105 protein-coding genes, 1 pseudogene and 1 other annotated feature (1 of these 107 running past the window's edge) are annotated in these 115343 nt (G+C 32.8%); of the genes and pseudogenes, 83 read left to right on the top strand and 23 right to left on the bottom strand.

Going from position 1 to position 115343, the window contains the following annotated elements; genetic code table 11:
- A protein-coding gene (locus ABV008_RS13560) for an ABC-F family ATP-binding cassette domain-containing protein (protein ID WP_352420370.1) crosses the window boundary here: on the bottom strand, positions 1 to 1508 show its 5' portion. It extends 49 nt beyond the left edge of the window; only the first 1508 of its 1557 coding nucleotides appear in the window; the start codon lies at positions 1506 to 1508; its stop codon lies off the left edge, out of view.
- A 120-nt stretch (positions 1509 to 1628) separates the two neighbouring features.
- Positions 1629 to 2264, bottom strand: a complete 636-nt coding sequence (locus ABV008_RS13555; RefSeq protein WP_352420369.1) for a glycerol-3-phosphate acyltransferase — start codon at positions 2262 to 2264, stop codon at positions 1629 to 1631.
- A gap of 362 nt (positions 2265 to 2626) precedes the next feature.
- Here ABV008_RS13555 and ABV008_RS13550 point away from each other — a divergent pair, with 362 nt between their 5' ends.
- Positions 2627 to 3772, top strand: a complete 1146-nt coding sequence (locus ABV008_RS13550; protein WP_352420368.1) for a glycosyltransferase family 4 protein — start codon at positions 2627 to 2629, stop codon at positions 3770 to 3772.
- Positions 3773 to 3846: 74 nt separating this feature from the next.
- Complete coding sequence (locus tag ABV008_RS13545) at positions 3847 to 4149, top strand: hypothetical protein (protein WP_352420367.1); 303 nt, start codon at positions 3847 to 3849, stop codon at positions 4147 to 4149.
- Between the two features lie 75 nt (positions 4150 to 4224).
- Here ABV008_RS13545 and ABV008_RS13540 read toward each other — a convergent pair whose 3' ends face one another.
- From ABV008_RS13540 to ABV008_RS13505, 8 genes are all read right to left on the bottom strand, one after another.
- Positions 4225 to 5286 (bottom strand): LysM peptidoglycan-binding domain-containing protein, encoded by a 1062-nt coding sequence (locus ABV008_RS13540; RefSeq protein WP_352420366.1) that lies wholly within the window; start codon positions 5284 to 5286, stop codon positions 4225 to 4227.
- A gap of 170 nt (positions 5287 to 5456) precedes the next feature.
- Complete coding sequence (locus ABV008_RS13535) at positions 5457 to 6233, bottom strand: ABC transporter ATP-binding protein (protein ID WP_352420365.1); 777 nt, start codon at positions 6231 to 6233, stop codon at positions 5457 to 5459.
- On the bottom strand, positions 6226 to 7128 hold the full coding sequence (locus ABV008_RS13530) for an ABC transporter permease (protein ID WP_352420364.1): 903 nt from the start codon (positions 7126 to 7128) through the stop codon (positions 6226 to 6228). The genes ABV008_RS13535 and ABV008_RS13530 overlap by 8 nt, the downstream gene beginning before the upstream one ends.
- Position 7129: 1 nt before the next feature.
- A complete protein-coding gene (locus ABV008_RS13525) occupies positions 7130 to 8149 on the bottom strand; it encodes an ABC transporter substrate-binding protein (protein ID WP_352420363.1) in 1020 nt (339 codons plus the stop codon).
- A 158-nt stretch (positions 8150 to 8307) separates the two neighbouring features.
- Positions 8308 to 8730, bottom strand: a complete 423-nt coding sequence (locus tag ABV008_RS13520) for a HutP family protein (RefSeq protein WP_352420362.1) — start codon at positions 8728 to 8730, stop codon at positions 8308 to 8310.
- Between the two features lie 110 nt (positions 8731 to 8840).
- On the bottom strand, positions 8841 to 9026 hold the full coding sequence (locus ABV008_RS13515) for a hypothetical protein (RefSeq protein WP_352420361.1): 186 nt from the start codon (positions 9024 to 9026) through the stop codon (positions 8841 to 8843).
- Positions 9027 to 9345: 319 nt separating this feature from the next.
- Positions 9346 to 10575 (bottom strand): metallopeptidase TldD-related protein, encoded by a 1230-nt coding sequence (locus ABV008_RS13510; protein WP_352420360.1) that lies wholly within the window; start codon positions 10573 to 10575, stop codon positions 9346 to 9348.
- Between the two features lie 11 nt (positions 10576 to 10586).
- Positions 10587 to 11924, bottom strand: a complete 1338-nt coding sequence (locus ABV008_RS13505) for a TldD/PmbA family protein (protein ID WP_352420359.1) — start codon at positions 11922 to 11924, stop codon at positions 10587 to 10589.
- A gap of 340 nt (positions 11925 to 12264) precedes the next feature.
- Between ABV008_RS13505 and ABV008_RS13500 the strand changes: the two genes are divergently transcribed.
- The 15 genes from ABV008_RS13500 (at position 12265) to ABV008_RS13430 (ending at position 25125) form a co-directional block, all read left to right on the top strand.
- Complete coding sequence (locus ABV008_RS13500; RefSeq protein WP_352420358.1) at positions 12265 to 13572, top strand: putative DNA modification/repair radical SAM protein; 1308 nt, start codon at positions 12265 to 12267, stop codon at positions 13570 to 13572.
- Positions 13572 to 14306, top strand: a complete 735-nt coding sequence (locus tag ABV008_RS13495) for a TIGR03915 family putative DNA repair protein (RefSeq protein ID WP_352420357.1) — start codon at positions 13572 to 13574, stop codon at positions 14304 to 14306. The genes ABV008_RS13500 and ABV008_RS13495 overlap by 1 nt, the downstream gene beginning before the upstream one ends.
- Positions 14307 to 14451: 145 nt before the next feature.
- The gene (gene eutH / locus ABV008_RS13490) at positions 14452 to 15573 is read left to right on the top strand and encodes an ethanolamine utilization protein EutH (RefSeq protein WP_352420356.1); all 1122 of its coding nucleotides are present in this window, start codon (positions 14452 to 14454) and stop codon (positions 15571 to 15573) included.
- 83 nt (positions 15574 to 15656) lie between these two features.
- Entirely contained in the window at positions 15657 to 17435 is a 1779-nt protein-coding gene (locus ABV008_RS13485) for an aminopeptidase P family protein (protein ID WP_352420355.1), read from the top strand.
- A 209-nt stretch (positions 17436 to 17644) separates the two neighbouring features.
- Positions 17645 to 19516: an LTA synthase family protein gene (locus ABV008_RS13480; RefSeq protein WP_352420354.1), complete on the top strand. Its 1872-nt coding sequence runs from the start codon at positions 17645 to 17647 to the stop codon at positions 19514 to 19516.
- Positions 19517 to 19718: 202 nt separating this feature from the next.
- The gene (locus ABV008_RS13475) at positions 19719 to 20078 is read left to right on the top strand and encodes a NifB/NifX family molybdenum-iron cluster-binding protein (RefSeq protein ID WP_352420353.1); all 360 of its coding nucleotides are present in this window, start codon (positions 19719 to 19721) and stop codon (positions 20076 to 20078) included.
- A 23-nt stretch (positions 20079 to 20101) separates the two neighbouring features.
- Positions 20102 to 20932, top strand: a complete 831-nt coding sequence (locus tag ABV008_RS13470; protein WP_352420352.1) for an ATP-binding protein — start codon at positions 20102 to 20104, stop codon at positions 20930 to 20932.
- Complete coding sequence (locus ABV008_RS13465; RefSeq protein ID WP_352420351.1) at positions 20923 to 21771, top strand: ATP-binding protein; 849 nt, start codon at positions 20923 to 20925, stop codon at positions 21769 to 21771. The genes ABV008_RS13470 and ABV008_RS13465 overlap by 10 nt, the downstream gene beginning before the upstream one ends.
- Before the next feature lie 12 nt (positions 21772 to 21783).
- On the top strand, positions 21784 to 22140 hold the full coding sequence (locus tag ABV008_RS13460; protein ID WP_352420350.1) for a NifB/NifX family molybdenum-iron cluster-binding protein: 357 nt from the start codon (positions 21784 to 21786) through the stop codon (positions 22138 to 22140).
- 17 nt (positions 22141 to 22157) lie between these two features.
- A complete protein-coding gene (locus ABV008_RS13455) occupies positions 22158 to 22616 on the top strand; it encodes a Fur family transcriptional regulator (protein WP_352420349.1) in 459 nt (152 codons plus the stop codon).
- Positions 22601 to 23044 (top strand): DUF134 domain-containing protein, encoded by a 444-nt coding sequence (locus ABV008_RS13450; protein ID WP_352420348.1) that lies wholly within the window; start codon positions 22601 to 22603, stop codon positions 23042 to 23044. The genes ABV008_RS13455 and ABV008_RS13450 overlap by 16 nt, the downstream gene beginning before the upstream one ends.
- Before the next feature lie 299 nt (positions 23045 to 23343).
- A complete protein-coding gene (locus ABV008_RS13445) occupies positions 23344 to 23652 on the top strand; it encodes a YaaL family protein (RefSeq protein ID WP_352420347.1) in 309 nt (102 codons plus the stop codon).
- Positions 23653 to 23771: 119 nt separating this feature from the next.
- Positions 23772 to 24044: a pro-sigmaK processing inhibitor BofA family protein gene (locus ABV008_RS13440; protein WP_352420346.1), complete on the top strand. Its 273-nt coding sequence runs from the start codon at positions 23772 to 23774 to the stop codon at positions 24042 to 24044.
- A 78-nt stretch (positions 24045 to 24122) separates the two neighbouring features.
- Positions 24123 to 24749 (top strand): 50S ribosomal protein L25, encoded by a 627-nt coding sequence (locus tag ABV008_RS13435; protein WP_352420345.1) that lies wholly within the window; start codon positions 24123 to 24125, stop codon positions 24747 to 24749.
- Complete coding sequence (locus ABV008_RS13430; RefSeq protein WP_352420344.1) at positions 24718 to 25125, top strand: hypothetical protein; 408 nt, start codon at positions 24718 to 24720, stop codon at positions 25123 to 25125. The genes ABV008_RS13435 and ABV008_RS13430 overlap by 32 nt, the downstream gene beginning before the upstream one ends.
- Positions 25126 to 25206: 81 nt before the next feature.
- On the opposite strand, the gene ABV008_RS13425 is transcribed toward ABV008_RS13430, so the two are convergent.
- A complete protein-coding gene (locus ABV008_RS13425) occupies positions 25207 to 25872 on the bottom strand; it encodes a protease complex subunit PrcB family protein (RefSeq protein ID WP_352420343.1) in 666 nt (221 codons plus the stop codon).
- A 178-nt stretch (positions 25873 to 26050) separates the two neighbouring features.
- Between ABV008_RS13425 and ABV008_RS13420 the strand changes: the two genes are divergently transcribed.
- The 11 genes from ABV008_RS13420 to rsmI all read left to right on the top strand — a co-directional run bounded on the left by ABV008_RS13420 (position 26051) and on the right by rsmI (position 33517).
- The gene (locus ABV008_RS13420; protein WP_352420342.1) at positions 26051 to 26233 is read left to right on the top strand and encodes a sigma factor G inhibitor Gin; all 183 of its coding nucleotides are present in this window, start codon (positions 26051 to 26053) and stop codon (positions 26231 to 26233) included.
- Between the two features lie 164 nt (positions 26234 to 26397).
- Positions 26398 to 27834, top strand: a complete 1437-nt coding sequence (locus tag ABV008_RS13415; protein WP_352420341.1) for an aminotransferase class I/II-fold pyridoxal phosphate-dependent enzyme — start codon at positions 26398 to 26400, stop codon at positions 27832 to 27834.
- Between the two features lie 18 nt (positions 27835 to 27852).
- Entirely contained in the window at positions 27853 to 28488 is a 636-nt protein-coding gene (gene tmk / locus ABV008_RS13410) for a dTMP kinase (RefSeq protein WP_352420340.1), read from the top strand.
- Between the two features lie 3 nt (positions 28489 to 28491).
- Entirely contained in the window at positions 28492 to 28818 is a 327-nt protein-coding gene (gene darA / locus ABV008_RS13405; protein ID WP_352420339.1) for a cyclic di-AMP receptor DarA, read from the top strand.
- 14 nt (positions 28819 to 28832) lie between these two features.
- Complete coding sequence (gene darA / locus ABV008_RS13400; RefSeq protein ID WP_352420338.1) at positions 28833 to 29162, top strand: cyclic di-AMP receptor DarA; 330 nt, start codon at positions 28833 to 28835, stop codon at positions 29160 to 29162.
- Positions 29163 to 29174: 12 nt separating this feature from the next.
- Entirely contained in the window at positions 29175 to 29627 is a 453-nt protein-coding gene (locus ABV008_RS13395; protein ID WP_352420337.1) for a YaaR family protein, read from the top strand.
- 12 nt (positions 29628 to 29639) lie between these two features.
- Positions 29640 to 30620, top strand: coding sequence for a DNA polymerase III subunit delta' (holB, locus tag ABV008_RS13390; RefSeq protein WP_352420336.1), 981 nt, complete (start codon positions 29640 to 29642; stop codon positions 30618 to 30620).
- Between the two features lie 3 nt (positions 30621 to 30623).
- Positions 30624 to 31526 carry a PSP1 domain-containing protein gene (locus tag ABV008_RS13385; protein WP_352420335.1) on the top strand — a complete coding sequence of 301 codons (903 nt, stop codon included), beginning with the start codon at positions 30624 to 30626 and terminating at the stop codon, positions 31524 to 31526.
- A 101-nt stretch (positions 31527 to 31627) separates the two neighbouring features.
- Positions 31628 to 31798 (top strand): 4Fe-4S ferredoxin, encoded by a 171-nt coding sequence (gene fdxA, locus ABV008_RS13380; RefSeq protein WP_352420334.1) that lies wholly within the window; start codon positions 31628 to 31630, stop codon positions 31796 to 31798.
- A 116-nt stretch (positions 31799 to 31914) separates the two neighbouring features.
- Positions 31915 to 32664, top strand: coding sequence for a tRNA1(Val) (adenine(37)-N6)-methyltransferase (locus ABV008_RS13375; RefSeq protein ID WP_352420333.1), 750 nt, complete (start codon positions 31915 to 31917; stop codon positions 32662 to 32664).
- Between the two features lie 7 nt (positions 32665 to 32671).
- A complete protein-coding gene (rsmI, locus tag ABV008_RS13370) occupies positions 32672 to 33517 on the top strand; it encodes a 16S rRNA (cytidine(1402)-2'-O)-methyltransferase (protein WP_352420476.1) in 846 nt (281 codons plus the stop codon).
- Positions 33518 to 33650: 133 nt separating this feature from the next.
- Here the strand turns inward: rsmI and ABV008_RS13365 are convergent, their stop codons facing one another.
- The 6 genes from ABV008_RS13365 to ABV008_RS13340 form a co-directional block, all read right to left on the bottom strand.
- Positions 33651 to 33890 carry an AbrB/MazE/SpoVT family DNA-binding domain-containing protein gene (locus ABV008_RS13365; protein ID WP_352420332.1) on the bottom strand — a complete coding sequence of 80 codons (240 nt, stop codon included), beginning with the start codon at positions 33888 to 33890 and terminating at the stop codon, positions 33651 to 33653.
- An 82-nt stretch (positions 33891 to 33972) separates the two neighbouring features.
- The gene (locus ABV008_RS13360) at positions 33973 to 34740 is read right to left on the bottom strand and encodes a TatD family hydrolase (protein ID WP_352420331.1); all 768 of its coding nucleotides are present in this window, start codon (positions 34738 to 34740) and stop codon (positions 33973 to 33975) included.
- A 12-nt stretch (positions 34741 to 34752) separates the two neighbouring features.
- On the bottom strand, positions 34753 to 36720 hold the full coding sequence (metG, locus tag ABV008_RS13355) for a methionine--tRNA ligase (protein WP_352420330.1): 1968 nt from the start codon (positions 36718 to 36720) through the stop codon (positions 34753 to 34755).
- Between the two features lie 158 nt (positions 36721 to 36878).
- Positions 36879 to 37124: a binding site (T-box leader), on the bottom strand.
- 115 nt (positions 37125 to 37239) lie between these two features.
- Positions 37240 to 37773: a spore maturation protein gene (locus ABV008_RS13350; protein WP_352420329.1), complete on the bottom strand. Its 534-nt coding sequence runs from the start codon at positions 37771 to 37773 to the stop codon at positions 37240 to 37242.
- Positions 37774 to 37780: 7 nt separating this feature from the next.
- On the bottom strand, positions 37781 to 38356 hold the full coding sequence (locus tag ABV008_RS13345) for a nucleoside recognition domain-containing protein (protein WP_352420328.1): 576 nt from the start codon (positions 38354 to 38356) through the stop codon (positions 37781 to 37783).
- A 364-nt stretch (positions 38357 to 38720) separates the two neighbouring features.
- Positions 38721 to 39140, bottom strand: coding sequence for a hypothetical protein (locus ABV008_RS13340; RefSeq protein WP_352420327.1), 420 nt, complete (start codon positions 39138 to 39140; stop codon positions 38721 to 38723).
- A 458-nt stretch (positions 39141 to 39598) separates the two neighbouring features.
- On the opposite strand from ABV008_RS13340, the gene ABV008_RS13335 reads away from it, so the two are divergent.
- From ABV008_RS13335 to ABV008_RS13310, 6 genes are all read left to right on the top strand, one after another.
- The gene (locus ABV008_RS13335) at positions 39599 to 40630 is read left to right on the top strand and encodes a resuscitation-promoting factor (protein ID WP_352420326.1); all 1032 of its coding nucleotides are present in this window, start codon (positions 39599 to 39601) and stop codon (positions 40628 to 40630) included.
- A gap of 322 nt (positions 40631 to 40952) precedes the next feature.
- A complete protein-coding gene (rnmV, locus tag ABV008_RS13330; protein WP_352420325.1) occupies positions 40953 to 41501 on the top strand; it encodes a ribonuclease M5 in 549 nt (182 codons plus the stop codon).
- On the top strand, positions 41485 to 42366 hold the full coding sequence (rsmA, locus tag ABV008_RS13325) for a 16S rRNA (adenine(1518)-N(6)/adenine(1519)-N(6))-dimethyltransferase RsmA (RefSeq protein WP_352420324.1): 882 nt from the start codon (positions 41485 to 41487) through the stop codon (positions 42364 to 42366). The genes rnmV and rsmA overlap by 17 nt, the downstream gene beginning before the upstream one ends.
- A 60-nt stretch (positions 42367 to 42426) precedes the next feature.
- Positions 42427 to 44124, top strand: a complete 1698-nt coding sequence (locus tag ABV008_RS13320; RefSeq protein WP_352420323.1) for a hypothetical protein — start codon at positions 42427 to 42429, stop codon at positions 44122 to 44124.
- A 229-nt stretch (positions 44125 to 44353) separates the two neighbouring features.
- The gene (locus tag ABV008_RS13315) at positions 44354 to 44719 is read left to right on the top strand and encodes an ArsR/SmtB family transcription factor (RefSeq protein WP_352420322.1); all 366 of its coding nucleotides are present in this window, start codon (positions 44354 to 44356) and stop codon (positions 44717 to 44719) included.
- Between the two features lie 111 nt (positions 44720 to 44830).
- Complete coding sequence (locus ABV008_RS13310) at positions 44831 to 45055, top strand: glutaredoxin family protein (RefSeq protein ID WP_352420321.1); 225 nt, start codon at positions 44831 to 44833, stop codon at positions 45053 to 45055.
- 39 nt (positions 45056 to 45094) lie between these two features.
- Here the strand turns inward: ABV008_RS13310 and ABV008_RS13305 are convergent, their stop codons facing one another.
- Positions 45095 to 45280 carry a DUF1858 domain-containing protein gene (locus tag ABV008_RS13305; protein WP_352420320.1) on the bottom strand — a complete coding sequence of 62 codons (186 nt, stop codon included), beginning with the start codon at positions 45278 to 45280 and terminating at the stop codon, positions 45095 to 45097.
- A gap of 201 nt (positions 45281 to 45481) precedes the next feature.
- On the opposite strand from ABV008_RS13305, the gene ABV008_RS13300 reads away from it, so the two are divergent.
- From ABV008_RS13300 to ABV008_RS13225, 15 genes and pseudogenes are all read left to right on the top strand, one after another.
- Positions 45482 to 45865, top strand: coding sequence for a phage holin family protein (locus tag ABV008_RS13300; RefSeq protein WP_352420319.1), 384 nt, complete (start codon positions 45482 to 45484; stop codon positions 45863 to 45865).
- Positions 45866 to 46026: 161 nt separating this feature from the next.
- Positions 46027 to 46932, top strand: coding sequence for a cation diffusion facilitator family transporter (locus ABV008_RS13295; RefSeq protein WP_352420318.1), 906 nt, complete (start codon positions 46027 to 46029; stop codon positions 46930 to 46932).
- A gap of 191 nt (positions 46933 to 47123) precedes the next feature.
- Positions 47124 to 47807 (top strand): cytochrome c biogenesis CcdA family protein, encoded by a 684-nt coding sequence (locus ABV008_RS13290; RefSeq protein ID WP_352420317.1) that lies wholly within the window; start codon positions 47124 to 47126, stop codon positions 47805 to 47807.
- Positions 47808 to 47831: 24 nt separating this feature from the next.
- Positions 47832 to 48431, top strand: a complete 600-nt coding sequence (locus ABV008_RS13285; protein WP_352420316.1) for a peroxiredoxin family protein — start codon at positions 47832 to 47834, stop codon at positions 48429 to 48431.
- Positions 48432 to 49039: 608 nt separating this feature from the next.
- Positions 49040 to 49618, top strand: coding sequence for a 5-formyltetrahydrofolate cyclo-ligase (locus ABV008_RS13275; RefSeq protein WP_352420314.1), 579 nt, complete (start codon positions 49040 to 49042; stop codon positions 49616 to 49618).
- 29 nt (positions 49619 to 49647) lie between these two features.
- Positions 49648 to 49785, top strand: coding sequence for a hypothetical protein (locus ABV008_RS13270; protein WP_352420313.1), 138 nt, complete (start codon positions 49648 to 49650; stop codon positions 49783 to 49785).
- 378 nt (positions 49786 to 50163) lie between these two features.
- Positions 50164 to 50895: a Crp/Fnr family transcriptional regulator gene (locus ABV008_RS13265; RefSeq protein WP_352420312.1), complete on the top strand. Its 732-nt coding sequence runs from the start codon at positions 50164 to 50166 to the stop codon at positions 50893 to 50895.
- 268 nt (positions 50896 to 51163) lie between these two features.
- Entirely contained in the window at positions 51164 to 52228 is a 1065-nt protein-coding gene (locus ABV008_RS13260; protein WP_352420311.1) for a mandelate racemase/muconate lactonizing enzyme family protein, read from the top strand.
- Between the two features lie 147 nt (positions 52229 to 52375).
- Positions 52376 to 53536, top strand: coding sequence for a DUF819 family protein (locus tag ABV008_RS13255; RefSeq protein ID WP_352420310.1), 1161 nt, complete (start codon positions 52376 to 52378; stop codon positions 53534 to 53536).
- 92 nt (positions 53537 to 53628) lie between these two features.
- Complete coding sequence (locus ABV008_RS13250) at positions 53629 to 55734, top strand: CocE/NonD family hydrolase (RefSeq protein ID WP_352420309.1); 2106 nt, start codon at positions 53629 to 53631, stop codon at positions 55732 to 55734.
- Between the two features lie 161 nt (positions 55735 to 55895).
- On the top strand, positions 55896 to 56447 hold the full coding sequence (locus ABV008_RS13245; RefSeq protein WP_352420308.1) for a helix-turn-helix domain-containing protein: 552 nt from the start codon (positions 55896 to 55898) through the stop codon (positions 56445 to 56447).
- 136 nt (positions 56448 to 56583) lie between these two features.
- Positions 56584 to 57636, top strand: a complete 1053-nt coding sequence (locus tag ABV008_RS13240; protein ID WP_352420307.1) for an Mrp/NBP35 family ATP-binding protein — start codon at positions 56584 to 56586, stop codon at positions 57634 to 57636.
- Between the two features lie 131 nt (positions 57637 to 57767).
- Positions 57768 to 60143, top strand: a pseudogene (locus ABV008_RS13235) (heavy metal translocating P-type ATPase).
- A 25-nt stretch (positions 60144 to 60168) separates the two neighbouring features.
- The gene (locus tag ABV008_RS13230) at positions 60169 to 60366 is read left to right on the top strand and encodes a copper ion binding protein (RefSeq protein WP_352420306.1); all 198 of its coding nucleotides are present in this window, start codon (positions 60169 to 60171) and stop codon (positions 60364 to 60366) included.
- 21 nt (positions 60367 to 60387) lie between these two features.
- A complete protein-coding gene (locus ABV008_RS13225; RefSeq protein ID WP_352420305.1) occupies positions 60388 to 60651 on the top strand; it encodes a metal-sensing transcriptional repressor in 264 nt (87 codons plus the stop codon).
- 48 nt (positions 60652 to 60699) lie between these two features.
- Here ABV008_RS13225 and ABV008_RS13220 read toward each other — a convergent pair whose 3' ends face one another.
- Positions 60700 to 62502: a heme NO-binding domain-containing protein gene (locus tag ABV008_RS13220; protein ID WP_352420304.1), complete on the bottom strand. Its 1803-nt coding sequence runs from the start codon at positions 62500 to 62502 to the stop codon at positions 60700 to 60702.
- 225 nt (positions 62503 to 62727) lie between these two features.
- Here ABV008_RS13220 and spoIID point away from each other — a divergent pair, with 225 nt between their 5' ends.
- The 26 genes from spoIID to kamE all read left to right on the top strand — a co-directional run bounded on the left by spoIID (position 62728) and on the right by kamE (position 91922).
- Complete coding sequence (spoIID, locus tag ABV008_RS13215) at positions 62728 to 64158, top strand: stage II sporulation protein D (RefSeq protein WP_352420303.1); 1431 nt, start codon at positions 62728 to 62730, stop codon at positions 64156 to 64158.
- A gap of 146 nt (positions 64159 to 64304) precedes the next feature.
- Complete coding sequence (locus ABV008_RS13210) at positions 64305 to 64571, top strand: Veg family protein (protein WP_352420475.1); 267 nt, start codon at positions 64305 to 64307, stop codon at positions 64569 to 64571.
- Positions 64572 to 64636: 65 nt separating this feature from the next.
- A complete protein-coding gene (locus ABV008_RS13205) occupies positions 64637 to 66628 on the top strand; it encodes an amidohydrolase family protein (protein WP_352420302.1) in 1992 nt (663 codons plus the stop codon).
- A gap of 326 nt (positions 66629 to 66954) precedes the next feature.
- On the top strand, positions 66955 to 68520 hold the full coding sequence (locus ABV008_RS13200) for a DUF3794 and LysM peptidoglycan-binding domain-containing protein (RefSeq protein WP_352420301.1): 1566 nt from the start codon (positions 66955 to 66957) through the stop codon (positions 68518 to 68520).
- 197 nt (positions 68521 to 68717) lie between these two features.
- Positions 68718 to 69569, top strand: coding sequence for a 4-(cytidine 5'-diphospho)-2-C-methyl-D-erythritol kinase (gene ispE / locus ABV008_RS13195; RefSeq protein ID WP_352420300.1), 852 nt, complete (start codon positions 68718 to 68720; stop codon positions 69567 to 69569).
- Positions 69570 to 69581: 12 nt separating this feature from the next.
- Positions 69582 to 70274, top strand: coding sequence for a GntR family transcriptional regulator (locus ABV008_RS13190; RefSeq protein WP_352420299.1), 693 nt, complete (start codon positions 69582 to 69584; stop codon positions 70272 to 70274).
- Positions 70275 to 70299: 25 nt separating this feature from the next.
- On the top strand, positions 70300 to 71055 hold the full coding sequence (locus ABV008_RS13185; RefSeq protein ID WP_352420298.1) for a nucleotidyltransferase family protein: 756 nt from the start codon (positions 70300 to 70302) through the stop codon (positions 71053 to 71055).
- 142 nt (positions 71056 to 71197) lie between these two features.
- Positions 71198 to 71413 (top strand): CLC_0170 family protein, encoded by a 216-nt coding sequence (locus ABV008_RS13180; protein ID WP_352420297.1) that lies wholly within the window; start codon positions 71198 to 71200, stop codon positions 71411 to 71413.
- 13 nt (positions 71414 to 71426) lie between these two features.
- Complete coding sequence (locus ABV008_RS13175) at positions 71427 to 73004, top strand: spore germination protein (RefSeq protein ID WP_352420296.1); 1578 nt, start codon at positions 71427 to 71429, stop codon at positions 73002 to 73004.
- Positions 73001 to 74116, top strand: coding sequence for a GerAB/ArcD/ProY family transporter (locus ABV008_RS13170; protein WP_352420295.1), 1116 nt, complete (start codon positions 73001 to 73003; stop codon positions 74114 to 74116). The genes ABV008_RS13175 and ABV008_RS13170 overlap by 4 nt, the downstream gene beginning before the upstream one ends.
- Positions 74100 to 75275, top strand: coding sequence for a Ger(x)C family spore germination protein (locus ABV008_RS13165; protein ID WP_352420294.1), 1176 nt, complete (start codon positions 74100 to 74102; stop codon positions 75273 to 75275). The genes ABV008_RS13170 and ABV008_RS13165 overlap by 17 nt, the downstream gene beginning before the upstream one ends.
- A 160-nt stretch (positions 75276 to 75435) precedes the next feature.
- Complete coding sequence (spoIIR, locus tag ABV008_RS13160) at positions 75436 to 76116, top strand: stage II sporulation protein R (RefSeq protein WP_352420293.1); 681 nt, start codon at positions 75436 to 75438, stop codon at positions 76114 to 76116.
- A gap of 235 nt (positions 76117 to 76351) precedes the next feature.
- Positions 76352 to 77065, top strand: coding sequence for a spore cortex-lytic enzyme (sleB, locus tag ABV008_RS13155; RefSeq protein WP_502929787.1), 714 nt, complete (start codon positions 76352 to 76354; stop codon positions 77063 to 77065).
- Positions 77066 to 77080: 15 nt separating this feature from the next.
- On the top strand, positions 77081 to 78445 hold the full coding sequence (gene ypeB / locus ABV008_RS13150; protein ID WP_352420292.1) for a germination protein YpeB: 1365 nt from the start codon (positions 77081 to 77083) through the stop codon (positions 78443 to 78445).
- A 176-nt stretch (positions 78446 to 78621) separates the two neighbouring features.
- Positions 78622 to 79065 carry an OsmC family protein gene (locus ABV008_RS13145; protein ID WP_352420291.1) on the top strand — a complete coding sequence of 148 codons (444 nt, stop codon included), beginning with the start codon at positions 78622 to 78624 and terminating at the stop codon, positions 79063 to 79065.
- A 188-nt stretch (positions 79066 to 79253) separates the two neighbouring features.
- Positions 79254 to 80060 carry a glutamate racemase gene (gene murI / locus ABV008_RS13140; protein WP_352420290.1) on the top strand — a complete coding sequence of 269 codons (807 nt, stop codon included), beginning with the start codon at positions 79254 to 79256 and terminating at the stop codon, positions 80058 to 80060.
- Between the two features lie 141 nt (positions 80061 to 80201).
- Positions 80202 to 80372 (top strand): MerR family transcriptional regulator, encoded by a 171-nt coding sequence (locus ABV008_RS13135; RefSeq protein WP_352420473.1) that lies wholly within the window; start codon positions 80202 to 80204, stop codon positions 80370 to 80372.
- Entirely contained in the window at positions 80356 to 81801 is a 1446-nt protein-coding gene (locus tag ABV008_RS13130; protein ID WP_352420289.1) for an SSO2105 N-terminal domain-containing protein, read from the top strand. Before ABV008_RS13135 ends, ABV008_RS13130 begins: the two co-directional genes overlap by 17 nt.
- Positions 81802 to 82018: 217 nt before the next feature.
- Complete coding sequence (locus ABV008_RS13125; protein WP_352420288.1) at positions 82019 to 82474, top strand: YwiB family protein; 456 nt, start codon at positions 82019 to 82021, stop codon at positions 82472 to 82474.
- A gap of 126 nt (positions 82475 to 82600) precedes the next feature.
- Positions 82601 to 83995 carry a sigma-54 interaction domain-containing protein gene (locus ABV008_RS13120; RefSeq protein WP_352420287.1) on the top strand — a complete coding sequence of 465 codons (1395 nt, stop codon included), beginning with the start codon at positions 82601 to 82603 and terminating at the stop codon, positions 83993 to 83995.
- Between the two features lie 268 nt (positions 83996 to 84263).
- Positions 84264 to 85301, top strand: a complete 1038-nt coding sequence (kdd, locus tag ABV008_RS13115; protein ID WP_352420286.1) for an L-erythro-3,5-diaminohexanoate dehydrogenase — start codon at positions 84264 to 84266, stop codon at positions 85299 to 85301.
- A 185-nt stretch (positions 85302 to 85486) separates the two neighbouring features.
- A complete protein-coding gene (gene kamA, locus ABV008_RS13110) occupies positions 85487 to 86740 on the top strand; it encodes a lysine 2,3-aminomutase (RefSeq protein WP_352420285.1) in 1254 nt (417 codons plus the stop codon).
- Positions 86741 to 86753: 13 nt separating this feature from the next.
- The gene (gene kamB, locus ABV008_RS13105; protein ID WP_352420284.1) at positions 86754 to 87794 is read left to right on the top strand and encodes a lysine 5,6-aminomutase reactivase subunit KamB; all 1041 of its coding nucleotides are present in this window, start codon (positions 86754 to 86756) and stop codon (positions 87792 to 87794) included.
- Complete coding sequence (kamC, locus tag ABV008_RS13100) at positions 87791 to 89437, top strand: lysine 5,6-aminomutase reactivase ATPase KamC (RefSeq protein WP_352420283.1); 1647 nt, start codon at positions 87791 to 87793, stop codon at positions 89435 to 89437. The genes kamB and kamC overlap by 4 nt, the downstream gene beginning before the upstream one ends.
- A 79-nt stretch (positions 89438 to 89516) precedes the next feature.
- Positions 89517 to 91070, top strand: coding sequence for a lysine 5,6-aminomutase subunit alpha (gene kamD, locus ABV008_RS13095; protein WP_352420282.1), 1554 nt, complete (start codon positions 89517 to 89519; stop codon positions 91068 to 91070).
- A gap of 90 nt (positions 91071 to 91160) precedes the next feature.
- Positions 91161 to 91922: a lysine 5,6-aminomutase subunit beta gene (gene kamE, locus ABV008_RS13090; protein ID WP_352420281.1), complete on the top strand. Its 762-nt coding sequence runs from the start codon at positions 91161 to 91163 to the stop codon at positions 91920 to 91922.
- Positions 91923 to 91970: 48 nt separating this feature from the next.
- Here kamE and nagB read toward each other — a convergent pair whose 3' ends face one another.
- The 3 genes from nagB to ABV008_RS13075 form a co-directional block, all read right to left on the bottom strand.
- Positions 91971 to 92696, bottom strand: a complete 726-nt coding sequence (gene nagB, locus ABV008_RS13085) for a glucosamine-6-phosphate deaminase (protein WP_352420280.1) — start codon at positions 92694 to 92696, stop codon at positions 91971 to 91973.
- A gap of 64 nt (positions 92697 to 92760) precedes the next feature.
- Positions 92761 to 94404: a flavin monoamine oxidase family protein gene (locus ABV008_RS13080; protein ID WP_352420279.1), complete on the bottom strand. Its 1644-nt coding sequence runs from the start codon at positions 94402 to 94404 to the stop codon at positions 92761 to 92763.
- Between the two features lie 336 nt (positions 94405 to 94740).
- A complete protein-coding gene (locus ABV008_RS13075) occupies positions 94741 to 95310 on the bottom strand; it encodes an S-layer homology domain-containing protein (protein ID WP_352420278.1) in 570 nt (189 codons plus the stop codon).
- 305 nt (positions 95311 to 95615) lie between these two features.
- On the opposite strand from ABV008_RS13075, the gene ABV008_RS13070 reads away from it, so the two are divergent.
- From ABV008_RS13070 to ABV008_RS13060, 3 genes are all read left to right on the top strand, one after another.
- On the top strand, positions 95616 to 101945 hold the full coding sequence (locus ABV008_RS13070) for an IPT/TIG domain-containing protein (RefSeq protein WP_352420277.1): 6330 nt from the start codon (positions 95616 to 95618) through the stop codon (positions 101943 to 101945).
- 10 nt (positions 101946 to 101955) lie between these two features.
- Positions 101956 to 104685 carry an S-layer homology domain-containing protein gene (locus ABV008_RS13065; protein WP_352420276.1) on the top strand — a complete coding sequence of 910 codons (2730 nt, stop codon included), beginning with the start codon at positions 101956 to 101958 and terminating at the stop codon, positions 104683 to 104685.
- A gap of 236 nt (positions 104686 to 104921) precedes the next feature.
- On the top strand, positions 104922 to 106421 hold the full coding sequence (locus tag ABV008_RS13060; RefSeq protein ID WP_352420275.1) for an S-layer homology domain-containing protein: 1500 nt from the start codon (positions 104922 to 104924) through the stop codon (positions 106419 to 106421).
- 35 nt (positions 106422 to 106456) lie between these two features.
- Here ABV008_RS13060 and ABV008_RS13055 read toward each other — a convergent pair whose 3' ends face one another.
- Positions 106457 to 106876, bottom strand: coding sequence for a hypothetical protein (locus ABV008_RS13055; RefSeq protein WP_352420274.1), 420 nt, complete (start codon positions 106874 to 106876; stop codon positions 106457 to 106459).
- Between the two features lie 179 nt (positions 106877 to 107055).
- On the opposite strand from ABV008_RS13055, the gene ABV008_RS13050 reads away from it, so the two are divergent.
- From ABV008_RS13050 to ABV008_RS13030, 5 genes are all read left to right on the top strand, one after another.
- The gene (locus ABV008_RS13050; protein WP_352420273.1) at positions 107056 to 107994 is read left to right on the top strand and encodes an S-layer homology domain-containing protein; all 939 of its coding nucleotides are present in this window, start codon (positions 107056 to 107058) and stop codon (positions 107992 to 107994) included.
- A 101-nt stretch (positions 107995 to 108095) separates the two neighbouring features.
- Positions 108096 to 109250: a S41 family peptidase gene (locus ABV008_RS13045; RefSeq protein WP_352420272.1), complete on the top strand. Its 1155-nt coding sequence runs from the start codon at positions 108096 to 108098 to the stop codon at positions 109248 to 109250.
- A gap of 181 nt (positions 109251 to 109431) precedes the next feature.
- Positions 109432 to 111042, top strand: coding sequence for a CTP synthase (pyrG, locus tag ABV008_RS13040; protein WP_352420271.1), 1611 nt, complete (start codon positions 109432 to 109434; stop codon positions 111040 to 111042).
- Positions 111043 to 111447: 405 nt separating this feature from the next.
- Complete coding sequence (locus ABV008_RS13035) at positions 111448 to 114033, top strand: S-layer homology domain-containing protein (protein ID WP_352420270.1); 2586 nt, start codon at positions 111448 to 111450, stop codon at positions 114031 to 114033.
- A 518-nt stretch (positions 114034 to 114551) separates the two neighbouring features.
- The coding region (locus ABV008_RS13030) for a TolC family protein (protein WP_352420269.1) at positions 114552 to 115343 on the top strand (792 nt) is incomplete at its 3' end.

The following is a 115343-nucleotide window of genomic DNA, read 5'->3' as shown; positions in this document are numbered from 1 at the left end:
ATATCTTTGTAAAATTCGGGTTCGTGGCAGATTAAAAGAATAGAACCTTTATATGTCTTGAGAGCTCTCTTCAATTCTTCCTTTGCGTCTACATCAAGATGGTTAGTAGGCTCGTCTAGTATGAGTACATTAGTTTCCCTATTTATTAGCTTACATAGTCTAACTTTAGCTTGCTCACCACCACTTAGTACATTAATCCTGCTTTCAATATGTTGTGTAGTCAAACCACATTTAGCAAGAGCAGCACGAATCTCAAATTGAGTGAAAGAAGGGAAGTCTTGCCATATTTCATCAATACAAGTATTTGTGTTGGACTTTTTAATTTCCTGCTCAAAGTATCCTATGTGAAGATAATCTCCAAGCTCTACAGAGCCAGAGACTGATTTGATTTCTCCTAGTATACTCTTTAACAATGTGGTTTTACCTAAACCATTTGCACCTACTAGAGCTATTCTTTGGCCTCTTTCCATTTTAAGATTTAAGGGCTTTGAAAGAGGCTCATCATAACCAATTACCAAATCCTTTGTTTCAAAGATTAGTTTTCCTGACGCCCTAGCATCTTTAAAATTGAATTCTGGCTTAGGTTTTTCTCTAGCAAGCTCAATTACATCCATTTTATCAAGTTTTTTCTGTCTAGACATTGCCATGTTTCTTGTAGCTACTCTTGCCTTGTTTCTAGACACAAAATCTTTAAGCTCTTCAATTTCTTGCTGTTGTTTTCTATAGGCGGCTTCAAGCTGCTGTTTTTTAGCTTCATAAACCTGAATAAAGTCGTCATATATACCTACATAGCGGTTTAATTCTTGATTTTCCATATGGTATATTAGGTTAACAACACTATTTAGAAAAGGAATATCATGTGATATAAGGATAAAAGCATTTTCATACTCCTGCAAGTAGCGCTTTAACCACTCTATATGCTGTTCATCAAGATAGTTAGTAGGCTCATCTAGTAAAAGAATATCTGGCTTCTCTAATAATAGCTTAGCTAGAAGCACCTTTGTTCTTTGTCCACCACTTAAATCATTAACATCTTTATCTAAACCTATATCAATAAGACCTAATCCTCTTGCAATTTCCTCAACCTTAGCATCTATTATATAGAAGTCGTTGTTAGTCAATAAATCTTGTATGGTACCCAGATCTTCAAGTAATACCTCAAGCTCTTCTGGTAAGACATCAGACATTTTTTCACAGATTTGATTCATTTCATTTTCCATATCAAAAAGGTATTTAAAAGCACTTTTCAATACTTCTCTAATAGTCATTCCTTTAGAAAGAGCTGTATGCTGATCTAGGTAACCTACCCTAACACGTTTTGACCACTCAATTTTTCCTTCATCAGGTTCAAGCTTACCTGTTATTATGTTCATAAATGTGGACTTTCCTTCGCCATTAGCCCCAATAAGTCCAATATGTTCGCCCTTTAACAACCTAAAAGAAACATTATTGAAAATAGCACGGTTTCCATAGCCGTGACTTAGGTTATTTACTGTTAAAATACTCATTACAGACCCCTTTCAATTTAAAATACAAGGATAATTATATATTAGGTTTTTCTTATTTAAAAGCAAAATTTTCAATAAAAATGACCATCAATAAGAGGTCATTATTATATTTCTATTTTCTTAATTTGCTGTTTGCTTTTTCTTCATAGTACTTCTCAACCCAGTTTCTTTCTTCTTAATAATATTTACAATATTAGTCCTATGATTATAAATACTCAAAGCAGCCAAAATAATTGCTATAATTATGCAACCTTTGCTATATCCAAGATAGAAGGTAGAGAGCACAAATAATAAAACTAGGCCAATAGTACCTAAAGCGATATAATCAGTAGCAATTGTTATGGCTACAATAGACACTATTCCAAGGATGGCAATACGGTAGTCAACTGCAGATAACATACCTATTAGTGAAGCCGTTCCTTTTCCACCTTTAAAACCCATATAAAAGGGATAATTATGGCCTAATATTACAGAGAGTCCATTTAAGTAAAGGTAAAAAGGTGTATGTTCTTGTGGAAGGATAGTTTTTAGCAAAATCCTTACGATTACAATAGATAAAACTGCTTTACCTATATCTAATAATCCTACTGCAACTCCATATTTCCACCCTGATGCTACTACTGTATTGGATGCACCTGCATTTCCATTTCCTAAAGTACGTATATCAACTTTCTTAAATAATTTTCCTAAAATGTATGACGCTTGAAAGCAACCAAACAAGTAACCAAGCATTGTTACAATAACATAGTTTTCCATAATTCAATCTCCCTAAAAATTTATATAATCAATTATATCAGAAATTACTTGATTAAAATATCTTTATATTATAACCTATGTTTTATCATAAATTTATATAATTACTTTTTAGGCACAATACTCAAAAGTAAAGTTATATATAATGATATTTCAATAATTATTAGTTATCAATAAATTGATTGAAGTAATAGATAAAGAAAATGAGACTAAAAATAAGAGTTCAGGACATATCTAAAAATAATTTAACATTAATTTTAAAAAAATGGTAGAATATACATGAACAAAGAACTGTTAGTCATTACATAAACTAGTACTTATTTTTATAATCATTTGAATATTATAGTAAAAATAGGAGTGAGAATATGAAAGTATTGTTAACAACTGATACATTTAGCCCATCCATTAATGGAGTAGTTATTTCAGTGACAAATTTATATAAAGAATTAACCAAAAGAGGACATGAAGTAAGGATACTTACACTTTCAAATACAGGCTATTCGTATAAAGAAGGAGATGTTTATTATTTAAGATCATTTAATGCTAGGATATATCCAGGGGCAAGAGGCACACTTTCATATAAAAATAGGTTTATAAATGAAATCATTGAGTGGTCTCCTGATATTGTACATTCCCATACAGAATTTTGCACCTTGATTCACGCCAAATACATAAGAAAGAGGCTTAGAATTCCTCATGTTCACACATATCACACTATGTATGAGGACTATTTATGTTATATCTTTAAAGGAAAACTTATGTCTAGAAGAAGAGCTATGAATTTAATAAAAAAGCTAATAGGTTCAGTTGATGAAATCATAACACCTACCCAAAAAGCAAGAGGATCATTAATAGCATATGGAGTGGACAAACCGATTAGTATAATACCAACAGGCATTGACTTATCGAGATTTGCAATAGGACAACAGCATATAAAAAAAGTGAATGAACTAAAAGAAAAAATAGGAATTAAAGAAGATGACAAAATTCTTATATTTCTCGGTAGAATAGGAAAAGAAAAGAATATTGACGAAATAATTATAAATGTAAATGAGCTGTACAAAGAATTAAATATCAAGATGTTAATAGTAGGGGGAGGACCCTACATGGACAATTTAAAGAAATTAGTTGGAGAACTAAGTCTTGAAAAGAATATTATCTTTACGGGAATGGTGTCGCCTGATGAGGTGCCTTTATATTATTCATTAGCTAATATCTTTGTGACAGCATCTACTAGTGAAACTCAAGGCCTTACCTATATTGAAGCCTTGGCAAGCGGTCTTCCTGTAGTCTGTAGATATGATGAAGCTGTAGAAGGATTGATAGTTAATGGTTTTAATGGGTATATGTATAGAAATAAAGATGAATTCAAGAAAAGTATTAAGTCTTTATTAAACCAAAATGATGATGCGCAAGAACTTAGAATAAAAGCTAAAAATTCTGTTGAAAGATTTTCTCTTAATGTATTTGCCTCAGATATTGAGAGACTATACTTACGGCATGTTAGATAGGCATACACTTAAGACAGATTTTGACAAACTTTCAATTGCCTTTTATGTATAATCAAATTAAGGGGAGTGTAGATATGATTAAACTTAAAAGCAAAGAAGAAGTATTGAAAAAGTATGTTAGCAGATATCCAGAACTAGACCAACAGTTTATCAAGAAGCTTTCAGAGGAATATGACAGATATGTGGATGCTCTTAAGGGTTGCAATACAAAAGAAGAGGCAATTAATTTTTTTGAAGATGAGATAAAAGAAAACGAAAGATTATATAAGGATAACGCTATATTAAGAGGCTTAGAAGGTTCGCCATATAATCAATATATGGAGATACTAGCTAACTATGGACTAATCGTATTTTTCAGAGATAATATATTAGATTAAATTTAGTTTTCAGATCCTTCGCTACAGCTCAGGGGACATCTAGATGTCACCCTGAGTAAAGCAAAGGGTCTATTTTTATACCTGGGTTTCAGGTGGTAAACAGATGCGTCTACCGGCTACGAATTCGCTTGGAGCCATAGTTGGATTATACTTTAATATGTCAGTTGCTGATACAGTAAATTTTTCTGCAATGCTTGTTAATGTCTCTCCTCGCATAATAACGTAGGTTCTACCAGTTGGGCATAGTTCAGCAGGCTCATAAGGCGGAATACATATTTCCTGACCTATTTGAAGATTTTCTACGTCAATTCCTGGATTAGCATCTACTATACTTCTGAACGAAACGTCGTACCTTTGTGCCAATCTAAAAAGTGTGTCTCCTGTTCCTACTACATGTATTCTACCTCCTGGACATCTAGGCCTCCTTGGGATACAAATTACTTGACCTATTCTTAGTTTAGTAGGATCAACGCCAGGATTTGCAAGCTCTAGATCCCTAACTGTTACACCAAATCGATTTGCTATACTAAAGAATGTATCTCCTGCTTCTATAGTATAATAAGCACCGCCAGGGCAAGGTGGAGTTCCAGGTGGAACTACTTTTCTTGGGATACAGATTATTCTTCCAACAACAAGGCTATTAGGATCAACTCCAGGATTTGCCTCTTCTAACTCTCTCACTGTTGTGTTAAATCGGTTTGCTATACTAAAGAATGTGTCTCCAGACCTTATAACATAATAAGTGCCATCAACACAAGGAGGTATAGCAGGTGGTTCAGGTGGTGGAGCTGGTGGTTTAGGTATACAAATTTTTTGGCCTACCACTAAGTTAAATGGATTAACTAACGGATTTGCTAGCTGCAATTCTCTTACAGTTATATCAAATTCATCAGCTATCTTGTAGAATGTGTCTCCGGCCTTGATAGTGTAGATAGTACCATTTGGACAAGGAGGAGTCACAACTCTTCTGGGAACACAAATTACTTGGCCAACCTGGATACGATTAATATTAATAGTAGGGTTTAAGAATCGAATAACCGCAACAGTAGTATTATATTCAGCTGCTATTTTACTAACAGTATCTCCCTGCTTTACTGTGTAAGCTTCAGCAAAAGGGGGGCATCTTCTTTCACGCATGTTTCATATCACCTCACAATGATTTGTAATATATACTATTCATAATAAGGAACAAGTGTGCATAAGAGAAATAATCAAAAAAGCCCTCATAGCACTTAACTTGTGCCAGAAGACTTTTTATTAGTTAGGAACATTCCCATACTTATGAATGTGTTCCCTGACCTTTATATTTAGCTAAACAGGCTTCTATCACTAACATCTTTAAATAAAGAAAGAAGCTTCTCTTTTGTAAGACTGGTTTTCTCCTTTTCAGATACATCCATTATTATCTGCCCCCTATGCATCATAATAAGTCTGTTTCCGTACTTTATTGCATGATCTATATTATGGGTGACCATAAGAGCAGTTAAATTTTTTTCTTTTATAATTCTATCTGTAATATCCATAACAATTTCAGATGTTTTAGGATCTAGAGCAGCAGTGTGTTCATCTAATAGTAGAAGACTAGGATCCGTTAATGTGGACATTATCAAAGCTAAGGACTGTCTTTGACCACCAGATAACTTAGATACAGTTACTTCTAGTTTATCTTCAAGTCCTAAATCAAGCGTTTTTAAAGTATCTCTAAAGAAATTTTCATCTTTTTTATTTACTAAAAAAGAAAAATCAAACTTTTTTCCTTTATTTAAAGCCATAGAGAGATTTTCTCGGATTGTCATAGAAGGAATAGTTCCCAGTGAGGGGTCTTGAAAGATTCTAGATACTTTTTTACATCTTTGGTTTTCAGGCTCATTAGTAATATTTGAATTATCCAGAACTATCCTTCCTCTATCTGCGCCTATTTTTCCAGATATTAAGTTAAGAAGAGTTGATTTACCAGCACCGTTACTTCCGATTATGCAAATAAAGTCTCCTTTATTTACTTTTAAAGAAACCCCATCAAAAATCTTTTCTTCGTTAATATCACCAGGATTAAAAGTCTTACATATATTAGTTAACTCAAGCACGTAAATCACCTGCCTGTCGTTTTTCTTTCAATAATTGTAAGCTTTTTAGTTTAAATGAGGATTCTTTACCTCCTAAATAAAGTGCAAGTATTACAATTATACAACTTATAAGCTTTAGATCACTTGGATTAAAGCCTATCTTTAGACTTAAGGAAATACTAGCTCTATAGAGGAAAGCACCTATTATACACAAAAAACTAGGGCTTATTAGTCTTATATTTTTAAATATAGAATGAGCCATTATTATAGATGCCAACCCTATGACTATAATACCAGTTCCCATATTTATATCACTGTATCCTTGATATTGAGCAAAGATACCTCCAGACAAGGCAACTAAAGCATTAGATAATGCAAGACCTAGTATTCGGATGTTTCCAGTATTTATTCCTAAAGAGACTACCATTTCTTCATTGTTTCCCGTTGCTTTTAAAAGATAACCCAGTTTAGTCTTAAAAAATACTGTAAAAAGTATAGCGCAGATAACAGAAAATACTAGGGCAATAAGTAAATTGGCAGTTAAGCTGCTATCTGAAAAAATAGTAGTATTATTAAACATAGGTAAATTAGCTTTTCCCATGGTTATTCTTAAATTAATTGAATATAATCCAAGCATTACTAAAATACCTGAAAGCAATTCTTTTATTTTAAGCTTCACATTTAATATGCCTGTCATTGTTCCAGCCAATGATCCACCTAAGACAGAGAAAAAAAGGGCTAAAAAAGGGTTAATCCCTTTTGTAATTAGAATTGCAGATATACTTGCTCCTAATGTAAACGTTCCATCAACTGATAGATCAGGAAAATCTAGAAATTTGTAGGTTATATATACTCCCATTACCATTATTGAAAACATAAGGCTTTGTAAAAGGATGCCTAATATAAAATCATTCATATTATTCAGCTCCTTTCACTAATACTGCTCTTTTCAACATTTCTTCAGGAATATCAACACCAAGTTGATTTGCTACATCTTCATTTATTATCAATTCAGTTTCTTCAAGCATAGATACTGGAATATCTTTTATACCTTTGCCTTTAAGTATTTCAACAGCCATTAGGCCTGTTTTATGTCCTAGCTTATAGTAATCAAGTCCCTCACAAGCAAGAGCTCCATTTTTTATCATAGGCTCATCTACACCTATGATTCCAACCTTATTGTTCATAGCTATTTTAGATATTATTGGCATATTTGAAGCTACTAAATTATCAGAAGGAAGAAATAGAAAATCTATATTTTTTATTTTAGCATTTAGTGCTGGCTCAAATTCTGATGTATTAGTAACAGGGATTTCTATTATTTCTATACTCATGTTCTTAGCAGCTTCTTTTGCTATATCTACTTGAAGCTGTGAATTAAGCTCACTAGTATTATATATAATTCCAACATTTACAGTATTAGGAAAAATTGTTTTTCCAAGCTCAAGTTGTTTAGCCACAGGAGTAAGGTCACTAGTACCTGTTACATTTCCTTCTGGTGAGTCAGGATTTTTAAGTAAACCTGCATATACAGGATCAGTTACAGCTGTAAATAATACTGGGATATCTTTAGTAGAGTTATGTGCTGATTGGGCAGAAGCTGTGGAAATAGCAAGAATTAAATTTTTTTTCTGTGACACAAAATTTTGAGCAATAGTAGTTGTCAAGGCAATATCTCCTTGAGCAAACTGAATATCTAACTTTAGATTTTTGCCTTCTTCATAGCCTTTCTCCTTTAATGCATCAATAAAACCAGCCCTAGCACTGTCTAGTGCAGGGTGCTCTACTATTTGACTTATTCCTATGGCTACTGTGTCCTGGGAATTATTATTTGAATTACCAGATGAACAAGCACTTAAAAATAAAGTGATAATTAAAAGAAATGAAATTAAGCCTAAGCATTTACTTAGACTGGTGAGATGTTTTTTTCCTACCATACTACCGTCCTCCAATTTTTAATTTTTAGTTTAAAGCTTTCTACAAATTTCTACCTTGCTTCCTCAGCCCTTAAGACTACCTACAATAAAACAAATCTACTAGAATAATAATTAAAGATGATTGTATAACCTCTTTAACAAAATGTCAAGGGAAATCTTTAATCACCTATATTTGGTATAGACCTATGCCCCAATCCAATTGCCAAATCATTAAGATGAAGTAGCCCAATGCTTATGAAGAGGCAGACGCTAACATGCTCATCATATCTAGCTATACCGATTTTACCACCAAAGTTAAATCCCATAGCTTTTGGATTTACTTGGGTGATAGCTTCCATTATAGCTCCAGCCACAGCACCTTCATGGACATGATATTCTTTAATTATCCCAGTTTTTTTAGCAGCCACTAAGGTTCTTTCAATAATCTTAGGTATTGAATTTATTAAGTCTCCACCTATATCTACAGCAGCAGCCTTATAATTTTTATTGTTAAGCTCATTAATAATAGTCTTCTCCTCATCTCTAGTGGAGATTGCTAGCCTTATTGCAGCCTTAGCTACATCAGTACTTTGAATTTTCATTTAATCACCTCGTTATTAATGAGGTCAGGCTTGAATTATTTACTTATTTCATTCAAGCCTTTCCCAAATCAACTAATACAAATAATATCACTTTTTCTATGAATTAGCCACTACTTCTTTAGTATTCTAAGCTTTTTAGTTATTTCAAAATATTTCTTTTCCAAATCAGCCTTTTCATCATCCTTGCATCCCATAAGCCTGAACGAAATATGAGATAGTTGCATTTCTAGCTTAAGTATTTCTTCCTTTATATCAATATTCTCATTAGCCTGAGATTGTTTCTTTATGAGAACCAAATTTGCACGACCAAAGGGAGTGAACAAATTTGTGATTCGAAACTATTACCTCTGTGCAAGTTGCTTATGCAGCAGAATAGCACAAAAAAGCCATAGATATGCATACCCATGGCTTTGATAACGAAAATATTATATAAATTTTATATAAATATTGATATACTATGAATTAACTCCAATTAAACAAGGGGTACCATAAACCTGACAAAAAAGCATTTGTATTGATTTGTCCTGAGATTGTAGGTTTATTTTAATTATCACTTAAGTGTACCTCCTGTATTTTATGTAGATAGCATACCATATTACCCCAAAATTATCAATATTATATATACTTCACGTCTAAATTAAACGCTAAAGCCTTTTGCCCTAAGAAAGCCTTATCTTCAGAACGACCTATAAAGTCATCTCCAAACATTGAATACAATTCACCAGAAATAGTAAGCTCGGGAAGTTTTCCTATTAGCTTTTCTCCATCAGTTAAGAAAGCCAGTTGAACAGGTGTACCAAATACTCCTTCGGCTGTAAAATCTCCACCTGAAGCTATGAGAACTGCTACTGCTAATTTACCATTTAGAAGTTCCTTTAAGGTTTTATTACTTGATGCTACTTTAAAATATCTAGAAGCCAGGGAAGGAACCTTATCATATTCTGCTGAGGCACTTCCTGTTAGAGGCAAGCTAAATTGGTTTGCAGTCTTTTTATCAGTATAGGGGCTAATTATTCTTCCATTTTCAATTAGAGCATACTTATGATTTTTGTTTACAACACCTTCTGCATCAAAAAATTCGTATCCTGTTATGTCCTCTTTTTCTGCACTCTGATATAATGTAAAGCCTTCGTTAAACTTTTTCTCTCCCATAGTATCTTTGAATAAAGAAGCACCTGTGCCTACCTTATAACCGTTTAATTCTTCTATGACCTTTTTAAGTGGAAGCTGATCATCCGCCATAAATACTACAGGTAGTTTACCTTCAGTAGGTAACTTGACTTGATTCTTGTAAGCAGTTAATGTTTCTCTAATTATCTCCAATGTTTTTTCTCTGCTATATTCTCTATCTGCAAAAACTGCAAAGGCATCAAAAACATTTATTGATGACTTTTCCTTTATGACAAGCTCTACAATAATAATTCTATCTTTATGTGCCAAATCTAATCCTTTATCATTAAATAACCTAGTATCCATTTCCTGAATAGATATGTTGTTAGAGAAAATAAAGTCTGGAAATTCACTTCTTAATATTCTAAGTAGCTCTTCTACTTCCTTTACAAGCTCTTCATCGGAAAAAGTTTCTTCTCTATAATCTACTTTTTCAACATGGTTGCTTGAAGGCTCGTAAGGATATGGAATCTGAAGCTTTAAATTTTCTATAGCTCTCTTTTCAAGCACAGCTTCATCTACTTTACCTACTGCCCCTGCAATACCTATATATCCATTATCGTAAATCCTCAAGCCTGTTTTAGTAATATCTTTTTTTCTAACAGATTTAATTTCTGTTTGAACTACATTTATAGTGATTTCTCTTTCATTTTTAATATACTTTTCTTTTATCACCACTACACCCCCTATTGTACCGTAATATTATTTACTCTTATATAAGGTCCGCCCATGCCTACAGGTAGAGGCCATTGTTCAAATTTACCACAACCTCCTAGTGAGAAAGAAAGTATCTCTACCTCATCCGAGATTCCATCTATATTATGAAGAGTTTCCATTACATTGCCGCTAACAACTGCTATGTTTACAGGTTCCGCAATTTTTCCATTTCTAATCATATAAGAAACTCTAGGAGCAATAGTAAAAGTAGACATACCAGAACCATGATTTATTTCTTTTATTAATATCCCTTCTTTAACCTCGGAAATAAGCTCTTCTTTAGTTTTATCTCCAGCCTCAATATATGTAGAAGTCATTCTAACTATTGGCTCAAATTCAAAATTTAAGGCTCTGGCATTGCCAGTAGGATTTTCCTTAAGAGACTCTGCAGTAACGCTACTATGAAGTCTGCCTGAAAGAATGCCATTCTTAATTAAATATGTTTTATTTGCCTTAGTTCCTTCATCATCAAATGGTACAAAGCCACTGCCTAGAATATCTCCCTTATCAACTATGGACAGATTATCTGCCCCTACTTTTTTACCTATAGTCCATTCCTTCATCATGGCTTCATCTCCAACCATGAAATCAGCCTCACTTTTGTGCCCAAAGCTTTCATGAGTAAACACACCTGTTGCAATAGGCGCAAAAATAACAGTATATTTTCCAGGAGTTATTGGTTTAGCAGCTTTAGTATATTCAATATCTCTTTCTAAAGTCTTTTCGAGATTTTCTTGAAGTGATTTAAGCTCATTAAAATTAGTAGTTGTCTTATCGTATCCACCGTCAAAGGTTTTCCCGTCAATATTCAAAGAGTACCTATATACAACAGCACAGGTTTGATAATCAAACTTTAAATTAGCTCCTTTACTTGAATAAAACTCTTTTGTGGTTTTGCGATCAATGTAAATAGCTTTCCACATTTTTATCTCTTTTCTATTTGTTACAAGCGGAAAATATGATTTTAAGAGTTCTAATTTGTCATCTTGACTAACTTTTAAGATATCATTTTCTTTAAATTGAAAGAATTCACCTTCGTTAACTTCAAATTTTTTCACAACTGGATTATTCATAATATTTTCATTTTCTTTAGCCATTAGTGCCAGTCTATTTATTTCTTCCTGAATATTATCTATGTCTGTAGTAGAACTGTAGTACCATCTTTGGCCATCGAAAATTCTTATGAATCCACCCTTGTGATTTCTCTTTAAGTTTTGCATTAACTCTCCGTTTTGATAAGTGATTTCACTAACAGAAGCATCCTCTAGCCTTACATCTGTGTAAAGATTTTTTGGAAAAGTATACATGTAATACCCCCTTATTTTTTGAAGTATATTGCTTATTTGAAACTCTATTATCCACATGCGATTAAACTTTTATCCCATAAAATATATATATTATTATAATAGGATAATATATTCTTGACTTCATACTACTATTAAAAATTAACAATGTCAAACAATATTTTAATAAAATTAATAACGGCTACAAAAATATTAATAATTAGGTGAATCGTTTTTAATTGTCTAGGCATAAAAAATAAAAATAAGAAATACAGAAAATTTTCAAATTAACCCGAACGTATGTTTGCAAACTCTATATTTCATGGTAAAATATAGATAAGAGATAAACATTTGGAGTGATAACATGGAAATACTTAATAAACTTAAAATATTATCAGATGCTGCAAAATATGATGTGTCTTGTTCATCTAGCGGCAGCAATAGAAAAGGGAAAAAAGGAGAGGTTGGTAGCACTAGTCAAAGTGGTATATGTCATAGTTGGGCAGACGATGGCAGGTGTATTTCATTGCTTAAGGTTCTTTTTACTAACCATTGCATATATGACTGCGCTTATTGTGTGAACAGAGCTTCAAATGATGTGCCTAGGGCAATATTCACTCCTGATGAAGTGGTTAATTTGACAATTAATTTTTATAAGAGAAACTATATAGAAGGGCTCTTCTTAAGCTCTGCTGTATATAAAAACCCAAACTATACAATGGAGCTTTTGACAAGTACAGTAAAAAAGCTTAGAGAAGAACATAGGTTTAATGGATATATTCATCTAAAGGCAATACCTGGTGCAGATAAAGTCTTAATAGAAAAGGCAGGAATGTATGCAGATAGAATGAGTGTAAATATTGAACTGCCTTCTGATGAAGGGTTAAAACTACTGGCACCTCAAAAGAAAAAGGATGCTATTATTAAGCCTATGAATTTTATCAATTCAAGAATACATCAATCTTTAGAGGAAAAACAGAAATATAAATATTCTCAAAGCTTCGTTCCTGCTGGACAGACTACTCAGCTAATAGTAGGTGCTACTAAAGACAGCGACTTAAAGATACTTAGACTTTCGGAGGCGTTATACAAAGGATTTAAACTCAAAAGAGTATACTATTCAGCTTTTATACCAGTATCTACACATCCTAATCTTCCTGTATTAGCTTCACCACCATTAGTTAGAGAAAATAGGCTCTATCAGGCTGATTGGCTCTTAAGGTTTTATGGCTATAGTGCAGCTGAAATTCTTGATGACGAAAAGCCTGACTTTGATCTTGCCCTTGATCCTAAATGTGATTGGGCATTGAGAAACATTAATATGTTTCCTGTCGAGATAAATAAGGCAGAGTATTACTTATTATTAAGAGTCCCAGGCATAGGCGTTAAATCTGCAAGAAGAATAATTGCAGCAAGAAAGTTTGGAGCACTGAACTTTGAAGATTTAAGAAAGCTAGGAATAGTACTTAAGAGAGCTAGATATTTTATAACTTGTAATGGAAAACACTACGGCATTAAGAGCATGGACTCTTCTGCCATAAGAAACAGCATATTATTTAGCTTAGATAACAAAAATTCAAGAGAAGTTGGGGAGCAGCTTTCTATGTTCTCTATATATCCACAGCTATTACCTGCAAATGACATTATTTCAACCATAACGGGGGAATTATAATGCAACAATATATCTATGACGGAAGCTTTGATGGACTTCTAACTGCCATATATGAAGCCTACTATAGAAGACAAATACCTGAAGAAATACTATCAGAAGATAGTCTTCAACAAAACTTTCTTGTTAAAAAAATACATATTGAAACTGATGAAGAGAAGGCTAAGAAGGTATATAAATCAATAGAGACGAAGATTTCTGAACAAGCACTTAAAAACTGTTTTTATGTATTTCTTTCAGAAAGACTCGATAGAGGAACTATAATATATAAATATTTAAGACTTGGGTGGAAAATTGGAGAAAAAATAGACCAAAATCTATCAGATAACACAGTGCTTACAGTGCATAAGATTCGTCAGCAAGTAAGCAGAGAAGTACATAGAATGCTGGGGCTTGCCAGGTTTAGTCAAATGAATAATGGAGCTTATTATTCACAAGTAGAGCCAGATAACGATATAGTAGGTCTTATGGCCCCTCACTTTGCAGAAAGGATGTCAGATGAATATTGGATTATTCATGATGTAAAAAGAAATATTGGAGTAATGTATAATAAAGAAGAATGGATTATTAGAAACTTAGATATTACAAGAGAAATTATTTTTTGTGATAAGGAAAAGGATTATCAAAAACTTTGGAAGGAGTATTTTAATACTATTGCAATAAAGAACAAAATAAATCCTAAACTCCAAAAACAGCACATGCCTATAAGATATTGGAAGCACTTAGTTGAAAAGTAAACTTTCTGCCTTATTTCAGCCTAATTTCATGATATACATATTTAGATAATTTTATTATAATTATAGTGAACTATATTAGATATAGACTTCATACCACAAAAGTAGAAAAGATACCAATCAACAAACTAGGATAAGGAGAAATTAAATGAACGAAGTAATTCTTTATACTATATTTGCATTTGCTGTACTAGGATGTATAGATAAAGTATTAGGTAACAAATATGGATTAGGAGAAAAGTTTGAAGAAGGATTTATGTCAATGGGCAGTATGGCCATGAGTATAGTGGGAATTTACTCACTAGCACCTGTAATCTCAAGTCAATTGTCAAAAATAATTGCTCCACTATTTAGAGCTATAGGGGCAGACCCCTCTATATTTCCAGGCTCTATTCTTGCATGTGATATGGGAGGATATATTTCAGCAGCTAGAATGGCACAGACAAAAGAGATGGGACTATTTTCCGGACTTATTTTAGCATCTATGTTAGGCGCTACAGTGGTCTTTACAATCCCTATTGGAGCGGGAATTATTAAAAAGGAAGACCAATATTTTTTTACTAAAGGAATATTATCAGGCATGATAACTCTTCCTATTGGAAGCATTGTTGGAGGAATACTTCTAGGTATCAATATATCTGAACTTATGATCAACTTGATCCCAATTATTTTAATGTCTTTAGTTTTAGCAATTGGGCTTATTAAATGGCCAGAAAAATTGATAAAAGGTTTTGGCCTTTTTAGCAAGCTAATAGTTGCTATTGGCTCATTTGGGCTCATTATAAGTATTTTTGAAAGAATTTCAGGTATAGTTATTATACCAGGAATGGAGCCTTTTGATGAAGGATTAAAGATAGTTGGAAGTATTGCAATAGTACTTTGTGGAGCTTACCCAATGATGTATTTAGTGACAAAAGTGTTTAAAAAGTCTTTCTCAAAAATAGGTGAGAAAATAGGTATAGGAGAAAATGCAGTTGCAGGTATTATAATTTCTCTTGCTAATAATGTTCCTGCCTTTATTATGATGAAGGACATGGACCAGAGAGGAAAGGTGATATGCTCGGCATTTGCTGTAAGTGGAGCTTTTACATTTGGTGGCCAGCTTGGTTTCGTAGCTAGTATTGATAAGACAGTTATAGTTCCTTTTATTGCATCAAAGCTAGTAGCAGGTATTAGTGCTGTTTTATTGGCCACACTTCTCACTAGAAATATTAACGAACATAATAAGTTTACTTATGTTGAAGCCAAAATAAATCTAGACTCTATTTAAAGTAAGGTTTTATTTCTTATATGGACTATATTTTTTAGAAAGCATTAACATAATATATTAGGATAGATAAAAGGAGGATTCGTATGAAAGTAAATGAAAAACTTCAAGCTCTTAGAAAGCTAATGAAGGAAAGAGGAATGGATGCTTATGTAATACCTAGCTTTGATGCCCATCAAAGTGAATATGTACCTGAGCATTGGAAATCAAGAGCATGGATATCTGGCTTTACAGGTTCTGCAGGTACTGTAGTAGTCACATTAGATGAAGCAGGATTATGGACTGATGGAAGATATTTTATACAGGCAGAAAAAGAGCTTAAAGGAACGGAGATTAAGCTTTTTAAAATGAGACAACCAGGTGTTCCTACATATTCAGAATGGGTTTCAGGCGTACTTAAAGAAGGAAATTGCGTCGGCTTTGATGGAAAGGTCTTTTCATGTAATCAAGCTAAGGAGCTAGAAGGAAAACTAAAAGACAAAAATATAAAAACAGATGATAGATATGACCTAGTTGACATCATTTGGGAAGACAGACCTGAGCTGCCATTAGAAAAGATATATATGCATGAAGTAAAATATGCTGGTAAATCTACAAAGGAAAAACTTCATATAGTTAGAGAAGAAATGAAGAGAAAAGGTGCAGAATACTACTTGCTAAGTAGCCTTGACGATATAGCTTGGCTTTTTAATATCAGAGGTAATGATGTAAACAATAATCCAGTAACCATATCCTACGCATTAGTTTCAATGAAAGAGGCTATATTCTTTATAGACTCTAGAAAAATAACTGATGAAGTAAGACATTTCTTAAAAGAAAATGGTGTAGAAGTAAAAGAATATGAGGAAATAGAAAATTCACTGAAAAACATAGAAAAAAGTTCAAGTGTTTTTTATGATCCAAACAAAATAAGTAGATGGCTATACGGTTGTATGCCAGAAAGCACTAAAAAAGTTCAGGGAAAAGATATCTGCATGCTTCTTAAAACTATAAAAAATGAAGTAGAGATTGAAAACCTTAGAAAATGTCATATAAAAGATAATGTTGCAATGGTTAAGTTTTTATATTGGCTTGATAAGAATGTAGACTCAGAACAAATAACAGAAATATCTGCTACAGATAAGCTTGAAGACTTTAGAAGACAGCAAGAAAACTTCATAGATACAAGCTTTGATACCATAGCAGCATATAAAGACCATGCAGCTATGATGCACTACAAGGCTACAGAAAAAAACCAATACACATTAAAACCAGAAGGAATGTTTTTAGTAGACTCTGGGGGACAATACTTAGATGGTACTACTGATATTACAAGGACTATGATCCTAGGGGAAATAACAGACGAAGAAAAAAGAGATTTTACCTATGTTCTAAAAGGACATATAGCCTTATGTAGAGCAAAGTTTTTACATGGAGTAACTGGAACTAATCTTGATGTATTAGCAAGACTTCCACTATGGGAGCAAGGAATAGACTATAAATGTGGTACAGGACATGGAGTAGGATTTTTATTAAGTGTACATGAGGCACCTCAAAGATTTAGCATAGAACATAATGATACTAGATTAGAAAAGGGTATGGTAATAACTAACGAGCCCGGTGTATATAAAGAAGGAAAACACGGTATACGTACAGAAAATACTTTATTAGTAGTTGAAGATCAATTAACAGATTCAGGACAATTTATGAAATTTGAAGTATTAGCCTATTGCCCAATAGACCTAGATGGAGTTGACATTAGCTTGTTAACAGAAGTAGAGAGGGAATGGCTAAATAACTATCATAAAGACGTTTATGAAAAGCTATCTCCATATCTAAATGATGAAGAAAGAGAGTGGCTTAAGAGAGAAACGAGAGAAATTTAAGAATTAAATATGTAATTTTAAGAAAAATGTCATCTAAGCGAAGTGAACACATTTCTTTTGGGATTTGTTACTACGTTCAGATGACATTTATTTTTTGAAAGACATACTTTCCATGACATGAATAATTGATTAAAAGTAATTAAAGTAATATAATCAATATTGTTAATATTTACTAGTAATTCAGATTATATACTATGGAGATGGAAATTATGAACACACTAAAAACACATAAGGTTCAGTTAATTGAGACTATAATACTACTTATACTTTTTTTTATAAAGGCGCTAGTTTACAACTATTTAACTGAAAATTCAAATGTAAACCTAAGACTTAGCATTATAAGCCTAGGGTACATAATTTTTGTTATTTCTCTAGTTAATTTTTTTACAGTAAAAAAGCGCAGTATTACACTACTAATCATATATTCAATAATTTCTATTATAATGTTTACAGATGCTGCATATTTTAAATACTTCAACCAGCTCACTTCTGTAGTTGTTTTAAGACAGATAACTCAAGTAGGTACCATAGGTGAAAGTATAACTCATGTTTTAAGACCAATGAATTTCCTATTAGTTGCAGATGTAATGCCCTTGACAATTTATTATTTATATAGGCGTAAATTTAAACCAATTAAGAACTTATTTAGTCTTGGCAAAAAGCAAGCTTTTGGTGCCTTTGCAGTAACATTATTATTAGTTGTATCATCAGTCTTTATGGTAAATGCTCTTGATGACGATATAAATTTGTTTAAGCAAGAATTTTTTACTTATCATATAAGCGATATATACAACATTTTCTTTGCTAAAAATGAAGTTGATGACATGGACGAATTTATTAAGGAAACAATGGAGAAGACTACATACAAAGATAAAAATCTCTATGGTGTTGCAAAAGGCAAGAATGTTATAACTATTCAAGTAGAAGGACTTCAAAATTTTGTAATAGATAGAGAATATAATGGACAAGAGCTCACTCCAAATTTAAATAAGCTTATAAAAAGAGACAGTATTTACTTCGATAGATATTATCAACAATTGGGCAGAGGAAATACATCAGATGCAGAATTCGTGTCTCATAATTCGCTGTATCCAGCCATGGACGGACAAACTTATTTATTGTATTATGGGAACACGTTTTACGGTTTGCCTTGGATATTAAAAGATAATGGCTACAGTACAACAGCTTTCCATGGTTATAAGCCTTCCTTTTGGAACAGAGATAAGGCTTATCCATATCAAGGTTTTGATAGATTTATTAGTGAAGAAGATTATACAGCTACAGAGCCTTTAATAGGATTAGGAATAAATGATAGTGAATTTTTTAAACAATCAGTTGATTATATTAAAAATACTGAAAAGCCTTATTATGCATTTTTAGTTACTTTATCTAGTCATCATCCATTTACTTTGCCTGATCAGTATAAGCAAATTCAGCTAATGGATAAACACAAAGACACTTTATTTGGAAATTATATTCAATCTATAAATTATGTAGATGTTGCCATAGGTGAATTTATAGAGGATTTGAAAAATGAAGGTCTTTATGAAGATACAATTATTAATATATACGGGGACCACTTTGGACTAGCTTCTATAGATGAGGCTAATAAAAGAATAATGACAGAATATCTTGGCTATGACTATGATTTTGATGAAATGATGAGAATTCCTCTTATTATACATATACCTAAATCAGGGATAAATCAAAGAGTTTCCACTACTGGAGCACAGATAGACTTTTTACCTACACTATTAAATTTACTAGGAATTGAAAATAAGAAGGGAATTATGCTAGGTCAAGATTTAATTAACACCACAGAAGGTTTTGCAGCTCAGCAAGCATATATGTTGAAAGGCTCATATATTAAAAATGATGTAGTATTTTCTATGTCTAAAGATGGAATATATATGCATAGCAGAGCTTGGAATCCTAATACTAGAGAACCTGTAGAGCTAGACAAATGTAAAGAAGATTATGAAAGAGCAGTTGACGATATAAATAGGTCGAGTTACATATTAAAGAATGACTTGCTGAAAAAATACATTAAAGATAAAAAAGAACTAGCAAATGAAGACTAGCTTAAACAAAAATCAGATATTACAAATTGTAAATAATCTTATTTAAATTGAAAAAACTAATAGAAGTCAAGAGAAATACGTTTTTTAGTGTATCTCCCTTGACTTTTATTATTGGCATTTGACAATAATAAAAAATAGGAGTAAAATATAATTAGCAAATGCCAATAATAAATAAAATCAATACAAAGAGGAGGAGTAGAGAATGATAATTGGAATCTCTGCCAAAGGAAATACACTAGATAGCTTACTTGATGAAAGGTTTGGACGTTGTGAATATTTTCTAATATACGATACAGAAAATGAACAGCTCAATGTATTAGAAAACAAAGGACAAACAGCTTCAGGTGGTGCGGGTATCAAAGCAGCACAACAACTAATCGATGAAAAAGTAGATTTAATAATCACAGGACATTTAGGGCCTAATGCTTATGAATTAATAGATAAAGCAGGCATTAAAGCTTATAAATGCAATAGAATGCTCATAAGCTCTGCTATTCAAAAACTAAAAAACAATGAATTATCAGAAATAAATGAGGCAGGTCCCGCTCATCATGGTGCATAAAAAGCTAGCGAGGAGGTAACAACTTGAATATTGCAGTTTTAAGTGGCAAAGGAGGAACAGGAAAAACCACTGTCTCTACCAATCTTGCATTAGCTTTAAATTCAAATTATATAGATTGTGATGTGGAAGAACCAAATGGATTTCTATTCCTAAAACCTGAGATATATCATACAGAAAGGGTTGAAACAGAATACCCTGTCATAGATAAACAGAGATGCGTATCTTGTGGAGCATGTGTAGAAGTCTGTCAGTTCAATGCTCTAGCAAATGTTAATAATAACATTATGTTGTTTGAAAAATTATGTCATGGTTGTGGTGCTTGTAAAATTGCATGTAATTATGAAGCCCTAACATATGATAAAAGAGAAATAGGTAAAATTGAGAATGGAGAAGCCTATGGAATAAAATGCAAAAGGGGTATATTAAACATTGGAGAGCCTATGGCTGTTCCTGTGATTAGACAATTGCTTCAAAATCTACCACATGAAAAAAACATTATAGATTGCCCTCCTGGCACATCATGTAATGTAGTTAATTCACTAAGATATGCAGATAGTGCAATACTAGTTACAGAGCCTACAAAATTTGGACTACACGACTTAAAAGTAGCTGTAGAACTTGTAAAGATGTTTAAAATCCCATTTGGAATAATTATAAACAAAGATGATGGAAAAGAAAACGAAATACGGGAATACTGCAAAGAAGAAAATATAGACATAATTGGTAGTATTCCATATAAAAAAGATATAGCAAAAGAGTATTCAAAGGGAGAAATTCTTTACCACAATCCATATTATAGCTCTATGTTTGATAAATTAGCTAACAATGTAGAGGGGGTGTTTAGATGGAATTAGTAGTATTAAGTGGGAAAGGAGGAACTGGGAAAACTACTATTGCAACATCACTATCTGAGCTAGCCAAGGATGTAGTGAGAATAGATTGTGATGTAGATGCATCAAACTTTTACCTATATTACAATGGGAAAGATACGAATAAACAAGATTTTTATGGTGGGAAAAAAGCGGTTATAGATGAAAGTAAATGCATAAAATGTGGTAAGTGTGAAGAAATCTGCAAATTTGATGCTATACACAACAATAGAATAGATGTTTTTGCTTGCGAAGGTTGTGGTGCATGTGTTCTCGTTTGTCCCGAAAAAGCTATCGATCTTGAAGAGGAAAAAGCAGCACAGGCTTTTATTACCGAACTAGACAAAGGTATTATTTCTAGAGCAGAAATGGAGATTGGAAGTGACGGTTCAGGAAAGCTAGTAACTTTACTTAGACAAAATGGTAGAAAGTTTTCTAAAAATGAAAAACTTACTATAATAGATGGCTCTCCTGGCATTGGATGCGCTGTAATAGCATCTATTACTGGATGTGATGCTGTACTAGTAGTTACTGAGCCAACAGTATCTGGTCTAGAAGATCTCATGAGAGTTACAGCTTTGTGTGAACATTTCGGCTTATATACAATGGTATGTATAAATAAATATGACATAAACGAAGAAATGAGCGAAGAGATACAGAATTTTATAGAGCAGCAACAATTAAAATTAGTAGGGAAAATTCCATATGATGATATTGTGATGAAATCTATAAACGAATTAAAGCCAATTATATATTATGAGAAAAGTGTAGCAGGTAAGGCTATTAAAGACATGTGGCTAAATATAAAAAAAATAATATCTTAGGAGGAATGTAAAATGAAGATAGCAATAGCTAGTGAAGAAAAATATGTAAGTGGACATTTTGGACATTGTGAGGGTTTCACAGTTTATGAGGTAGAAAATGATAAAACATTGAGTAAGAAATTTACACCAAATCCAGGACATAGACCAGGATTCCTTCCAGTATTTTTAAAAGGACAAGATATAGATGTAATAATATCAGGAGGTATGGGAGAAACAGCACAACAGTTGTTTAATGAAAAGGGAATAGAGGTAATAGTAGGAGCACAAGGACTTTGCGATGCAATAATTCAAAAATATATAGATGGAGAACTTAAGTCAACAGGAAGTGTTTGTAGAGAACATCAGCATGAAGGGCATTGTAATGAATAGTTTTAAAGGATGATTATATGGATAGGGAGTTAGTACCCTTTAAAAAAATAATTGAAAGAAATGGTAACATATTTACGCTTCAAAAACAAATAATACTAAAAATAATATTGGAATCCAAAGAGCACTTAAATGCAAAAGAAATTTATAAAATAGTTAAAGATAAAAACATTGGTCTTGCCACAGTTTATAGAAATCTAAAAGAATTTCATGAACTAGGTATATTGAAAGAGCTAAATGTTAATGGCATCAGCTATTATGAAATGAAAATATATAGTAGAAAACCTCTTCATATACATTTGAAATGCTACAAATGTGATAATATAATAGATATAGATAGCAGAGGACTTAATCTAGAATATTTGAAACTAAATAAAATAATTGAAGAAAAAAACAATATAGAAATATCTGATATAGATATTATTTTTATAGGACTATGTAGCGAATGTAAGGAGGAAGGGAAATGGCGAGACCAGTAAAGTTCAGAAGAGTAGAGTTTCTTCCAGAAGACACTTATTTTATACCTTGGGGGAAGCCTAAATGTGAAATTCAAGAAATAGCTCTAAATGTTGAAGAATTAGAAGCTATGAGGTTAAAAGACATAGAAAAATTAACACAAGAAGAATGTGCTGAAAAAATGCATATATCACGTCAAACTTTTCAAAATATTATAGATAGCGCTAGAGAAAAAGTTGCGATAGCATTGACAGAAGGGAAAGCTATAAGAATAGGTGGAGGATATTATACTACTAACCATTGTAAATTTAGATGTATGGACTGCAATAGTATTTATCAAGTAAATTTTGAACGTGATAAAAATAATTGCCCAAATTGTGGCTCTAAAGATGTAGTATGCAGTAAAAAAACTAAATCCTGTAGAAGATGGTGCAGAGAAGAAGGCAAATAACTAATATTTTAAGATTTGTGTAATAGAAGATATGGACTAATGAAAAACTAATTAATTAGGAAACAATTAAATATTATGAATTAGCAAAAACTGAGCGTGTTCCATTTACGCTCAGTTTTTGCTAGTTTATTAATCTTTTCTTTGCTAACAAATCATTTGTCATTATTCATCACCTCTCTAAAATATGCATATATATTATGTATAAATATTAACTAAATAGAGTAACGTAATTGAAAGTATAACTTATCCACAAAAAGTTAATAATTATAACAATTATTTAGTTGGAAAGGGGTATAAATGTGGATAGTATTAAAAATAAAGAGGGGAAGTCTAAAGGATTTAATAAAAATTTCAATCAATTTATTAGCAAATTAAAAAATAATTTTGCAGCAAATGGAGTTAGTGAAGATGAAAGATTTTTGGAACAATTAAATCAAGCTCATGAGGAATGGCATAACGCAGAGTTATATTTTCAAAGTGTTACTGAACCTGATTTAATAGATTATGCAATATATAAAATGGAGGCTTCAAAAACAAAATATGTATATCTTTTGAAGCAGGCAAGAGAAATGGGTATAAAAGCTGAAAATGTAAACAATAGCTTGTAATATTTGTCCACGAAAGCCTATATATTAGATAATATAAAAGGAGATTCATCTAGGTTAAAAACAATAAAAATATTATGACAAACTTTTATTTTAAAATTACTAATATAGAGGTGATAAATATGGGGTTAGAAATAGAACTTGGTGTAATACTTGCTTATGCTGCAGGACTAATTCTTTTATATTTTATTGGATGGATTCTTATTATACCGATAAAATATCTAGTAAAACTAATAATAAATGGTGTAATCGGAGGAATTCTTTTATTATTAGTAAACTTTTTAGGTGGATTTATAGGCATATATATAGCCATTAATCCAATAACAGCCATAATAGTGGGATTTTTAGGAGTTCCTGGAGTTATCTTACTTATAGTTTTACAATATATAATATGAAAAAATAGAAAATTTGAAATTTCACTAATTTTCTGGTTTAATATATATAAGGACAAAAAAACCAAAGGAGGAATTTAAATGGTAGCACCTAAACTAAAAGCGGAGGTTAGAAACAATGCAGGTAGAAGAAATTGTAACAAACTTAGAGCATCAGGATATGTTCCAGGGGTAATATATGGTCATGGTGAAGACACTAAAGCTATCAAGCTTGATAAGCAAGAACTAAATAAAATTCTAAGCAAACATGGTAGCACCGGAACAATTGAACTTGAAATAGCAAGCGAATTAGTTCCTGTGTTAATTAAAGAGGTGCAAAGAGACCCAATAAAAGACTTTGTACTACATGCTGACTTTCAGAAATTATCAGCTGACAAAAAAGTCAGAGTACGTATACCAATAGCTATTCAGGGAAGAGAACTTGTAGAAACGAGAACATCAGGAGTTGTTGAGCAACAATTGATGGAAGTTGAACTCCAATGTCTTCCTAGATATATTCCACAATATATTACTGTAGATGCTTCTAATCTTGAATTTGGAGATATTATTAAACTTTCAGATCTTGATATTGCTAAAGATGAAAACTATGAGATATTTACAGAACTAGATGAAGTAATAGTGTCCTTAACAGCTAGTAGTAAGCATGAAGAAGTAGAGGAAAAAGAAGTTCCTATTTATGAAAGCGAAAAAAGTATACTGGATGATTAGTTATAATAACAAGGCCCAAGATATAAAATCTTGGGCTTTGTCATATTATCTTATCACTTTTAAACTTGATTTTTTAGAAGCTCTTTCACTATTAAAACGGATAGTTCCAGAGCCTTGCGCTGATTTTCTCTCAGGTACTTTAATAATGCTAACCGCATCAACAAATATAAATGCTTGGAATATAAAAATAGGTATAAGAAGTAAGACTAACAGGATGATTTTCATATTATCATCTCCACTACAAATATTTACAATAAAATGTAAAAGATACAAAATAAGTTCCTATTTTTACATTATATCAAGAATAAATCTTTTTTTCTATAGAGAATTAGCACTAATAATGAATAAAGATGCAGAAAAATTGTTATTATATTAAATAAATTGCATAAGTTTAGAAAATTTAAGATTGATCTTATGTGATTATATAAAAAAAGAAAAGGTGAATTATTCACCTTTTCTAGTTTTCTATTTTTTCAATGTCTACAATAACCATCTGTTCATATTCATTTAAATAATAAGAGAATTTAACTTCTTGATCCATTTCTAAGCTTCCTACAATTTCTTTTACTTCTTCTGAAAGCCTATATGGAGTTGCTTCTCCATCTACTATTATTTCACAAGAATTGCTATCAGCAAGGCCAACAAATACTCCTGTCTCTTCCACTACTTCTTTTAAATCATTTTCCACAACATTAACCTTCTGGAATTCACCAAAGTCAACTTTTCTTGAATCTTTAGAGATTCTAATTAAAGCATTTGGATAAGTCAAGACCTCAGTTACCATTTCATCAGGCTTCGGAGCATTGACTTTAGCATTAACTAAAATAGAATCTTCTTTTCCAACTACTGATGTAATTTCTACAGAATAGCCACCAGTAGGCATTTCTCCAGCACTTACTAAAATATATTTGTGCCCTTCGAAATCAATTGAAGAAATTCCTTCTGCTTTATAGTTTTCATTGTACCATTCTTCTAACTTGTTATTTATTAATGCATCTGAACCTACCACTTCAAAGTCAATGTCTCCAATTACAGTAGATGTGTTTTCCTTTGAACATGCAGTAAACAATGATAAGCTTAGAATCATTACTAATAATAAACTAATTAGTTTGTGTTTCTTCATTGTTACCTCCTTCTATGTTTAATCAAATTATTTTATCTTTTAGACGCAATAGAATAAAAAAAGTTCCCAATAATAGTTCAACCCCTAAAGAGTAAAAGTAAGAACAATGGTCATGCAATGAGAATAGAATATAATATAAGGGCAATAATTAAGATAACTGATTTAAGGAGTTGGTCTTGTGAAGCCTATTTGTCAGATATGTAACGGAACAGAAAATAATGGAATAAACCTGCTAGGCCTACATTTATGTAGGGGATGTCTAGATGCAATATCAGAAGCAGAAATAGGAGATATAAGGTACGAATATTATAAATCTGTAATTAAAAAGATATGGCTTGATTACATAATTGAATACAGCTAAAACAAAAGGTATAGAGGAGCTCTATATCTTTTTAATTGGAGTGAGCTTTAGAATTATTCATATACAAAACCATGAGCGTATATTTCATTGTATTTCTCTCATTATTAAACAAAAATAAAGGATAATTCATATTAATAGTAGAAATAATACACAGGAGGAATGGTATGAAAACACCAATAATTAATGGACTAAAAAAGTATGCACTAGAGAATAATAAAAGATTTCATATGCCTGGACATAAGGGAAAAGAACTCCTAAGATTTTTAGGAGAGCTCATACCAGAAATAGATGTAACAGAAGTAGAAGGTACCGATAACCTGCATAACCCAAGCACCATAATATATGAAAGTCAAAGATTAGCTGCAGAGACTTTTGGAGCAATAGAAACTTTTTATTCGGTGAATGGAACTACTGGAGGACTACATGCAGCAATAACTGCAACAGTTAGGCCAGGAGGAAAGGCTTTAATACAAAGGGATTGTCATAGAGCAGTATACAATGCCCTTATACTTGGTAAGATAACACCTAAATATATATATCCAAAATATAGCGAAGAAAACAATATTGTTACCACATTAGGGCCAGAAGAAATAGACAAGGAGCTTTCACTAGATAGTGATATAGATGCTGTAATAATTACATATCCTACTTACTATGGTATATGTTCAGATATTAAAAACATAGCTGAGGTTGTGCATAAACATAGAAGGGTATTAATAGTAGATGAGGCTCATGGTAGTCATTTAAAATTCAATAATAGACTTCCTACTTCTGCACTAGATGCAGGAGCAGACATAGTAATACAGAGTACCCATAAGACCCTTCCAGCATTTACTCAAAGCTCCATGATTCATGTAGGGTCTCATAGAGTAGATATTGAAAAACTTAAGTCGATGATTTCCATTTTCCAAACTACTAGTCCTTCATATATACTTATGTCGTCCATTGACTTCGCAATAGATTACATGAGAAATCATGGAAAGGACAAGCTAGAAATCTTGCTTAACAATATAGAAAAATGGACTACTTATATGAAACAAATAGAAAAGGTCAATATACTAGATAAGGGTTCATTAGATAGCCAAATATTTGACTTTGACAACACGAAGATACTCATGAAAATAGATGGACTAACAGGCAAATCTATGGAAAATATTTTAAGGGAAAAATATAAGATTCAGCTTGAGATGAGTGACTATTATTATGGACTTGCATTAACATCTGTATTAGATGAAGATGAGGAACTTGAAAGATTAGCATATGCAGTTGAGGATATATCAAAAAAACATTTCTATGTAGATAGAAATAAGAATAATATAGATATAAGAAAAATTAAACCAGATATAAATATATCATTATACGATGCATTCCATAGCGAAAAAACAGAGATACAGTTTACTAAAAGTAGTGGAGAAATATCAGGAGATTTTATAATTCCTTATCCGCCAGGTATTCCAATATTATGCCCTGGAGAGGTAATCTCAGATGATATTATTTCATATATTGAGACACTTAAAAAAAATAATATACAAATATTAGGTTTTTTAGATTATAATAGAGAGAAGATAAAAATCGTAAAAAAGCAGAACATAAGAGCATAATGAAAGGAAGATCATAAGATGAAAGGATTGTTTATTACATTAGAAGGACCAGATGGATCAGGGAAAAGTACAATAGCCAGACTTTTAGCAGACTATTTGAAAGAAAAAGGCTACGATGTAGTTACTACCAGAGAGCCAGGAGGAACTAAAATAAGCGAAGATATAAGAGATATAATTCTTGATACAAATAACACTAACATGTCATATGTGACGGAGGCACTTTTATATGCAGCTTCAAGAGCACAGCATGTTTCTCAAAAGATACGTCCAGCTATAGAATCAGGAAAAGTAATAATATGTGAAAGGTTCGTTTTATCAAGCCTTGTTTATCAAGGTATAGCTAGAGGGCTTGGTATAGAAAAAGTTAAAGAAATAAACGACTTTGCAATTCAAGGTATAAATCCTGATTTAATACTATTTTTTGATATACCACCAGATGTTGCTCTTAAAAGGAAAACAAAAAAGAACCAAGGAGATAGACTAGAAAGAGAAAAACTTGAATTTCATAAAAAGGTATATGAGGGATACTTAAGTTTAATAGATATTTACAAGGAAAAAATTAATCTAATAGATGCAACAAAAACAAAACATAATACATTCCAACAGGTAAAGGTAGCCCTAGATAATTTATTAGAAAAATCTAAGGAGGAGTAAAATATGAAACTTGTTATTGCCATAACTCAAGATGATGATACTGCTAATCTAGTTTCTAAACTTACAGAAGAAGGCTTTAGAGTTACTAAGCTAGCTTCCACAGGTGGTTTTCTAAAGGCAGGAAACACAACCCTATTAATAGGAGTCGATGACGAGAAGGTAGAAGAGCTAGTTAAGGTAATAGAGAAAGTATGCAAACCAAGAGAGGTTACGACTGCCGTATCTCCAATGCCATTAGTAGAAGACACTTATATTCCATATCCATATAATATAAAAGTAGGAGGAGCAACTGTTTTTATATTGGATGTTGACAGATACGAGAGAATTTGAAAGGAGGTAAAAAAATGAAGCTAATTATATCCATAGTTCAAGATGAAGACGCTCCTAAACTTGTTGATAAATTAATGAAAACAGGATATAGTGTAACTAAGTTAGCATCTACAGGCGGGTTTTTAAGGTCAGGAAACACAACCCTACTAATAGGAGTAAAAGATGAAGAAGTAGATAATGTAATAAGTATCATAGAAGAATTATGCAAAACTAGAAAGATGATAACTACTCCACCTCCTCCAGTTTCCTGGTCATCTGGAATTTATATGGCATATCCAATAGAAGTCCAAGTAGGAGGAGCTACAATATTTGTCGTAGATATAAACAGGTTTGAAAAAGTTTAGGGGAGATATATTATGAAGATAAATGATGTGACAAATAAGTCAGCTCAGACTATTGACTTATCAAACACACAGGACGTAAAAAAGAAAGGAACTTATAAAACTAAGTTTACAGATGAATTAAAAAGGGCGGACCAGCTAACTGTGAAGGAGAGATTGGAAAATCTCCTTGAAAGAATAGACAAACAAGCTGATAGATTGTCAAAAAACACTACAATAAAAGAAGTATTGGCATATAAAACTCTTATCTCTGAATTTTTAAAGGAATCTGTAGATAGTATGGTAAAATTTAAAAAAAGTAGCTTTCTTGACAGTAGAGGAAGACATAGAGTTTATGGTATTATAAAAAGAGTAGACGAAGAGTTAGAAGGACTAACAAAAGATGTATTGTCAAAAGAAAAGGACAATATAAAAATACTAAAGAGGCTAGATGATATAAGAGGCTTGATTCTAGACATATACTTGTAGTGAGGGTTGATTATGGACTTTAATGATATAATAGGGCATGAAAAGATTATTGAAAGCCTGAAGAATGCAATAAGGAATAACTTGGTTTCACATAGCTATCTTTTTGAAGGACCAAAATCCATTGGAAAAGAAAAAATAGCTAGAGTGTTTGCCAAAACCTTATTATGTCAGAAAGGTGGAGATAGTCCTTGCAACACATGCCCATCTTGTTTGAAAATAGAATCGGGAAATCATCCTGATTTTCATGTGGAATATCCTGATAAAGATTCATTTAAGAAAGAGCAAATAGAAGAACTTCAAAGAACTATTAGGAAAATCCCACTAGAATCCAATAAAAAGATATATATACTAGATGATGTAGATAAAATGACACAACAAGCACAAAATAGTTTTTTAAAAACCTTAGAGGAGCCACCAGGGTATGCAGTAATCATATTACTTGCTACTAATGGATACAGCTTACTTCCTACTATAGTTTCAAGATGTCAAGTAGTAAAATTTACTTCAGTTGAGAAGCACAAAATAGAAAAAGCATTAATTAATATTTACAACCGTACAGAAGAGCAGGCAAGATTTATTTCATCATTTTCAAATGGTATAATTGGAAGGGCTATAGAATTGTCAAAGTCAGATGATTTTAAGCTTCTTAGGGACGAAACAATAGAAAAACTAAATATTGTTATCAACGGAGATAAACTGAAGGCTTTTTCAGTCAGTGAATTTTTTGAACAGAATAAAGAGCTTATTGACGAAATCATGGATATTATTTTATTATGGTATAGGGATTTATTAATATATAAAGAAACAGGGAATATAGATTTTTTGATTAATAGAGACAAGACTGATTTAATTTCTTGTCAATGTCAAAAACTATCAAAACAAAAGATAATGGATATAATAGATGTAGTAAATAGGACTAAAGATGACATTCGTTCCAATGTAAGCTTTCAACTAGCCATGGAAGTAATGCTTTTAAAGATTCAGGAGGTATAAAATATGGTAACTGTCGTGGGAGTTAGATTTAAAAAAGCAGGAAAAATATATTATTTTGACCCTGATAATATAGATATACAAAAGGATGACTTTGTTATAGTAGAGACTGCTAGAGGAATAGAATTTGGGCAGGCTGTAGTTGGAATAAAGGAAATAAGCGAAGAGGAAATAGTTCCTCCTCTTAAGAAAGTGTTAAGGGTGGCAACTGAGGAGGACGCCATAAGCAATGAAGAAAATATTAGAAAAGAAAAAGAGGCATTCGAAATATGTCTTAAAAAAATAGAATGCCATAATCTTGATATGAAGTTAATAGATGTAGAATATACTTTTGATAACAATAAAGTTATTTTTTACTTTACTGCTGATGGAAGAGTTGATTTTAGAGATCTTGTAAAAGATTTAGCTGCAATATTCAAAACTAGAATAGAGCTTAGACAAATAGGTGTTAGAGATGAATCAAAGATGATAGGAGGGCTTGGCCCATGTGGACGAACTCTTTGCTGCTCAACATTCCTAGGAGAATTTGCTCCAGTATCTATTAAAATGGCAAAGGAACAGAGCCTATCATTAAATCCTACAAAGATATCAGGTATATGCGGTAGACTTATGTGCTGTTTAAAATATGAGCATGAAATGTATGAGAAGATATTAGAAAAACTTCCAAGTATAGGTTCAATAGTGATGACACCTAATGGCAGAGGTATAGTTGTAGAAACAAATACACTTCTCGAAATTGCAAAAGTAAAAGTTAAGCTACCAGATGATACAGAAGACATAATACCTTTTGTAATTGATGAAATAAAGGAAGTAGAAAAGCCAGCTGCACAAGTAGAGGAAAACACATGCATAGATGTGGAAGACATAGATGATATAAAGAAGTTAGAGGATCTTATGAAAGAAGAATAGATAATATTAAATATTTATTAAAATGCTTTAATTTAAAAAAAATTAATGATACAATATTAAAGGATATATGCAATGTCATTATCTTAAGGAGGTGAACCCTGATGGCTTACAAAATTACAGATGCATGCATAAGTTGTGGAGCATGTGAAGCAGAATGCCCTGTAAACGCTATTAGTGCAGGAGATGATAAATACGTAATAGATGCAGAGACTTGTATTGAGTGTGGAGCTTGTGCAAATGTTTGTCCAGTAGATGCACCAATACCAGAATAATATTGTACTTATCTAATAAAAAAAGACCCGAAAGGGTCTTTTTTATTTTTTCTTACAAAATGGTATAATACTAGAAGGAAGATATTCGCTTAATGACATAAATAGGGAGAGAGTTTATGGATCAAGTAATATTAAAAGAAAACGAAAGAATAGATGATCTTCAATGTAAAGGACTTAAAATAATACAAAACACAGAAGGATTTTGCTTTGGAATGGATGCAGTACTTTTATCCAATTTTTGTGATATGAAGAAAAACTCTGAGGTAATAGACTTAGGTACAGGCACAGGCATAATACCACTGCTTATATTGGCGAAAAACAATGTAAAAAAGGTATATGGAATAGAAATACAAGAAGAAGTTGCAGAAATGGCTAAAAGGACTATGGCAATGAATAGACTTGAAGACAACATAGAGATAATCAACACTAATCTTATTAAAGCACCTGAAATATTAGGCGTAAATAAATATGATTCAGTTACATCAAACCCACCTTATATGCTTCAAGGAGGAGGCTTAATAAATCCAGAAGACAAAAAAGCCATATCTCGGCACGAAATAACCTGCACCTTAGAGGATGTAATAAGAACTGCCAGTAGGCTGTTAAAGCATAATGGAAGCTTTTTCATGGTACATAGGCCTCATAGGATAGTAGATATTTTTTGCTTACTTAGACAATATAAGCTTGAGCCTAAAAAAATCAGATTTGTACATCCAAAGGTTGGGGATAAACCTAATCTTGTTTTAATAAAAAGCATAAAAGCATCAAAACCAGAACTCAAATTTGAATCTCCGCTGTATGTTTACAACGAAGACCAAACAATTACAGATGAAATATATAAGATTTATGGAATGGAAACGAGGTGAACTACCTATGAATGAAAAAGGAATATTATACATAAGCCCAACACCTATAGGGAATTTAGAAGACATTACATTAAGGACATTAAAAGTATTTGAGGAAGTAGATTTAATAGCAGCAGAAGATACTAGACATACTATAAAGCTTTTAAATCATTTTGATATAAAGAAACCACTTACAAGCTATCATGAGCATAATAAGAGAGAGAAAGGGAAAACCCTAATAAATAAGCTATTAAATGGAGAAAACATAGCATTAGTATCAGATGCAGGAATGCCAGGTATATCAGATCCAGGAGAAGATTTGATAAAGCTAGCCATAGAAAATGAGATTGAAGTCATAGCATTGCCAGGACCTACTGCTTCTATTCTTGCCTTAGTACTCTCTGGGTTACCTACAGGTAAATTTGTATTCGAAGGCTTTTTGCCATCCAACAAAAAAGACAGAAGAGAAGCTTTAAAAAATATTGAACACGAAAAAAGAACAATAATACTATATGAATCACCATATAGGGTAAAGGCACTATTCGATGATATGTTAGAAATATTTGGACAAAGGGACATAGCAGTTTGTAGAGAGCTTACTAAAAAATACGAAGAAATATTTAGAGGAAATATAAAAGAGGCAATAGATAAATTTACTCAAGACGACCCTAAGGGAGAATTTGTGATAGTAGTCAAAGGTTCTGATAAGGTAGAGATTAGCCATGAAATTCAGGAGTGGACGAATATGTCTATAAAAGATCATCTACTCAAATACATAAATGAGGGGATGACTAAAAAAGATGCAGTAAAAAAAGTGTCAGAAGATAGGAATTTGCCTAAAAATGATGTATATAAGGAAAGTATAGATATATAACAATTTCACTAATCAAATATTTATAGTTATTCAACTTATTAAAATTTTCTCATTCATACAATAAGTGAAAAAGAGATTCTATAAACTATAGAATCTCTTTTTTGATAAATAAGTGAAATAGAAAATATGTAGTCTATTTACTTAATTCTTCTAGACACTCAGGGCAAATGTTTTTACCTTTAAAAACAGTTATGTCCTTAGCTTGTCCACAGAAAATGCAAGCTGGAGCATATTTTTTAAGTATAATTTGCTCTCCGTCTACATAGATTTCAAGAGAGTCTCTTTCAGCAATGTCAAGAGTTCTTCTTAACTCTATAGGGATTACAACTCTACCAAGCTCGTCTACTTTTCTTACAATACCTGTTGATTTCATTTTACATCCTCCTATACAATGTGTCAAAATTCGACTTGTTTTTACAGATAAAATTGTACCATATATTCCAGTAAAAGTCAACTTATTTATTAAAAAATAATTTTTTTGTATTTTTATTTGTCTCTATGGCTACTTCATCAAAAGAAATTTGCCTAAGCTCTGCAATCATTGCAGCTACGTATCTTACATTTAGAGGTTCGTTTCTCTTTCCTCTTTTAGGCTCTGGTGCCAAGTATGGAGAATCAGTTTCTATTAGCATTCTATCTAAAGGTATATTTTTAGCAACTTCCTTTGAAACACGTGAATTTTTAAAAGTTACTGGTCCTGCAAAAGATAGATAAAAGCCCATTTTCAAATATTCCTTAGCCATCTCAAGGCTTCCAGAATAACAGTGAAGCACTCCAGAAAGATTGCCGTCTGCTTCTTGTTTCAAAATATTATACATATCTTGACTTGCTTCTCTTTCATGGACTATTATTGGAAGCTGTAGTTTTTTTGCAAGTCTAATTTGCTCAATAAACCATTTCTTTTGGGCATCTCTAGGTGAATAATCATAATGATAATCTAAACCTATTTCTCCTATAGCTACTACTTTCTCATTATTTGCAAGAGAGGATAGCAGCTGTATAGTTGCATCATCCATATCCTTAACATCATGAGGATGAACACCTACAGCTGCATATATATTATCATATTCTTTTGCCAAAGATATTGCCTTTACAGATGATGCAACATCTGATCCAGGATTTATTACAAGCTCAATGTCCTGATTATTTAAATCCTTGATTATCTTATCCCTATCATTATCAAATTTTTCATCATCTAAATGTGCATGACTATCAATTAGCATTTTTTATCCTCCTTACTTAACCTTTGCTCCACTTCCAATGTCATCCATTATAGTGACAAGTGTAAGCTTCTTACCTTTGTCTGCTGCTAGTATCATACCGTGAGATTCAATACCTCTAAGCTTAATTGGTTTTAGATTGTAGACTAAAACTACATTTTTACCTATTAGTTCCTCAGGGTTATAATACTTAGCTATTCCTGATACGACCTGTCTTTTTTCATCTCCAACTTCAAGCTGAAGCACTAAAAGTTTATCTGCATCTGGGTGCTTTTTAGCCTCAAGCACCTTAGCTACTCTTAAGTCAACTTTATCTACATCATCAATAGTAATGTAGTTTTCATCTTTTTCTTTATTCTCAGTTTTTTCTTCATTACTATGTTTTTTGCCATATCTTTTTTCGATAAACTTTTCATTAAATTCATTTATTTTTTCAAGCTCTTGTTTTACATCAAGTCTTGGGAACATTGGAGCTTCTTTTCTAACTTTAAGACCTGCAGGAAGGTTACCCCAATTAGCTAAATCATCCCATGATGTTCCTTGACCATGATCCATACCGAGCTGTTTCCAAATACTATTAGATGTTTTTTCCATAAAAGGTCTAACAAGAACAGAAACTATTCTAAGTGATTCAGCTAGATTATATAAAACAGTATCTAACCTAGGCTTTTTATCTTCTTCCTTAGCTAATATCCAAGGAGTAGTTTCATCTACATATTTGTTTGCTCTGCTTATTAGTTTCCATATTTCCTCAAGAGAATTTCCAAAGCTAAGATTATCCATATGTTTTTCTACTCTCCCAGCTGTAGAAGTAGCTAGAGCTATTAGGCTATCGTCTACCTCTTCTTTTACTTTACCCTCAGGAATTATTCCACCATTATATTTATCAATCATAGCTACAGTCCTACTAACTAGATTTCCTAAATCATTTGCTAAATCTGAGTTAAGTCTATTCAAGAACTTTTCCTTAGTAAAAGAACCATCTTGACCAAATGAAAATTCTCTTAACAAGAAATATTTCAAAGCATCTACTCCATATAACTCGATTAATGGCTCAGGATAAATTACATTCCCCTTTGATTTTGACATTTTGTCATTGTCAAATAATATCCACCCATGGCCAAATACTTTTTTAGGAAGTTCAAGGTCTAAAGCCATTAAAATAGCAGGCCATATTATTGCATGGAATCTGACAATTTCTTTACCAACAAGATGAATGTCTGCTGGCCAATATTTTTTAAACTCTTCATCATTATCTGATAGATAGCCTAAAGCAGTGATATAGTTGCTTAGGGCATCAATCCATACATATATTACATGTTTTTCGTCAAAAGGAACTTTAATACCCCAGTCAAATGTAGACCTTGAAACACATAGATCTTCTAGACCAGGTTTTAAAAAGTTATTTAACATTTCATTTCTTCTTGATTCAGGTTGTAGAAACTCTGGGTTTTCTTCATATAATTTTAGAAGCCTGTCTTGATATTTAGATAATCTAAAGAAATAAGCTTCTTCTTTTGCTAGCTTTACTTCCCTATTACAATCTGGACATTTTCCATCTACTAGCTGGCTTTCTGTCCAAAATGATTCACATGGAGTACAATAATGTCCTTCGTACTCACTTTTATAGATATCACCTTTATCATAAAGTTTTTGAAATATTTTTTGCACTATTTCTTTATGATCTTCATCTGTAGTTCTTATGAGTCTATCATAAGTAATGTCTAGAGTTTTCCATAGCTCTTTAATATTTCCTACTATACCATCTAAGTATTCTTTTGGAGTAAGGCCTTTTTCATGAGCTACAGTTTGGATTTTTTGACCATGTTCATCAGTTCCAGTAAGAAACTTTACATCATATCCAAGTAATCTCTTAAATCTTGCAATTGTATCTGCAGCAACAGTACAATAGGTATGCCCTATATGAAGATTATCACTTGGATAATAGATAGGCGTGGTTACATAAAATGTCTTCTTTTCCATAACAAAACCTCCTGTCATTAATTATTAGTTAAACGATTGTTTAACTATTGCTTAACTATTGCTTAACTATTGTTTAACTATCGTTTAACTATTGTTAAACTATCGTTAAACTTCATTCTTAATTTTCAATCAAAAAAATAAAACCCTCATCCCTATTATATAGAGACGAAGGTATATTCCTCGTGTTACCACTCTAATTTATCTAAGCCTCACGGCTTAGAACTCAGTAAGTTACGTTCATAACCTTGTTTGTCTAACGGAAACAAATCCGACATAGCCTACTCTAATGTTCAGCTACATAGCTTAGGGTCCATGTTCAGCTCAATGTCTAACGCTAGCTTTCACCTAACCTAGCTCTCTAATGGAGAGACATACAAACCTACTCTTCCCTTCATCGCTTTTTAATATCTTTTATCATATTAACAAAAACTATACACATAATGTTTAAATTTGTCAAGCCACCATGCTAAGAAAAATAATAGATTTATTCATATCCGAAACCATGAGCGTATATTTCTATTATCTAAACACAATATTACATATAAGCACAGAAGCTATAACAGCAGCAATGTGAGATATAATAGCTGCAGGCAATGTGTGTCTAGAATCTTTTATACCAACAACTCCAAAATATACAGCCATAGTATAAAAAATAGTTTCAGCAGAGCCCATCATGGTAGATGCAACTCTTCCAATAAAGGAATCAGGTCCATATTCGGTGACTATTTCCTTCACAACAGCTAGTGCTCCACTTCCGGAAATAGGTCGCATAAGTGCAAGAGGTATTACTTCCTTTGGAACACCTGCTATTTTTGCAAAAGGAGTTACTATATTTACCAGTATATTCATAGCACCAGATCTTTTAAATATTCCTATAGCTATAAAAATAGTTATTAAATAGGGCATTATTCTTAACGCAGTATTAAATCCTTCTTTAGCGCCTTCTACAAAAGCGTCATATAGCCTTATTCTTTTTATGTAACCATATATTAATATTATACTCATTATGATAGGAATTATTGATACAGATAATATTTTTAATACTTCTATCATAAATAGCTCATTCCTTTTTTTCCAAAGTTTTAGCACATAATATACCTACAATAGTAGAAACAGCAGTTGCAATGAGAGAAGTACCTATGATTTCTGTTGGATTCAATGAACCTGCATCTGCTCTAATCTTTAAAACCGTAAGAGGAACAATCTGTATAGAAGACATATTAATTACTAGAAACATGCACATTGCATTTGTGGCTCTTTTCTTATCTTTATTTAAACTATTCATTTCTTCCATAGCCTTTAAACCTATTGCAGTTGCAGAATTTCCTGCCCCAAACATATTCGTAACCATATTCATTACAATAGCACTCATGGCAGGATGCCCTTTAGGTATATCAGGAAATAAAATGCTAGTGATTGGAGTAAGTAATTTGCTAAAGCCTTTAATCAAACCAGATTTTTCAGCTATATTCATGAGTCCTAGCCAGACTGCCATTATACCCGTAAGGCCTATAGCAAAGGCAACTGCATCAGAAGCATCTTCTACAATAGCCATATTTATAGAGTCAATATTTCCAGTAGCAGCTGCAGTTACAATACCTATGACTATTAAAAAGAACCAAATGTAGTTTATCATTATTTAGTCTCCTTTAACTATTCTTCACATTTTCAATTTTTATAAGTAAATTCCCTTGGAGGGGATTAAGTTTCTCATAAATAAAGTCTTGGATTATCAGACATATATGTTAGATTATATGCACCCAAATATCTGAGAATTACAAAATCAGCTGAACCTTTATTAGCAAATCTATTTGACCCTTTCTGTCGCATTTCCCGGGAAATTCTATTAAAATGTTGATTCGCGTATATTCTTATATATTCATATCTGAAACCGAGAGCGAATATTTCTATTGTATTTCTTATTCTTATATCAAAAAAATAAGACTAAGTATAAAAGCACTTAGTCTTAAATTCTATGTTCTTTTTACATATAGTATCAATTATTGTTCTTCATCCATGTACATTTCTTCATCCATCATGGGCATAATGGGATACATAGAATCCATCATTGGATACATAGGATTGTTCGGATACATAGGATTGTTCGGTGGCATAGGATTGTTCGGTTGCATTGGATTATTTGGATACATCGGGTTGTTTGGATAAATTGGGTAAATTGGATACATTGGTTCCATGAAACCTTCCTCTTCATCTTCAACCATATGTCTGCCCAAATTTGACATACACATCATCATGCATCTCATCATCATAGGATTCATCATTGGGCAATAACCCATTGAAGGATACATTGGATATGTTGGATAAGTTGGGTATTTAGGTTTTTCTGGATATTCTGGTTTTGGTGGACATTCTTCAGGCTTTCGTGGAGGCATACAGCGCTCTCTAGGTCTTCTTAGCAAATCATCTCAACTCCCTTTACTGAAATAGATAATAAAATATTATTTGTTGGCTAATATCATTATATGAACTACATTATTAACCGTTACTTTTTGTTGAATAGCTGACTGAAAAATCATTTCATAGATAATGGGAATTAATTAATAAGAAATATTACTAAAAGTTAACATGTTACTCTCGCGTGTTGTGAAGGTATAAGGTATAAACTTTGAAAATGTGGTTAAGACTAATAGCTAGTACCTTTAAGGACAAACCATGTTGACTTATTGTGAATTGAATTTAAGTTAATATTATTTTGAGGAAAATGTTAACTCATATGACAATTTGACGTATAAATTTGACAAATTATTTCTTATAAATTAAAATAAACAAATGGTTTTGCTAAATAGTAGAAATTAAATATAGTATATTTAAACTGCTAGAAAACATATTATAATATATAAAACTTAGGAGGTTTAAAATGGAACAGAAAAACAGGGGGTATAGGCTTTATACTATTATTGCCATGATCCTTACTGGAGTCGCTGTATTTTCTCTTACAATATACGATGTCATGACGAAAAACATTGATATTGTAGTTGATGGGAAAGAAATCTCTGTGAATACTAGTAAAAAAACTATATCAGAGATATTAGAAGAAAAGGAAATAACATTAGGTAAATTAGATCATATAAATATATCTGTAGATAGTCCCTTACAAGACGGTATGAAAATAGAGATAAAAAGGGCAGTTCCAGTTACCATAAACTATGGTGGCAATCTATTGGAAATTAAAACTGCTAAAAACACAGTGAAAGAAGTCTTAGATTCAATTAAACTAGACTATAATCAGGATAAAATCACACCGTCACTAAACAACAAAATTAACTCAGGTATGGAAATAGACATAGTAAGAATAGATGAAAAATTTGAAACAATAACTGAAGCAATACCTTACAAAACAATAGCTAAGGACAATAATGACTTAGATAAAGGAAAGTTAATAACAATACAGGATGGACAAGAAGGAGTTAAGGAAGTAAAAATTAAAGAAGTATATGAAAATGGGAAACTATTATCGTCAGAAATAGTTGAAGAAAAAACTATAGCAGAGCCAATTAATGAAATAATAGAAAAAGGGACAAAGGAAAAAGAATATACCATTGCATCTAGAGGTACTTTCGCAGGCAAGAGAGAGATAGTAATGGTAGCTACAGCTTATGATCTATCTTATGAAAGCACTGGTAAAAGACCAGGAGACAAATGGTATGGAATTACTGCATCAGGAACTCAAGCAAGACCAGGAGCAGTAGCAGTTGATCCAAAAGTTATTCCATTAGGAACAAAGCTTTATATCGAATCATTAGATAGCACACCAGACTATGGCTATGCAATAGCAGAAGATACTGGAGGAGCCATAAAAGGAAACAGAATAGACCTCTTTTTTGAGAGTGCAAAAGAAGTAAAATCATTTGGCAGGAGAAAAGTAAAAGTTTATATTATTGGGAAATAGGGCAGGCAACTGCTCTATTTTAATGGGAAGAAATACAATAGAAATATACACTCACGGTTTCGGATATGAATAATTCTATAGCTCACTCCAATCAAAAATCCTACAACTTGCAAACCCGCTTCGCTCAAACAGTGCAAGTTGCTTAACGGATTTTTGATTTGCTTTCGCTAAGAATTATAGTCATATCCTGAAATGTTCGTTTAATATTTCTAATGTATTTCTTGAGATGAAAATATTTTTATTGCAATGAATATTTATTTAAAATCAAATAAAAGTTATAATATATACAGTATTTCCACTATGATTGTGAGGAGAAAAAATTATGATAAAAGAAATAATAGTAGTAGAAGGAAGAGATGATATATCAGCAGTGAAGAAAGCAGTTGACGCAGAACTAATAGCTACAGGTGGTTTTGGAATCACTGAGGAAACAATAAAAAGAATACAAAAGGCTGCAGAAAGAAGAGGCATTATAATATTTACAGATCCAGATTTTGCAGGAGAAAAAATTAGAGGCATAATATCCAAGAAAGTAAAAAATGCAAAACACGCATTTTTACCAAGAGACAAAGCCACAAAAGATGGAGACATAGGCATAGAGAACGCAAAGCCTGAAGATATAATAGAAGCATTATCTAAAGCTAGAGTAGAATCAACAGAACCATTAACTGAATTTACTAAGGAAGATTTGTTAATGTGTGGACTCTTAGGAGATACAGATTCAAGTATAAAAAGAGATTTAGTAGGAAGAATGCTAGGAATAGGATATTGTAATTCAAAACAGTTTTTGAAAAGACTAAATAATTATGGAATAACCCGGGATGAGTTCGAAGAAAGTATTAGGAGGTTATATAATGAAGGAAGGGAATAAAAAGCTTTATTCACCTGTTGTTATCAAAGAAATTATAGAAAAATATGGGTTCAAATTTTCAAAAAGCCTAGGACAAAACTTTTTGATAGATGGCAACGTAATAGACAATATAATAGAAGGTTCTAATATTGGGGCAGATGATGGAATAATTGAAATTGGCCCTGGGATAGGGACTCTTACACAGAAATTATGTGAAAGTGCAGGGAAGGTTATAGCCATAGAATTAGATAATAACCTTCTCCCTATTTTAGAAGAAACATTAGAAGGATATAATAATGTTGAAGTAATACATGGAGATGTTCTAAAAGTTGATTTAAATCAATTAATAAAAGAGAAACTAGAGGGCAGAAAAGTAAAAGTAGTAGCAAATCTTCCATATTATATAACCACCCCTATAATAATGAAGCTTTTAGAAGAAAACTTAAATATAGATAAAATCGTAGTGATGGTGCAAAAGGAAGTTGCATTAAGAATGAAGGCTGTGCCCGGAGGGAAAGACTACGGAGCATTATCTGTTGCAGTACAGTATTATTCAGAACCCAAAATAATCGTAGATGTTCCTAAAAATGTTTTTATGCCAAAACCTAATGTGGATTCAGCAGTAATAATGCTTGATGTATATAAGGAATCGCATATAAAAGTTAAAGATAAAAAACTATTTTTTAATATAGTAAAGGCAGCATTTGGTAAAAGAAGAAAAACTCTCTTAAATGCACTATCCAGTGGTATAGAGCTAAAAAAAGAAGAAGTATTAGCAGCTCTAGAAAAAAGTGGAATAGACCCAACTAGAAGAGGAGAGACACTAGATATTACGGAATTTGCAAGATTATCAGATGAAATATATGACAGGATGAACAACTATTAGTTCACTATTTCCCCTTTTATACATATATTAATAACAAGGAGTATAAAGGAGGGAGACAATTTGAGCTCATTCATGAGAAAGTTTGTGATATTAGAGGAGCAGCCTGACTACTATAAAAAAGTGCAAGGGATAACTCCCAAAGGTCATATGAATATTGAAGTAAGAGACGGTAGAGGAAGATTAACTCTTAATGTTGATAATCTCAAGATAAATCCTGACGAAGAAAAACTCTACAAGGCTTGCCTAATAGGGCTGGACAATAAGAATTTTGTAGATGTTGACCTAGGAGTTATAGTGTTAAACGAGAGAGGAAAGGGAAGTTTGGAGTGGAGATTTGATCCAACATCAGTAGGAGGTACAAGTCTTTCCATAGAGAGATTTAATAATGTTCTCGTCAAAGAAGTGGATATATCAAATGAAAATAATGATATGGTTGTCCCTCTATCAGGTTATATTTATAAAAAAGATGGTAGCCTAGTTAAGCTAATGAAAAAGCAAGCTGAAAAAGAGATTAGTAAAAAACAAGAGATAGAAAAGCAAGAGATAGAAGAAGCACAGATAGAAGAAATTGTAGCTAACAATGGAGAGGTTTTAGAAGATGTAGAACCTGAAGAAGCTCATGAACAATTAAAAACAGAAGAAGACAATATACAAGAAGATACATATATAGATTTTGAAGAAAAAGCTAGTAAGGAAGAATATATAGAGGAAGTTGAAAAGGCAGAAGAAGAAATTGAGCTAGAAGAGCAAGAAACAAGAATAGATAGTTTCAAGGAAACCACACAAGAAGAAGTTCAAGAGGAAATTCACGAAGAAGCATCAGAAGAAAGACAAGAAGAAAAAAGAGAAGAAGTGTACGAGAAAAAAACACAAGAGGAAGAGAAAAGTGAGTTAGAAAAATATAATATAGAAGCTAAAAAATTAGAAGCTCAAGAATTAGAAGATGAAGAAGTTAAAGTAGATGAATTTAAACCAGAGGAATTAGGAATAGAAGACCTATCTATTGAAGATATAATTCCATTAGATATAGAGATAGATAAGCTTGAGAATCAAGATATTGAAGTAGCGGAGCAAGAACAACAAGAACAACAAGAACAACAAGAGCATCAAGAGCAACTGGAAGAACAAGTTGATAGCACAAGGACTATTTGGATAGACTTAGAAACTGGAGAAGAGATACAATATGAAGAAGATGACATTATACACAACCATCAAGTTACTTATAATTATGGAGACTATATAGAAAATACTTATGGTAGCAAAATTAACAAGATGGATAGTCACATGAAAACTGTGAAAAACTACAGTATGCAAGTAGCAAACTATACAATGGATATTTTAAAATTCTTTGAAAAGGTTGAGCCATTTAGGGAAAATCTAAGAGATTGTACATGGTGGAAGATAGAGTATAATAACGAGGACTTTCAAAGAGGATTTCTTCCTTTCTATAATTACTTAGTAAATGCATATTATCCATATCCACTAACTTCAAAAACTACCACCTGTCAAAGCATGATAGAAAAGTACGGACATTATATTTTTGGCACAGTAACAAAGCAGGGAGAAATACAATACTACGTATATGGAGTACCAGGAAAGTTTACCATAGCAGAGCATCCTTACAATGGTTCTACAGGCTTTAATACATGGCTTAAAGATAAGAACTCATCAGAAGGATTGGGCTATTGGCTTATATATGTAGATGCATTAAGTGGCAAAATAGTAAATCCTGTAAATCCAACAATACCTACTAGATAACTTTTGTTTTCATGAACATTTATAACATAAAATCTTCTTAGTCATTCTGAGACGCAGTCGAAGAATCCTGTTGTTATAACAATAGTTAAACAGAGAGATCCTTCACTGACCCTCAGGATGACATAGATAAACATTTCTAGTGACCTCAAATCAAGAGGTTATTTTTTTATATTAAGGAAATACTCAAAATATGCTATAATTTAGTAAAAGAACAATAGGGGGAATGAAAGTGCATGATATCGAACAAGATTGGATATGCAATACAACTGAAATCAATAAGGATGCTGTTGACAGAGTAAAAAGAGACATTCTTCCAGAAGAAACAATAATAAGCTTATCGGAAGTTTTTAAAGCTTTAAGCGATCCTACAAGGCTTAAAATAATATATCTACTTTCAAAACACAATTTATGTGTATATGATATAGCAGATATACTAGATATGAGTCAATCAGCTATATCCCATCAGCTAAGAGTACTGAGAGGATTGAGACTTGTAAAGTTTAGGAAAGAAGGTAAACATGCAATATATTCATTAGATGATGACCATGTTCTTCAATTATTTAAACAAGGTTTAGAACATATATCCCATGAATAAAAAATAATTTATTTTTCTTGAGATTAAAAAAGGTTTTTTTAGGGTAATATAGAAATAATCTATGAGGAGAAAAGATATAATAGATTATTTTTATAGAGGAGGAGTGCAAAAATGGCAAATGTAACAATATACACAAGTAACACATGACCACATTGTACAACTGCAAAGCAGTACCTTTCGGAGAAAGGTGTAGGTTATACAGAGAAAAATGTGCAAACAGATCCTAGTGCCAGAAAAGAATTAATGCAGAAGGGCTATATGGCAGTACCTGTAATAGTAGTAGATGGAGAAGAAATAGTGGGCTTTGACAAAGCAAGATTAGAAGAACTCCTATAATATAATAATATATATAAAAAACCTTGGCAAAAGCCAAGGTTATTTATTTAATTCTGTAAGAAGTTTTTCCAAGTCTATTCCATGTACCATAGCAGCTTGCTCTAATGACTCCATTTGAGAAGAAGGGCAGCCGATACATCCCATACCAAATCTTAAAAGAGTTTCTACAGCTTCTGGCTTTTCTCTTAAAATTTCACCAATAAGCATATCTCTAGTTATAGCCATTCTAATTTCCTCCTTAATCCTAGTTTAATATAATAATATCATATAATAAAAAGTTTTATGTGATTAAAATCACACCATACAATTATTATATCATTTCCAACACAAAATATAATATACTAATTAAGAAAAAATGGCAATATCAAATAAAAAATGAATAAAAAATAATATTTTAGCCAAAATACATATGAGGAGGGATGTTAAATGCCAGATAATGAAAGAAACAATGAAAGGACAAGAGACAACAACAATTTTAGTATTACCGAAATGATAGTTAGAGTAATTATAACAGCTATAGTTGTTGGCTTAACCGCTTTTTTCACACCAGGCTTCAGTATTGATGGTTTATGGAGCTTAATCATTGCCAGTATTGTCATAGGGATATTAGACTACTTAATAGAAAGATTTACTGGAATGGATGCTTCTGCATTTGGCAAAGGAATTAAAGGTTTTTTAGTTACAGTAGTAATCCTATACGTAACAAGACTAATCGTTCCTGGGTTCAATGTAACTTGGCTAGGAGCAATCATTGGTGCATTAGTAATAGGAATAATCGATGCCATAATACCAAGCAAAGCAGCGGTTTAATTTTGAGTGGAAACCAATATTAGGCATAAGTGATTTTCAATTGAAAACAATATTTAATACCAAATGGAACCCTGTATCATTGAAAGATACAGGGTTCCATTTATATAAGAACAATAGTATAATGGTATTATATTATATCAATTGAAAATGGGGTGTCAAAATTGAATAATGTTAAAGTAGTAGATGATAATGAAAGATTTAGGATTGCCAGTAGACTAACTTGGTTCACAATTATTCTAAATGGAATTCTTGCTATATTAAAAATTGGTATAGGTATTATATCAAGTTCAACAGCAATGATTGCAGATGGGGTTCATACTGTTTCAGATGTAGGTAGCTCCTTAGGTATTATTGTAGGCTTTATAATTTCTAAGAAACCCGAGGATTCCAAGCACCAATATGGACATGAGAAAGCTGAATCTATAGCAGGCTTTGTTCTATCCCTTATGCTTATTGCAGTTGGTGTCAAAATAGGATATTCATCAATTGAAATTATGATTTCAGGAAATACCAAAGTTCCAGGTGTACTAGCGTTGTGGGCAGCAATAGTATCAATAGTAGTTAAAGAATTTCAGTATAGAATAACTATGAGTCAGGGAAAAAGGATAAATAGCAGCGCTTTAATGGCAGATGCTTGGCACCATAGATCTGACGCGCTATCATCCATAGGTACACTTGTAGGTATAGCAGGTGCAAGATTAGGATACGAAATTTTTGATCCATTAGCAGGACTTATTGTATCTGTTATAGTTGTGAAAGTTGGTGTTGAATTGTTTTTAAAGGGCTATAATGAACTTATGGATTCATCAATAGAAGAAGATAAGCTTATTCAAATATCAAATTTAATTTTAGGAGAAACTAAAATTGAAAGTATATGTGATATAAAAGCGAGAAAGCATGGCTCAAAAATTTTCGTAGATGTTGAGGTCTGTGTAAATCCTAATATCTCTGTACTAGAAGGACATGATTTAGCTGAAGATGTAGAAAAAGTTGTGTATGATAATTTGGATAATGTAAAAAAGGTTTTAGTTCATGTAAATCCCTATAATGAAATTGAAGATATATAGATTTCTATATTTGTTTCTATAATTCTAATTATTAGTTAACCTATAAAATTTTTTGAAGCTTTTACAACCCGTGGAATTTTCCACGGGTTTTTTGCATATTAAATAATAATTTGATATATTATACCCCTGTATGGTATAATTTTGGGTATATAAATATTAGTGTTAAGATTTATATTTAAGGAGTGAATTATGTGACCGATATTTCAATGTCAGCTGTTTTTATAGCAGGGTTATTATCTTTTTTCTCGCCCTGTGTGATTCCATTAATACCAGCATATATAACATATATAACTGGCACTGCATTAGAAGAAGAATTGGAAAACAGAAAGGTTCTTGCCCTTACTAGAACTTTAGGTTTTGTTTTAGGATTTACTATTATATTCATGATTATGGGAATATCCGCAAGCTTTCTTGGAAGACTTTTTAGAGTATACAAAGCACAGTTTTCTAAGATTAGTGGAGTTTTAATAATTGGATTAGGACTTAATATGATGGGGATATTAAATTTAAATCTTTTAAACAAAGGAAATAAAATTAAGCTTCCTAAGATAACTAGTTGGTTTAGCTCTGTCCTAGTTGGAATGGCTTTTGCTGCTGGTTGGACTCCATGTGCTGGAGCAGTTTTAGGAACCATACTTTTACTTGCAGGAAATACAGGAACAGTGTCAACAGGCTTCTTTTTGTTGCTGTTTTATTCTTTGGGTCTTGCTATACCATTTATTTTAACAGCATTACTTATAAGTAAATTTGGGAAGTTTTTATCTAATCTAGAAAAAGCACTTCCATATATAACGAAAATTGGCGGAATGATTGTAGTAGCTTTAGGGCTTTTAATTTTCTTTAATAAAATATATTTAATTGCTAATATTTTTTAATTTTGGTTTTCTTAGGAGGTCTATATGAAAAATAAAAAAATAATCATAATTACTTTAGTTATAATCGGAATAATTGCTGCATCTACTGCATTAGGTCTTTTTGCATTCAGGTTTTTAGCAAGGACAGCTGCAGAAGAACAAAGGAAGGTTGTAGAAGAAATTCAAAAAGAAAATAATCTAAATAAAATACAAATGGAAGATATTATTGAAATAGGAGAGCCTGCTCCAGATTTTATATTAGAAGATTTAGAAGGCAATAAAGTATCCCTTAAAAACTACGAAGGAGAAAAGACTGTATTATTAAATTTTTGGGCGTCTTGGTGTCCACCATGCAGAGAAGAAATGCCTGATTTAAATAAACTATATGAAGAAAATAAAGATGACGATTTTATAGTTCTTGCTGTGAATGTTGGAGAATCTGAAAGTGCAGTTAAAAATTTCATTGAAGAAAATGGATACACTTTCCCAGTATTATTAGACGAAACCCAAGAAGTGGGAGTTACCTATAATACTTTCTCAATACCTACATCAGTAATGATAGATAAAGAAGGGATAATAAGAGCATATAGACCTGGTCTCATGACTTATGAACATATGATTGAAATGCTAGATAATGTAAGATAGATAATAATCATATTTCCATAAGAAAATAAACCTAAATATGAGATTAAATATAAGTATTATTAAATAGAGTCAGGAATAAATAAAAATCATTGACCTCAAACTAAATATGTAGTACAATAAGTTTAAAGATACCCATAGGGGGTATATATACAACAAGAAATATTAGGAGGGTTAATGATGAATATAAATGTAACAGAAAAAGCTCAAGAAGAGCTTAAAAAAATATTAGATAAGAAAGGCTCAAACAGTAAATCCGTAAGAATATATATTGCAGGTGTTGGCTGAGGTGGTCCATCTTTTGGAATAGCTCTGGATGAGCAAAAAGAAAATGATGATGTAACTAAAATTGGTGAATACAATTATTTAGTAGATAAAGATCTTATAGACACTTATGGAACATTTAATGTAGATTACGTAAATGATTGGCTAAGAAAAGGATTCTATATTATGCCAAACAGAGGCGGATCATCCTGTAGTTAGATTACATTAAAGAGTAAGGCGAAAGCCTTACTCTTTTTGTATTAAAAACCTTAAATTGCATATCTATTTTTTGATTAATTGAAAGAATTATGGATATACATATTAGTAGTATTATCAGGAGGAGAAATATGATCAACTATAGGAAGAAAGAAATACGAAAAGAAATGACTAAATTGAGAAATCAATTGACAAAAGAACAGGTGAGTTCCTTAAGCGAAAAAATTATTTCAACTCTGACAAAGCTACCTATATTTATAAAAAGCCAACGAATAATGCTCTACCTAAGCTTTGGCAATGAGGTTGATACATTTAATCTAATCGAATATTGTCATGGGAATGGTAAAAGCGTAATAGTTCCCTTTTGTATAGATGAAGGGAGAAAGATAGTTCCTACGGAAATTAAAAGCGTGGAAAATGATTTAGTAAGAAGTAACTTTGGATATTTAGAGCCTAAAAAAGAACTTGTAAAGCCAGTGGGTACGGAAAATATCGATTTAATAATACTTCCAGGCCTTGCCTTTGATAGAGGCTGTTATAGGGTGAGTTATGGAGGTGGCTATTACGATAGATTTCTTGGGAAGCTAAACTTTACAATACCTACAATAGGACTGGTTTATGATTTTCAATTAGTGAATTTAATACCAGTAGAAGAACATGATATCCCAGTAGATTACGTTATAACAGACAAGAGAATAATAGTCAGGTAATATGATAACAGCGGCAAGGGGGAAAATAAATGGAAAACCAAAACAACAATAATAATGAGGGAAAGAAAGTACAGAAAAATGTATGCGAAGAATGTGGAAGCATAATGAAGCCAGAAAGTGGCTGCTTCATATGTCCAAATTGTGGATATAGCCCTTGTAGTATATAATAGAAAAAATAATCCCGTAGACATTCTAAATCTACGGGATTTATTATATTACAGGGACACTAGAATTATCTAGAGAACATTTCTAGTGTATTTGTATCTTTGATATTAATTACATCATCTCCAATTTTTCATGCAATTTTATTTTATTGAATAGCCGAGAGTGTATTGGAGCTAAAAATCTGCTCATTTGAAAATCTCTCCTTTTTAGATATAATATAATTATCTAATAATGCATAGTGCCATACATTAAGCTAATATTTATTCTGAGAATTATAAACCATAATTATAATATACATTAATATTTATACTATTAATGTGGTTAGAATCACATAATGATGTGATAAAAATCACATTTAATATAAAGGGGAGAGAAGATTTATGAGTAATGTTATAGATTTGGAAAGAGAATATAAAATCTGCAATTTGTGTAAAGGAAAATACTGCGCCCATAAAGTATCAATATTTTCAGTTCTTACTGAACAACAACTAGCAAAATTAACAGAAAAGATATCACATAAAAACTATAAAAAAGGCCAGATTATATTTTTTGAAGGGGATATATCAGATAAGCTTTATGTCATAAATAAAGGAAAGATTAAAATATTTAAATATACTAGAGAAGGGAAAGAACAAATACTCTATATCTTATCAGAAGGAGATTTTGTTGGAGACTTAAGTCTTCTAAAAAAAGACGAGTTCAAATTTAATGCAGAGGCATTAGAAGATGCCAATATATGTGTACTGACCAAGGATGATTTTGATGGAATAATAAAAGAAAGCCCTGAAATAGCCATCGAAATATTACAAGTAGTTTATGATAGAATTGTGAAACTGGAGAATCTTATTCAAAGTCTAAGTACAAAAGATATAGAAGCTAGAATAGCAGGACTTTTACTAAGCTTCGTAAAAGATTTTGGAATGGCTAAAGGTGATGTGATAGAACTAGAACTACCATTAAGCAGAGAAGATATAGCAAACTATATAGGTGTCACTAGAGAAACCATAAGCAGAAAACTAGGCAGTATGCAAGACCAAGGAGTAATAGAGCTAGTAGGAAGTAAGAAAATAATAATTAATGATATCGAAGAGTTAGAATATATGACAACGTAGATATTTGATATATTTCAAGTATTGAGTGTGTAAAAACCTATTCTAATAATTATTAATATATGTTTTTTGGTATGCAAACCAGTCTTACAATATTTTCATTGCTAAGACTGGTTTTGTTTATTTACTACAAAAATAAATAGATGCTGAAAATGTATTGACAGAAAATTTAATAAATAATACAATGGAAACATTAATTTAATTATAACTTAATTAAGTTATAGTTAAAAATGTTAAAAAATTTATTTTTACTGAGAGGAGGAGAATTAAGTTGAAGATTACTAATGTGAAGGTTGAAAAGCTGCAGTTAGAATTACACAAGCCCTTTAAAATTGCTCTTGGAGTAATAGAGCATGTAGATACTATGCTTGTAAAAGTTGAAACAGATGAAGGAGTATATGGAATTGGTGAAGGTGCACCAATGGAATTTGTTACAGGAGATTCCATTGACCATATAAAAATAGTTACAGAAATGCTAGGAAAGCTTATTATAGGTCATGACCCTCTTAATATGGAAAAGCTCCATAATATAATGGATAATGCTATTGCAAGAAATACTGGAGCAAAAGCAGCAATTGATATTGCTTTATATGACATTAAAGGAAAGGTTATGGGAGCACCACTGTATAAAGTCTTAGGAGGAAACTCAAATAAATTTGATACAGATATAACCATAGGTATTGCAACTCCATCTGAAATGGCAAAAGAAGCTAAAGAAAGAGTTGACCAAGGCTTCAAAATATTAAAAATAAAAGCTGGGTTAAATCCAGAAGAAGATATTGAAGCTGTAAGATTGATTAGAGATTCTGTTGGAAAAAATATAAGGCTAAGAATGGATGCAAATCAAGGCTGGTCAGTATCTGAAGCAGTTAAAGTAATGAAAGCAGTACAAGAATATGGTGTAGAAGCTGTTGAGCAGCCAGTACCTTATTGGGACATAGAAGGAATGGCTTTAATAAGAGAAAAAGTAGACATAATGGTTATGGCTGATGAAAGTGTATTTTCTCCTATTGATGCTATAAGAGTAGTTAGAAAAAATGCTGCAGATGTAATTAATATTAAACTAATGAAAAGCGGTGGATTATATAGAGGAGAACAAATAAATGCTATAAGTGAAGCTGCACATATTAAATGTATGGTGGGTTGTATGCTAGAAAGCAAAGTTGCCATAACAGCTGGAGCTAGTTTAGTAGCAGCAAAGAAAAATATAACAGAAGCAGATATGGATAGCTTCCTATATACAAAAGATCCTGGAATAAAAGGCGGCTTAACAATAGAAAATGGAGTAATCATACTACCAGAGACGCCAGGTCTTGGCATAGATATTGATTTTTAATTATAGGGGCTTTTTATAAATTGATTTATGACAAGAAGTTTATTCAAAACAATTTGTTTCTGGATTATTTTGAGACAAATTGTTTTTTTTAAAAGTTTCTAAAAGTTTCAGAATATAGGCTCAATTTACAAAAAAAGGAGGAATAATATGGTAACACTATTTTCAAGTGCAGGTAGTTTATTAGCAGTTATGGCCTTTGTAGTAGCTTTAGGATTATATTTACAAAAATTTAAAATGTTTAAAAACTTAGGTCCTGCTTTAACCGTAATAATAATAGGTATTATATTATCAAATTTAAGAATTGTACCAAATATGGCAGATGTATATGGAGTTGTATTCCAATATGCCATACCTCTTTCAATGACAATGATGTTATTGAATGTTGACTTAAGCAAGATGGTTAAACTTTCAAAACAGCCTTTATTAGCAATGTTATGTGCTGTTTTAAGTGTTAGTATAGTAGCTTTCTTAGCTGGTCTTATTTTCGCTCCTAATATTGATGAAGGCTGGAAAATGGCAGGTATGTTTGTAGGGACCTATACTGGAGGAAGCTCAAATCTAACAGCTATAGGAACTGGATTGCAAGCTAGTCCTCAAACTTTTGCTGCAGCCAATGCAGCGGACTATGTAATAGGGACTCCAACTCTTATATTTTTATTTGCAGCTCCGGCCATATTAAAGAAATCAAAAAAATTCAATAAATTTTGGCCTTACTCATTGAGTGATGAAGAACTAATCCAAGATGGTGGTCAAAAGTTAATGGACAGCAAAGAATGGAGCATTAAGGACATTGCATGGCTATTTGCTATTGGATTTATAGTTACAGAAGTTGCAACCTTACTATCAAAAATGGCACCATCATCAATACAAAGTGCAATAAGAATACTTTTAATAACAACTTTAGCAGTTGCAATTGCTCAGATTAAACCAGTTAAGCAAATAAAGGGTAGTATAGATTTAGGACTATTTGTTGCCTTATTCTTTTTATCTATTATTGGATTCATGGTTAACTTAAAGGACTTCTTTGGTTCCACTATGCTAATTTCCTTATATTTAATACTAGTAGTTGTATTTTCATTAATTCTTCATATAATATTATGTAAATTATTCAAGATTAAATACCAATATGTTATTATATCAATAGTAGCATCTATTGCAGATGGTGCAAGCTCAGCACTAGTGGCAGCTTCTGCTGAGTGGCAGTCCCTAGTAAGTGTAGGTGTTGTTTTAGGAGCACTAGGAAATGCACTAGGAAACTATCTAGGGATAAGTGTAGCTTATCTAATAAAAGCTCTAATTGGAGCATAATATAAACTAAGGCTCTCTCTAAAGAGAGTCTTAGAATTTATTTATATATCGAATAATCTAATAAGCAACAATTTTATAAAGGATGTGTTTAAATGGCTATGTATTCTTTATATCAATCAGGTATTCACTACGCTGATGTTATAATTGAAGAAGATTCTATTAAGCATATGAAAAAAGATGTTTTCAATAACAATTGGATGGAAGCAAAAACTTTACAAGATGAAGACATCAAAAAATATGAAGAGCTTTACAAAATAAATTTTAAAGATTTAAATGAAAAATTAGAAGAACTCAATAAAATATTCATTGGAAAAACAGATGAAGTAAAAACCTCTTGGGGAGACTTATATAAAAAATCAGAGTATGATGAATATATTTGGGTTCAAAGGAATAAAAAATTTCCTCTTGATGTTGTTGCAGTAGAAAATCAAGTTGTTGGATTTATTGTGACTACAAGAGAAAATTGTAATGTACTTGTTAAAGAAGGATATGAAGACTATACTCCGTTGAAACTATGGAAAGAGAAGTTAATATCTAAGGATAAATATGGAGTAGAGTTTAAAGGGACTTTTATGGTTCCTATGAGAGATGGAATTAAGTTAGCTACTGATGTTTGGCTGCCAAAAGGTATAGATGAAAAAATTCCAACAATATTTGTAAGAACTCCTTACGGTAAAAAGCTTTATGCTGAATCCCATTTCAAATATGTCCAAAGAAGCTATGCAGTAGTTATTCAAGATACAAGGGGTCGAGAAGATTCAGAGGGAGAATGGATTCCAATGTATACTGAAGTTGAAGACGGAGATGATAGCATCAATTGGATTGTGAGCAATGATTGGTGCGATGGAAACGTTGGAATGATAGGTGGTTCCTATGGAGGCTATGTGCAATGGGCAGCTGCAGCTAGTGGAAATGAAAATTTGAAAGCTCTTGTAAGTATTGTTACTGCAGGTGGACCTTTTGTCGATTTGCCAAGAAAAGGTGGAACTTTTGCCTCTGGTACCCTAGCTTGGGCATTTGCAATGGTTGAAAAAAGATTTAAGCCAGAAAATATGGTTAGAGATGATTGGGAAGAAGTACTAAAGATAAGACCTCTGAAAGATATACCTAAGAAAGCACTAGGTAAAGATGTTCCTTTCTGGAATTACTGGATGAACCATGACAAATATGATGATTTTTGGAGCAAGGTAAACTGGGCTCAATACAAGGATAAAATCAAAGTTCCAACCATGATAGCTTCAGGATGGTTTGACGACAATGGAATGGGAACTACAGAAGGATTAGATATAATAAAAGAATATGAAAAAGGAAACAAAAAAGTATTTTTAGGACCATGGATGCACAGTGCTAATACTACAAGAGACATTCATGGAGTAAGCTTTGGAAATAACGCTATCAGATATGACTTAGACTATTATTATTTAGTTTGGTTTGATAAACACTTAAAGGGAATGGACAATGGAATAGATAAAGAACAAGAAGTGGAATATTACACTATTGGAGATAATAAATGGAGACAATCAATGAATTGGTTCCCTGAAGATGTAAAGCTTACTGATATCTATCTAACCAGCGATGGTAATGCCAATACTTCTACAGGAGATGGCAGATTGGATTTCAAACAAGTTGATAAAGAAGGATTTGATACTTATATTTATGACCCCAAAAATCCAGCTCCTCACCTTATAGATTTATCAGAAAACGAAGTAGGCGTTCCAGACAATTATATAGAAATAGAAAAAAGAAAAGATGTTTTAGTATATACAACTAATAAGCTAGAAGATGAAATAACTGTCGTTGGTGATATATATACAGAGTTTTATGCTTCAAGCTCAGCCAAAGATACTGATTGGATTGTACGATTAACTGATGTAGATGAAGATGGAAATTCTATTAAACTTGTGGATGGGGTTTTTAGAGCTAAATTTAGAAATGGCTTTGATAAGATTGATTTATTGGAGCCAAATAAGATAGAAAAATATGCAATCAGAACATCCAAAATAGGAATTACATTTAAAAAAGGACATAGGATTAGATTTACCATTACATCTAGTGCTGATAACTTTATTTTCCCTAACTCCAATACTGGAAACGACCCTGCTTTTGATGCTGATAGTATTCAGGCAACTCAGAAAATATATCATGGAGGAAAATATAACTCATTAGTTAGATTACCAATTTTAATGAATAAAAACTAGGCTACTGAAAAGCTAGAAAGACATATAGAGTCTTTCTAGCTTTTTAATCCAATAAAAAATGGAGATAATATTCTGGAGATAAAATATTATTGATTTCCATAAAAGAATAGCCCAAAATATGATACAATATTGGTGACACTATTTACATGAGGAGGAATTTCATGGTCGGAAGTAAAGTCCGTAAGATTAGACAAGAAAAAGGACTTACACTAAATCAAATTGCTGAGGCAACTAATCTAACAGCTAGTTATATTTCACAAGTGGAGAGAGACATTATAGAACCATCAATCTCTTCCTTAAGAAAAATAGCAAATGTTTTAAGAGTACCAATATACATTTTTTTTGGTGATGATAATGAAGAAAGAATTTTCATAAAGGCTAATGAAAGGAAAAAAATGAAACTTCCTAATAGTAACATTTTTTATGAATTTTTAACTCCAATGCCATATGAAATAGATGGAAATGTAAGGATTTTGTCTGCTTATTTTGAGATTAATCCTAAAAGCTCTGCTAGTGATGATTTTTTTGTACATAAAGCAGATGAGATGATGATGGTATTAGAAGGATGCCTAGAGATTATTCTAGGGGAACAATCATATATACTAGAAAAAGGAGATTGCATTTACGTAAAAGAAGGAGTTCCTCATAAAATGATTAACAATGGAGACAGCACAGTAAAAGGATTATTTTCTATTTCTCCTCCAATATATTAGATTACGAGGTTGTTTCTATATATTTTTATCACTAGAGAAACAACTCTTTTTTTGATTTAAATCACTTTACCTAGGGAACAATGGGTGTATAATGTAATATAGGAAAAAGGAGAAAACTTTAGGAGGCGTATAAAAATTGATTTCAAAAGAAACGATATTTGAAGCACTTAAAAACGTACTAGATCCAGAGATAAAGAAAAGTTTAGTAGAGTTAAATATGATAAAGGATGTAGAAATATTAGGACAAGATGTAATTGTAAATGTAACACTTACTACTATGGGTTGCCCACTAAAAGACAAAATAAAAAAAGATATAATATCTGAAATAAAAAAAGTAGAAGAAGTAGAAAACGTTGAAGTTGTCTATGGTGAAATGACAAAAGAACAGAAGCAAGAAATGATTCAAAAGCTTCAAGGAAAAGGAGAAAGAAAAAATCCTTTTGCAAATACCAGAGTAATAGCAGTAGGCAGTGGAAAAGGTGGAGTAGGAAAATCTACAGTAACAGCAAATCTAGCAGTAGCAATGAGTAGTCTTGGATATAAAGTGGGACTTATAGATGCAGATATACTAGGCTATAGCATTCCTCAAATAATGGGAATAAACAAAGAAAGACCAACAATAATTGAAGAAGGCGTCATAATGCCTATAGAAAAAAAAGGCGTAAAAGTCATATCAATGGGAAACCTAATAGAAAAAAATGACGCACTTATTTGGAGAGGACCAATACTTGGGCAAATATTAACACAATTTATTTATGATGTTTATTGGGGAGAACTGGATTATATGCTAATTGATCTTCCTCCTGGAACAGGAGATGTACCACTAAGCCTAATGCAAAGCCTTCCAAAAGCAGAGATTTTAATAGTTACAACACCACAAATAACAGCAGCTAGTGTAGCTAAAAGACTAGGATTTATGGCAGCAAAGACAAATAATAAGATAACAGGCGTCGTTGAAAACATGTCCTATTTTATCTGTAACAATTGTTCAGAAAAGCATTTTATATTTGGTGAAGGAGAAGGAGAGAAACTTAGTTCTGAGCTTGGTGCAGCCTATCTAGGAGACATACCACTAATGACAAGTATAAGAGAAGGCAGCGACAAAGGAAATATATTAGCTGGAGATATAAATACAGAAATAGGCAAGATTTATAATAAAATTGCAAAGAAACTAGAACACTTGGGTTAACCAAGTGTTTTTTTATAATATTTCTTATTAGCAAAATAAATTATGGAGAAACTATTTACAAAGTAAAAACGAAATGCTATAATAAAACAAACCACCCCACCTGGGGAGGGGTATAAAAAGGAGTGAAAAAGATGGCAACAAAAAAATTAACTATAAAAGTTTTAGGTATGACCTGAGCAGCTTGTGCAAAAAGGGTAGAGGTTGCTCTATCAAAATTAGAAGGCGTGAATACTGCTTCGGTAAACTTAATTGCAGAAAAAGCTACTATTGAATTCAATAGTGAAAAGCTTTCAATAGATGAAATAGTAAAAGCAGTTGAAAAAACAGGATATGAGGTTCCTTTAGGGAAGACTACATTAAATATAGAAGGAATGACATGTGCGGCATGTTCTGCGAGAGTAGAAAAGGTTCTAAGTAAAATTGAAGGAGTAAAATCAGTAAACGTTAACTTAGCTTTAAACAAAGGAACAATAGAGTACATTGAAGGAGACTTGACAGTAGAAGATTTTAAAAGCGCTGTAAATAAGGCAGGATATAAAGCAACAGAAGAAATAAACACTAGTTCAGATAAAGAAAAGGAAGCTAGAGAAAAAGAAATAAAGACATTAAGAACTTTACTTATAATATCAGCAATACTAGCCCTTCCACTTTTTTCAGCCATGTTTTTTCATATGGCTGGAGTCCATACTATTTTAAGTAATGGATATTTTCAATTGCTACTAGCTACACCTGTTCAGTTTATTGTAGGCTATAGATTTTATAAAGGAGCATACCACTCACTAAGAGGTGGAGGAGCCAATATGGATGTACTAGTTGCCTTGGGTACATCAGCAGCTTATTTTTATAGCTTATATAATGTAATAGTAGGCGTGACAGATTACTATTTCGAAGCTTCAGCAGTTATTATTACATTAATACTTTTAGGAAAGCTTTTAGAAGCATTAGCAAAAGGCAGAACATCAGAGGCCATCAAAAAGCTAATGGGATTACAGGCCAAAACAGCTAGAATAGTTAGAGATGGAGAAGAAGTAGATATACCTATAGAAGAAGTAGAAGCAGGAGATATAATAATAGTTAGGCCAGGGGAAAAGATACCTGTAGACGGGAAAGTTGTAGATGGAAATTCATCAGTTGATGAATCCATGTTAACAGGTGAAAGTATACCAGTAGATAAAAAAATAGGCGATGAAGTAATAGGAGCTACAATAAATAAATTTGGAACATTTAAATTCCAAGCTACAAAAGTCGGGAAAGACACAGCATTAGCACAGATAATAAAACTAGTAGAAGATGCACAAGGTTCCAAAGCTCCAGTTCAGAGACTTGCAGACAAGATATCAGGCATATTTGTACCTACAGTAGTTGGTATAGCAATTATTACATTCTTATTATGGTATCTCATAGCTGGAGACTTTACTCAAGCTCTAATCAGTGCAGTTGCAGTATTAGTAATAGCATGTCCTTGTGCCTTAGGTCTGGCTACTCCTACAGCCATAATGGTAGGCACAGGAAAAGGAGCAGAAAATGGTATACTAATAAAAGGTGGAGAGCACCTAGAAAGAGCTCATAAGCTAAACTCTATAGTATTCGATAAGACAGGAACCATAACTAAAGGTGAACCAGAAGTCACAGATGTAATAGCCTTTGACTATGAAGAAGACCAGATACTTAGACTTACAGGGATTGCAGAGAAAAACTCTGAGCATCCATTAGGTCAGGCAATAGTAGAGAGAGCAAAGGAAAAAGGTATTCAGCTAGCTGATACAGATAAGTTCGAAGCTATACCAGGTCATGGAATATATGCATCTATAGAAGGAAAAGAGCTATATGTAGGAAATAGAAAGCTTATGGCAGATAAGAATATAGAAATATCCCATGTAGAAAATAAGATATCAGGGTTAGAAGATGAAGGAAAAACAGCCATGCTAATATCTATAGACAGGAAAATAAGCGGTATAATAGCAGTAGCAGACACAGTAAAAGAAAATTCAAAAGAAGCTATTAAAAGACTTACAGATATGGGAATAGAAGTTTATATGATAACAGGAGACAATGAAAGAACAGCAAAAGCCATAGCAAAGCAAGTTGGTATAGAAAAAGTATTAGCAGAAGTACTTCCTGAGCATAAGGCAGAAAATATTGAAAGAATAAAATCAGAAGGAAAAGTTGTTGGAATGGTCGGTGATGGAATAAATGATGCACCAGCACTTGCAGCAGCAGATACAGGTTTTGCCATAGGAACAGGAACAGATGTAGCTATGGAAGCAGCAGATATAACTCTTATAAAAGGAGACTTAAGAGATATAGTTCATGCCATAGAATTAAGTAGAAAAACCATGAGAACAATAAAGCAAAACCTATTCTGGGCATTTGCATATAACACAGCAGGTATCCCACTTGCAGCTTTAGGCTTCTTAAATCCAATGATAGCAGGAGCAGCCATGGCGTTTAGCTCAGTATCAGTAGTTAGCAATTCGCTTAGATTAAAAAGGTTTAGACTGAAATAATGATAATAAAAAAGGAGAGTGTCACATGAAAAAAACATTAACAGTAGAAGGAATGAGCTGCCAACATTGTGTAAAAGCAGTAAAAAGTGCATTAAGCCAACTAGAAGGAGTTAGGTCAGTAGAGGTGGATTTGGCTGCGAAAAAAGTAGACGTAGAAGGAGATAACCTACAAGATGAGGTACTAAAAGCAGCCATAGAAGATGCGGGATATGAAGTATTATAGAAAATAGAATGGAGAATATAAATGAATGAAGGAAGAAAAAAAGCATTAAGTCTTCTTAAAACTTCTAAAGGACAAGTCGAAGGTATCATAAAAATGATAGAAGAAGAAAGATACTGTGTAGACATATCCAAGCAAATATTATCTGTAATAGGCTTACTAAAAAAAGCAAACTTAAATATATTAGATCAGCACATAAAAAGCTGTGTAAAAGATGCTATTTTAGAAGGCCATGGCGATGAAAAAATAGAAGAAATAATAAACGTAATAGATAAGTATATAAAATAAAAAACCACTCGTGCAGTATAGCTTACAATGGCACGAGTGGTTTTTTCATTACATGTTGTATTTTTCAAGGTCTTCCTTAAAGGCTTCAGACACATTTTTAAATTCAACAATATTATTCATCATTTTTTCAATTTCAGCTGTATAAGAAGTCATACTAGCACTTACTTCTTCAGATGAAGCAGAATTTTCCTCAGCAATAGCAGCTAAAGATTCAATATTTTCAGATACCTTATTAATATTATTAGTTTCTTCAGTAAGCTGTTTAATCATTTCAATTAGAGTAGTTGATACTTCCTTTACAGATACTACAATAGAATGATTAATGTCAGCAACATTAGAAAGCTTATGATTTTCATCATTTAAAATAGAATATTGGTTTTCAATCTGTGCCACAACAGAGTCAATTTCATTAATGAATGTTATTAAATTAGAATTAATATGTTTAACTGCATCCTTAGACTCTTCAGCAAGATTTCTTATTTCCTCAGCCACAACAGCAAACCCTCTACCTTGGTCACCAGCCCTTGAAGCCTCAATAGCAGCATTCAAAGCAAGTAGATTAGTTTGATCAGCAATATTTTCAACAGTTTCAACTATCTTTGTAACATCCTTAGCCCTTTTTTGAAGAGAAAGACTATTTCCTTTAACCTGCTCAAACTTAGATAATATGTTATTCAAACTAGAAGAGGTATTTTTTAATTCATTGTAGCTATTTCCAATTCTATCAACAACATTTTCAAGCTCATCCTTACTATGGTTTTCATTATCAGCTATCTTATTTAATGAAATAATATTATTGTTTAGCAAATAAGCTGCATTTTCAGTTTCCTCAGCTTGATTTACTGCTCCCTCAGCTACTTGTTCTACAACTCCTGATATTTCTCTAGAAGTATGACTCATGTTGCTTGAGATTTCATTAAACTTGTCACTAAATACATTGAGCTCATCAGTCATTCCTTTGAAACCAACAAAATCACTTTTTAAAATATCCTTGTATTCATTAATTAACTTATTAATATCTTCAAAAAAGTCATTAGTAGATATATCATGTTCTTCAGAATAATTATTTTCTTTTAAGTTATTTAACTGATAAACAATACTTTTAGCAGGAGCTAGAAGTAGTTTAGTGATGACAAATGGTATTATAAGGCTAAGACCCAAAACAACACCAGTCAATGGCCATTTGTCCAAAAAATATGAGAGTATTACGTAAGGTACACCAATTAATACTAGTGAAGCGATAGCTATCTTGCCCTCAAGTTTTTTTATAAAACCAAAAGATAAAAATTTATTTATTCCGTATTTCTTATAATTATATATTTGCTCGGGAAAAGTAATATGTACTTTAGTAAAATCATCAGATTTTTCTATAACTTCTACACCAATATTTTCATTGTAATATCTAGCAGCACCCTTAAGCATTCCATGAAAATATCCAAACATACCTCTGTGTGACTTGTAGGTCATTTCTGCCTTGTTACCACTTATTGCCTTCATGCCTAATATAGGGGGTTTTGCACCAGGGATTCTTTCTGTAACTACCACATGTATATCATACATAGCTTTTAAAAATGAGTACAGATTTTTGTATTTAAAAAAACCAGGGTAATCCTTAGAAAAGGTTATGACATTATCCATGCCTATTTCTTCCCATGTGTCATAAGCAGATTTTCCTATTTTTTTTGAAATAGCATCTACAATTCCTCTTGCATAAGAATCCTCAATATCTTCAGTAGGCTTAAATATCCTATTTGGCTCCATACCAACTGTTGTCATGGCTTCATTAACTAAAGAGTCGCCATAAAGCTTTCTTGAAGTTTTAATCCATGCTGATACAATAGTTCCTTTCATAATTTAGGGCTTAGCCCATTTCCTCCTTTACACTCTAAACTCATTCTTCTTTATTGTTCCACAAAAAATTACATAATCCTTCTTTTTTTGAACACATATCTTATCAATACCCCAAAAGTTATTGCCATGCACACGTAAAGCTAAATTCTCATAATATATATTATATATCTGTATCTTAATTAAATAGCCTGATTTCCATGTTTGACTTTTCGGGGAGGTAATTTCATGTTATCTAATAACATTGTTTATATAAATGTTTTTATTCATAAAGAAAATAAAATAGTTAAACTTCCATTAGAAGAAGTTGTTTTGATGGCGGTCTTAGCACAAATAAAAGAAGAGTTTCATTTTGAAATGATAAAAACTCAAGGCATAGTGGCAAGAACACAGCTAATACGGCTAGCTAAAGCATTCGATGGTCCTGGTTGCTCAAAACACAAAGGATGCGATATCTGTGACGAAGAACATTGTATACACCTTGCAGACAAAGAATATTTAAAGAGAATTTGGACTGATGAATATGAAAAAAAAGTAGAGGAAGTAAAAAAAGCAGTAAAGGAGACAGAAGGATTAATAATGACTTATGACAATAAACCCATAGACGCTAGATTTCATGATACCTGTGGAGGCTCCACAGAAAATTCCGAAAGCGTCATGTCAAGAAAAATAGTTTATCTTAGAAGAGTATTGTGTGATTATTGTACCGATTCTCCTAACTGGGATAACAGTAAGTCCATATCTATAGAAGAACTAGAGAACAAATTAAATGTAAAGTTTCCAGCCCTAAAGCCTACCTTAAAAACTAGCATAGAAGGTTTCTTTGATGATATAGAAAGAGATGAATTCGGTCGTGTCATTAGCATAAAAATATCAGGTAAGGAATTTAAGGGAACAGATATGACAGAGTTACTAGGACTAGATTCCACAAGATTTAGTTTTTTACCTACAGTAATAACCTTTGTCACTAGAGGTAAAGGTGAAGGATTAGGATTGTGCCAATATGGCGGAAATCAAATGGCTTTAGAAGGTAAAAGCTATTTAGAAATACTAAAGTATTATTTTACAGGAATTGAAATAAAGAAAATTGAGAAACCATGTATAGAAAAGCCCTTAATTGGAAGAATAATAATGTTAGATCCTGGCCATGGAGGAGAAAACAGCCATGAATATGTAGGGATAAATGGCACAAGAGAAAAAGATATTGTGCTTAAAATATCAAAGAAACTAAAAGAATCATTAGAAAACTTAGGAGCAGAAGTTCCTATGACAAGAGAAAAAGACGAATACGTTTCACTTTCTAAAAGGGCTCAAATGGCTAATCAAATAAGGCCTAATTTTTTTATAAGCATTCATTTAAATGGCTATGCAAATCCTTCGATTCATGGTTGCGAAATATATTATTATAGAAATGATAAAGAGAGCGAAACATTAGCCAAATCTATAATGTCAAATTTAACTAGGGATGAAGAAATACTTGATCGTGGAATAAGAATAGCAGATTTTTATTTATTAAGAGAAGTGTCTGTAGGCTCATTACATCTAGAACTAGAATATATAACTAATCCTGAAAAAGAATTGAAATTAAATGATGCGACATATATTGACAAAGTAATAGCGGGGATTACGGATGGATTGATAGAATACTACAAATACTAGGATAATTACTGCTTTTTTATAGCAATTTGTTAGAAATTTGTATTTGACAAAGACTAGTATTATATAGTACAATAAAAAGTTATATTTGACAAAGGGACTCATATGTGATATTATGATATATGGATAAATGGAAAGAAGGTGATTGTTTGTTGGAAAAAAACTCTTTGGCTAAAATAAGGGCCAATGTGGAAAGTTGCGTAGGACAGAAGGTTAGATTAAAAGCTAACAAGGGAAGGAAGAAGACAACAATCAGGGAAGGAATCATAGAAAGCGCATACCCTAGTATTTTCGTAGTAAAAATCGACGGTGGATATAACTCTATAAGAAGAGTATCTTATAGCTATTCCGATATATTGACAGAAACAGTTGAAGTTACCCTTTGTAATGAAGAAAGAAAGATTCAAATAAGTTAAATATAAGCTACCCTTAGGGTAGCTTGTGTTTTTTGTAAATTACTTTTGTAGAAGGGGTGCATGTTTTGAAAAACAGCAGGATAAAAAAAGTAGCTATATTAGCATTTGTATACTTTTTTCTAATAACTTTCATTAAACCAGTTGCATATTCAGAGCCTACAGAAAAGTTTGATATAGTCATTAAAGGTGGAGATATTTATAATCCTTCTACTGAACACCGGCTTAGTGGCTACAACTTAGGAATAAAAGACGGTAAGATAGAAAGGATTACAGAAGCAGATATTGAAGGAAAAGAAATTATTGATGCCACTGGATTAGTAGTATCTCCTGGATTCATTGACCTGATATCTTATGATCCTAATGACATAGGTATAAAGTTTAAGATATTAGATGGAGTTACTAGTAATCTTGCAATGCATGGAGGAACAGAAGATGCTAAGATATGGTATAGTCGCTGGGAAAAAAGAGGACTTCCTATTAACTTTGGTGCTTCAACCTTTATAACAAGGTTAAGGTGGCCAATAGTTGGCTATGGCGTAGATGCCACAATGACAAAAGAATCTGATATAAAAAAGCTTGTAGCTAGTGCTAGAAAAAATATAGAAGAAGGTGCACTAGGAATATCCTTTAGCTTTGAATATGTACCTGGCATACAAGAACAGGAAGTTATACCATTGCTAAAGCTAGCTAAAGAATATGATGTGCCTACTTTTTATCACCTTAGATCTTCAGATACATCACAACCAGATAAGCAACTAGAAGGAGTACAGGAAGTAATTGATTACGGGAGAGAAACCGGTGCAGCCATACATATAATGCATATAAATAGTACAGGTGGTACTTATGTAATGGAAGAGGCTTTAAAAATGGTTCATGATGCAATAGATGAAGGTTTAGATGTAACTACTTGCATTTACCCTTATGATTATTGGGCTACATACATTGACTCTGCAAGATTTAGACCTGGATGGCAGGATAGATTTAGAATTACATATAGTGATTTGCAAGTAGGTGGAACTGATGAGAGATTAACAGAGGAGACATTTAATCATTATAGAGCAACTACTCATTATTTAGTAGCAGCCCATGGCTCCATGCCAGAAGAAGAGATTACAATGGCACTTAAAGACCCTATAGTAATGATAGGCTCAGATACAATAATAGAGCCTTCACTAAACAATCACCCAAGAGGTGCAGGTAACTATAGCAGACTATTTGGTAAGTATGTAAGAGAGGAAAAAGTCCTTACAATGATGGAAGCCATTAAAAAGGCTTCATACCTTCCAGCAAAGAGAATGGAAAGTGCTGCACCCTCAATGAAAGTAAAAGGGAGAATAGAGATAGGAGCAGATGCAGATATTACAATATTCAATCCAGATACTATCATAGATAAAAGTACAGTAAAAAGTCCAGATACACCATCAGAGGGGATTGAATATGTAATAGTAAATGGAGTAATTATAAAAAATAAAGATGGAATAATAAAAAATGTAAAACCAGGAAAAGCTATTAAATCTTATTTTATTGATAAGACTTTAGAAAATAAACCTATAGACTTATTTACAATGACAATAGATGAAGATATAAAGAGCAGCCTTTCTGATGCATACAATATTGATGGTGACACATATGTGCCATTAAATAAGTTTTTTGACACCATAGGAAAGAAAGTAATAGATAATAATAATGGGGATATAGAAATTGACAATATACTGCTCCAACTAGGTACAAATACAGCTAAGGTAAATTCATCAGATATTAGCTTAGAAAAAGAACCAATAATATATAAAGGCAACACATATATATATCAAGGCGATTTGCAAGCATTGCTAAAAGATGAATATGATATTACCTTAAAAGATAGCGAAATACATATCAAAACTTTGTCATTAGGACAGGGAAAAAATGAGAATGAAAGTGATAAAATTGACAAAGAAGTAGAATCAATTTCAGAAAAGAAACCATCGATTATTTCAATAATTATAACAATTATTTTGGCAGTAGGAATTATATTAGCTGCACTGACGATTAGCAAGAATAAATCAGGAAAACAATAGACTATTATCAATCATTTAAACTGCCAGTTTATCTAAGAAAGAAATTCAGATAGACTGGCAGTTTTGTGTATAATATAGCTCCTCATATAGGTTCATTTTCACTACCTACTTATGTTAAGGAAATGTTGCTATACAAAATCATGGATTCTTTAACTCACTAAAACGTCTAAACTTCTCTCTGAAGACATAGTATTAAATAAATAATACTTTTTATTGATTTAATTAGTAATTTTTTGGGACATTAGAACATATTATTTTGCATAGGAATATATTAGTGTGGTATTTAAAAATTACTTAAAGTCTCAGATAAAGGGAGGAGGAATTTCATGGCAGTTGAACTAATCAAGGATTTACTTAAGATAGACCAAGTAGTAGGAAAAGATGAGATACAAGCACTAGTAGAAGGAGAAATCACAGTTCCAGAGACTAAGCCCAAAATTAATAAAGTACTAAAAATAGATGGGGACGTAGAAGTAACAGGTACAAAAGTAGCTAAAGGGAAGATTATAGTTAACGGAATAGTAAACTTTAATGTCCTATATAGTACAGATGACGAATTGCAATCAGTACATAATCTAGATGCAACGACAGATTTCAAGGAAGAAATAGAGATAGAAGGAGTAAACGAAGGTATAGTAGCAGATATAAAAGCTAACGTAGAGCATATAGATTATGATCAAGTTGGAGATGCTTCAATATCAGTAAAAACTGTAATATCTATTGCTGGTAAAGCTACTCTAGACAATACTATTGACATTATTAAAGATATTAAGGGTTCGGATGGAATCCAGGTGTTAAAGGAAAACATAAGATATAACGATGTAATGGGTACCAATACTTCATCTACATTAGTAAAAGAAGCTTTTGAACTTGAAGAGCAAATGCCAGACATTATAGATATCCTTAGGGTTGATACTAAGGTATATGAAAAAGAGACAAAAGTAGTAGATGACAAAGTTATAGTTGCAGGTGTAGTAGCATGTTCGATTATGTATTTTGGAGATGACGAAGAAAACAAAGTAAATTATGTTAACCATGAAATACCATTTACACACTTTGTAGAACTGCCTGGTGCCGAAAAAGACATGGACTGTGGATTAAAGCTTAGTTCTTATGATGTAAATTATGATGTAAAAGAAGACATAAACGGTACCCTAAGAATAATAGATATTGAATCCACAGTAAAGATTAGCGCAAAAGTTTATAGACAGATGGAAAAAGAAGTAGCAGTAGATACCTATTGTACTAATAAAATATTTGACATCAAAAAACAAGAAGTAGTAGTATCAGAAAACATTGGGCAAAGCACATCAAAAGAATTAATAAAAGGATCTTTAGACCAAGGAAAAGAAGTAGTAAAGGCTATCTATAATGTAAGCGGAAGGTCCTTAATCACTGATTACAAGCTAATGGAAAGCAAAGTGATTATAGAAGGATTATTGGAAGTAGATATGCTATATCAATCAGAAGAAAACAATGAAATAAAAGATGTTAGACACGAGATTCCATTTAAAACTTATGTAGATATAGAGCAAGAAGACGATGAACTAGATTTAGAAGTGGAAAACATATTAGAAGATATAAGCTTTAAAAAAATTAATAGTCATGAAGTAGAGATAGAAGCATCTATAAACAACTATGTATCTGTAAATAGAGTAAAAAAGATAAATATCGTTACAGAAGCAGTAGAAACAGGAGAAGCAATAGATAGAGTTTCTAGACCAAGTATTACAATATACATAGTTCAAAAAGATGACACATTATGGGATATAGCTAAGAGATATAATACTACAGTAGAAGAAATAATAAGTACTAATGACATAGTTTCTCCAGAAAACATAATGCCAGGAGAAAAGATAATTATTGAAAAGAATGTTAGCTTTGAGCTATAAGTAGATAATATAAAAATGGCCTAAGGAAACCTTAAGGCTATTTTTATTTCATATGATCTACCAACGATTTATGGTAAAAACTTTCATAAATCGGGTTAGGTCATAAAAGTTTTTTGTATTTTGTATATAGAATATATTATACTATAATATAAAGGAAAAGATTTAAATCTGAAATTAGCAGTAGATTGGAGAACACCATGAAAAAAATAACAATAGACGCACATGCAAAAATCAATTTATCTTTAGATGTCCTTAAAAAAAGAGAAGATGGCTATCATGACCTTGAAATGATAATGCAGCAATTAGCTTTAAAGGATGTCATTACAATTGAAGAAAAAAACTCAGGCTTTACTATAGATTCAAATTCAAAATCAGTACCTTTAGACTCTTCTAATCTAGTATATAAAGCCTATAAAAGTTTATCAGAAAAATTCAATATAAATAAAGGAATTCACATACAAATAGAGAAGAATATACCAATAGCTGGAGGCCTTGCAGGGGGCAGTACGGATGCAGCTGCAGTTTTAAAAGGTCTTAATACTCTATGGCAGCTAAATCTTAGTGAAGGAAGCCTAATGGATATAGGTCTAAAGATTGGAGCAGATGTGCCATATTGTATTATAGGTGGTACTGCACTAGCTAGGGGCATTGGTGAAAAACTTACTAGACTTAATAGATTTTCTGATAGGCTTGTATTAATTGCAAATCCAGGCTTTAATATTTCAACTGCCTATGTATACAATAATCTTAAATTAGATAAAATATCAGATAGGCCTCAGACAACAACCTTATTAAAACACATAGAAAATGGAGACACAGAACTTGTAGCTAAGGGCATGAAAAATGTATTAGAAACAGTTACTATAAACGAAAATCCCATATTAAATAAGATAAAAGAACAGATGCTAATGCATGGGGCTCTGGGAAGCCTTATGAGTGGCAGTGGACCAACAATTTTTGGCATATTCAATGATCCAAAGGATATGAGCAAATGTGAAGAAAGCTTAAAATACAGTATTAAAACAGTTTTATCAACAAGAACTGTTTAAGGAGGAATACAAATGGATATTGACTTAGAAAAACTAAACCTACATGATTATAAGCCACTTAGAGAAATAGTGTTTGAATCTATAAGAGAAGCTATATTAGATGGTAGATTAAAGCCTGGAGAGAGAGTAATGGAAGTACAATTAGCAGAAAAGCTTGGCGTCAGTAGAACTCCAGTAAGAGAAGCCATTAGAAAGCTTGAGCTTGAAGGACTTCTAGTGATGGAGCCAAGAAAAGGTGCCTATGTAGCAGATATTTCATTAAATGATGTAGTAGATGTATTAGAAATCAGATCATCCCTAGAAGGCTTGGCTGCATCTCTAGCTGCTATCAGAGCAAATGAAGAAGAAATTGAATTGCTAAGACAAAAAGCTGTTGAATTCAAACAATGCATAGAGAAAAAGGATGTTCAAGGCATGATAAACAAAGACACAGAATTTCATGAAGTAATATTATTAGCTGCTAAAAACAAAAAATTAACATCTATAATTGAAAGCTTAAGGGAACAAGTGCAAAGATTTAGAGTAGCATATTTTACTGAATACAATATGACAACATATCTTGTAGAAGAACATCAAAATGTATTAAATGCAATAGAAAACAGAGAACCTGAGAGAGCAAGTAAGTACGCACAAAATCATATAGAAAATATTGAGAAGTATATAGTTTCTGGTTTAAAAGATAATTTTAAAATTGATAATATATAAGATTATATATAAGGGATGAAAAGCCATGATAAATTGTGTAATTCTTGCAGGAAATGAAGATAGTCAGCTTGCAGAAAAAAGTAGCAAGGCTTTTATTGAGTTACAAGGTAAACCAATGATTATGTATGTTATAGATGCATTAAAAGCATCTAATAAAGTAGATAAAATAGCAGTAGTAGGAGATAAAAGTCAACTTGGCAGTTTAAGCATACATGTAAACACTATAATAGATCATAAAGGCAGTATTCTAGATAACATTGCTGCTGGAGCAAGATACTTTAAAGAAGATGATATGCTCCTTATATCCACTTGCGATATACCACTATTAACAGGAGAAGCTGTGGCAGATTTTATAACAAGGGCTTTAGTTTCTAAAGCAGACATATGCTATCCCATAATAAATAAAACTACCTGTGATCTTGCATATCCAGAATCTAAAAGAACTTATGCAACTCTAAAAGAAGGTCAATTTACAGGTGGCAATTTATTTATGGTAAACCCTACAATAATTGATAGGTCTTTATACATAGCAGAGCAAATGATAAGCTACAGAAAAAGTCCAGCAAAAATGAGTAGAGTGTTAGGGCTTCCATTTTTAATTAAGCTTGCTACGGGAAGGCTTAGTATAGAAGAGGTAGAGAATAGAGTATCAAAGCTTTTGAATATTCGTGGAAAGGCTATAATATCAAAATATGCTGAAATAGGAAACGATGTAGATAGGCTGGAGCATGTACAAGTAATAGAAAGATATATGCAAAAAAACACAAGGTGCATTTTATAAAATGCACCTTGTGTTTTTTTGCATAAAATGTATTCTGTTGGCAAACATTATAGCTATAAGCATGGGTTAAAATCGTGTTTTTAATTTTACGTTTGTATATTAGTATTTTTACCTAATAGTTTGATTAGGAGTTGATAAACAAATGATATTTAGTGAAGTCCTTAACTATAGCATCAAACCATTACTAGGCGGTTTTCTAATATTTTTTATTATATTAGCTGGGGCATTTGTTCTATTAATAGATAGAAAAGAGCTACAAGCTGCTGGAAAGAAAAAGGATGCGAAATTAGCAAAACTACTAGGTATTTCATACATAGTAGCTGGACCAATACTCTATCTTATAGGCAGAATTATTTAAGGAGGCATATTAGATGAGCTTTTTAGATAAATTCTTCAAAAAAAAAACAGAAGAAAAAAGTGCTGAGAAGAAAAAGATGCCCTCATCAAGAAATTTAGAAGAAAATATTAATAAGTTAAAAGAGGTATTTAAAGACTGTGATGACGTGCTTTTTAGAAAATTCAAGGTAGGCACAGAGCAAATACACGAGTTTGCAGTAATACAGATTGATGGAATAGCAGATAAGGACTTAGTAAATCAGCATGTATTAAGACCTCTTATGCTAGAAGGCAGAGGAAAAGAGCCTGAGGATATAAGAGATGGCCTATTTAGACTATCCATGGACGGAGCCATAGCAACAACAGAAATAAAGGAAATAGACAATTTAACAGAGGCAGTAGACAGCATTTTAGTAGGAGATACTGTCCTCTTGATAAACGGCTACGAAAAAATAATCATAATAGGTTCAAGAGGATATCCTACAAGAGGAATATCACAGTCTGAATCAGAGACAGTAGTCAGAGGACCGAGAGATGGCTTTGTAGAGACAGCAAAGTTTAATACAGGATTAATAAGGAAAAGAATAAGAGACACTAAATTCAAGATAAAAACTATGCAAGTAGGAGAAAGGTCAAAAACAGATGTTGCAATATTATATATTGAAGACATAGCCAACCCCTATTTAGTAGAAGAAGTAAAAAAAAGAATAGAAAAAATAAAAATAGATGCTATACTAGAAAGCTCTTTTATTGAACAACTTATTGAAGATAATCATTTTTCACCTTTTCCACAAATGGAAAACACTGAAAGACCAGATGTAGTAGCAGCTGCACTTTATGAGGGACGTATAGCGATAGTTGTGGATAATACTCCATTTTGCCTATTAGTTCCTGCTACACTAATGACTTTTTTACAGTCAGCAGAAGACTATTACCAAAGATGGCCAATAGTATCATTGACAAGACTCATTAGATACATAGCGGTTTTAATGTCATTATTAGCTCCTGCTTTGTACATAGCCTTAGTTTCCTATCATCCGGGACTACTACCGACGAAGCTGGCCTTATATGTAGGGGCTAGTAGAATTAATGTGCCTTTTCCAGCATTTATTGAGGCTTTTGCCATGGAAATAACAATAGAATTCTTAAGAGAAGCAGGCTCACGTATGTCCGGTCCTATAGGAACTACTATAAGTATTGTAGGAGGTCTTGTCATTGGGCAAGCTGCTGTAGAGGCAGGGATAGTCAGTCCTCTTATGGTAATAGTAGTAGCAGTTACAGCTGTAGCGTCCTTTATGATTCCCAATTATGGTTTTGCATCAGGTTTTAGAATATTAAGGTTTTTCATAATGGCTTTAGCTACAATACTTGGTCTATATGGGTTAGTGTTAGGACTTATTATAGTAACTACTCATTTAGTAAAACTAACTAGCTTTGGAGTACCTTATATGAGTCCATTCACTACTTTAGGTAGAGCAATGTCGGACTTAAAGGATACAGTTATTAAATTTCCACTTATAAAGATGAGGGAAAGACAAAAAATAACTAATTTAATTGATGAAGATAAGTTTATAAATAAGGAGAAGAAAAACGATGGAGCTGATAAAAAATGATAGGAAAAGATAGTAAGATATCCAACTTGCAAGTGGCAATTCTAATGTTGCATACAATATTAGGAGTGGGAATTCTTACTTTACCTAGTCCTTTAGCAGAAAGGCTTGGGACCTCAGGATGGGTTCTGATAATAATAACTGGCATTATAGCCATTATATTAGTAACTATGATAACAAAGATTATGAGTATGTATAAGGGGAAGAATATACTAGAAATAAGTAATCACCTTATGGGAAAACCACTTACCTATGTAGCTTTAGTCATAGTAGTCATACATATAATTGGGCAAGGTGCATTTGTTGTAAGAATTTTTGGAGAAGTTATAAAAATGTTCTTATTACTGGCTACTCCTATTGAGGTAGTTATATTTACTATGCTTTTAACAGCAGCATTTACTACTAGAAGTGGGATAGAGACTGTAGCTAGGTTCTCAATTATAGTAATACCATTTATAGTGATTCCACTTCTTATTATTTCTACAGTATTATTACAAGACTTAGACTTTACTAACCTTTTGCCTATCTTTAGGGTTAATCCTATACAGTTACTTAAGTCGATACCCTCTACTTTTTTCTCCTTTGGAGGCTTAGAATTTCTTTTAATATATATGCTCTTTTCAAAAAATCCTGAGTCAGCACTAAAATACAATCTTGGTGCCATAGTAGCAATAATAGTAGTATATTTAGGATCCTTTTTTATATCAATCGCAAGATTTGGGGAAAAAGGGCTTGCACTTCAACTCTGGCCTTTACTATCTTTATCAAAGGCAGTTCAATTCCCGAGTGCCTTTGTAGAAAACATAGAAGGAATTATTATGTCTATTTGGGTAGTTGTTGCCTTTACCACACTAATATCAGCTATATACTCGTCCTCAATACTACTAGAAAAAATGTTTAAAGTAGAAGAGCACAAATACCTCGTAGTATCTATTTTACCAATAATCTATTTCTTATCACTTATTCCCAGAAGTGTTGTTCTAGTATATAAGTATTTAGAAGTATTTACTTATATCTTTGGAACCTTTGCAACAATAGTTTATCCTTCACTGTTATTTATATTAGCAGTACTTAAAAGGAAAGGAGAAACCAGAAAAAATGAAAAAACAGCTTAAACTCTTTATTATATTGTCAATATCAATTTTGCTAACTGGGTGTTGGGATTTAATAGAAATAGATGAGAACTTTTTTATATCAGCAATGGGCATAGATATTTACAGGGGAGAAGAGCATTCTGCAGATGAAGCTGAAAGAAAGGCAGAGGAAAGTCAAATAACGCAAAAAGATAGGTTTATAATTACCTATGTAGCACCAGATTTAAGAGCAATAGGAAAAAATGCTACAAGCGAAGAACCCAGAATTGTCATGGCAAGTATAAGTAACAATCCCTACGAGACAACAAAGGAATTAGCTACAAGGATTAATAGGAATTTTTCCTTTAGACATGTAAAGGTAGTTTTAATAGGAGAAGAAGTGGCTAAAAACAAAGAATATATGCTAGAAATATTTGATAACTTAGGCAGACATGAGCAGCTAAGTAGAAAAATTTATGTGCTTATAGTAAAAGGAACTGCAAAGGAAATAATTGAAATAGAAGATCCATTTGAACCTGTAACGGGACAGCTTATATATCAAATATTGAACAAAAAACAAGGCTCACATAGATATAATGATGTAGTTTTAGAGGAAGTTTTGACAGAACTATATTTTAGTGGCAATGCACTTCTTCCTAGAGCTATACCAGGAAAGGGAGAGGTTAAGATAGCAGGCTCTGGAATAGTAAAGGATTTTAAGCTTATAGGATGGCTTGGAGAGGTGGAAAACATTGCAGCTATGTTCTTAATGAATAGAGTAAATAATGCTTTGCTTAACATAGAGTATGACAACGCCGTAGTACCCTATGTTATCACAAATTCAAATACAAAATGCAACATATCAGTAGATGGTGACACAATAAAGTATACTGCAAATATAGTAACTGAAGGCTATATTCAACAATATAAGCTAGAGGCCGCAAACAGTATAACTGACGAAAAGACTATAGTGGCTATAGAAAAAAGCTTAGAGGAAAAACTGGGAAAAGAAATACAAGTTACTTTTAACAAATTACAGAAAGAATTTAAGGCAGATGTCATAGGCTTAGGAAGAAATATGCGTAAATATGAGCCTGACTTATGGGATGAAATAAAAGATGATTGGGAAGAAGTTTTTCCGACTATAGAATTTGAAGTAAATGTAGATGCAAGATTAAGAAGAATTGGAATGACCAAGTAAAATATGTTTAAAATAATCAATAATTGCTAATACTTAGTTATAAAGGAAGGCAAAAGAAAATTGAGAATTAAGAACTGAAAGAACTGTCATCCTGAACGAATGTAAAGGAGTTCTATTAAGAATTGATAATGAAAAACTTAGGAACGGGGGAGAGGAGAAAATGAGATTAATAAAAAATTATAAAAGATTATTAATTGCTAGTGCCTTAGTGATTGTTATATCAGCAGTATTTGTAAGTTACATATTCAGTTCAGATATCAGCAGTGAAGCGTATAAAAGCAAGCTCATAAGATTGCATGTATTAGCCAATAGTGATTCACCAGAAGACCAAGAACTAAAGCTAAAAGTAAGAGACAAAATAATAGCTAATATGAATGACAAGCTAGGAAAATCACAGTCTATAGACGAAACTAGAGAAATAGTAAAAAACAATATTGACGAGATAAAAGAAATAGCACTTAAAGAAATAGAGTCTAACAAAAAAGACTACCAGGTAGCAGTTTCTTTAGACAATCAAAACTTTCCGACAAAATCTTATGGAGGATTTACATTACCAGCTGGGGAATACCAGGCTTTAAGAGTAGTAATAGGAGAGGGAAAAGGACAAAATTGGTGGTGTGTCATGTTTCCACCACTATGCTTCATAGATATAACAAATGGATTAACAGATGGCAAAACAAAAGATGAGCTAAGAAAAGTTCTTACAGAAGAAGAATTCAATATGATAATAAGTGCAAGAGACGAAGGGGAAATGCCAATAATCCTAAAATCAAAGGTACTAGAGCTATTTGAAAAAGGAAAAGTACAATTTGCAAAGATATTCATAGCTGACAGACAATAATTGTTTGTCAGCTTTTTTATGACCTAACCCGATTTATGAAAGCTCCTATCATAAATCGATGGTAGGTCAAACGCAATGAGAACCAAATTTGCACGACCGGATGGGAGTGAACAAATTTGTGTTTCGAAACTGCGATATGACAATTATAAATTGCCTGCATAAATATAGACATTTTTACAGAAAATAAGACCAATCCGAATTAATACTTACAACATAGGAGAGGAGGATAATAAATTTGAAGAAGGCAGTATTAATATTAAGCTTTTTAATAATAGTTACATTTGTAGCAGGGACCTTTTACATAAACGAAAACACATACTCAGCTCAAGCAAAAGAGTATTCAACACTACAGGAAGGAAGCCTATACTGGGGCTCAAGAGGAGAAAACGTAAAGAAAGTACAATCGAGACTTTCTCAGTGGGGGTATCTTGTAGGAAATGTAGATGGGGTATATGGAGCTGCTACATATAGAGCAGTAAGAAGGTTTCAAAGAGCTCATGGACTGACAGAAGATGGAGTAGTAGGACCAGCCACAGCAAGAGCAATTGGAATTTCACTAACTACAGCAGCGGCCCCAGCTAATACAGGACTAAATAGAGAAGGCGATGTATATTTGTTAGGAAAAACAATACATGCAGAGGCAAGAGGAGAGCCTTATATAGGAAAAGTTGCAGTAGGAGCAGTTATACTAAATAGAACCAGACACCCTTCATTTCCTAATACAATAGCAGGGGTAGTATATCAGCCATTAGCATTTACAGCAGTAGCTGATGGACAGATAAATTTAGAGCCAGATGCTGAATCAATAAGAGCCGCCAGAGATGCAATAAACGGTTGGGATCCAACCTATGGTTGCAGATATTATTGGAACCCAGCAACAGCTACGAGCAAATGGATATGGTCACGTAAAGTAGTTATAAAAATAGGCAAACACTGGTTTGGAAACTAAAGGAGGTGAATAAAATTGAGTAGAAGAGGGATAACTTCTGCCTTATTAGCAATAGCACTCTTAGCAGTAGGAGTTTGGGGAGCTTACCAATACCAGCTGAAAAATGATTATAAAATAGCGTTAAGTAATGACTACCAGAGACTTTTTCATGATACAAAAGCACATATAGCAAATGTACAAGTCGCATTATCAAAAGCATTATTATCTGATTCAAAAGAGCAAAATGTGCTTCTACTAACACAAATAATGCAACAAGCCAGCTTAGCTCAAGATAAACTATCACAATTGCCTGTAAGTCATAGTGACATTAGTAAAACTCAAAAATATTTGACTCAAGTAGCTGACTACAGTTATTCATTAGTAAAACAGCATTTAACTGGAAAAGAACTAGATAGCAAACAAAGAGAGTCAATGTTTAATCTTCAAGATTATTCAGCTTATTTAACAAAAGAGCTAGCAACACTTCAAGATAAGATAATGAAAGGAGATGTTGCTCTAGGTCGAGTAGAGAGAAAGCAAAGAGAAGGCTTGAGAGAAACAAATGAAGACATGTTAAATACAAGCTTAGCTAAATTTGAAGAAACAATGACAGAATATCCAGAACTAATATATGATGGACCATTTTCAGATCAAATTATGAATATGAAGCCTAAAGGCTTAGGTAATAAAAAAGTAAGTGTAGAAGAAGCTAGAAAAATAGCAGAAGACTTCCTAGGAAACAAGCAAAAATGGACCTTAACATTATTTGAAGAAGGTGACCAATTAAACGATGCAGCCACTATACCTTCTCATTCCTTTAGTGTATCTACAGGAGATAGGGACAATAAAACAGGAGGATATATTAGTGTAAGCAAACAAGGCGGCCATGTAGTATGGATGGCTAATCCAAGAGGCGCAGGAAATATTAGTTTGTCTATGAAGCAAGCTCAAGATAGAGCACTAAAGTTTCTAGAAGAAAAAGGATATAAAAACATGGAGCCAAATTACTCACTAAGATATGATGGAGTAGGACTGTTTAATTTTGCATATACTGAAAAAAATGTAACCATATACCCTGATTTGATAAAAGTAAAGGTAGCCTTAGACAATGGAGATATCGTAGGCTTTGAAGCAGCAGCATATTTACATGCTCATCATAATAGACAAATACCAGAACCAAAACTAACACAAGAAGAAGCCAGAGACAAAGTAAGACTTGATTTTAATATAGACAGTATAAGGCTTGCCATGATACCAAAAGGTTCAAAAGAAGTATTATGCTACGAGTTTAAAGGTAAATATAAGGAAAGTGACTATATAGTATATATAAATGCACTAGATGGAAAAGAAGAACAAATACTGCAGATAATAAAAGATGAAAATGGAACATTAACATTTTAAACATATACCAATAGCGGAGAATTAATTCTCCGCTATTATACTTTTTCAACTGAATAATAGATGCAAAGCTAATATAAAAAGAATCATTAAAACATTGTTAATTAATTGACAAGTATGTTATCGAGTAATATACTGTATATGACAGATTTAATTTATCATAAAAGGGGGTTTTTTAAATGTCAATTGAGGTTTTTAAAAGTACTACTAAATTAGCAGAAGGTATGAAAGTAGAATGTACCGCAAGGAGCCATAAAATTATTTTAGATGAACCTACAGGTTTAGGTGGTACAGATAAAGGAATGAACCCTGTAGAAGCAGTATTATCAGCATTAGGGGCTTGTAAATGTATAGTAGCTAGATGCTTTGCAAGGGCTCATAAAATTGATCTTCAAGATTTTTGGGTAGAGGTAGAAGGAGATTTAGATCCAGACGGTTTTCAAGGTAAAAATAAAAATGTAAAAGTTGGCTTCTCAGCTATTAGATCCAAGATTCACATTAAATCAAGCTCTTCTAAAGAAGATATAGAAAGATTTGTTGAGTTTATAGATAGAACTTGTCCAGTAGCAGATACTTTAGCAAATTCACCAAATTTAGTTACAGAATTAACAATAGAAAAATAAATAAATCATAGCAATTTTAAACCAGAGGGACATAAAAAATTACCCTCTGGTTTTTTATGCGCTGGGGACGGTTCTTTTTGCATTTTTGTGTTTTCCATAATAACTATATTTACAAATAGCCTTTTTTCCTCTATTATCATATAATATACTTAGTATATTTTTATATAAATCAAGGGGGAAGTTATTTTATGGACAATAGACCAATAGGAATATTCGATTCAGGTATAGGAGGACTAACAGTACTAAAGGAAATAGCAGAACAGCTACCTCATGAAGATATTATATATTTTGGAGATACAGCTAGAATACCATATGGAACAAAATCAAGAGAAACAATAATTAAATACGCCTTTCAATGTATAAAATTTCTATTAAGTAAAAATGTAAAAGCAATAGTAATAGCATGTAATACAGCTAGCGCATTAGCTTACGAAGAAGCACTACAAGCATTTGATGTTCCAATATTGGGAGTTATACAGCCTGGAGCAAAAGCAACAATTAATAAAACAAAAAACAATAAAATTGGTGTAATAGGTACTACAGCAACAATAAACAGCGATGCATACCAAAGTTCTATAAGGTCATTAAATAAATCAGCAGAAGTAATAGGAATTGCATGTCCGCTATTTGTGCAAATAGTAGAAGATGGCTGGGAAGACACAGATGTAGCATTGATAACAGCAGAGAAATACCTTATGGAATTAAAAGAACATAATGTAGATACCTTAGTTTTAGGATGTACCCATTATCCAATACTAAGATACACACTATCAAAGGTAATGGGAGAAAAAGTATCCTTAGTAAATCCTGCCTTTGAAACAGCAAAAGAAATTAAAAATCTATTAAAGCAAAAAGATTTACTAACAGATACAACAGATAAACCAATATACAATTATTACGTAAGTGATGACCCAGAAAAATTCAGAAGAATTGGTGGAAACATAATGAATAAAAATATTGTAAGTATAGAGAAGGTTGATATAGAAACACTGTAGGAGGTAACAACAGTTGTCGAAAACCTACACAAATCTAAATAAAATTACAAATAAATGCTAGAAATATAATAGGACTTTTATATACTAATATTAGAGGTGAAAGTTATGGAAAAAATGATTAGTATATCAGAAGCCAGTTAAATATTAGGAGTAGACATAAGAACCCTTCAAAGATGGGACAATGATGGCAGACTAAAAGCATATAGAACTCTTGGTGGACACAGAAGATATAAATTATCAGAAATTGAATCGCTTTTTACAAATAAAGAATTAGAAAAAGAAAAGGGTGAGAATAGTGAAAATAACGACTAAGGCTATTCTAATTAACCTAAACGAAGAACATAAAAACATAATTGATAATATGATGCTTGTATTTTGTACAGCAATTAGGTATTCCTTTAAAAGACTATTAGAAGGTAATAAAAATACTTTAGATTTAGAAAAAGAAATAGCAAAGAAATATAACCTAAATATTCGACAGGCTAAAGACGCTGTAGAAAACGCCAGACAAATAATAATGTCACAAAAAGAATTAGTCAGAATTAATTATGAGAACTATACTGCCAAAGTAAAGGCTATAGAAAAAATACTAAATGATAAAGACAAGAAAACAACAGAGAAAAAAAGAAATGCTCTATTAAGTAAATTAGATAAAAGACAAAGGAAAGCCAATTATTTCAAGAAATTCATTGATACAGATACTATTCCACCAGTAATATTTGGAACAAAGCAAATATTTTTAAAAAGATGTAAGGGTTTAATAACCAGCGAAGAATGGAAAGACAGTAGAAATAATAGATACTACTCTAGGGGAGATAAAACTAAGAAAGGAAACCCAAACCTAAGAGTAGTAATAATAAATAACATGAGCTATCTTGAAATATCCACACTAGAAAAGACAACTACCAATAGAGCAATAAAAATAAGAGTTCCTATATACCTTCCGCAAAAGCTATCAAAGAAAACAGGTAAAATAAACGGGATAAACTATAGAGAACTATTTCTAAATCATCTGCAAACAGGCGAAGCCTATCAAGTAGAACTTATAAAAAGAGACGGAAAATATTATGCTCACATAACATTTGAACTTCCTAAAGTAGACTTAAGTTATACAGGACATAATGGAGTCATAGGAATAGACACAAACCCAGATGGCTTTGCATTAACCTATGTAGACAATAAAGGTAATTACAAATGGCATAAATATTTAAAACAACATGAATTATTGTACGCCCGTAGCAATAGAAGAAAAAACCTATGTGGAGAATTGGTAAAACAAGTTATATTAATAGCTAAAAAAGAAAACTGTGGTATAGCCATAGAAAATCTGAAATTCAAAGATGACAAAGATGTAAAAGGTAAGTTTGCAAGAATAAAGCAAGGGTTTATATATTCCAAATTACTAACAATGCTAGAAAGTGCTTGCTATAGAGAAGGAATAGAAATAACTAAAGTAAAGCCACAATTTACAAGTAAAATAGGACTATATAAATACTGCCATCAATACAGAATGAATGTCCATAATGGAGCAGCAATGGTAATAGGAAGAAGAAACTATAACTACAGAGAAAAAGTACCTAGGATACTAAAGGAAAAATTATTACAGGATAAATATGAATTTAACAAGAAAAGTGAATGGGCAAAGTGGTCCATAATAGATAAAAATATAAAAAGAAAGGTAGGCGAAAAACCTGATTTGTGGTTAAAAAGGAGAAAACAAATACTTGGATTAGTAAGTTAGTAAGACCAATAATATAGAAATAACTTTCCAAAGTACACTAAGTTGAAAGGCTTTGGTGAAGATGAATATATTAGGAATGGCTAACAGCCATAATCTTGTCGTACTTAATGATTAAGTATTATTAAGGCTATACAAGATTTTAATACGAAAGTATTAATCCAAGTGGTTGAATCCTGTGACACCACCATCTAGTTAAATAACGAGGTGAAAAGCTTGGATGTATAATTGTCTAGGTTTTAGAAATCAGGCGAATATAATGAAGAATGTAATGCTAAAAATAAAGGGAAAACAAACCAATATAGAAGGCGAAGAAAATATAATTGAGCTTATTACAGAAGGAAAATTTTATACTAAAAATGGTTCACACTATTTAGTATATGATGAAACAGAGATATCAGGTATGGAAGGCTCCACTACAACATTAAAAATACAAGGACATAAAATATCAATGAAAAGATTTGGCAGCAATTCATCTAGTCTAATCTTTGAAGAAGGTAAAAAACACAGGACAGAGTACTTGACTGCCTATGGAGATATGTCTATAGAAGTATTAACAGATAACGTAGACGTAAGTATATCTGAAGTAGGAAAAGGAAACATAGACTTGTCATATAAGCTTAATATTTCAGATAACATGGAAAGCAGCAATCACCTGACAATAGATATAATGTAAAAATTATCCTTGTTATTTTTGATTAATGAATGATACTATGTATCTATAGCGAGATGCAAAAAGGATTTAAAAGTATAGCCCAAAAACGGGCACTAAATGCCCAAACTTAAGCATTGGGGGGATACTATGATAGATTTACTCCAAGGAGAAAATATATTAGAAATACTTGACTGCGTACAGGAAGGCATACACATCATAGATAAAACAGGGAAAATAGTATATTATAACAAATTCGCACAAAAACTAGATGAAATAGATAGAGAAAAGGCAGTAGGACGTCACATACTTGAAATTTATCCTTCACTTTCCCATGACACTAGTACACTTCTAAAAGTAATCCGAACAGGAAAACCCATATTTGACATAGAGCAAACCTTTGTGAATTATAAGGGGGATAAAATAACTACTATAAACTCATCCATTCCTATCAAGTCAAAAGGTAGCATTGTTGGAGCACTTGAAATATCAAAAGACATAACAGAAGTAAGGAAACTATCAGAAAAAATAGTAGAGCTACAAAGTGAACTTTACAGCACAGAGCACAAAAATAAACAGAAAGACAAGGGAACTGCAGGCTTTACTTTTGTAGATATTATAGGTCAAAATACAGAAATGTTAAAAATTAAATCTCTTGCATTAAAGGCAGCAGCCACATCTTCACCAATAATTATTTACGGAGAAACAGGTACAGGAAAAGAACTATTTGTACAGTCAATTCACAATGCAAGTCCAAGAAGAGATAAGCCATTTATTGCACAAAACTGTGCCGCACTGCCAAGTAATCTTCTTGAAGGAATTTTATTTGGAACAGTAAAAGGCGGCTTTACAGGAGCCGAGGATAGACCAGGCTTATTCGAAGTAGCTGATGGTGGAACTCTTCTATTAGATGAGATTAATTCAATGCCTTTAGACCTTCAAGCAAAGCTTTTAAGAGTCATCCAAGACAAAACAGTTAGAAGAGTAGGGGCAACAAAAACTACTAAAGTAAACGTGAGAATAATAGCAGCAACAAATATACATCCAGAAAAGGCAATAGAAAACAATTTACTCAGAAAGGATTTGTACTATAGGCTAAATGTTGTATCCATAAATATACCAGAGCTTAAAGATAGAACCGATGATATTCCAAGGCTAGCTGAATATTTTATAGAAAAATACAATAAGCTTTTAGGTAAGAATATAAAGAAAGTCGATGATGAAGCTATGGAGAAGTTTATGACCTACAACTGGCCAGGAAACGTAAGAGAACTAGAACATTTAATAGAAGGCATAGCCACCATATATGACACAGACACCATAAGACTAGAACATCTTCCTACTCAAATAAGAAATCAAGGGAATGCAACGGGGACGGTTCCTTTTGCAGCCAATTCTTTAAGAGTCACCTTGGAGCAAATGGAAAAAAGCATTATCAATGAAACACTTATAGCCACAGATTGGAACATTACACGCACAGCAGAACAGTTAGATATACCTAGACAAACTCTGCAATATAAGATAAAGAAATATGAACTAAAATAAGTACACGCCCAAAATTGGGCGCATAATATTAAAAAGAGAGCTGAATATTAATAAAGCTCTCTTTTTTGTGCTTATTTTATCCAAAGATAACATAATAATCATCAAATTATGTTTAGTTTTTATATTAATCATATGGCACATTTCTTGCAATATATCTATTGGGTAATAAACAAGAAAACGTGATAATAATTATCAATTATTTAACAATGATTCTAATTACTTCGAATTTATTCGAAGACTACTATATTTTTTAAGGGAGGAATTATTAATGAAAAAAGGATGTCCATACGGAACACACAGAGTTATTGAGCCTAAAGGGGTATTACCACAACCAGCGCTAAAGATTGACAACAATATGGAGATTTATGACAATGAAATACTAATAGATGTACAGACACTTAATATTGACTCAGCAAGCTTTACACAAATAAAAGAAGAGGCTGGCGGAGATACTGAAAAGATAAAAGAAATAATGAAAAACATCGTAGCAACAAGAGGAAAACATCAAAACCCTGTAACTGGTTCAGGTGGAATGCTAATAGGAACAGTAGAAAAAATTGGACCTGCTTTAGAAGGTAAGACAGACCTTAAAGTAGGAGATAAATTAGCTACATTAGTTTCATTATCACTTACACCACTTAGAATAGACGAATTTCTTGAAGTTAGAAAAGACATAGACCAAGTTGACATAAAAGGAAAAGCAATACTATTCGAAAGTGGAATATATGCAGTTATTCCAAATGATTTACCGGAAAACCTAGCATTATCAGTACTTGACGTAGCAGGAGCACCAGCTCAAGCAGCAAAGCTAGTAAAACCTGGAGACTATGTAGTAGTCATAGGAGGCACAGGAAAATCAGGAATGCTTTGTTTACATGAAGCAAAGAAAAGAGTAGGTGTTACAGGAAAAGTAATATGTGTAGGTAGCACAGATAAAAGTGTATCAAGAGCAAAATCAGCAAACTTAGCAGATGAATATATTAAAGTAGATGCAACAGATGCAATAGCACTCCACAACAAAGTAAAAGAACTCACCAATGGAAGAATGGCAGACATAACAATAAACTGTGTAAACATACCAAATACTGAAATGACAAGCATACTAGCAACAAGAGATGGAGGATTAATCTACTTCTTTAGCATGGCAACAAGCTTTACAAAAGCAGCCCTTGGAGCAGAAGGCGTAGGAAAAGACGTAACAATGATAGTAGGAAATGGATATACAAAAGGTCATGCGGAGATAGCACTACAGATAATGAGAGAAAGCGAAACTCTTAGAAAGATTTACACCGAACTATATGCATAACACAGGGGCAAACACAGAGGGACGGTTCCCTTGTCTTGTCTGAACGCAACGATAAGTGACAAGGATGATTCTATGTCACACTTTCTTCTTATTAAGTGCAATGGGTAGGCAATGGAATTAGTTATGCAAAAAGAACCGTCCCTATTGCACCTATTGCATACAAACCTAAAAGGGAGGTTTTAAAAGTGAGATCCTATAAAGAAATTGAGCTTTGGAAAAACGTTTCCCAAGATGAGTGGGACGACTGGAAATGGCAGGTTAGAAATAGAATCACTACAGTAGAGCAATTAAAGCAGGTAATAAACCTCACAAAAGATGAAGAGAAAGACATAGAAGAGACACTAAAAAAATTCAGAATGGGGATAACACCATATTATGCATCACTAATGGATAAAGATAATCCAGATTGCCCAGTTAGAAAACAAGCAGTACCAACAATATTAGAAACCCATAAGGGTATAGCAGACATGGAAGACCCACTTCACGAAGACACAGATTCACCAGTACCAGGTCTTACCCACAGATATCCAGATAGGGTACTTATGCTTATAACAGACCAATGTTCAATGTACTGCAGACATTGTACAAGAAGAAGATTTGCTGGTCAACATGACTCAGCAATGGGAATGGATAGAATAGAGGCATCAATAGAGTATATAAGAAATACACCACAAATAAGAGACGTGCTGATTTCAGGAGGAGACGCACTCCTAGTATCAGATGAAAGATTAGAGACAATAATAAAGAAACTTAGAGAAATACCACATGTAGAAATCATAAGAATAGGTACACGGACACCAGTAGTTCTACCACAGAGAATTACAGACGACTTAGTAAATATGCTCAAAAAATACCATCCAATATGGTTAAATACTCATTTTAATCATCCGAAGGAAATAACAGAAGAATCAAAGAAAGCAATAGCTAAATTAGCAGATGCAGGAATTCCACTAGGTAATCAATCAGTTTTATTAAGGGGAGTTAATGACTGCGTTCATATAATGAGAGAATTAGTTCATGGTCTAGTTAAAATAAGAGTTAGACCTTATTATATTTACCAATGTGACCTTTCTATGGGAATAGAGCATTTTAGAACTCCTGTTTCAAAGGGAATAGAAATAATAGAAGGGTTAAGAGGACATACATCAGGCTATGCAGTACCAACATTTGTAGTAGACGCACCAGGAGGCGGAGGAAAAACTCCAGTAATGCCTAATTACGTAATATCAATGTCTCCAAATAAAGTGATACTAAGAAACTTCGAAGGAGTCATCACAACATATACAGAGCCAGAAAACTACACAAATCACTGCAATTGCCCAGTATGTAAAGGAGAACGAGAACATAAAATAACAGGAGTAGCAGGTCTACTACAGGGAGACAAAATAGCGCTAGAGCCAACAGAACTAGAAAGAAGAGACAGAGCGCACCGCAGATGAGAGGAGAAGTAGCATGTCCCTAATTGAACTACTATACCCACAATACAAAACAGTATCCATAGTAGGTATGGCGAAAAATTCAGGTAAAACATTTACATTAAATAAAATAATAGAAGAAGCTATAGAAGACTCAATAACCATAGGCCTTACCTCAACAGGCAGAGATGGTGAGAGTCAAGATATAGTTACTAAAACAGAAAAGCCTCCTATATATGCTGAAGCAGGTACGCTGATAGCAACAGCCACAGAAACCTTAGAGCTTGGAGATGCTAAAATAGAGATTTTAGACATTACAGACTACAGCACTCCCTTAGGTAAGATAGTCATAGGTAGAGTTAAAGAAAGTGGTTATCTTCAAATAGCAGGTCCCCAGACTAATAAAGGCATAAAAGCAGTATCAAAACTTATGCTAGATCTTGGAGCACAGCTAGTACTAATAGATGGGGCAATAAACAGAGTTGCATCAGCTTCTCCTTCAGTATCAGAAGGGACAATACTAGCCACAGGAGCTGTCTTAAGTAGGGATATGAATAAGGTCACAGAAGAGACAGCCCATACAGTAGGACTTTTCAAACTGCCAGAAGTAAATGACAATAAAGCAAAAGTAATAATGGAAGAACTAATCGAAGGTGGAAAAGCAGCAATTATAGATGACCAATATAATATAAAATATCTCAATATAAAAACAGCACTAAATAGTGGAATAACAATAGCACAAAATATTACCCATAATTCAAAATACGTAGTTTTACCTGGCTCCTTAGTAAAAAAGACAATTGATGACATAATATGCACTACAAATAAATTTAGACAAGTAAAATTCATAGTAAATGATGGCACAAAAATATTCATAGAGCCAAAGCAATGGTTGATATATAAGAGTAAGGGCTTAGTAGTAGAAGCACTTGAATCAGTAAATGTAATACTTGTAACTGTAAATCCATTTTCTCCTGAAGGCTATTACTTTGACCAAGAGGAATTTCTATTTAGCATGAAGGAATGCCTTAAAGACACAATTGTACTTGACGTAATGTATGGTGGTGATTTGATTTGAATGATTTCATAGACAATAATACTAAAGAAGTTATTGGGCTAGATTATATATTGAGAAAAATAGACACAATAACTCCATACGGTAAAGAGTTAAAAGAAAATATTGAGCCCTTTAAAATAGGAGAAGAAGATTTATTAATAAAACAGTTTGCTATAATAGAAAGACTTGTCAAGCTCATTAAAGAAAACAAGTTTTTCTTCAAAAACATAAAAAACATATTGCATAACATAAAAGATATCAGAAATTCCACATTAAGAGCTAAAGAGGGATATATACTTAGTAATGTAGAATTATTTGAAATAAAAGGCTTTATATTGACGTTAGTAGAACTTAGTGAAGAACTAAAAACTATAGAAGACCAGCTTGATAACAGCATTATTATCAATAGAATAGTTGAATTAGAAACCCTTTTAGATCCACAAAAAACTAAAATCAAAGCCTTTTATATATACGATGACTATTCTGATAGATTAAAGTCTATTAGAGAAAAGAAAAGACAAATAGACAATAAAATCAAAATAGAAAAGAAAGAAATAAAGGGGAAACTAGAAAGAGAATTATCTCTAAAAATAAGACCAGATGGCTCAATATTAATATCAAAAAACCAGAAGGAAATCTTAGAAAAGGTCAAGAATAACCCTAATCTAATATACAGCTCTGAAACTTACATGAATATTAAGTTTACCTTAAAATCCACACCGACACTATATGAACTAGAAAAAGAACTAGCTGCTATAAAAGAAAGAGAAGAGGAAGAAGAGCAGGAAATAAGACAGCATCTATCCGAGAAAATAGGCTTTTACTATAATGAGATAATCATGAATACTCAGTATATAGGAAAGTTGGATTTAATGCTAGCAAAGACATATATGGCCATAGGCACAAATAGTATAAAACCTACAATACTAAAAGAACATAGGATTAGCATAACTAATGGAAGACATCTAAAAGTAGAGGATATCCTAAAATCTAATGGCCAAGAATTTACGCCAATAAGCATAACACTTTATGAAGGAGTTTCATGCATTACAGGTGCAAATATGGGAGGAAAAACAGTTTCTCTAAAGCTAGTTGGTCAACTTTGTGCCATGGCTCAGTACGGACTTTTTGTACCATGCACTAAAATGGAAACAGGTCTTCATGGGTTCATTTACGGTTCTATAGGAGATATGCAATCTACAGACAAAGGCTTAAGTACCTTTGGTTCAGAAATAAGCAGCATAAAAGAAGGATTGAAAAAGGCAGATAAAAATGGGCTTATACTAATAGATGAACTAGCCAGAGGTACAAATCCCGACGAAGGCTATGCCATATCCAAGGCAATAGTTAATTTTTTAAAAAATAAGAAAAGTATAACTCTCATAACTACTCATTACGACAATGTAGCTAATTCAGATGGTGTGCTTCATTATCAAGTCGTGGGACTTTCAGGGATTGACTATGAAGAGTTAAGAAATAAAATGTTTTCAAATGCCAACAGTATGGATTTAGTAAGCCAATGCATGGATTATAGACTAAAAAAGGTTACAAAAGACACAAGAGTTCCTAGAGATGCCATAAACATAGCTAGGCTTATGGGATTAGAAGAAAGCATTGTAGAAGATGCAGAAAAGATTCTCTTTGGAACAGTAGTAAAACAGTAGGTAAACAGTTGTTAAACAATTGCTAAACTACGGTTAAACTATCGTTCTAAAGCATAAATCAGCAAAGGAGGTAATTTAAATGAACAGTAAACTAAATCTTGATCCAAAAAAAATAGAAAACGCCAGAAACGCAGCAGCAAACATAGCAGAAGACGTACAAGGCTTCATAGATAGACATACCACTGTAACAGTAGAAAGAACTATAGCTAGACTACTAGGAATTGACGGCGTAGATGAAATAGATAGACCACTTCCAAATGTAGTAGTAGACAATATAAAAGAAGGTGGTGGCCTAGAATTAGGTATAGCATATTGGCTAGGAAACGCTATAGTACAGACAGGGGATACTCCACAAAACATAGCAGAAAAAGTAAGTAGAGGAGAATTAAATCTTACAAAGTTGCCAATAGCCAATGAAAACAAAATAAAAGAAAAAATAAACGAAATAGCAGCACAAACAGTAAATAAGATAAGACAAAATAGGAATAAAAGAGAAGAATATATAAAAAGACTTGGAGAAGGAAGAAAGCCATACTTATACGTAATAGTAGCAACAGGAAACATATACGAGGACGTAGTGCAAGCTCAAGCAGCAGCTAGACAAGGCGCAGATATCATAGCAGTTATCAGAACTACAGCACAAAGCTTACTTGACTATGTACCATATGGACCTACTACAGAAGGCTTTGGCGGAACATATGCTACCCAAGAAAACTTTAGAATAATGAGAAAAGCATTAGACGAAGTAGGAGAGGAAGTAGGCAGATACATTAGGCTATGTAATTATTGTTCAGGACTATGTATGCCTGAAATAGCAGCAATGGGGGCACTAGAAAGACTTGACGTAATGCTAAATGATGCATTGTATGGCATACTATTTAGAGATATAAATATGCAAAGAACTCTAGTAGACCAATACTTCTCTAGAATAATAAATGGATTTGCAGGAGTCATCATAAATACAGGAGAAGATAATTATCTCACTACAGCAGATGCAGTAGAAGAAGCACATACAGTCCTTGCTTCTCAATTTATGAATGAGCAATTTGCAAAAAAAGCAGGTATACCAGAAGAACAAATGGGACTTGGTCATGCCTTTGAAATGGCACCTGACATAGAAAACGGATTTTTACTAGAGCTAGCACAGGCTCAAATGGCTAGAGAAATATTCCCAAAAGCACCACTAAAATATATGCCACCAACAAAGTTCATGACAGGAAATATATTCAAAGGACATTTGCAAAATGCAATGTTTAACCTAGCTTCAGTATGGACAAATCAAGGTATACAGCTATTAGGAATGTTAACTGAGGCAATCCATACACCTCATCTTCAAGATAGAGCATTATCAATAGAAAACGCAAAATACATTTTCAACAACGCAAGAGATATAGGAGAAGAAGTAATCTTTAAAGAAGGCGGCATTATCCAGACAAGAGCACAAGAAGTTCTTAATAATGCAGAAGAGCTATTACTAGAAATAGAAAAAGAAGGACTATTCTCGACTATAGAAAAAGGAAAGTTTGCATCTATAAAAAGAGCTAGAGATGGAGGAAAAGGATTAGAGGGAGTAATTCAAAAAGAAGAAAAATACTTCAATCCATTCATAGATATGATGCTAAATATAAATTGAGATACATTCGCTACGCTCAGTATGACAGTATATTGATGTCATCCTGAGCGAATGTGAAGGATCTCGTTTCCAAGATTGGAGGCAATGATAATGATGAGCAAAATTCAAAAAGTAGATTTAACAAAAGTAAAACCCTACGGAGATACATTAAATGATGGAATGGTTCAGCTTTCTTTCACACTTCCAGTGCCATATGGAGATGAAGCCAAAGAAGCAGCTAGAATATTAGTCAGACAAATGGGCTTTGAAGAGCCAAATGTAGTACACGCATCTGATTTAGGTCAAGGTTATACTCATTTTATAGTATATGGAAAATGTCAGTATACAGTAGATTTCACAAAGATAGAAGTACCAAAGGTAGAAATTGACTCTATGACTATGGAAGAAGTAGAAGAATATATAAAACAAAATGTTAAGAGAGAGATTACAATAGTAGGAGCATGTACAGGCACAGATGCCCATACAGTAGGCATAGATGCCATAATGAACATGAAAGGCTATGCAGGACATTATGGGCTTGAAAGATATAAAGGAATAAATGCAATAAACATGGGTAGCCAAGTGCCAAATGAAGAACTAGTAGCTAAGGCAATAGAAGCAAATGCAGATGCTATACTAGTGTCACAAGTAGTTACCCAGAAAAATGTCCACATTCCAAATCTAACACAACTAGTAGAGCTACTAGAAGCAGAAGGAATGAGAGATAAAATAGTCCTATGCTGTGGAGGACCAAGATTAACTCATGAATTAGCAAAAGAGCTAGGCTACGATGCAGGCTTCGGAACAGGTTCATACGCAGACGACGTAGCTACATTTGTGGTGACAGAAATAGTTAAAAGAAACCTTGTGTAAAAAAAGTAGGGATGGTTTTAGTTCACCATCCCTTCACTTTTAAGTTTTCTACAACCTACTTGCCGCTTCCTTATCCACAATAATAACCACATCAGGATGAAGCTGAAGAATAGATGCAGGTACTTTAGGTGTAATAGGGCCATTTACAGTGTCATAAATAGCATCAGCTTTTCCTGCTCCACTTGCAAGGAGCAATATTTTCTTAGCTTTCATTATAGAACCTATTCCCATACTAATAGCTTTTGTAGGCACATCATCAACAGAATCAAAAAATCTCGAATTAGCTTCAATAGTATCTTCATCTAACTGAACAAGATGAGTATTAGTCTCAAAATGTTCACCAGGCTCATTAAAACCTATATGGCTATTTCGCCCAATACCAAGCAATTGAAGGTCAATGCCACCAGCTTCTATAATCTTTTTCTCATAATCATTACATTCTCTCTCAATATTTTCACACATTCCATTAGGAATATTGATATCCTCTTCGCCAATATTCACATGATTAAATAAATTTGCTTTCATGAAATAATCATAGCTTTGTGGGTTATCCTTTGGTAATTCAAAATATTCGTCTAAATTAAAAGATTTAATCTTAGAAAAATCAATAACTCCATCTTTGTAAAGCTTAATTAATTCCTTATATGTACCTATTGGAGTGCTACCAGTAGCAAGCCCTAAAACACTTTCAGGGTTTAAAATCATTTGGCTTGCAATAAGATGAGCAGCTTTTCTACTCATTTCATCATAATCATTAGCAACTATAATCCTCATCCTTCATTCCTCCTGAATAAAACTTTCGTGCTTCCATTAATTATATTTTCAATTGAATTCTTTGTCAACACTCCCTTCTGGCGGTATTAGCTAAGTCATTTGCAGCCTTCATGCCTGTTTGCAGAGAACCATTTATCCAACCATGAGTAACAGAAACATGCTCGCCAGCAAAGAAAACTTTATTGTCATATTCAGGTATACCCATAGAATACAAAAATAATCTTCTTTGTTCTGGCATAAAGTAACAAAACCCACCTAAAGACCAAGGCTCCTCTTGCCAATTTACATATTTCCAATCTGTAACTACACTATCTAGATATCCATATGGAAGGCCGTGGACCATTTCCACCTGCTCCTTTAATTTTCCAAGCTTAAGGAATCTAGGTAGATTTCCATATCTAATAGCATCTATTCCAAGATTATATGATGCCAATAATACACCAGGTTGATTAGCACCTTTTCTATCTGATGGATACCAAATAGTAGATATAGGTAAGTCAGTAAAAGAACCTCCTCCTATTATTCCTTGTTTTTGCCAAAATCTTTTATTACACAGCAAAAGACTTTTTTGTGCTAATGTATAATCAGCTTCCATAATTGCTTCCATTTTTCTATTGCTAAAAAGCGGATTTAGCTCTACATTTCGTAGTGTTGAAAAAGGTATAGTACATATTACATAGTCAAAGTCTTCTTTCTTAGGACTAAGCATTTTCTTGCTATTAAAAATAATTCCTACCTTATTTCTTTGTTCAAGCTTGCAAATCCCTTCTACCCAAGTTCCCATTCTAATATCTATCTTACCTAAAGCTTCTGCTTCTATACCAACATATTCTCTAGGGCTAGGACTGACTAAGGAGTTGTATAATGCAATAGGAAGTAAAGAAGTTCCGCCCATAATTTCATACATAATAGAAAAAGACAAAGAACTAGTTTCCATAATAGTTTCTATATAGCCATAAAATAAAAGAAGACGAGTAAAAGTAGATACATTGTTAAGTAAGTTTATAGCACCATTGCTTAAACCTAGCTTTTCCATTACCTGTCTGTGATTAAAATAATCCCAATAATTTATGACACTATCAGTTTTTCTTTTGATTTTAAGTAATTCTATACGCAGTTCAGGCGACATCTCAAGTAGTGGAGTGTCCATAGTATAGCTCAAGAGTTCTGTCCAAGAAAGTTTTTTTTCCCAATTTCTCATTTTAAACTTAGGGTATATTTCTTTCTTTACATTTTCACCTTCAGGGTCATTTCGAACACGAGTTTTTTTAACATAGATAAAGGTATTTGGATTTACTTGAACAAATGAACGTGTATTTAGACCGAATAGATTAATGTAATGCCAAGTAGCTTCATGAGATACAGGTATTCTCATAGCTCCTAATTCTCCATAATGTTCATTATCAAAATAATGAGTGTATATTCTTCCACCAATACGATTTTCTCTAGCCTCAAATATGGTTATATCAAAGCCTAGTTTTCTCAATTCAAAAGCAGCAGATAATCCTGCAACACCTGCACCAAGTACAGCAACTTTTTTGTCCTTAAAGGTTCCTGGTTTAGCTATAGAAGTTATATCTTTAGGAGGGCTTAGAGCATTTATTATTCCAGGAAGCTCCCTAGGATCCCTCTTAGAGTTTATAAGCAGCTCTTCCATCATACTATATCTTTCAAGATTAGTAGGATTGTTAACATTAACTTGATGCAAAACATCAACCCCTTTATGTAAAGCATTAATGTAGAACATCAACTGTGCAAAACGTATATTCTGTCAATCTGAGCGGTAGCGAATAATCTCTATTATAAGCTATAAAGACCCATTCGTTACGTTCAGGGTGACACATGCACATAGTTTGAGATATCCTCCATACTAAATTATATTAGTTGCAAACCTCATTAATGCACATAGTAGTAGTATCGCAGCACAAATTTGCCCACTCTCTATGATCGTGCAAATTAGCACATAAAGAAAAGTGAGCTGAATTATCTTCAACTCACTTTATTTAGCCACTGCATAAGTGAATGTACAAAATCAGAGATCTTGCTATCTACTTAGCTTAACTATTAAACTTTTATCAATATATAACATTATATCTCCTCTTAATGCAGGAGAAAGATTATCTAGCTCTGAGTTTATACTTAAATTAAGCTCTTTAGCTTTTTCTAAGTAATTATCAGGCCAATTCTTACTTTGGTCAACAGTACTTTCATAGCCTAACAATCTTACTAATATAGTTTGGACTTCAGCGTGAGTAATATTACCAAGTGGATTAAAAGTACCATCACCACGACCTACAATAAGTCCTTCGTTTGCGGCAATGTTTATATACCCAGCTGACCAGTGCTCTTTTTTAACATCTTTAAAAATAGAGTCTTTTTTATATTTGTCTACTTCATTTTCTTTATTCAATAGCCTAACAACTATAGTTGCAAATTGTTCTCTAGTCAGATTGTCTTCAAGTCCTAAAGAGCCGTCACCATACCCAGTAATTATACCCATTGCTACTAGTCTTTCAGCAGCTTCTAATTTTTGAGTATCTGTATTTTTAGCCAAAGCCATAGAACTAAAAGCAAGGACAAATATTAATATAAAAATAGTAGTTTTTTTAAGCATCGATAAATCCTCCTTAAACTATAGATCAGAAAACACACCAAAAGACTTGGAATGTTCCTAACTAATACTTTTTCTTAATTATATCAAAGTAACCACAATATTTTCATTTCATTTGTGTTACAAATAGGAGAATGGTATTGCAGGAAAAAAGAGAAATATGTTGAATAATAAAAGAATATGGCACTAGATTTGTCATACTAAGCATCAACCAATATATTTCCTTATTGTAATGATATTGTAATTTAACTGAGTAGTTTGCCCTGTCGATAATATTACTAGGACATATTTTTAAGGAGAGGATAGATTTGAAGAAAATCATAGCAACAATACTGTCGGTTTTAATGTTGATTACATTTATTCCAATTGACAACTTTGTAGTACTAGCTGCACCTGATGAACAGATAACTATTACCAGTATAGAACCTAATAAGGTTTCTGTAAATGGAGGAAGAATCACAGTACGAGGTGCTAACTTTGGAACAGATAAAGATAGTTCAGTAATAACAGCTACAGTAAGTCAGGGTATGAATGAGGAACAAGCCGTAATTAGAACAATAAGCAATACAGAAATGTCTATTCAAATACCTGAAGGCTCTTCTGGTTTAGCTTACTTAGATATAAATAGAGTAGGATTTGGTGGGGCAAGTAAAGAATTTACGTACATAGAAGACCCAGTTATAACAGGCGTAATTACAAATACAGAAATCAAAATACTAAGAGATTCCAAGGGTGAAATTCTTAAAAATCCTGATGGAACTGCAAAAAAAGAGAAGAATACTTATATTGAAATACAAGGACTTAACTTCAATCCTAGTGGCGAACAGAATAGTATTACGGAAGTGAAATTTTACGCAAAGGACGGAGCCGCTAGTGAACGTGTAGCAGAGATAATTTCCCAAGGCTCAGGTTTTATAAAAGTAAAGCTACCAGAAGGTTATACATATGGAGCATCGTATGATATTAAAGTCACTAATAAATATGGGACAACAGCCACAGCAACAGATAAGAACATTAAACTAGCAGCACATGATATAAGTGAGCTTTCTAAGCTTGTGGCTAATATCTTTACTGATTTAGATATACATGGTACAGGATTCCCATCTAAAGATAATTTAGAAGTATATATTGGAACTGCAGATGCAACTATTAACTTTAGCAATTCTAGTTCAATAAATGTCACAGTTCCACAAGTAGATTCTAGTGGTTATCATAATGTAAAAGTTGTAGATAAAGTAAATAATGCTGCTATTACTTTAGTAGGTGAATTACAAGTATTATCTGCACCAAAAGATTTTAAAGTAACATCCATAACCCCAAATGCAGGTACTAGGGATGGTGGAACTGAAGTAAGAGTAATAGGAACAAACCTTACTCGTGATATGAAAGTTATGTTTGCCGATAAAACAGCAGAATTTGTAAGATTTGAAACAAATGAAGATGGAACTACTGCAATAGTAGTCAGAACCCCTAGCTCTACAGACATTGGCTCTGTAAATGTAACGGTAATAAATACATTAGACAATGGACAGCAAATACTACCTAACGCATATAGATATACACAGGTTGCAAATGCACTAATGTTATCACAGATTAATCCAACTGAAGGACATGAAACAGGAGGAGAAAAAGTTTGGATTTACGGTAGGAACTTCCGGAAAGTAAATACTGATGGTGGCACAATAGTATCTGAAGAAAAACAAGCAGAATTATCTAGCGATAGGAAGGAACTAACATTTACAAGCGATAAAATGAAATATGAAGATCCACAAACAGGTGTACCTGTAGATGTTATAAGAAAAAGGGTGGTTAAAACAACATTTGGAGGTGCAGTTGCAGAGTTTGGAATACTTCATAATGATGAGGTGTTAGACCCTGATGATGTTGTAGCAATAAATCAAGATGATGCGATTCAGATGTTCTTTGTTTTAACTCCTCAAGTAGCTTTAAAGACTACAAAAGACACCTTAGTAGATGTAACAGTTGAGATAAAGACAAATTATTATAAGGTCGATGGTAGTGGAAATATAGATATTGACAATCCTATTGATTGGTTCACTGAAAAAGAGACCTTAGAAAAAGGATTTATATACAAGCCAGTTCCAAGCAAGCCAGAATTAGAAGTGGTTTATGGAAGCGAAGTTAAGAACATACCAGTTATAGATGAAAATACAACTGCATCTATGGTTAAAAAAGCATCTGGAGAAACAGTATTCATTTATGGTTATGATTTTAGAGAAGGTGCAAAGGTATACTTCTTTAAGGAAACGGATAAACCAATAAATGAGTACCTTGTACAAAAAAACCAAGGTCAGATTGTTGAAATTGTAACACTTGATGTTTCACCTATTACGGGAAAACCAATAAATAGAATTAAGGTGGCAGTTCCAAACATTGGCGAAATAGGTGAAGTTACAGTTGTGGTTCAGAACGCAGACGGACAAAGAACAAAAACAATTGGTGAATTTTTAAAAGCCAATCCCGACATAAATGCTAAAAGTAAAAAAGTAGAATTTAGACAGTTTTATTATCTAAGCACACCAAAGATTGACAAGGTAACACCAGAATTTGGAGCAACAGCTACAGAGCAAAGACCTTCACATAGACCAGTAGCATTGATTATAGGGGATATGTTTCTGGTAAATAGCTACATTGAAAATGATATAACAATAATAGAGAAACCAACTGTCTATGCTGTACCTAGGGAAATTCCAACAGAAGATATACTTTTAAGTCATCAAAATAAATCAGATATATACAAAGATTATATGGCTGAGGTTTTAGAAACTACTGTAGTAAAAGACCAAAAACTAATTGCTGTTGATGGAGCAAAAAATAAAATAGGGACTAAAATTTCAGTAAAATTGCCTAGTGTACCTTTTAATAAAGCAGGACTTCGAGACATAATAGTGATTAACCCAGATGGTGGTGTAGCTAGACTTTCAGGTGCCTTTGAATATAAAAAACCGAACCAAAATAAAAAATATAATGTAATATCAGTATCTCCAGATAAAGGGGCAATAGAAGGTGGTCAAAAAGTAACTATAGAAGCACAAGATTTTGATTATGATATCAAAGAAACACTTATAACAGTTACCATAGGCGGAGAATTAGCCAAGATAGAAAGCATAAAAAGATCTAATCAAGGAAATAATGTGCTTCTTGTAGAAATCACAACTCCGCCAGGGACAGAGGGAAAGAAAATACTTCAAGTAATAAATAACGCTGATGGCGGAACTGGTGAATCAGAATATACATACACCAGGGTATCTACCAACCCTAAGATAACCTCCATAACCCCTAAGCACGGAGGGCCATATACACAGGTTATTATAAAAGGGGATGACTTTGTACTTCCTAACCCTAGCGCTACAGATCCCTATGAAAGGGAAGGAACCAGAGTACTATTTAACGAGCACGAATTGAATTTAATAACTACAACAAAAGATCTTGATGATGGTACGACAGTAACATCAGAGGTTTACGTAGCAGATAAAAATACCATAATACTTACTTTACCAGATAATTTACCACTAGGCTTAAAGGACGTTATCATAATCAACCCAGACACAACAAGAGTCACAGTGAAAAATGGATTTACATATTTAAGTCCTAAGAGTGAACCTAAAATAGATTCTATAACACCAAATGAAGGTACTAGAGATGGTGGAACAAAGGTAGTTATCATAGGAGAAGACTTTAGAGAAGATAATATAGAAGTCTACTTTGGAGAGAAAAAAGGAGCAGTAGAGAAAGTCCAAGAAATAGAAGGTCAAAAATATAGACTTTTAGTCACTACACCTAGCTACCCAGTAGACGAAAAGATAACAGATAGAGTTAAAGTCCCAGTTACAGTCATAAATAGCGATGGAGGCTCAGTAACCGTACAAGATGGCTTTACATTTAGAGTACCAGGAAGCTTTCCTAAACTAACTTATTTAGATCCTAAGGAAGGCTCCACAGCAGGTTACGAAACGGTAATAATCAATGGAGACGATTTTAGATTTGATGATGTAAACAAAAACAGTAAGCCAGACGAAGGAGAAGCACTTCCAAAAGTATACTTTGGCTGGGAGGAAGCAGTAGAAGTTCAGTACTCGAGTTATGGAGTTCTTATAGTAAAGACACCACCAGGAGAAAAAGATGGACAAGTAGATGTTACAATAACTAACCCAGATGCTGGTACAGTTGTACTTAAGAATGGCTTTACATACAGAATGTCCAAGCCTACAATTACAAGTATTACACCAGATACCGTAACAAAATTTGGTGGAACAGAAGTAACAGTTGTAGGTACTGGATTTATTAATGGTAGAGCAGTTGGCGACCAAACAGGTGAAAACTTATCCCAGGATTCAGGAGATGCTTCTGCTCCAATCTATGGAGTAGATATAGATGTAGAAGTATTAATAGGTAACGAAGAAGCTTCATCAAAAATAGTTGGCAGATATGCAGAAGTAAATATAGGTGATATAAAAGTAACCTATGACAATAGAAATGTAGCCGTTCCAAACAAAGTAACAGTAAAATACAAGGATAATCCAGAAAAAGTATTTAAGCTAAGTCCTCAGCAGTCAAGAATTATAATATTACAGACAGGTACTGGAACTAAGGGAACAGAGGGTGTAAAGGTAGCCATAAAAGACAACTCGCTAGTAGTAACTAGAGGATTAGCTCCAGCAGTAAAATATGTAGACTCAAATACCCTTATAGTAACTACACCAGCAGTAGAAACTACAGGCACAAAAACTTTAAGGATAATTAATAGAGATAAAGGTACAGCAAATGGCAGTATAATTATCAAAAATCCTGATTCTAAGCCTGAAATAACAAATATAGAGCCGAAGAGAGAAGTGTTTAAAGCAGATGGCTCAAACGAAGTAGACTATTATGTTACAGAATCTACAATAGACGGAGGCTTGACCTTTACCATTACAGGTAAAGATTTTAGAAAAGGTGTAAGAGTAATGATAGGAAATCAAGAAGCAGAGATAATCTCAAAGAACAACGAAGAGACTTTGCTTTACGTTCGTTCACCAAAAGGAAGAGATATAGATGTGAATAAACCACTTAGAATAGTAGTCATCAACGATGATGGAGAAAGTGCAGACTCTGCTCTTTCAAAAATAGGAGATGCACAGGCACCTGCTTACTATATCTATAGACCAAAAGAAAGCAATCCAACAATAGAAAGTGTCAATCCAAACAGAGGAAGCATAGCAGGTGGAGATGAGATTAGAATTACAGGGAATGACTTTAGAATTGAAAATATTACAGTAAGAATAGGAGCCAGAGAAGCAAAAGTAATTACAAAAGAATCATCATATAAAGAGCTAGTAGTTATTACACCACCAGGAGATATATTAGGACCAGTAGATATATTTATTAGAAATGAGGCTGCCCTTGGGGAAGTAATCTTAAGAAATGGATTTACCTACTATTCAGACCCAGAAATAACAAGTATCACTCCAAGAGAAGTTCATAATACAGGAGGACAAAAAGTAACCATAAAAGGTAATATGTTTTTACCAGGAGTAAAAGTCTATATAGGAAATACGCAAGTTACAAATGTAAATCTAATAGATGAAAGAACAATTGAATTAATTGCACCTCCAGGAGAGCTTGGACCTAAAGATGTTAAAATAGAAAATACAGACGGAGGCTCATATACATTAAAAAATGGTATAACATATGTAGTTCCTGTGCCAGACAGTCCCACAGGATTTGTAGCATATCCTGGACATGAAAGGTCAATTACTTTAAGATGGAACAAAACAGAAGGAGCCCATAGATACAAGATATTTGGCACTACTAGGACAAGAGACGGATATGAGTTTATAGCAGAGACAGATTCACTTGAATATATTCTAAAAGACTTAAAGCCAGATACCAGATACTATTTCAGATTATGGGCAATAAATAAATATGGTGAATCAATAGACTATGACTATGCATCAGCAACCACGCTTAAATCCAAGTATGATGATGGAGATGATAAATACGACGAAACAGAATCCAAAGAAACAGTTGTCAATTATGCAAATGGAACAATATCAGTAGATTTTCCTAGAAGCTATAAGGGAAGTCAATACAACCTAGATCTTACAGATGCAAAATACAATAAATATGAAAAAATTAAGCTTACCATACCAATATCAGCTATAAGCTATAGTAGCGGAGGAATATGGCTAAATGCAAAGGATATAGCACTTTATGTTCCAATGTACAACCTAATGTTTAGCACATATTATACAGCAGCGAAAAAGGAAAATGATGCAAATGTAATAATAACAGTATCTAGACTTGATAGTACAGAAAAAGCTAAGCTTACAAAAGGGCTTACAAGAAAAGAAAAAGCTAAGTCAGAGGCTTATGGGATAGACATAGTGCTGCAAAACCAAAGGAGCTTAGAGACAATAAAAATAACAGAAGGAATAAACTTCACCATAAAGTTGGAATCAGGAGATTTAGTTAAAGATAATATATACTTAGCTAAGTTTAATCCAAAGGATAATAAGCTAAGCAAAGTAAACTCAAATATAACACAGTCCTATGACATAAGTAAGCTTCAATATATATACCATATATCAGCACAGGTTGAAGAAAACAGCAAGTTTATAGCTATATACAAGGAATAGAGGTGGTTGAATGTATAAAAATAACATAAAGGGGACATTAGCTCTTAGAGCATGTCCCCAAGTTTTAGTGTATTTGTTGATAATTATAATGACGTTATCTAACTTATCCACAGTTCATGCTCAAACCTATGACGGACTCACTCAATATGATGGTATTCAAAACTATAAAGCTCTAAAAAATAATATAAGCTTTACAGACATAGGAACTCATTGGGCAAAGGACTCAATAAACAGGATAAGTGCCCTATCAATTATAAGGGGATTAGGAGATGAAAAATTTGGTCCTGACAGAACAATATCAAGAGAAGAAGCAATATCCCTTATAATTCGCCTCATGGGGCTTGAATCAGAAGCACAGCTTCAAGGGCAGTCCATGGTAGACAATAGAGACACAGGAGGAGCAAAGATTCTCAGTACTGGAGATTATTGGGCTGATGGATATATAAAGATAGCATCAAATATAGGGATTATAGCACCAGAAGAAACAAGAGCTATAGAAACCCTAACAGAAAAAGAAAGAATAGCTTTAGAAGAGAGCTTAGCAAGCAGAATGGTCTCCTATGAAATCAAGGAAGCTTATACTCAAGCTCAGCTTAACAACATAAGAAGTCAACTACAAACCAAGTTAGAGAAAACTTATACATGGAAAAGACCTGTCTCAAGAGAACAGGTAGCAGTTTGGATAGCTAGAGCAGCAGGGCTTTCACCAATAACAGGCCAGTCTCAGCAAATAATATACAACCTGAAAGACTGGAGTAGCATAGATACAGCGAAACTCCCATTAATAGAAGCTGTTCTTCAAAAAGGCATTATGAAAGGCAATGAAAATAAAAGCTTTCTTCCAAAGGGTTCTATGAAGAGAGCAGAAATGGCAACTATTATAGATAACATACACTTAGACACACTAACTAACCAAGGTTACATCATAAAAACAGGAATAGTAGAAAGAATAGACACACTAACAGAATCAATAGACGGCACTACAAACAGAAAAAAAGTATTCATAATAAAAAATGATGATAGTACTTCATCAGCTATTACAGTTCAAGAATCAAACAAAGACATATTTAATAGAGGTTTCATAGCATATAAAAATGGGAAAATAATATATCCATCTGAAATATTAACCTATGACTATATTAGATACTATATAAATCCTGAGAATAATGTAATATTTGTAGAAGCCCTTTCAAATGAAAGAACAGAAATAGAAGGCTTTATACAAGAAATAAATCAAAACCAAGGCATCATGATTATAAAAGACTACTACAACAGAACATACAGCTTTAAAATAGCAGAAGGAGTAAATATAAGAGTAAATGACCTATGGGCTACGCTAGACGACCTTCTATATGGTCAAGAAGTAACTCTAAGAATAAGTAATGGCAACGTAGTAACTATAAATGGATACTTAGATATGGGAGAGCCTGAGTATATTCACCCTGGAGAAAGAATAGTCATAGGCAAAGTCCTATATATAGATAGAGAAAACGGGAAAATCGCACTTACACAAGACAATATACAGCAGGACTACATAATAGATCCATTTACACCAGTAGTAAAGAATAATACAAATGTAGGCATAAACAGCATAAAAGAAGGAGACATCATAAGGCTTGAATTTGATGAATATAAAGGGAATATGCCTATAAAAGCATATATAGCTCAACCAGACAGACAAATAGCAAATCTCTACAAGGCGGATATAGTGAACTATAATCCTAGCAGGAATGAGATAATTCTTCAAAGCCCTGCCTACTATGACAATACCCAGTGGAAAAACACTCCACAAGATACAAAGCTAACACTAAGTAGCGATTCAAGCATATATATAAATGGAAGAGCAATCACAAAAGAACTTCTAAAAAGCTACCTAGGAAGAGAAGCATATATAGCAACAGCTGACAACTTTGGTAAAGAAGAAGTTATTAAGCTAGTATTTAAAACAGGATACGAAAAGAAATATTATAACTCAATACAAGATATAGCATTTGGAGATGGGAAACTAAAAGTTGATTATAATGAGATGTACTTTGACGAAAGTACCATAATACTAAAAGATGGAAAGCTAATACATCCATATAATTTGAAAGAAGATGATGATGTATTTGTCATCTCACATGGGACAAGTACCCATACAGCTTCATTAATATCAGTAGAAGGCATAGAAGCTACAGGACTAGTAGTTTATAGAGGAAGAATAGACGATATAACTCAATATGGATTTGAGCTATACGACATAGACATAATAGAAGGAACAGAAAAGGATACAAAAAGACGAAGAGATTTTGATATAAGCGAAGATACAAAAATCATAGACACAAGATACGACGAAATAAAAGAAGTCACAGTAGAAGAATTTACAAACAGCAGATTCCTAAAAGACAGATATAGATGGGACGAAGAAAACTATATCAAAGAATATGTTTACGCCATAGGCTATGGAGATATGGTAGTAGCTATAGACATCATAGATAGAGACAAAGAAGGACAAGTAATATCCTCAGCAAATATTAGCTCAATATCTCGACAAGAGGATATGATTACACTTAAAGATATAAGAGACTGGAACCACTTTAGAGAAAGCTGGAACATAAACAAGTCAGAAGTAAACCTAGACGTAAAAGAAGCACTATTCATTAAAAACGGAAAACCAGCAACCCTAAACGATATACGAAACAGTGACAGTCTATATATAATAAGAAGAAATGATGAAGGGTATATCATTATTTGTAGATAGAGTAAATAAAAGTAAGAAATATAATAGAAATACTAAGCGAACATTTGCAGGATGCGACTACAGTTCTTAGCGAATGCAGATATAAAATCCGTTAAGCAACTTGCACTGTTTGAGCGTAGCGAGTTTGCAAGTTGTAGGATTTTATATCGGAATGAGCTTTAGAACTGTTCGTGTCCGAAACCGAGAGCGTGTATTTCTATTATATTTCGATGACACTTTATAAAAGGAGGCTGAAAATGAAAAAAATAATATCATTTTTAATTGCAGCAACATTAATCTTTACAGCTATGCCTAACTATGCAGTCTTGAACAACGCTGGCTTCGAAGGCGGCATACATAGAAACGAAAGAGACACCAAAAAAACAAAAGAATACAAAGAGATGATTTTCATCACAGGAAATCCAACCATATTACATGGTACAGTAGAAATAAAAGAAACAGACAAAAAGCTTAGCTATAAATACAATCTTACAAGCAAAGACAAAACTATAACTCTTAAGAGAACCATAGATTTATCCAGAGAAATAGACAATAACACTTACCACAGACAAGCAATAGAAGTAAATAGCCTCACAAAATACAAAGAAACCATAAACGTAGAGACAGGGGACACAGAAGTAGAATATGAACTAACAGACTATCAACTACACAATTCAACCATAGACGATAATCAGCCAACAGTGACCTACTACCAAGGAGGTTGGGGAGGCACAAAAGTATACTCAATAAACGAAACAGAAGGAAAAGTAATAGAAGAAATAACAGGAGACATCTATGGATATGACCACTATTGGGGAGGCACAGAAACACAAAAGATACACAAGGACATTACCTTTATAACAGAAGATGAAAACTACAAGGAAGAAAAACAATACGGTTATGTAGATATAGATGTATCTTTCAATAGAACAAAGAAAATGGAATACTTCGACAATCTTCCATATCAGACAAGCTTTGACGGAGGCTATACTCTAACAGAACAAGACGAAACAGTGATGAAATACACATATACACTGCCAGCAATAGATAAAAATGGTACTGTAAGCAAGCGTAAAAACATAGGAGAAGGAGTAGAACGCTTCGATACATTGCCAACACAGAAAAAACTCTTTATTCCCAAATTTGAAGATACAAAAGGTAACTGGGCAGAATGGGATATAAAAAGACTAGCAGGGCTTCAAGTAATAGATGGCACAAGAAAACACTTTGGACCAGGTCTTAACATGAAAAGATCGGACTTTGCTAAATGGCTTGTATTAGCTATGGATTTAGCATATGAAGAAGAGACTACTAGTAGAAGAATATCTAGAAGACAAGAAGAAAAGCCAGCATTATTTGCAGATATTTCAGCTGAATATCCAGACTACCAATATATCAAAGCAATAAAAGAAAGAGAAATAATGAGCGGAGTAGGAGACAATAAATTTTTACCAGAGGGAAATCTTACAAGAGCAGAGGCCATAACCATAGTTATAAGATCCCTAGGTCTAGAGAGGTTAGCGCCAAACCCACCATTTAAAACAAGATTTAGAGACGATAATAAAATACCTCTCTGGGCTAAAAAGTCAATATATATAGCAGATCAGATAGGCATAGCAAGAGGAACCTCAGACGGATATATATATCCAGATGAATACATGACAAAAGCAGAAGCAGCTGCATTCATAAATAGATTCATCACATATCTTCAAGAAGATATGAAAATAGGATACAGAGAAAATCTATTAAATTACTAAACAGAGAGAGAGCCTAGGACAAGCCTAGACTCTCTTTATTTAACTCTTTTTATATCTCTAGAAAGTTCAATTATTTTATTTTCATTATGAGCAGTTTTTGCAGTGAGACTATTAACTTCTATTTTTAGTTCATCCATTCCAGATTGAAGTTTTTCAATGCCCTCTCTATTTTTCTGAACTTCAACCTCAAGCCTTTCAATGCCCTCTCTATTTTTCTGAACTTCAACCTCAAGCCTTTCAATGCCCTCTCTGTTTTTCTGAACTTCAACCTCAAGCCTTTCAATGCCCTCTCTGTTTTCTTGAATTTCAGCCTTTAATTCAGTTCTAAGACCTTGAATTTCATCTTTAAGTTCAGTTCTGACACCTTGAATTTCAGTTTTTAATTCTTTTTTAGTACCTTGTAGTTCAAAATACAATTTCTCAAGCAAATCCATTATTTTTTCCTCATTATTCACCCTTTTCACCTCCAACCTTTTTCCGCTTCATTTCTTAAATACATTCTATCATAAAAACATTTAATGTAAATACTTTTTCATTCCGAACGAAGTGAGGAATCTCTTAACACTAATTTGTAATATTAATGAAATATTAGATTATCTCTCCAATGATATAATATAAATGGGAGGGATGTATAATGAAAAGAAACATTGTACTTATTTTAATCATAGCCCTCTTCCTAGGCTCATTAACTGTATATGCAGATATAGACATAAACTTTAAGGGGCATTGGGCAGAGAGCATCATAGACAAACAATTTATGCAAGATCATTTTAGATACTTGTTAAAGGAAGATACAAAAGCATCAGACTTAAATAATACCTTAGATAAGAAATACTTTATATTATCACTTTATACTATATTAAACAGCCATCAAAAAGAAAGTATTGATAAAAACACCGAAAGTACTAATATAGAAAACGCAGCAAGATACCTTAAAGGAAAACAGATACTAGAGAAAGACAGCAATGTAGAAGGTAAACTAACTAGAAAAGAAGCTGTAAAATATGTTGTAAAGGCCCTAGAACTTTCAAGAGAAATACAACTAGCAGATACTAGCTTTTTGCCATTTAAAGATATATTAGGTCTAGATGACGAATACAAAAAATATATCTCAAAGGCTAGCATGATGGGTATAGTAAAAGGCTATGGCGACAGTACATTTAGACCAGAAGAAAATATTACGGCAATAGAAGGTATTATTTTCTTACAAAGATTAAAAGGTGAGATAGAAGAAATGAATAAAAACATACCGTTCTCAGTAGTAGAAGAAAAGTGGTCAGGAACAGGCACAAACAATCTAGTAACTACAAAACAAAGCAGTGGCAAGATTCTAGTCACAGTAACAAAGGAGTTTCCTACATCAGGATATAACATGACAGTAACTAGAGTAGAGAAGTATGCTCCTGGCAAATACAAGATTCATGTAAGTACTAAAGCACCTGCAGCAAATAGAATAGTACTTCAGGTCATATCATATAAAAATGTAACTATAGAAATAGATAGAAAACTGCTAGACAGCGGGAGCTATACATTTGAAATATCAGGCTCAAGCCCAGCACTTAAGTTAAAGTAACAACGTAAAATGGCATGCTGACCATATTTATGTTATACTGAACACTACTTTTTGTCATCCTGGGCTATAGCGAAGGATTTCATCCACGAAAGGAGAAAAACATGAACATAAAAAATCTAACTAAAAAAGGAACAATCTTCATACTTATACTTACAATTATCATATCAACGCCTAGTACATTAGTCTTTAGTGAAGCAGAAAGCATTCAGCAGCAACAAGAAATAGATCTACAACAAGACTTAGAGTTTTTAGGTAAGCTGATTAAGTTCATAAAAGCTAACTATGCATATGAAGTAACTGAAGAAGAGCTAATGGAAGGAGCCATGAAGGGATTATTTTACTATCTTGATGATTATAGCTTCTATTATAATAAGGAAGAGTTTGAAGAGCTTACTCAAACAGTATCAGGAGACTTCGGAGGCATAGGACTACACATAACAGAAAAGAATGGTCATGTAACAGTATTGACACCTATAAACGGTACCCCGGGATTTAGAGCAGGAATAAAACCAGATGACATCGTAGTATCAGTAGACGACATAGACATAAAAGGCTTTACATCAAAACAAGCAGCAGATCTCATGAGAGGAGAGCCAGGTTCAAAAGTTAAACTAGGTATAGTGAGAGAAGGAGAGCCAAAAGTTCTTTATTTTGACATAGTGAGAGAGCTTATAATTATAAACCCAATAGAATATGAAATACTCAAAGACAATATTGGTTACATAAAAATAATAGAGTTTAATGAACATACATTAGAAAATGTACTTAAAGCATTAGGTCAATTTAAAATTGAAAAAGTAGATAAAGTAATATTTGATGTACGAAACAACCCAGGAGGTAGTTTAAATGAAGTAGTTAATGTACTTAGATTTCTGGTACCTAGAGGGCCCATAGTTCATATAAAATATTCAAATGGAGAAATAGCAACATACAATTCATATAACGACGATGTAAACTTTAAGCTTGCAGTACTAGTGAATAAAGGTAGTGCTAGTGCATCAGAAATATTTGCAGGAGCTATAAAAGACCTAGGGGTAGGTACTATCATAGGAACTACTACCTTTGGGAAGGGCACAGTGCAGTCAATCATGCCCCTAGTAAATGGTGGAGGAATTAAACTAACTATAGCAGAATATCTTACAGCTAATATGAATCCAGTAAATAAAGTAGGTATAGAACCGGATATAATAGTAGAGAATAAAACAGAAGAAGACCTACAGCTTAAAAAGGCGATACAAGTGCTAAAAGAACAGTAGCTGAACAGTAGTTAAACAATAGTTAAACAATCGTTAAGGCTATCGTTCAAATTGTCATTCTGAGCGTTAGCGAAGAATCTCTCTTTATGTCTTATTGACATATGAAAACCCTTAAGATAAAATACTATAGTTGTTTAATAAAATATCGGAGACACAGTTAAGACAAGGAGGTATAAATTACATGTCCACCAAATACATTTTCGTAACAGGGGGGGTAGTATCCTCACTGGGAAAAGGAATCACAGCAGCAGCATTAGGACAGTTATTAAAAGCAAGAGGGATTAAAGTAAGTATCCAGAAATTTGACCCATATATAAATGTAGACCCAGGCACCATGAGTCCATATCAGCATGGAGAAGTATTCGTAACAGATGACGGTGCGGAAACAGACCTAGACTTAGGACACTATGAAAGATTCATAGACATTAACCTAAGCAAATATTCAAACGTAACTACAGGAAAAATATACTGGTCTGTACTCAATAAAGAAAGAAAAGGTGAATACCTAGGGAGGACAGTACAAGTCATACCTCACATAACAAACGAAATAAAAGAAAGAGTATTCAGAGTAGCAAAAGACAAAGATGTAGATGTAGTTATTACAGAAATCGGAGGAACAGTAGGAGACATAGAGAGTTTACCATTCCTTGAAGCTATTAGACAGATTAAATATGACATAGGAAAAGAAAATGTAATGTATATCCACGTTACACTAGTACCTTATTTATCAAAGGCAGGAGAACTAAAAACTAAGCCTACACAGCACAGTGTAAAAGAGCTTATGAGTATAGGTATCCGTCCAGACGTATTAGTATGTAGATCAGAACATCCTTTATCACAAGAAATGAAGGATAAAATAGCACTATTCTGTGACATGGACTCAAATCATGTAATACAAAATCTAGATGCAGAAACACTTTACGAAGTACCTATGCTATTAGAAGAAGAAGGACTACCAAGTCTAGCTATCGAACATTTAGGATTAAAATGTAATGAACCAGATTTAAAAGAATGGACAGACATGCTTGAAAAAGCTAAAAGCCCAAAAGGAAAAGTAAATATAGCATTAGTAGGTAAATATGTAGAGCTAAAAGACGCTTATCTATCAGTAGCAGAAGCCCTTAGACATGCAGGCATAGCTAACGAGGTAGATATAGATATAGATTGGGTACAGTCAGAAGACATGGATGAAGATAATTGTGGTAAATTACTTAAAAATGCAGACGGTATATTAGTACCAGGTGGATTTGGAGATAGAGGAGTAGAAGGAAAGATTTGTGCAATTAAGTATGCAAGAGAAAATAAAATACCATTCCTAGGCATATGCTTAGGTATGCAAATGGCAGTAGTAGAATTTGCACGAAATGTTGCAGGATTAAAAGGAGCACACAGCTCAGAATTAAAAGAGGATACCCCTTACCCAGTTATCGACCTTATGCCAGAGCAAAGAGATATAGACAGCCTAGGAGGAACTATGAGACTTGGTCTATATCCATGTAAACTTACAGAAGGCGCAAAGGCAATGGAAGCATACCAAGACGAACTTATATATGAAAGACATAGACACAGATATGAGTTTAATAACGAGTTTAGAGATAAGATGCTAGAGCATGGACTAGTTATAAGTGGAGTATCACCAGATGAAAGATTAGTAGAGATAGTAGAGCTAAAGGACCATCCATGGTTCGTAGCAGTACAGTTCCACCCAGAATTTAAGTCAAGACCTACTAGAAGTCATCCACTATTTAGAGAGTTCATAAAAGCAGCGAAGGCCAATACCAACAGCTTATAAAATGTCATCCTGAGTATATAAAACTGTCATCATGAGCACCAATTATGCGTCATCATGAGCACCACCACGTGTTATCCTGAGCGAAGCGAAGGATTTCGCTTTAAACTGTAAAGCAAATGTAATACAACTGTAATGTTAATTTCAGTAATTATGTTATATAATAACTAGTGTAGTAGTGAGGCAAGAAATGCCCAATATTACATTTTCATTACAAACATACTTGTCTAATTGACGGACAAATGTGTTAGTGCTATAATTAGGAATAGAATGCAGGTAATATACATATTGCCTAATTCTACAAGTATAAGTCCAGATTGGTTTCGGAAGGAGTTACAATCTGAACTACAAGCTTTAAATTCCTTCACAAGAAAAAAATATAATTATATTATAGGGAGGTTTTATTCAATGAAGAAAGTTTTATCATTAGTACTAGTACTTACATTAGTACTTGGTAGCTTCAGCTTCGCTTTCGCAGCTCCAAACGACGTAGTTGGAACTGAATATGAAGATGCTGTTGAAAGACTAGGCCAATTAGGCATATTCACTGGCTACCCAGATGGTACATTCAAACCAAATAATACTATAACAAGATCAGAATTTGCTGCAGTAGTAGTTAGAGCAAAAGGATTAGAACCAGCTGCTTTAGCTGCAAAAGGTACTACAGCGTTCGCAGATGTTCCAGCAGAAAACTGGGCATCAGGATACGTTAACATAGCAAGCAAAATGGGCTTTGTTAAAGGATATCCAAATGGCAACTTTGGTCTAAATGACCCTATCACTTATGAACAAGCTGTTACTCTAGTAGTTAGAGTACTTGGCTATGAACAAGCTGCAGAAGCTAGAGGAGGATATCCATATGGATACCTAATCGTAGCTAACGAAAATGGTTTACTTGATGCAGTTAAAGGAACTCAAGGACTTCCAGCTCCTAGAGGACTAGTAGCTCAATTAGTTGACAATGCACTTGAAATTCCAATGATGATTCAAGTTGGATACGGTGCACAAACTAAATGGGTTGTATCAGGAACAGAAGATACTGAAGAAAGATTATTATTAGATGATCTTGGATTTGAAAAAATAGTTGGAAGAATGACTGAAAAAGTTAATGATGACAATGAGATTACACTAACTGACAAAAATGACAAAGATCATGTGTTAGTAGTTGCGGAAGATTTTGATTCAGAAGCTAATTTTGGATTAAAGTTAACTGCATGGGTAAATGGCAAAGATGAAGTAGCGGTATATACAGTTAATGAAACACCAATTTATGATGCTGTAGAATATGATGCTGATGACAACGTATTAACAGTTGTTGCTGCAGAAGATGACTATGATATGGCTGATGATGTTGTTGTATATGCTAACGGTTCATTAGTTAAGAAACTTAGCGATATAAAAGCATCATATGACTATGCTAAAGTAGTTGTTGTAGATAAAAAAGTTGTATTTGTTGATGCTTATGAATTAAAAGGATACTTTGTTGTAAGTGAAGTAGATGGAAATGTTGCATATGACTTCAATGACGATGAAGTAAACCTAAAAGATTATACAATAGTAAAAGAAGGAAAAACAATAGCTGTAGCTGACTTAGAAGAAGGAGACAACTTGTTTTTCAACAAAACTGCTAAATATGCAGAAGTTTATAACGATAGCGTAACTGGTAAAGTAGATAAAGCATATGATGATTCCTTCAAACTTGATGGAACTACTTATGGATGGGCAGACTATGCTTTATATTTAGAAGATGAAGAATTAGCAGAATTAACTCATGAAGTTATTGCTTCAATGATGGATGAAGAAGGAACAGTTGAATTATTCTTTAATAGAGTTGGCGATGTAGTTCTAGTTGCTGGAGATACAGGTGCAGCTGATACATCTAACTATTATGGACTTGTAACAGCAAAAGCAGAAAAATTTGAAATAAGAAATAAAGATTACTTTAATTTAGATGTATTAAACAAAGAAGAAAAAGTTGTAAAATATGATGTTCTATTAAAAGATGGCGATAAATTACCAACTATCGAAGCAGGAGAAGTAGTTATAGTTACTGTAGATGAAGATGGTGAGTATGATAGTTATTCAGCTTTTTCAGCAACTAAGAAAGTAACTACTGATGCAAAATTAACTGATAAATATGTTGGTTCATACAGATTACAAGATAGTGCTTTAGTATTCTGGGCAGAAGAAGATACTGATGGCAATTCAAATTACGCTAAAGCTGAAGTTATGACTTGGGCAGAAGCTGCTGATGAATTTAGCGAAGTTACAGGTGCTACATTCTATGCTAACTCAGCTAATAAAGTTGTAGCTGTAGTAGTTACAAAATCTAATGCAGACACTGATCCTTTAACACATACTGGATTGGTTACAAGTGTTAGAAAGTTCAGTAGTTCTACAGATAAATGGGAAATAACAATTCAGGTAGATGGAGAAGCAAAAGTATTAGTTACAGATACTAGTAAAGTAAAAGCAGTAGGCGAAATAAAAGGCACTTTTGTAACATTAACAGTTGGAAATACTACAGGGTTAGTTACAAAAATTGAAGACGCTGCTATTAAATCAGGAAAAATTGATACACTTAGCACTTCAGGCAAAACTATTACAGTTGCAGGAGATGTTTACAGATTAGTTGATGGTTTTGTAGTATACAATGAAAAGAATAAAGAAATAGCTCTAAGAGATCTAAATGATGGAGATACAGTAACATTAGCTCTTGACGAAGCTGATACTATATTTGTTAAGTATGTAAAGAGAACTGCAGTTGCTTCAGCAGATGGTGGCAGTGGAGAAGAGACAGAAAAAGCAACATTTGAATTAGCATTTAATGCTAGAGGAAATGTTTGGGTAACAATTGATGGAACTGACTACTTATATGGTGGTGCAAAAACAGCAACAGAATTAAACGAAGCATACAAAGGTAAGGAAGTTGAATTTGTTACAAAAACTGTAGACAGCGAGACAGTTGTAGTAAGTATCGAACTTGCTGAATAAGCAAGAATAATTGAAATAACAAGAAATAGTGCTAGACACTTAACTTATTGAGATGATGATTCTCAATTAAAGAAAGAGACCCCAATGGGCAAAGGAGAAATCTTAAGCCCATGGGGTCTCTTCTTTTTTGGGCTATATTTCAACAAAGGCAAGGTGCAGGCACCTTGTCCCAGTTTTAATTATATAAAGAAAATTAATTCTGAAGCTAAATATATTGTTTTAAAGATATGAAGTAAATGATATACTAGAAGTACATAATAATAATGAAGGAGGGCTTAGGGATGGATGATAAGGTTTTTAGTTTGTTAGAAAAAACGTTGAAATAAGGGTAATTAATGGGACAAAATAAGGGGTGAGGAAGATAGGAAACTTGTCACACTCAAAAACTCAAACAACAGAGATTTAGCATTTAAAAATTCTTTAAGACGTTAGTCCTTTGTTGTGTGAGCTTTTGAAGTAATTAATAATAAAATTAAGTCAAAATAAGTGTATTATTAATATATAGGGAGGAATAGTTTATGAAAAGACTTTTGTCACTTGTTTTAGTTATTGTTATGATTTTTTCAATGAGCATTGTTACATATGCAGAGAATAAAGATGTAGAAAATGAAGTTGTCAATGAACTTGATCCAGACACAGAAATAGAATTAAGCCTTGAGCAGGCTATAGACTATGCTTTAGAACATAGTAGAGATATGAGAATACAAGATTTAGATATGAAGAGAGCAGAGCTTAAGTATGATCAAGATAGAAAGACGTTGAGGGATTACCGAAACAACAAAGAACTAATAGATGCTGCTGCAAATGCATCTAGAGAGGAGAAAGCTTTTATTGACTTTGATATATTAACTATTGTAGACCAAAAAGAATATTTTGACCTTGGCATTCTAGACAGACAAGCCAAACTTTCAAAACAAATATCAACCTGGAACAAAGAAATAAAAGAAAATGAAATAAAATACAATGTTGAAAAAGCATACTTTGATTTGTCTCAAAGTGAAAAAGATTTAGAGATAGCTAAGGAAGGCTTTGAATTGGCTAATAGACAATATGAGCAGAGTAAAAAAATGTATGAGCTAGGTACCATCTCACATCAACAGCTGCTATCAGTAGAACTTGCAGTATCTCAAGCTCAATCAGGTTTTGACATGGCTGAAATGGGTTATGAGTTGCAAAAGATGAGTTTCAACAATACGTTAGGACTTTCATTAGGACAAAAAATAAAGCTTACTGACAAAATAGAATATAAAGAGCATGAAGAAATAAAGCTAGAAGAATCCATGGAAACTGCTAGAGATAACAGTGCAATG

It is taken from the genome of Proteiniborus sp., assembly GCF_040308045.1.
Taxonomy (GTDB): Bacteria; Bacillota; Clostridia; order Tissierellales; family Proteiniboraceae; genus Proteiniborus.
This window is presented reverse-complemented; position numbering and strand designations above follow the sequence as displayed.

What these genes read in the sequence shown, in the direction of transcription:
- ABV008_RS13555 (WP_352420369.1), bottom strand. Translation starts at nt 2,264, where the DNA reads ATGGAAAACTATGTTATTGTAACAATGCTTGGTTACTTGTTTGGTTGC.
- ABV008_RS13550 (WP_352420368.1), top strand. Translation starts at nt 2,627, where the DNA reads ATGAAAGTATTGTTAACAACTGATACATTTAGCCCATCCATTAATGGA.
- ABV008_RS13545 (WP_352420367.1), top strand. Translation starts at nt 3,847, where the DNA reads ATGATTAAACTTAAAAGCAAAGAAGAAGTATTGAAAAAGTATGTTAGC.
- ABV008_RS13540 (WP_352420366.1), bottom strand. Translation starts at nt 5,286, where the DNA reads ATGCGTGAAAGAAGATGCCCCCCTTTTGCTGAAGCTTACACAGTAAAG.
- ABV008_RS13530 (WP_352420364.1), bottom strand. Translation starts at nt 7,128, where the DNA reads ATGAATGATTTTATATTAGGCATCCTTTTACAAAGCCTTATGTTTTCA.
- ABV008_RS13525 (WP_352420363.1), bottom strand. Translation starts at nt 8,149, where the DNA reads ATGGTAGGAAAAAAACATCTCACCAGTCTAAGTAAATGCTTAGGCTTA.
- ABV008_RS13520 (WP_352420362.1), bottom strand. Translation starts at nt 8,730, where the DNA reads ATGAAAATTCAAAGTACTGATGTAGCTAAGGCTGCAATAAGGCTAGCA.
- ABV008_RS13505 (WP_352420359.1), bottom strand. Translation starts at nt 11,924, where the DNA reads ATGTATACTTTTCCAAAAAATCTTTACACAGATGTAAGGCTAGAGGAT.
- ABV008_RS13500 (WP_352420358.1), top strand. Translation starts at nt 12,265, where the DNA reads ATGGAAATACTTAATAAACTTAAAATATTATCAGATGCTGCAAAATAT.
- ABV008_RS13495 (WP_352420357.1), top strand. Translation starts at nt 13,572, where the DNA reads ATGCAACAATATATCTATGACGGAAGCTTTGATGGACTTCTAACTGCC.
- eutH (WP_352420356.1), top strand. Translation starts at nt 14,452, where the DNA reads ATGAACGAAGTAATTCTTTATACTATATTTGCATTTGCTGTACTAGGA.
- ABV008_RS13485 (WP_352420355.1), top strand. Translation starts at nt 15,657, where the DNA reads ATGAAAGTAAATGAAAAACTTCAAGCTCTTAGAAAGCTAATGAAGGAA.
- ABV008_RS13480 (WP_352420354.1), top strand. Translation starts at nt 17,645, where the DNA reads ATGAACACACTAAAAACACATAAGGTTCAGTTAATTGAGACTATAATA.
- ABV008_RS13475 (WP_352420353.1), top strand. Translation starts at nt 19,719, where the DNA reads ATGATAATTGGAATCTCTGCCAAAGGAAATACACTAGATAGCTTACTT.
- ABV008_RS13465 (WP_352420351.1), top strand. Translation starts at nt 20,923, where the DNA reads ATGGAATTAGTAGTATTAAGTGGGAAAGGAGGAACTGGGAAAACTACT.
- ABV008_RS13460 (WP_352420350.1), top strand. Translation starts at nt 21,784, where the DNA reads ATGAAGATAGCAATAGCTAGTGAAGAAAAATATGTAAGTGGACATTTT.
- ABV008_RS13455 (WP_352420349.1), top strand. Translation starts at nt 22,158, where the DNA reads ATGGATAGGGAGTTAGTACCCTTTAAAAAAATAATTGAAAGAAATGGT.
- ABV008_RS13450 (WP_352420348.1), top strand. Translation starts at nt 22,601, where the DNA reads ATGGCGAGACCAGTAAAGTTCAGAAGAGTAGAGTTTCTTCCAGAAGAC.
- ABV008_RS13440 (WP_352420346.1), top strand. Translation starts at nt 23,772, where the DNA reads ATGGGGTTAGAAATAGAACTTGGTGTAATACTTGCTTATGCTGCAGGA.
- ABV008_RS13435 (WP_352420345.1), top strand. Translation starts at nt 24,123, where the DNA reads ATGGTAGCACCTAAACTAAAAGCGGAGGTTAGAAACAATGCAGGTAGA.
- ABV008_RS13430 (WP_352420344.1), top strand. Translation starts at nt 24,718, where the DNA reads ATGAAAGCGAAAAAAGTATACTGGATGATTAGTTATAATAACAAGGCC.
- ABV008_RS13425 (WP_352420343.1), bottom strand. Translation starts at nt 25,872, where the DNA reads ATGAAGAAACACAAACTAATTAGTTTATTATTAGTAATGATTCTAAGC.
- ABV008_RS13415 (WP_352420341.1), top strand. Translation starts at nt 26,398, where the DNA reads ATGAAAACACCAATAATTAATGGACTAAAAAAGTATGCACTAGAGAAT.
- tmk (WP_352420340.1), top strand. Translation starts at nt 27,853, where the DNA reads ATGAAAGGATTGTTTATTACATTAGAAGGACCAGATGGATCAGGGAAA.
- darA (WP_352420339.1), top strand. Translation starts at nt 28,492, where the DNA reads ATGAAACTTGTTATTGCCATAACTCAAGATGATGATACTGCTAATCTA.
- darA (WP_352420338.1), top strand. Translation starts at nt 28,833, where the DNA reads ATGAAGCTAATTATATCCATAGTTCAAGATGAAGACGCTCCTAAACTT.
- ABV008_RS13395 (WP_352420337.1), top strand. Translation starts at nt 29,175, where the DNA reads ATGAAGATAAATGATGTGACAAATAAGTCAGCTCAGACTATTGACTTA.
- holB (WP_352420336.1), top strand. Translation starts at nt 29,640, where the DNA reads ATGGACTTTAATGATATAATAGGGCATGAAAAGATTATTGAAAGCCTG.
- ABV008_RS13385 (WP_352420335.1), top strand. Translation starts at nt 30,624, where the DNA reads ATGGTAACTGTCGTGGGAGTTAGATTTAAAAAAGCAGGAAAAATATAT.
- fdxA (WP_352420334.1), top strand. Translation starts at nt 31,628, where the DNA reads ATGGCTTACAAAATTACAGATGCATGCATAAGTTGTGGAGCATGTGAA.
- ABV008_RS13375 (WP_352420333.1), top strand. Translation starts at nt 31,915, where the DNA reads ATGGATCAAGTAATATTAAAAGAAAACGAAAGAATAGATGATCTTCAA.
- rsmI (WP_352420476.1), top strand. Translation starts at nt 32,672, where the DNA reads ATGAATGAAAAAGGAATATTATACATAAGCCCAACACCTATAGGGAAT.
- ABV008_RS13365 (WP_352420332.1), bottom strand. Translation starts at nt 33,890, where the DNA reads ATGAAATCAACAGGTATTGTAAGAAAAGTAGACGAGCTTGGTAGAGTT.
- ABV008_RS13360 (WP_352420331.1), bottom strand. Translation starts at nt 34,740, where the DNA reads ATGCTAATTGATAGTCATGCACATTTAGATGATGAAAAATTTGATAAT.
- metG (WP_352420330.1), bottom strand. Translation starts at nt 36,720, where the DNA reads ATGGAAAAGAAGACATTTTATGTAACCACGCCTATCTATTATCCAAGT.
- ABV008_RS13350 (WP_352420329.1), bottom strand. Translation starts at nt 37,773, where the DNA reads ATGATAGAAGTATTAAAAATATTATCTGTATCAATAATTCCTATCATA.
- ABV008_RS13345 (WP_352420328.1), bottom strand. Translation starts at nt 38,356, where the DNA reads ATGATAAACTACATTTGGTTCTTTTTAATAGTCATAGGTATTGTAACT.
- ABV008_RS13335 (WP_352420326.1), top strand. Translation starts at nt 39,599, where the DNA reads ATGGAACAGAAAAACAGGGGGTATAGGCTTTATACTATTATTGCCATG.
- rnmV (WP_352420325.1), top strand. Translation starts at nt 40,953, where the DNA reads ATGATAAAAGAAATAATAGTAGTAGAAGGAAGAGATGATATATCAGCA.
- rsmA (WP_352420324.1), top strand. Translation starts at nt 41,485, where the DNA reads ATGAAGGAAGGGAATAAAAAGCTTTATTCACCTGTTGTTATCAAAGAA.
- ABV008_RS13305 (WP_352420320.1), bottom strand. Translation starts at nt 45,280, where the DNA reads ATGGCTATAACTAGAGATATGCTTATTGGTGAAATTTTAAGAGAAAAG.
- ABV008_RS13300 (WP_352420319.1), top strand. Translation starts at nt 45,482, where the DNA reads ATGCCAGATAATGAAAGAAACAATGAAAGGACAAGAGACAACAACAAT.
- ABV008_RS13285 (WP_352420316.1), top strand. Translation starts at nt 47,832, where the DNA reads ATGAAAAATAAAAAAATAATCATAATTACTTTAGTTATAATCGGAATA.
- ABV008_RS13275 (WP_352420314.1), top strand. Translation starts at nt 49,040, where the DNA reads ATGATCAACTATAGGAAGAAAGAAATACGAAAAGAAATGACTAAATTG.
- ABV008_RS13270 (WP_352420313.1), top strand. Translation starts at nt 49,648, where the DNA reads ATGGAAAACCAAAACAACAATAATAATGAGGGAAAGAAAGTACAGAAA.
- ABV008_RS13265 (WP_352420312.1), top strand. Translation starts at nt 50,164, where the DNA reads ATGAGTAATGTTATAGATTTGGAAAGAGAATATAAAATCTGCAATTTG.
- ABV008_RS13255 (WP_352420310.1), top strand. Translation starts at nt 52,376, where the DNA reads ATGGTAACACTATTTTCAAGTGCAGGTAGTTTATTAGCAGTTATGGCC.
- ABV008_RS13250 (WP_352420309.1), top strand. Translation starts at nt 53,629, where the DNA reads ATGGCTATGTATTCTTTATATCAATCAGGTATTCACTACGCTGATGTT.
- ABV008_RS13245 (WP_352420308.1), top strand. Translation starts at nt 55,896, where the DNA reads ATGGTCGGAAGTAAAGTCCGTAAGATTAGACAAGAAAAAGGACTTACA.
- ABV008_RS13230 (WP_352420306.1), top strand. Translation starts at nt 60,169, where the DNA reads ATGAAAAAAACATTAACAGTAGAAGGAATGAGCTGCCAACATTGTGTA.
- ABV008_RS13225 (WP_352420305.1), top strand. Translation starts at nt 60,388, where the DNA reads ATGAATGAAGGAAGAAAAAAAGCATTAAGTCTTCTTAAAACTTCTAAA.
- ABV008_RS13220 (WP_352420304.1), bottom strand. Translation starts at nt 62,502, where the DNA reads ATGAAAGGAACTATTGTATCAGCATGGATTAAAACTTCAAGAAAGCTT.
- spoIID (WP_352420303.1), top strand. Translation starts at nt 62,728, where the DNA reads ATGTTATCTAATAACATTGTTTATATAAATGTTTTTATTCATAAAGAA.
- ABV008_RS13200 (WP_352420301.1), top strand. Translation starts at nt 66,955, where the DNA reads ATGGCAGTTGAACTAATCAAGGATTTACTTAAGATAGACCAAGTAGTA.
- ispE (WP_352420300.1), top strand. Translation starts at nt 68,718, where the DNA reads ATGAAAAAAATAACAATAGACGCACATGCAAAAATCAATTTATCTTTA.
- ABV008_RS13190 (WP_352420299.1), top strand. Translation starts at nt 69,582, where the DNA reads ATGGATATTGACTTAGAAAAACTAAACCTACATGATTATAAGCCACTT.
- ABV008_RS13185 (WP_352420298.1), top strand. Translation starts at nt 70,300, where the DNA reads ATGATAAATTGTGTAATTCTTGCAGGAAATGAAGATAGTCAGCTTGCA.
- ABV008_RS13180 (WP_352420297.1), top strand. Translation starts at nt 71,198, where the DNA reads ATGATATTTAGTGAAGTCCTTAACTATAGCATCAAACCATTACTAGGC.
- ABV008_RS13175 (WP_352420296.1), top strand. Translation starts at nt 71,427, where the DNA reads ATGAGCTTTTTAGATAAATTCTTCAAAAAAAAAACAGAAGAAAAAAGT.
- ABV008_RS13170 (WP_352420295.1), top strand. Translation starts at nt 73,001, where the DNA reads ATGATAGGAAAAGATAGTAAGATATCCAACTTGCAAGTGGCAATTCTA.
- ABV008_RS13165 (WP_352420294.1), top strand. Translation starts at nt 74,100, where the DNA reads ATGAAAAAACAGCTTAAACTCTTTATTATATTGTCAATATCAATTTTG.
- spoIIR (WP_352420293.1), top strand. Translation starts at nt 75,436, where the DNA reads ATGAGATTAATAAAAAATTATAAAAGATTATTAATTGCTAGTGCCTTA.
- ABV008_RS13145 (WP_352420291.1), top strand. Translation starts at nt 78,622, where the DNA reads ATGTCAATTGAGGTTTTTAAAAGTACTACTAAATTAGCAGAAGGTATG.
- murI (WP_352420290.1), top strand. Translation starts at nt 79,254, where the DNA reads ATGGACAATAGACCAATAGGAATATTCGATTCAGGTATAGGAGGACTA.
- ABV008_RS13125 (WP_352420288.1), top strand. Translation starts at nt 82,019, where the DNA reads ATGTATAATTGTCTAGGTTTTAGAAATCAGGCGAATATAATGAAGAAT.
- ABV008_RS13120 (WP_352420287.1), top strand. Translation starts at nt 82,601, where the DNA reads ATGATAGATTTACTCCAAGGAGAAAATATATTAGAAATACTTGACTGC.
- kdd (WP_352420286.1), top strand. Translation starts at nt 84,264, where the DNA reads ATGAAAAAAGGATGTCCATACGGAACACACAGAGTTATTGAGCCTAAA.
- kamB (WP_352420284.1), top strand. Translation starts at nt 86,754, where the DNA reads ATGTCCCTAATTGAACTACTATACCCACAATACAAAACAGTATCCATA.
- kamD (WP_352420282.1), top strand. Translation starts at nt 89,517, where the DNA reads ATGAACAGTAAACTAAATCTTGATCCAAAAAAAATAGAAAACGCCAGA.
- kamE (WP_352420281.1), top strand. Translation starts at nt 91,161, where the DNA reads ATGATGAGCAAAATTCAAAAAGTAGATTTAACAAAAGTAAAACCCTAC.
- nagB (WP_352420280.1), bottom strand. Translation starts at nt 92,696, where the DNA reads ATGAGGATTATAGTTGCTAATGATTATGATGAAATGAGTAGAAAAGCT.
- ABV008_RS13075 (WP_352420278.1), bottom strand. Translation starts at nt 95,310, where the DNA reads ATGCTTAAAAAAACTACTATTTTTATATTAATATTTGTCCTTGCTTTT.
- ABV008_RS13065 (WP_352420276.1), top strand. Translation starts at nt 101,956, where the DNA reads ATGTATAAAAATAACATAAAGGGGACATTAGCTCTTAGAGCATGTCCC.
- ABV008_RS13060 (WP_352420275.1), top strand. Translation starts at nt 104,922, where the DNA reads ATGAAAAAAATAATATCATTTTTAATTGCAGCAACATTAATCTTTACA.
- ABV008_RS13050 (WP_352420273.1), top strand. Translation starts at nt 107,056, where the DNA reads ATGAAAAGAAACATTGTACTTATTTTAATCATAGCCCTCTTCCTAGGC.
- ABV008_RS13045 (WP_352420272.1), top strand. Translation starts at nt 108,096, where the DNA reads ATGAACATAAAAAATCTAACTAAAAAAGGAACAATCTTCATACTTATA.
- pyrG (WP_352420271.1), top strand. Translation starts at nt 109,432, where the DNA reads ATGTCCACCAAATACATTTTCGTAACAGGGGGGGTAGTATCCTCACTG.
- ABV008_RS13035 (WP_352420270.1), top strand. Translation starts at nt 111,448, where the DNA reads ATGAAGAAAGTTTTATCATTAGTACTAGTACTTACATTAGTACTTGGT.